The organism is Rhodoglobus sp. G.S.23 (assembly GCF_056675935.1).
On record NZ_CM155237.1, the window covers coordinates 1659661 to 1775003 of the forward strand.

General features: G+C 59.0%; 108 protein-coding genes and 2 tRNA genes (2 of these 110 only partly in view). 36 read left to right on the forward strand and 74 right to left on the reverse strand.

What is annotated here, in order from left to right; genetic code table 11:
* Positions 1–93, forward strand: the end of a protein-coding gene (locus AC1ENN_RS07955; protein ID WP_480405784.1) for an Lrp/AsnC family transcriptional regulator. 495 nt of this gene lie to the left of the window's left edge; the window shows 93 of its 588 coding nt (coding positions 496–588); its start codon lies beyond the left edge, outside the window; its stop codon occupies positions 91–93.
* On the opposite strand, the gene AC1ENN_RS07960 is transcribed toward AC1ENN_RS07955, so the two are convergent.
* Positions 90–848: an avidin-fold protein gene (locus tag AC1ENN_RS07960; protein WP_480405785.1), complete on the reverse strand. Its 759-nt coding sequence runs from the start codon at positions 846–848 to the stop codon at positions 90–92. The two genes, AC1ENN_RS07955 and AC1ENN_RS07960, sit on opposite strands and share 4 nt — an antisense overlap.
* Before the next feature lie 274 nt (positions 849–1122).
* On the opposite strand from AC1ENN_RS07960, the gene AC1ENN_RS07965 reads away from it, so the two are divergent.
* Positions 1123–1776, forward strand: a complete 654-nt coding sequence (locus AC1ENN_RS07965; protein WP_449646821.1) for a PadR family transcriptional regulator — start codon at positions 1123–1125, stop codon at positions 1774–1776.
* Entirely contained in the window at positions 1773–2606 is an 834-nt protein-coding gene (locus tag AC1ENN_RS07970; protein WP_480405786.1) for a class I SAM-dependent methyltransferase, read from the forward strand. Before AC1ENN_RS07965 ends, AC1ENN_RS07970 begins: the two co-directional genes overlap by 4 nt.
* 14 nt (positions 2607–2620) lie before the next feature.
* Here the strand turns inward: AC1ENN_RS07970 and AC1ENN_RS07975 are convergent, their stop codons facing one another.
* From AC1ENN_RS07975 to aceA, 3 genes are all read right to left on the reverse strand, one after another.
* Positions 2621–4303, reverse strand: a complete 1683-nt coding sequence (locus tag AC1ENN_RS07975) for a bifunctional 3'-5' exonuclease/DNA polymerase (RefSeq protein ID WP_449646823.1) — start codon at positions 4301–4303, stop codon at positions 2621–2623.
* Positions 4304–4485: 182 nt separating this feature from the next.
* A complete protein-coding gene (aceB, locus tag AC1ENN_RS07980; RefSeq protein ID WP_480405787.1) occupies positions 4486–6105 on the reverse strand; it encodes a malate synthase A in 1620 nt (539 codons plus the stop codon).
* A 96-nt stretch (positions 6106–6201) separates the two neighbouring features.
* Positions 6202–7503, reverse strand: coding sequence for an isocitrate lyase (gene aceA, locus AC1ENN_RS07985; protein ID WP_480390843.1), 1302 nt, complete (start codon positions 7501–7503; stop codon positions 6202–6204).
* A gap of 128 nt (positions 7504–7631) precedes the next feature.
* Here aceA and AC1ENN_RS07990 point away from each other — a divergent pair, with 128 nt between their 5' ends.
* On the forward strand, positions 7632–9116 hold the full coding sequence (locus tag AC1ENN_RS07990; protein WP_480405788.1) for a helix-turn-helix domain-containing protein: 1485 nt from the start codon (positions 7632–7634) through the stop codon (positions 9114–9116).
* Positions 9117–9145: 29 nt separating this feature from the next.
* Here the strand turns inward: AC1ENN_RS07990 and AC1ENN_RS07995 are convergent, their stop codons facing one another.
* The gene (locus AC1ENN_RS07995; RefSeq protein WP_480405789.1) at positions 9146–9973 is read right to left on the reverse strand and encodes a DUF1684 domain-containing protein; all 828 of its coding nucleotides are present in this window, start codon (positions 9971–9973) and stop codon (positions 9146–9148) included.
* Between the two features lie 54 nt (positions 9974–10027).
* Positions 10028–11380 (reverse strand): CoA transferase, encoded by a 1353-nt coding sequence (locus AC1ENN_RS08000; RefSeq protein WP_480405790.1) that lies wholly within the window; start codon positions 11378–11380, stop codon positions 10028–10030.
* A 34-nt stretch (positions 11381–11414) separates the two neighbouring features.
* Between AC1ENN_RS08000 and AC1ENN_RS08005 the strand changes: the two genes are divergently transcribed.
* The 3 genes from AC1ENN_RS08005 (at position 11415) to AC1ENN_RS08015 (ending at position 13718) form a co-directional block, all read left to right on the forward strand.
* Positions 11415–11603: a PLDc N-terminal domain-containing protein gene (locus tag AC1ENN_RS08005; protein ID WP_480390847.1), complete on the forward strand. Its 189-nt coding sequence runs from the start codon at positions 11415–11417 to the stop codon at positions 11601–11603.
* A gap of 83 nt (positions 11604–11686) precedes the next feature.
* On the forward strand, positions 11687–12340 hold the full coding sequence (locus AC1ENN_RS08010; protein WP_480405791.1) for a Pr6Pr family membrane protein: 654 nt from the start codon (positions 11687–11689) through the stop codon (positions 12338–12340).
* Between the two features lie 4 nt (positions 12341–12344).
* Positions 12345–13718, forward strand: a complete 1374-nt coding sequence (locus tag AC1ENN_RS08015; protein ID WP_480405792.1) for an NAD(P)/FAD-dependent oxidoreductase — start codon at positions 12345–12347, stop codon at positions 13716–13718.
* A gap of 131 nt (positions 13719–13849) precedes the next feature.
* Here the strand turns inward: AC1ENN_RS08015 and AC1ENN_RS08020 are convergent, their stop codons facing one another.
* From AC1ENN_RS08020 to AC1ENN_RS08030, 3 genes are all read right to left on the reverse strand, one after another.
* On the reverse strand, positions 13850–16687 hold the full coding sequence (locus AC1ENN_RS08020) for a discoidin domain-containing protein (protein WP_480405793.1): 2838 nt from the start codon (positions 16685–16687) through the stop codon (positions 13850–13852).
* Between the two features lie 220 nt (positions 16688–16907).
* Positions 16908–16981: transfer RNA gene (locus tag AC1ENN_RS08025), tRNA-Ile, on the reverse strand.
* Positions 16982–17099: 118 nt separating this feature from the next.
* On the reverse strand, positions 17100–17345 hold the full coding sequence (locus tag AC1ENN_RS08030) for a hypothetical protein (protein ID WP_480390849.1): 246 nt from the start codon (positions 17343–17345) through the stop codon (positions 17100–17102).
* A gap of 126 nt (positions 17346–17471) precedes the next feature.
* On the opposite strand from AC1ENN_RS08030, the gene AC1ENN_RS08035 reads away from it, so the two are divergent.
* Entirely contained in the window at positions 17472–18014 is a 543-nt protein-coding gene (locus AC1ENN_RS08035) for a Dps family protein (RefSeq protein ID WP_480390850.1), read from the forward strand.
* Between the two features lie 53 nt (positions 18015–18067).
* Here the strand turns inward: AC1ENN_RS08035 and AC1ENN_RS08040 are convergent, their stop codons facing one another.
* Entirely contained in the window at positions 18068–19312 is a 1245-nt protein-coding gene (locus AC1ENN_RS08040) for a glycosyltransferase (RefSeq protein WP_480405794.1), read from the reverse strand.
* A gap of 129 nt (positions 19313–19441) precedes the next feature.
* Complete coding sequence (locus tag AC1ENN_RS08045; RefSeq protein WP_480405795.1) at positions 19442–20383, reverse strand: DMT family transporter; 942 nt, start codon at positions 20381–20383, stop codon at positions 19442–19444.
* Positions 20384–20423: 40 nt separating this feature from the next.
* Here AC1ENN_RS08045 and def point away from each other — a divergent pair, with 40 nt between their 5' ends.
* Positions 20424–20987, forward strand: a complete 564-nt coding sequence (gene def / locus AC1ENN_RS08050) for a peptide deformylase (protein ID WP_480405796.1) — start codon at positions 20424–20426, stop codon at positions 20985–20987.
* Between the two features lie 27 nt (positions 20988–21014).
* Here the strand turns inward: def and AC1ENN_RS08055 are convergent, their stop codons facing one another.
* The 11 genes from AC1ENN_RS08055 to AC1ENN_RS08105 all read right to left on the reverse strand — a co-directional run bounded on the left by AC1ENN_RS08055 (position 21015) and on the right by AC1ENN_RS08105 (position 29776).
* Positions 21015–21320, reverse strand: coding sequence for an AzlD domain-containing protein (locus AC1ENN_RS08055; protein ID WP_480405797.1), 306 nt, complete (start codon positions 21318–21320; stop codon positions 21015–21017).
* Complete coding sequence (locus AC1ENN_RS08060; RefSeq protein WP_480405798.1) at positions 21317–21766, reverse strand: AzlC family ABC transporter permease; 450 nt, start codon at positions 21764–21766, stop codon at positions 21317–21319. Before AC1ENN_RS08060 ends, AC1ENN_RS08055 begins: the two co-directional genes overlap by 4 nt.
* Before the next feature lie 11 nt (positions 21767–21777).
* Positions 21778–22059, reverse strand: coding sequence for an AzlC family ABC transporter permease (locus AC1ENN_RS08065; RefSeq protein ID WP_480405799.1), 282 nt, complete (start codon positions 22057–22059; stop codon positions 21778–21780).
* Entirely contained in the window at positions 22059–22721 is a 663-nt protein-coding gene (locus AC1ENN_RS08070; RefSeq protein ID WP_480405800.1) for a response regulator transcription factor, read from the reverse strand. The genes AC1ENN_RS08065 and AC1ENN_RS08070 overlap by 1 nt, the downstream gene beginning before the upstream one ends.
* A complete protein-coding gene (locus AC1ENN_RS08075; protein WP_480405801.1) occupies positions 22718–23953 on the reverse strand; it encodes a sensor histidine kinase in 1236 nt (411 codons plus the stop codon). The genes AC1ENN_RS08070 and AC1ENN_RS08075 overlap by 4 nt, the downstream gene beginning before the upstream one ends.
* A gap of 134 nt (positions 23954–24087) precedes the next feature.
* A tRNA-Asn gene (locus AC1ENN_RS08080) sits at positions 24088–24160 on the reverse strand.
* Between the two features lie 51 nt (positions 24161–24211).
* Entirely contained in the window at positions 24212–25234 is a 1023-nt protein-coding gene (locus tag AC1ENN_RS08085) for a lactonase family protein (protein ID WP_480405802.1), read from the reverse strand.
* Positions 25221–26042 carry an ATP-binding cassette domain-containing protein gene (locus tag AC1ENN_RS08090; RefSeq protein WP_449646842.1) on the reverse strand — a complete coding sequence of 274 codons (822 nt, stop codon included), beginning with the start codon at positions 26040–26042 and terminating at the stop codon, positions 25221–25223. The genes AC1ENN_RS08085 and AC1ENN_RS08090 overlap by 14 nt, the downstream gene beginning before the upstream one ends.
* A gap of 1 nt (position 26043) precedes the next feature.
* Positions 26044–27723: an ABC transporter ATP-binding protein gene (locus tag AC1ENN_RS08095; RefSeq protein WP_449646843.1), complete on the reverse strand. Its 1680-nt coding sequence runs from the start codon at positions 27721–27723 to the stop codon at positions 26044–26046.
* Entirely contained in the window at positions 27720–28748 is a 1029-nt protein-coding gene (locus AC1ENN_RS08100; RefSeq protein ID WP_449646844.1) for an ABC transporter permease, read from the reverse strand. The genes AC1ENN_RS08095 and AC1ENN_RS08100 overlap by 4 nt, the downstream gene beginning before the upstream one ends.
* A gap of 2 nt (positions 28749–28750) precedes the next feature.
* On the reverse strand, positions 28751–29776 hold the full coding sequence (locus AC1ENN_RS08105) for an ABC transporter permease (RefSeq protein WP_449648178.1): 1026 nt from the start codon (positions 29774–29776) through the stop codon (positions 28751–28753).
* Here AC1ENN_RS08105 and AC1ENN_RS08110 point away from each other — a divergent pair.
* Positions 29768–29869: a hypothetical protein gene (locus tag AC1ENN_RS08110; protein WP_449648179.1), complete on the forward strand. Its 102-nt coding sequence runs from the start codon at positions 29768–29770 to the stop codon at positions 29867–29869. The two genes, AC1ENN_RS08105 and AC1ENN_RS08110, sit on opposite strands and share 9 nt — an antisense overlap.
* Before the next feature lie 85 nt (positions 29870–29954).
* Here the strand turns inward: AC1ENN_RS08110 and AC1ENN_RS08115 are convergent, their stop codons facing one another.
* From AC1ENN_RS08115 to dusB, 4 genes are all read right to left on the reverse strand, one after another.
* Positions 29955–31580, reverse strand: coding sequence for an ABC transporter substrate-binding protein (locus AC1ENN_RS08115; RefSeq protein ID WP_449646845.1), 1626 nt, complete (start codon positions 31578–31580; stop codon positions 29955–29957).
* A 160-nt stretch (positions 31581–31740) separates the two neighbouring features.
* The gene (gene dnaG, locus AC1ENN_RS08120; protein ID WP_480405803.1) at positions 31741–33675 is read right to left on the reverse strand and encodes a DNA primase; all 1935 of its coding nucleotides are present in this window, start codon (positions 33673–33675) and stop codon (positions 31741–31743) included.
* Between the two features lie 32 nt (positions 33676–33707).
* On the reverse strand, positions 33708–34952 hold the full coding sequence (locus tag AC1ENN_RS08125; protein WP_480405804.1) for a deoxyguanosinetriphosphate triphosphohydrolase: 1245 nt from the start codon (positions 34950–34952) through the stop codon (positions 33708–33710).
* Complete coding sequence (gene dusB / locus AC1ENN_RS08130; protein ID WP_449646848.1) at positions 34942–36108, reverse strand: tRNA dihydrouridine synthase DusB; 1167 nt, start codon at positions 36106–36108, stop codon at positions 34942–34944. Before dusB ends, AC1ENN_RS08125 begins: the two co-directional genes overlap by 11 nt.
* Before the next feature lie 57 nt (positions 36109–36165).
* On the opposite strand from dusB, the gene AC1ENN_RS08135 reads away from it, so the two are divergent.
* The 5 genes from AC1ENN_RS08135 (at position 36166) to AC1ENN_RS08155 (ending at position 41868) form a co-directional block, all read left to right on the forward strand.
* Positions 36166–36669 carry an aminoacyl-tRNA deacylase gene (locus tag AC1ENN_RS08135; protein WP_480390857.1) on the forward strand — a complete coding sequence of 168 codons (504 nt, stop codon included), beginning with the start codon at positions 36166–36168 and terminating at the stop codon, positions 36667–36669.
* Positions 36669–37109: a hypothetical protein gene (locus tag AC1ENN_RS08140; RefSeq protein WP_480405805.1), complete on the forward strand. Its 441-nt coding sequence runs from the start codon at positions 36669–36671 to the stop codon at positions 37107–37109. The genes AC1ENN_RS08135 and AC1ENN_RS08140 overlap by 1 nt, the downstream gene beginning before the upstream one ends.
* A 316-nt stretch (positions 37110–37425) precedes the next feature.
* Positions 37426–39108 carry a glycosyltransferase family 2 protein gene (locus AC1ENN_RS08145; protein WP_480405806.1) on the forward strand — a complete coding sequence of 561 codons (1683 nt, stop codon included), beginning with the start codon at positions 37426–37428 and terminating at the stop codon, positions 39106–39108.
* The gene (locus tag AC1ENN_RS08150; RefSeq protein WP_480390860.1) at positions 39105–39839 is read left to right on the forward strand and encodes an efflux RND transporter periplasmic adaptor subunit; all 735 of its coding nucleotides are present in this window, start codon (positions 39105–39107) and stop codon (positions 39837–39839) included. The genes AC1ENN_RS08145 and AC1ENN_RS08150 overlap by 4 nt, the downstream gene beginning before the upstream one ends.
* Before the next feature lie 40 nt (positions 39840–39879).
* Entirely contained in the window at positions 39880–41868 is a 1989-nt protein-coding gene (locus tag AC1ENN_RS08155; protein ID WP_480405807.1) for a glycosyl hydrolase, read from the forward strand.
* A 124-nt stretch (positions 41869–41992) separates the two neighbouring features.
* On the opposite strand, the gene AC1ENN_RS08160 is transcribed toward AC1ENN_RS08155, so the two are convergent.
* From AC1ENN_RS08160 to AC1ENN_RS08180, 5 genes are all read right to left on the reverse strand, one after another.
* Positions 41993–42142 carry a hypothetical protein gene (locus tag AC1ENN_RS08160; protein ID WP_449625371.1) on the reverse strand — a complete coding sequence of 50 codons (150 nt, stop codon included), beginning with the start codon at positions 42140–42142 and terminating at the stop codon, positions 41993–41995.
* Between the two features lie 3 nt (positions 42143–42145).
* Positions 42146–42814 carry a DsbA family oxidoreductase gene (locus AC1ENN_RS08165; protein WP_480405808.1) on the reverse strand — a complete coding sequence of 223 codons (669 nt, stop codon included), beginning with the start codon at positions 42812–42814 and terminating at the stop codon, positions 42146–42148.
* On the reverse strand, positions 42811–43488 hold the full coding sequence (locus AC1ENN_RS08170; protein ID WP_480405809.1) for a hypothetical protein: 678 nt from the start codon (positions 43486–43488) through the stop codon (positions 42811–42813). Before AC1ENN_RS08170 ends, AC1ENN_RS08165 begins: the two co-directional genes overlap by 4 nt.
* Before the next feature lie 768 nt (positions 43489–44256).
* Positions 44257–45642, reverse strand: coding sequence for a glycine--tRNA ligase (locus tag AC1ENN_RS08175; protein WP_480405810.1), 1386 nt, complete (start codon positions 45640–45642; stop codon positions 44257–44259).
* Positions 45643–45697: 55 nt separating this feature from the next.
* Entirely contained in the window at positions 45698–46744 is a 1047-nt protein-coding gene (locus tag AC1ENN_RS08180) for an aminotransferase class V-fold PLP-dependent enzyme (protein ID WP_480405811.1), read from the reverse strand.
* Positions 46745–46826: 82 nt separating this feature from the next.
* Here AC1ENN_RS08180 and AC1ENN_RS08185 point away from each other — a divergent pair, with 82 nt between their 5' ends.
* Entirely contained in the window at positions 46827–47789 is a 963-nt protein-coding gene (locus AC1ENN_RS08185) for a LysR family transcriptional regulator (protein WP_449646858.1), read from the forward strand.
* Here the strand turns inward: AC1ENN_RS08185 and AC1ENN_RS08190 are convergent.
* The 7 genes from AC1ENN_RS08190 to recO all read right to left on the reverse strand — a co-directional run bounded on the left by AC1ENN_RS08190 (position 47759) and on the right by recO (position 55000).
* The gene (locus AC1ENN_RS08190) at positions 47759–48949 is read right to left on the reverse strand and encodes a cysteine desulfurase family protein (RefSeq protein ID WP_480405812.1); all 1191 of its coding nucleotides are present in this window, start codon (positions 48947–48949) and stop codon (positions 47759–47761) included. The two genes, AC1ENN_RS08185 and AC1ENN_RS08190, sit on opposite strands and share 31 nt — an antisense overlap.
* Entirely contained in the window at positions 48949–49806 is an 858-nt protein-coding gene (gene nadC, locus AC1ENN_RS08195; protein ID WP_480405813.1) for a carboxylating nicotinate-nucleotide diphosphorylase, read from the reverse strand. Before nadC ends, AC1ENN_RS08190 begins: the two co-directional genes overlap by 1 nt.
* Entirely contained in the window at positions 49803–51386 is a 1584-nt protein-coding gene (gene nadB / locus AC1ENN_RS08200; protein WP_480405814.1) for an L-aspartate oxidase, read from the reverse strand. The genes nadC and nadB overlap by 4 nt, the downstream gene beginning before the upstream one ends.
* Positions 51387–51388: 2 nt before the next feature.
* Positions 51389–52678 carry a quinolinate synthase NadA gene (gene nadA / locus AC1ENN_RS08205; RefSeq protein ID WP_480405815.1) on the reverse strand — a complete coding sequence of 430 codons (1290 nt, stop codon included), beginning with the start codon at positions 52676–52678 and terminating at the stop codon, positions 51389–51391.
* Entirely contained in the window at positions 52665–53381 is a 717-nt protein-coding gene (locus tag AC1ENN_RS08210) for an NUDIX hydrolase (RefSeq protein WP_449646863.1), read from the reverse strand. The genes nadA and AC1ENN_RS08210 overlap by 14 nt, the downstream gene beginning before the upstream one ends.
* Positions 53382–53462: 81 nt before the next feature.
* On the reverse strand, positions 53463–54275 hold the full coding sequence (locus tag AC1ENN_RS08215; RefSeq protein ID WP_480405816.1) for an isoprenyl transferase: 813 nt from the start codon (positions 54273–54275) through the stop codon (positions 53463–53465).
* Positions 54272–55000, reverse strand: a complete 729-nt coding sequence (gene recO / locus AC1ENN_RS08220) for a DNA repair protein RecO (protein ID WP_449625403.1) — start codon at positions 54998–55000, stop codon at positions 54272–54274. Before recO ends, AC1ENN_RS08215 begins: the two co-directional genes overlap by 4 nt.
* Before the next feature lie 158 nt (positions 55001–55158).
* Here recO and AC1ENN_RS08225 point away from each other — a divergent pair, with 158 nt between their 5' ends.
* Together AC1ENN_RS08225 and AC1ENN_RS08230 are read left to right on the forward strand one after the other, a co-directional pair.
* Complete coding sequence (locus AC1ENN_RS08225) at positions 55159–55926, forward strand: SDR family oxidoreductase (protein WP_480405817.1); 768 nt, start codon at positions 55159–55161, stop codon at positions 55924–55926.
* 329 nt (positions 55927–56255) lie between these two features.
* The gene (locus AC1ENN_RS08230) at positions 56256–56912 is read left to right on the forward strand and encodes a trimeric intracellular cation channel family protein (RefSeq protein ID WP_449646866.1); all 657 of its coding nucleotides are present in this window, start codon (positions 56256–56258) and stop codon (positions 56910–56912) included.
* A gap of 179 nt (positions 56913–57091) precedes the next feature.
* Here the strand turns inward: AC1ENN_RS08230 and leuA are convergent, their stop codons facing one another.
* From leuA to hrcA, 13 genes are all read right to left on the reverse strand, one after another.
* On the reverse strand, positions 57092–58873 hold the full coding sequence (gene leuA / locus AC1ENN_RS08235; RefSeq protein WP_449646867.1) for a 2-isopropylmalate synthase: 1782 nt from the start codon (positions 58871–58873) through the stop codon (positions 57092–57094).
* 238 nt (positions 58874–59111) lie between these two features.
* Positions 59112–60506, reverse strand: coding sequence for an ABC transporter permease (locus AC1ENN_RS08240; RefSeq protein ID WP_449646868.1), 1395 nt, complete (start codon positions 60504–60506; stop codon positions 59112–59114).
* Positions 60503–61264 (reverse strand): ABC transporter ATP-binding protein, encoded by a 762-nt coding sequence (locus AC1ENN_RS08245; protein ID WP_449646869.1) that lies wholly within the window; start codon positions 61262–61264, stop codon positions 60503–60505. The genes AC1ENN_RS08240 and AC1ENN_RS08245 overlap by 4 nt, the downstream gene beginning before the upstream one ends.
* Before the next feature lie 73 nt (positions 61265–61337).
* On the reverse strand, positions 61338–61985 hold the full coding sequence (locus tag AC1ENN_RS08250) for a response regulator (RefSeq protein ID WP_449646870.1): 648 nt from the start codon (positions 61983–61985) through the stop codon (positions 61338–61340).
* A complete protein-coding gene (locus tag AC1ENN_RS08255; protein ID WP_449646871.1) occupies positions 61982–63148 on the reverse strand; it encodes a sensor histidine kinase in 1167 nt (388 codons plus the stop codon). The genes AC1ENN_RS08250 and AC1ENN_RS08255 overlap by 4 nt, the downstream gene beginning before the upstream one ends.
* 99 nt (positions 63149–63247) lie before the next feature.
* Positions 63248–64147, reverse strand: a complete 900-nt coding sequence (gene era, locus AC1ENN_RS08260; RefSeq protein WP_449646872.1) for a GTPase Era — start codon at positions 64145–64147, stop codon at positions 63248–63250.
* The gene (locus tag AC1ENN_RS08265) at positions 64144–65454 is read right to left on the reverse strand and encodes a hemolysin family protein (RefSeq protein WP_449646873.1); all 1311 of its coding nucleotides are present in this window, start codon (positions 65452–65454) and stop codon (positions 64144–64146) included. Before AC1ENN_RS08265 ends, era begins: the two co-directional genes overlap by 4 nt.
* A gap of 6 nt (positions 65455–65460) precedes the next feature.
* Positions 65461–65922 carry an rRNA maturation RNase YbeY gene (gene ybeY / locus AC1ENN_RS08270; RefSeq protein WP_449646874.1) on the reverse strand — a complete coding sequence of 154 codons (462 nt, stop codon included), beginning with the start codon at positions 65920–65922 and terminating at the stop codon, positions 65461–65463.
* Position 65923: 1 nt separating this feature from the next.
* On the reverse strand, positions 65924–66982 hold the full coding sequence (locus tag AC1ENN_RS08275; protein WP_449648180.1) for a PhoH family protein: 1059 nt from the start codon (positions 66980–66982) through the stop codon (positions 65924–65926).
* A complete protein-coding gene (locus AC1ENN_RS08280; protein WP_480405818.1) occupies positions 66978–67328 on the reverse strand; it encodes a histidine triad nucleotide-binding protein in 351 nt (116 codons plus the stop codon). The genes AC1ENN_RS08275 and AC1ENN_RS08280 overlap by 5 nt, the downstream gene beginning before the upstream one ends.
* 17 nt (positions 67329–67345) lie before the next feature.
* A complete protein-coding gene (locus AC1ENN_RS08285) occupies positions 67346–68077 on the reverse strand; it encodes a 16S rRNA (uracil(1498)-N(3))-methyltransferase (protein ID WP_480405819.1) in 732 nt (243 codons plus the stop codon).
* Between the two features lie 9 nt (positions 68078–68086).
* A complete protein-coding gene (dnaJ, locus tag AC1ENN_RS08290; RefSeq protein WP_449646877.1) occupies positions 68087–69187 on the reverse strand; it encodes a molecular chaperone DnaJ in 1101 nt (366 codons plus the stop codon).
* Positions 69188–69210: 23 nt separating this feature from the next.
* A complete protein-coding gene (gene hrcA, locus AC1ENN_RS08295; protein WP_449646878.1) occupies positions 69211–70233 on the reverse strand; it encodes a heat-inducible transcriptional repressor HrcA in 1023 nt (340 codons plus the stop codon).
* 212 nt (positions 70234–70445) lie between these two features.
* On the opposite strand from hrcA, the gene AC1ENN_RS08300 reads away from it, so the two are divergent.
* Positions 70446–70844: a DUF4870 domain-containing protein gene (locus tag AC1ENN_RS08300; RefSeq protein WP_480390871.1), complete on the forward strand. Its 399-nt coding sequence runs from the start codon at positions 70446–70448 to the stop codon at positions 70842–70844.
* Positions 70845–70933: 89 nt separating this feature from the next.
* The gene (locus AC1ENN_RS08305; RefSeq protein ID WP_480390872.1) at positions 70934–71308 is read left to right on the forward strand and encodes a DUF4870 domain-containing protein; all 375 of its coding nucleotides are present in this window, start codon (positions 70934–70936) and stop codon (positions 71306–71308) included.
* Between the two features lie 15 nt (positions 71309–71323).
* Here the strand turns inward: AC1ENN_RS08305 and hemW are convergent, their stop codons facing one another.
* A complete protein-coding gene (gene hemW, locus AC1ENN_RS08310; RefSeq protein ID WP_480405820.1) occupies positions 71324–72574 on the reverse strand; it encodes a radical SAM family heme chaperone HemW in 1251 nt (416 codons plus the stop codon).
* A gap of 99 nt (positions 72575–72673) precedes the next feature.
* On the opposite strand from hemW, the gene AC1ENN_RS08315 reads away from it, so the two are divergent.
* A complete protein-coding gene (locus AC1ENN_RS08315; RefSeq protein WP_480390874.1) occupies positions 72674–73351 on the forward strand; it encodes an HAD family hydrolase in 678 nt (225 codons plus the stop codon).
* On the opposite strand, the gene AC1ENN_RS08320 is transcribed toward AC1ENN_RS08315, so the two are convergent.
* The 3 genes from AC1ENN_RS08320 to AC1ENN_RS08330 form a co-directional block, all read right to left on the reverse strand.
* Positions 73348–73941, reverse strand: coding sequence for a DUF1990 family protein (locus AC1ENN_RS08320; protein ID WP_480405821.1), 594 nt, complete (start codon positions 73939–73941; stop codon positions 73348–73350). The two genes, AC1ENN_RS08315 and AC1ENN_RS08320, sit on opposite strands and share 4 nt — an antisense overlap.
* Positions 73942–73946: 5 nt before the next feature.
* Complete coding sequence (gene lepA, locus AC1ENN_RS08325; RefSeq protein ID WP_480405822.1) at positions 73947–75815, reverse strand: translation elongation factor 4; 1869 nt, start codon at positions 75813–75815, stop codon at positions 73947–73949.
* Between the two features lie 122 nt (positions 75816–75937).
* On the reverse strand, positions 75938–76369 hold the full coding sequence (locus tag AC1ENN_RS08330; protein ID WP_449646885.1) for a DUF4190 domain-containing protein: 432 nt from the start codon (positions 76367–76369) through the stop codon (positions 75938–75940).
* 537 nt (positions 76370–76906) lie between these two features.
* Here AC1ENN_RS08330 and rpsT point away from each other — a divergent pair.
* Entirely contained in the window at positions 76907–77167 is a 261-nt protein-coding gene (gene rpsT, locus AC1ENN_RS08335; protein WP_449646886.1) for a 30S ribosomal protein S20, read from the forward strand.
* Between the two features lie 114 nt (positions 77168–77281).
* On the opposite strand, the gene holA is transcribed toward rpsT, so the two are convergent.
* From holA to pabB, 6 genes are all read right to left on the reverse strand, one after another.
* Positions 77282–78310, reverse strand: a complete 1029-nt coding sequence (holA, locus tag AC1ENN_RS08340) for a DNA polymerase III subunit delta (RefSeq protein WP_449646887.1) — start codon at positions 78308–78310, stop codon at positions 77282–77284.
* A gap of 31 nt (positions 78311–78341) precedes the next feature.
* A complete protein-coding gene (locus AC1ENN_RS08345; RefSeq protein ID WP_480405823.1) occupies positions 78342–80723 on the reverse strand; it encodes a ComEC/Rec2 family competence protein in 2382 nt (793 codons plus the stop codon).
* Positions 80720–81310, reverse strand: coding sequence for a helix-hairpin-helix domain-containing protein (locus AC1ENN_RS08350; RefSeq protein WP_480405824.1), 591 nt, complete (start codon positions 81308–81310; stop codon positions 80720–80722). The genes AC1ENN_RS08345 and AC1ENN_RS08350 overlap by 4 nt, the downstream gene beginning before the upstream one ends.
* Positions 81311–81465: 155 nt before the next feature.
* On the reverse strand, positions 81466–82824 hold the full coding sequence (locus tag AC1ENN_RS08355; RefSeq protein WP_449646890.1) for a hypothetical protein: 1359 nt from the start codon (positions 82822–82824) through the stop codon (positions 81466–81468).
* A 284-nt stretch (positions 82825–83108) separates the two neighbouring features.
* On the reverse strand, positions 83109–85715 hold the full coding sequence (gene leuS / locus AC1ENN_RS08360) for a leucine--tRNA ligase (RefSeq protein WP_480405825.1): 2607 nt from the start codon (positions 85713–85715) through the stop codon (positions 83109–83111).
* A 154-nt stretch (positions 85716–85869) separates the two neighbouring features.
* Positions 85870–87261 carry an aminodeoxychorismate synthase component I gene (gene pabB / locus AC1ENN_RS08365; protein WP_480405826.1) on the reverse strand — a complete coding sequence of 464 codons (1392 nt, stop codon included), beginning with the start codon at positions 87259–87261 and terminating at the stop codon, positions 85870–85872.
* Between the two features lie 11 nt (positions 87262–87272).
* On the opposite strand from pabB, the gene AC1ENN_RS08370 reads away from it, so the two are divergent.
* Positions 87273–88037: an aminotransferase class IV gene (locus AC1ENN_RS08370; RefSeq protein ID WP_480405827.1), complete on the forward strand. Its 765-nt coding sequence runs from the start codon at positions 87273–87275 to the stop codon at positions 88035–88037.
* A gap of 67 nt (positions 88038–88104) precedes the next feature.
* The gene (locus AC1ENN_RS08375; RefSeq protein WP_449648181.1) at positions 88105–88809 is read left to right on the forward strand and encodes a DedA family protein; all 705 of its coding nucleotides are present in this window, start codon (positions 88105–88107) and stop codon (positions 88807–88809) included.
* Positions 88810–88872: 63 nt separating this feature from the next.
* On the opposite strand, the gene AC1ENN_RS08380 is transcribed toward AC1ENN_RS08375, so the two are convergent.
* The 5 genes from AC1ENN_RS08380 to AC1ENN_RS08400 all read right to left on the reverse strand — a co-directional run bounded on the left by AC1ENN_RS08380 (position 88873) and on the right by AC1ENN_RS08400 (position 92819).
* On the reverse strand, positions 88873–89784 hold the full coding sequence (locus AC1ENN_RS08380; RefSeq protein WP_480405828.1) for an ABC transporter substrate-binding protein: 912 nt from the start codon (positions 89782–89784) through the stop codon (positions 88873–88875).
* A gap of 2 nt (positions 89785–89786) precedes the next feature.
* Positions 89787–90539 (reverse strand): ABC transporter permease, encoded by a 753-nt coding sequence (locus AC1ENN_RS08385; RefSeq protein ID WP_449646895.1) that lies wholly within the window; start codon positions 90537–90539, stop codon positions 89787–89789.
* Positions 90536–91219 carry an ABC transporter permease gene (locus AC1ENN_RS08390; RefSeq protein ID WP_449646896.1) on the reverse strand — a complete coding sequence of 228 codons (684 nt, stop codon included), beginning with the start codon at positions 91217–91219 and terminating at the stop codon, positions 90536–90538. The genes AC1ENN_RS08385 and AC1ENN_RS08390 overlap by 4 nt, the downstream gene beginning before the upstream one ends.
* Positions 91216–92043, reverse strand: a complete 828-nt coding sequence (locus AC1ENN_RS08395) for an ABC transporter ATP-binding protein (protein ID WP_449646897.1) — start codon at positions 92041–92043, stop codon at positions 91216–91218. Before AC1ENN_RS08395 ends, AC1ENN_RS08390 begins: the two co-directional genes overlap by 4 nt.
* A 128-nt stretch (positions 92044–92171) precedes the next feature.
* The gene (locus tag AC1ENN_RS08400) at positions 92172–92819 is read right to left on the reverse strand and encodes a TetR/AcrR family transcriptional regulator (RefSeq protein WP_480405829.1); all 648 of its coding nucleotides are present in this window, start codon (positions 92817–92819) and stop codon (positions 92172–92174) included.
* A gap of 104 nt (positions 92820–92923) precedes the next feature.
* On the opposite strand from AC1ENN_RS08400, the gene AC1ENN_RS08405 reads away from it, so the two are divergent.
* From AC1ENN_RS08405 to AC1ENN_RS08420, 4 genes are all read left to right on the forward strand, one after another.
* Positions 92924–93607, forward strand: a complete 684-nt coding sequence (locus tag AC1ENN_RS08405; RefSeq protein ID WP_480405830.1) for an SOS response-associated peptidase — start codon at positions 92924–92926, stop codon at positions 93605–93607.
* Positions 93608–93665: 58 nt separating this feature from the next.
* Positions 93666–94718 carry an App1 family protein gene (locus AC1ENN_RS08410; protein ID WP_480405831.1) on the forward strand — a complete coding sequence of 351 codons (1053 nt, stop codon included), beginning with the start codon at positions 93666–93668 and terminating at the stop codon, positions 94716–94718.
* Positions 94719–94836: 118 nt separating this feature from the next.
* Complete coding sequence (locus AC1ENN_RS08415; protein WP_449646901.1) at positions 94837–96633, forward strand: glycoside hydrolase family 15 protein; 1797 nt, start codon at positions 94837–94839, stop codon at positions 96631–96633.
* Positions 96630–97673: an FUSC family protein gene (locus AC1ENN_RS08420; RefSeq protein ID WP_449646902.1), complete on the forward strand. Its 1044-nt coding sequence runs from the start codon at positions 96630–96632 to the stop codon at positions 97671–97673. The genes AC1ENN_RS08415 and AC1ENN_RS08420 overlap by 4 nt, the downstream gene beginning before the upstream one ends.
* A 50-nt stretch (positions 97674–97723) precedes the next feature.
* Here the strand turns inward: AC1ENN_RS08420 and AC1ENN_RS08425 are convergent, their stop codons facing one another.
* Positions 97724–98914: a glycoside hydrolase family 3 N-terminal domain-containing protein gene (locus tag AC1ENN_RS08425; RefSeq protein ID WP_480405832.1), complete on the reverse strand. Its 1191-nt coding sequence runs from the start codon at positions 98912–98914 to the stop codon at positions 97724–97726.
* Positions 98915–98949: 35 nt separating this feature from the next.
* Complete coding sequence (locus AC1ENN_RS08430; protein ID WP_449646904.1) at positions 98950–99417, reverse strand: hypothetical protein; 468 nt, start codon at positions 99415–99417, stop codon at positions 98950–98952.
* A 69-nt stretch (positions 99418–99486) separates the two neighbouring features.
* Here AC1ENN_RS08430 and AC1ENN_RS08435 point away from each other — a divergent pair, with 69 nt between their 5' ends.
* On the forward strand, positions 99487–100308 hold the full coding sequence (locus tag AC1ENN_RS08435; RefSeq protein ID WP_480405833.1) for a UbiA family prenyltransferase: 822 nt from the start codon (positions 99487–99489) through the stop codon (positions 100306–100308).
* A 36-nt stretch (positions 100309–100344) separates the two neighbouring features.
* On the opposite strand, the gene AC1ENN_RS08440 is transcribed toward AC1ENN_RS08435, so the two are convergent.
* The 3 genes from AC1ENN_RS08440 to AC1ENN_RS08450 are packed head-to-tail and all read right to left on the reverse strand — an operon-like array spanning position 100345 to position 105259.
* Entirely contained in the window at positions 100345–101730 is a 1386-nt protein-coding gene (locus AC1ENN_RS08440; RefSeq protein WP_449646906.1) for an MFS transporter, read from the reverse strand.
* 46 nt (positions 101731–101776) lie between these two features.
* The gene (locus AC1ENN_RS08445) at positions 101777–104326 is read right to left on the reverse strand and encodes a DEAD/DEAH box helicase (RefSeq protein WP_449646907.1); all 2550 of its coding nucleotides are present in this window, start codon (positions 104324–104326) and stop codon (positions 101777–101779) included.
* 39 nt (positions 104327–104365) lie between these two features.
* Positions 104366–105259, reverse strand: a complete 894-nt coding sequence (locus AC1ENN_RS08450; protein WP_449646908.1) for an EamA family transporter — start codon at positions 105257–105259, stop codon at positions 104366–104368.
* Positions 105260–105364: 105 nt separating this feature from the next.
* Here AC1ENN_RS08450 and AC1ENN_RS08455 point away from each other — a divergent pair, with 105 nt between their 5' ends.
* Together AC1ENN_RS08455 and AC1ENN_RS08460 are read left to right on the forward strand one after the other, a co-directional pair.
* On the forward strand, positions 105365–106843 hold the full coding sequence (locus AC1ENN_RS08455) for an SDR family NAD(P)-dependent oxidoreductase (protein WP_480405834.1): 1479 nt from the start codon (positions 105365–105367) through the stop codon (positions 106841–106843).
* Positions 106837–107070: a hypothetical protein gene (locus AC1ENN_RS08460; protein ID WP_480405835.1), complete on the forward strand. Its 234-nt coding sequence runs from the start codon at positions 106837–106839 to the stop codon at positions 107068–107070. Before AC1ENN_RS08455 ends, AC1ENN_RS08460 begins: the two co-directional genes overlap by 7 nt.
* On the opposite strand, the gene AC1ENN_RS08465 is transcribed toward AC1ENN_RS08460, so the two are convergent.
* From AC1ENN_RS08465 to AC1ENN_RS08475, 3 genes are read right to left on the reverse strand one after another with little or no spacing between them, the layout of a single operon-like run.
* The gene (locus tag AC1ENN_RS08465) at positions 107060–108904 is read right to left on the reverse strand and encodes an FAD-binding oxidoreductase (RefSeq protein WP_480405836.1); all 1845 of its coding nucleotides are present in this window, start codon (positions 108902–108904) and stop codon (positions 107060–107062) included. The genes AC1ENN_RS08460 and AC1ENN_RS08465 overlap by 11 nt on opposite strands.
* Positions 108901–109596, reverse strand: a complete 696-nt coding sequence (locus AC1ENN_RS08470) for a lysophospholipid acyltransferase family protein (protein WP_449646912.1) — start codon at positions 109594–109596, stop codon at positions 108901–108903. The genes AC1ENN_RS08465 and AC1ENN_RS08470 overlap by 4 nt, the downstream gene beginning before the upstream one ends.
* Positions 109593–110408 (reverse strand): SDR family NAD(P)-dependent oxidoreductase, encoded by an 816-nt coding sequence (locus AC1ENN_RS08475; RefSeq protein ID WP_449646913.1) that lies wholly within the window; start codon positions 110406–110408, stop codon positions 109593–109595. Before AC1ENN_RS08475 ends, AC1ENN_RS08470 begins: the two co-directional genes overlap by 4 nt.
* Positions 110409–110518: 110 nt before the next feature.
* On the opposite strand from AC1ENN_RS08475, the gene AC1ENN_RS08480 reads away from it, so the two are divergent.
* The 5 genes in view from AC1ENN_RS08480 to AC1ENN_RS08500 are tightly spaced (at most 56 nt apart) and all read left to right on the forward strand, a layout consistent with a single transcriptional unit that may run on beyond the window.
* Positions 110519–111319: a hypothetical protein gene (locus tag AC1ENN_RS08480; RefSeq protein ID WP_449646914.1), complete on the forward strand. Its 801-nt coding sequence runs from the start codon at positions 110519–110521 to the stop codon at positions 111317–111319.
* Positions 111316–113625: an SDR family oxidoreductase gene (locus AC1ENN_RS08485; RefSeq protein WP_480405837.1), complete on the forward strand. Its 2310-nt coding sequence runs from the start codon at positions 111316–111318 to the stop codon at positions 113623–113625. Before AC1ENN_RS08480 ends, AC1ENN_RS08485 begins: the two co-directional genes overlap by 4 nt.
* A 12-nt stretch (positions 113626–113637) precedes the next feature.
* On the forward strand, positions 113638–114432 hold the full coding sequence (locus tag AC1ENN_RS08490; protein ID WP_480405838.1) for a ferritin family protein: 795 nt from the start codon (positions 113638–113640) through the stop codon (positions 114430–114432).
* Positions 114433–114488: 56 nt separating this feature from the next.
* Positions 114489–114983: a cation:proton antiporter regulatory subunit gene (locus tag AC1ENN_RS08495; protein ID WP_449646917.1), complete on the forward strand. Its 495-nt coding sequence runs from the start codon at positions 114489–114491 to the stop codon at positions 114981–114983.
* 9 nt (positions 114984–114992) lie between these two features.
* Positions 114993–115343: the start of a cation:proton antiporter gene (locus AC1ENN_RS08500; protein WP_480405839.1), read on the forward strand. 852 nt of this gene lie beyond the right edge of the window; only the first 351 of its 1203 coding nucleotides appear in the window; its start codon is at positions 114993–114995; its stop codon lies off the right edge, out of view.

Genomic DNA, 115343 nt, shown 5'->3' on the forward strand with positions numbered 1-115343 from the left:
ATCGATCTCCCTGAGCGCCCCCAGGAACCAGCACAATTGGGCCTCACGCGATTCACTCGCGCTGACCCCAGCCGTGCTGGTCTCAACAACTAGCGAGCGTCGACAACCTGCACGCAAACGCTCGTGCCTGGCACGCCGTCGAGGACAAAGTCTTCGACAAGTTCAAGGCGACCATCAGCTCGACGCCTGAGCGTTGTACTGCTGTCGCCAAGCAGAGTCGAGTCGCTTGCGATCACATGGTGAACGAAGTACTCGTCGAGAACACCGTTGCGGTAGCGCCCGACGCAGTGACCTGATGTGACCGTGTCGCCAAAGTAGAAACCCCAGACCACACCGGAGTTCTCATCAAACTCGAAACGAGTGGGGTCTGCACTTACGGCACTGGCCGAAGATGCTTCAAGGACAAAGGTGGTGCCGTCGAGATGCGGCTCAGTGCGAAACTCCGGATCCAATACCGGCCACGCAATCGAGTGATCAGCTTCGACACAAACACTGACCTGCGGCTCGCCATCCTTCTCAAAGGTTTCGTACAGCTCGAGTTTTCCCTCCGAGTTCCACTGAATAGTGCTGTCCGCAGACCCGAGAACCACCTCGTCGCTCGCCGAAAGACGATGGGCGAAGCGGATTGTCAATGCGTCCCCGTCCCGGCGACCGACGAAACGCCCCTCGCTCACGGTATCGCCGACATACTCACCCCAGATCATCTGACCCTCTTGGCGATAGCGAAATCGCGTCGGTGACTCGGATGCCACAGCACTACTAGAAGAGGAGGTCAAGATAAATTCGCGGTCATTAATCGACTCGGGAAGGGGGGCTGCTGCCGACTGGGGCGCGGAAACGTCACTCACGCCCACGAGTATGCGGCCGAGAGTCGGCCTGCACGAAATCGATGCATAAGCGTCCAGTTCATCCAGAAGGCTGAGCCTTGGGTCAGACATTCGGTAACGTGACGCGAGCAGAAGGTCAATTATGTCTCGACTGGTATTTTCGTCACGCACGGTTGCCAAGGACTGTGGCACCAACCAATGAGCTCGACACGCCCGGGCCTCTGGCGCGGGCATCCGGGACCTCACTAGGGTCAGTTAGTGCATACGCAGCATCGACTTACCCGGAAGGTCTTCTATGTCAATCCGCCACAGTTTGCTTACAATTCTCGCGCAGGGGCCCTGTTACGGCTACCAGTTGCGCTCAGAATTTGACCGGCGAACTGGCTCAACCTGGCCGATCAACGTTGGGCAGATCTACAACACGCTCGATCGACTCGTACGCGACGGCTTCGCGACTAAGAGCGCACAGAGCGCCACTGAGCAAAGTGATGCGTCACAACACACCTACTACTCCATTACAGACTCCGGCCGGCTCGAGTCCGACACTTGGTTAAACTCGACCGTCGAGCGTTATTCCGCCAGCCGTGATGAGTTGGCGATCAAGTTGGCCATCGCCGTGACCTTGCCGGGCGTCGATGCTCACGCTGTCATCGAGCATCAGCGCGTGGCAACCCGGGGAGCGATCGACGCCCTTGCCCTTGGGGTTGAGCAGCGGGCGGATGCTCGAGATGCCAGCGACTTCGCCGAACAGCTCGTCACCGATTCCATGCACGCCCACGCCGAAGCTGAACTGCGCTGGCTCGATCATGTCGAGACTTCGCTCACGACAGCTCAATCGCACGGTCGTGTTCACTCATTCCCACTCACAACAACGAAGCCCAAACGCGGTAGACCAGCACAGGTCGCGCCGCGGGTGGCGACCTCTCACGACAAAGTGGAGACAGCATGACCGACATTCCCGAGTATGTAGCAGCAAACCTCGCAAGTTGGGATGAGCGGGCGTCGGTTCACGCGCAATCCCCTGACTACGGTGTCGAGCGGTTTGTTAGCGATCCCAGTTTCCTGAGCGACGTCGTGCGTTTTGATGTGCCCCTTCTGGGAGATATCTACGGAATGCGCGGAATCCACCTCCAATGTCATATCGGCACAGACACTCTGTCTCTCGAACGCCTCGGTGCGTCAATGACTGGACTCGACTTCTCTCCCGCCGCCCTCAGCGAAGCGCGCTCACTTGCCGAGCGAACACAGGCGAAAACAAAATTTGTTCGATCTGAGGTCTATGACGCACCGTTAGTGCTCGCTGGCACGACCTTCGACCTTGTCTACACAGGCATTGGTGCTATCTGCTGGTTGCCCAGCATCGATCAGTGGGCCGCTACCGTTGCCGCCCTCCTCCGCGTTGGCGGGCGCCTTTTCATTCGCGATGGCCATCCCCTGTTGCGGGCACTAGACGATGAGAATTCCGAGGCGTTCGTGGTGCGTTACCCATACTTTGAACAGCCGGATGCTCTCGTCTGGGAAGACGCCGGAACTTACGTGCAAACCGATCACGTCTTCACTGCCACTACAGGCCACGAGTGGAACCACGGTCTCGGCGAAATGATCACCGCGCTTCTCAAACACGGCATGCGAATTGATGGACTCGCCGAGCACCACAGCGTTCCCTGGGATGCCCTTCCCGGGCATATGGCGCGCGGAGATGATGGCGAGTATCGACTCACTCACGGAGCTGAACAAGTGCCGTTGACCTTTACCCTCCAGGCAACGCGCATCCATTAACGGCAACCAGAACACTACTTCGCTTGATCGTAGCGGTCGACAACTGCGGTGCTCAGGGGAAACGTGACGGGGATACTGCCGAAGACGAGCCGTCCGGCATCCGCCGCTGCCTGGGTAATTTGCTCAGCGACGTCATCCGCAAAATGAGCGGGAGCATGCACAACAACTTCATCATGAAGGAAAAAAACGAGGTGCGGCGCGTCAGTAAACCACGCCACCTCAGAGAGCTGACTTAGCCTGTTACGGATGCTGGCCATCCAGCACAGAGCCCACTCGGCGGCGGTTCCCTGCACAATAAAGTTACGAGTGAAGCGGCCCCACGATCTCCCCCGCTCTTGAGATGCAGCCCGTTGCGCCGGAGTCTGCGATTCGTCGTAGTGAGCGGCGTGCGCGCCAGGAGGCGAACTGCGGCCCAGTTGCGTGCTGACGACTTCGCCACGCTCACCCGCACGAGCTGCGCGCTCGACGAGAGCGATTGCTTGAGGGTAAGCGCGAGCAAGCTGAGGCATGAGGCGCCCGCTTTCGCCCGTAGTCGCGCCATACATTGCCCCCAGCATCGCCAGTTTTGCCTGACTCCGAGTTTCGACAGCGCCGCTAGCAACAATTCCCTCATAAAGATCTCCGGATGCACCAGCCGCTACCATTCCGCGATCGCCTGCCATTGCAGCCAAGATACGGGGTTCCAGTTGAGCAGCATCGGCGACAACGAGTTTCCAGCCCGGGTCAGCTCGAACGGCACCGCGGATCAGGTGGGGAAGCTGAAGCGCGCCCCCACCGCTCGTCGCCCAACGCCCGGTAACGACTCCCCCGGGAACATAATCTGGCCGAAATCGCCCGTCAACAACCCAGGAGTCAAGCCAACTCCACCCATTCGCTGTCATCAGGCGTTGCAGTTTTTTGAACTCGAGCAGAGGCGCTATCACGGGGTGCTTGAGTTGCTTGAGCTCCCACGAACGCGTGGTCGTGGCTTGAATTCCCGCGACGCTGAGCGCGCGCAAGAGTTCGGCGGGCGACTCTGGCGCGAGGTGGGGCGCGTCGAGCAGTGTGCGGATGTCGTCGACAAGCACTTGCAGTTTCGCGGGTCGCGAGCCGTCGGTTGCCGGTCGCGGACCGAGTAGGTCGCTCAAAATTCTGTCGTGCGCTTCGGCGCTCCACGGTAGCCCTGCGAATCTCATTTCAGCCGCGATGAGCGCCCCCGCTGACTCGGCAGACAGCAGGCGATGCAGTCGTCCGGCCTCGGCTGATGATGAAATCGCGTCGAGCTGACGCTGAAACTCTGACAGCACATCAAGAGTTTCCGAAGCTGCGGTGGCAGCATCCTCGTCACAATCAAAAAGCGTTGAGTGCTGCACGGGACCGAGTTCGGTAAGTGCTGGTGGCCCGGATTGCGGTAACGAGTCCCAACTGCCGCTGCGCGCTTGTGCCAGTGCAGACTCACTCGTGAAGACCGAGTTGCGAAGAATTGTGTGGCACAGCCGCACATCGAAACACCGAGCTACGCGCACTCGAGCGGCGAGCAATTGGGGGTACCACGAGGCCGTGTCATGCCAGACCCACCGCACATCGGGCTCATTCGACTGGGTATCCGAGACAAACTGCGACACGTCAGTGACGTTCTCCTCGCGAAGCACCAGGCCGAGGGGGTCAACACGAATAGCCGTCACGTCGCGGCCGACAGTTGTGAGAACGATGTACACGCCCCTAGTCTGCCGTGATCCGCCGACAGCAGAGCAAGCCTCGGGTCGCGCCGTGGCTTAGCGAACGTGCACAGCGAAGCGGGCGCATCACTCAGCAGAGGGCGAAAATGGGCTAGCCGCCAGATCCATCGACCGACGGGTGGGGCGAGTGGTCTCAGATCCTGCGGCTAGCCCGTGGAGTGTCAGGCAGCGCGCTCCCGCGGCTGCTCGACGAGATAACTGCTGTAAGCGCTCAAAGTAAGGAAGGTGGGAAAGTCCTCTTCGAGCGTTACTTCACGGAAGATTGCAGCAGCCTCGTCAAAACGATCGCCAGGCGTGCGCTCAATCGCGGCAAGCGTTTCTTCGAGCTCCGTCTCGATACGACGGTGCGTGATCGGCGTTCCTTCTGCGGTGACAACGCCCTGGTGCATCCACTGCCACAGTTGACTGCGGCTGATCTCAGCAGTCGCCGCATCCTCCATGAGGTTGTCAATCGCGGCAGCTCCGACGCCGCGCAGCCAGCTCTCGATGTAGCGCACCGCGATGGAAACATTCGAGCGCACTCCGGCATCCGTTACCGCACCGTCGATACGCAGATCGAGCAGGTCGTCGGCAGTAACGTGCACATCGTCGCGCAGGCGGTCAACCTGGTTGGGGCGATCCCCCAACACGGTGTCGAATTCTGCGCGCGCGGTCGCAATGAGGTCCGGATGCGCCACCCACGTTCCATCGAAACCGTCGGTCGCTTCGCGGCGCTTGTCGCGAGTCACCGCATCCAGTGCACGAGCGGTCACTTCAGGGTCGCGGCGGTTCGGGATGAACGCGCTCATGCCGCCAATGGCATGAGCTCCCCGCTTGTGACAGGTCGACACGAGCAACTCGGTGTAGGCCCGCATGAACGGAACCGTCATCGTGATGGCGGCCCGGTCGGGAAGCACGAAACTTGCGCCACGACCACGGAAGTTTTTGATGATCGAGAAAATGTAATCCCAACGGCCGGCGTTGAGACCTGCACAGTGTTCGCGCAGCTCGTACAGGATCTCCTCCATCTCGAACGCGGCAGGAATCGTCTCGATCAGCACCGTCGCGCGGATTGTGCCATGTGGAATGTTCAGCGCGTTTTCGGCAAAGGTGAACACGTCATCCCACAGGCGCGCTTCGAGGTGGTTCTCGATTTTGGCGATGTAAAAGTACGGGCCGCTGCCGCGCTCGATCAGTTCGTGCGCGTTATGGAATATATAGAGCCCGAAGTCGACGAGGGAGCCGGATGCCGGCGTGCGCAACCCTGCCCGGTCGGTGTACCGGAGGTGCTTCTCTACCAGATGCCACCCGCGCGGTCGCATCACGATCGTTGGGGTCTCCTCGCCGAGAGCATAGGTCTTGCCCTCGGGAGAAGTGAAGTCAATCTGGCGACGGATCGCGTCGTACAGGTTGATCTGGCCGTCGATAACGTTGTGCCACGTTGGGCTCGTTGCATCCTCTTGATCGGCAAGCCACACCTTTGCGCCAGAGTTCATGGCATTGATCGTCATCTTGCGATCGGTCGGCCCCGTGATCTCAACCCGACGATCGTCGAGTCCCGGGCCGGCGCCGGCAACCCGCCAGCTGCTGTCCTCACGAATAGCTGCTGTCTCCGGCAAAAAACGCAAATTGCGTCCGTTCGTGATGTGCTTGCGCGACTCCATACGAGCAGCGAGTCGGTCGTGGCGGCGACCAGCGAACTGGTCATGTAGCCGAGTCAAGAAGTGCAGAGCTTCCGGGGTGAGGATCTCGTCGAATCGTTCCTGCGATTCGGCGATCGGTTCCATTCTGTGCGTGGTCATGAGATGTCCTTAGAAAGAGTTTCGAAGTTGGATGAGCGGCGGTGCCCTTTAGTGGCGGTGCCCTTTAGTGGCGGTGCCCTTTAATGGCGGTGCCCTCTAATGAAATTGCGCGGTTTCGGTGCTGCCGACCAGGGCGAGGGTTTCGCTCGTGGGGTTGAGGGCCGTCGCAATGCGATCGAAGTACCCTGTTCCGACCTCGCGCTGGTGGCGCGTTGCCGTGTAGCCGTCTGCTTCAGACGCGAACTCTGCCTCCTGCAATTCCACATACGCACTCATGTGTCGCTCGCTGTAGCCACGCGCGAGCGTGTACATGGAGTGGTTGAGGGCGTGGAATCCGGCAAGGGTGATGAACTGGAACGCGTAGCCCATGGCGGCCAACTCACGCTGGAAGCTCGCGATCTGGTCGTCATCGAGGTGACGCTTCCAGTTGAACGATGGCGAGCAGTTGTACGCGAGCTTTTTGCCAGGGAACTCTTTGTGGATGCTCTCCGCAAAGGTGCGCGCCAGCTCAAGATCGGGCTTCGCACTCTCCACCCAGAGCAGATCCGCATAGGGCGCGTAGGCGTGGCCGCGGCTCAGGACCGTTTCGATGCCCGGAGTGGTGCGATAGAAACCATCGCTCGTGCGCTCACCCGTCAAGAATGGCTTGTCGCGGTCATCCACATCACTGGTGATGAGGTCGGCAGCGAGCGAGTCGGTGCGAGCGATGATGATGCTCGATACCCCGGCAACGTCGGCAGCGAGTCGAGCTGCGTTGAGAGTGCGAACGTGCTGAGCGGTGGGGATGAGAACCTTCCCGCCCATGTGGCCGCACTTCTTTTCGGAGGCGAGCTGGTCTTCCCAGTGCACGCCGGCAGCTCCAGCCTCGATCATGGACGACATGAGTTCGTAGGCATTCAGTGGGCCACCAAAGCCTGCTTCGGCGTCAGCAACAATCGGCGCCATCCAGTCGGTAGCCGGTGCACCGAACTCTGCGGTTTCGATCTGGTCGGCCCGCAGGAGTGCGTTATTGATGCGGCGAACCACAGCAGGAACGCTATTTGCCGGGTACAGACTCTGGTCGGGGTAGGTCTGGCCAGAAAGGTTGGCATCGGCGGCGACCTGCCAACCACTGAGGTAGATGGCTTCGAGCCCTGCACGCACCTGCTGAACGGCCTGATTGCCGGTGAGCGCACCAAGAGCGGCAACCCACTCGGTGTCGTCTCGCTGGAGGAGGTTCCAGAGGTTCTCGGCGCCTCGACGAGCAAGAGTGTGGTCTTCTCGAACGCTCCCGCGGAGGGCGACGACGTCTTCAGCGCTGAAGTCGCGTTCGATACCGTTCCACCGTGCATCCGTCTTCCACTCGGTTTCGAGTTCGGCTGCGGTCTGAATCTGGTCGCCTGGACGGTTGTTCGTCATGGTGTGCTCCTCGGTCGGTGGTGCTTGCGGTGCTTCCTTTCTTCGACTGTGAGGCCTGCACACTAGTTCTTCATCGGGTTTTGCGGCAGAATAAATCCAATTCTTCTGTTTTTCCGCAGAAGACAGTCATGGAGGACTCAGAGATGACCCCACGCACGCTCAGGCAGGCAGACGATGAGGACATGCTCGATTCCCTCACCGTTGGCCGTCGCATCCGTCAACTCCGCACTGATCGCGGACTCACCCTCGACGATCTTGGAGCCGCACTCGGCCGTGCCGCATCCCAGGTGTCGGTAATCGAGAATGGCAAGCGCGAACTCAAACTCAGTGAGCTACAAAAACTCGCTCGCATTTTCGACGTAACGGTCGACGACCTTCTCAACGCCGAGCCTCCATCACGTCGCGCCGCTCTCGAGATCGCGCTCGAACGCGCCCAGCGCGGTCCGCTCTATTCTTCGCTTGCCCTTCCCGAGCTGCCCGTGCGCAAGACGTTAAGCGATGAAGCCATCCAAACCGTTTTGGGCTTGCATGACGAATTGCAGCGCCTTCACCGTGAACGCGCCGCAACACCGGAAGAGGCTCGGCGGGCAAACACCGAACTGCGCCGCATGATGCGCAAACGCAACAATTACTTTGGCGAGCTAGAGACCACCGCCCGAGAGCTATTGGATGCCGTTGGTCACACTGGTGGACCACTCTCGCAGCGGGTAGCTTCAGACCTCGCCTCGCATCTCGGGTTTTCGCTTCACTATGTGCCTGACCTCCCCGCATCCACTCGCAGCGTGACGGACCTGCGCAATGGCCGCATTTATTTGCCGGTGGCGCAGGGCGAAGGCACAGACCCGAGGTCGACATTGCTGCAGGCACTCGCGGGACATGTGTTGGGCATCCGCGAGCCCGCTGACTATGCCGAATTTTTGCACCAGCGAGTAGAGACCAACTATTTGGCGGCGGCCCTAATGGTTCCGGAGAAGACTGCGGTGGAGTTTTTGACGGCGGCGAAGGCCCAACGCGAGCTGTCTGTTGAGGACCTGCGGGATGCCTTCGCTGTGCCCTATGAGACTGCAGCACACCGCTTCACGAATCTCGCGACCGAGCACCTCGGCGTTCCCGTGCACTTTCTTAAAGTGCACGAGGGCGGCACAATCTCCAAAGCCTACGAGAACGACAATGCCGCTTTTCCCACGGATGCTCTTGGTGCAATCGAGGGTCAAATTGTGTGCCGAAATTGGAGCGCCCGCAAAGTCTTCGACGTCGAGGACCGTTTCAGTCCCTACCACCAGTACACCGATAAGCCGGGCGGCACCTACTGGTGCACGTCGCGCATCCAGTCGGGCCGCCGCGGGGACTTTTCCGTGAGCTTGGGCACCCCATTCGCTTCCGCAAAGTGGTTCCGTGGCCGCGACACCACCAATCGGGCAGTCTCGACGTGCCCCGATGATGGATGCTGCCGAAGCGCCCCCGAGAACCTCTCGGAGCGGTGGGCACAACATTCACTCCCGAGCGCACGGCTCAACAGTTCTCTACTCGCGGCGATGCCCACAGGAATGTATCCCGGTGTTGACTCCACCGAAGTCTTCGAGTTCTTAGAGACGCACTCGCCGACCGCTTAGAGAACGTGCGACCCAGGAAAACAGCCTGCCTACTCGTGCAGCAGCGAACCATCTTTCTTCAGCACGTTTTTCTCGCCGGCTTCGATGGGAACGGTGAAGCGGTTCTGCTTGGGAGGCATAGGGCAATTGAAGTTGTAGCTGAAAGCACAGGGCGGAAGGATCGCGAGGTTGAAGTCGAGAACAATCGTGCCATCGGGATTGGGGGCGACGAACAGGAAGCGACCAACACTGTAGGTATCGACGCCGCTCGTCGCGTCAGCAAAAACGAGTTGAAGTGCTCGGCCCGATTTGAACGCGGCGAGGCTGTAGTCAATGCCATCCTTCGTGAACGAGATGTCGCCCGGAATGGGCTGCTCACGCTCTTGACCATTGTCTTTCAGGTGTTCGAATCCGAGGGTGGTGCCCTCGGGGTTGGGCGTAAACGCCGCCGTAATCACCCAGTCGGGGTTGTAAGCGTACGCATCAATCGTGCCGAATTCTTGGATGGCTGGCGAGTTGGTGTCCCAGACGCGCAGTGCGTGGTTTCCCTCGGGCGCCTTAATAACAAACCCGGTGACGGTTTCGCCGAACACGACAACGCTGGGGTTCTCGTCGCTCTTGCTGCGCACAACAGCGCTGCCGTCAACCAGTGTGCCGTCAACAACGATGTTGTCTTCTGCGGTGGCTGTGACCGTTAGCCCGTTGTCATGAGGTGCCCACGTTCCGGGAACTCCCCAAATGGTCTGCTCGGCATCAACCCACTGCGTATTGGTCAGAGCAAGGTTGCCATTTTGCTGCACGACAGCCTGGTCGCGTCGTTCACGAAATTTCGCGAGCTTAGCTTCGGGAGTGATCGCGGGAGCAGCAGTGTCAGTCATAAATCCATCCTTGTTGAAGTCCATCATGCCAACCACCGCCGACACGGGATTATTTCAGGAAAGCCATTTCGCCTCGCTCGAACCCCACGCAACGGCCGGCGCCAAAAAGTTGCTTGGCCCACCATCGTAGTGAGCAGCGGCCACGGCGCTCGTCACACCGTCACGAGTCGTCACAGTCGGAACGAAGTCGCCCGATGCTTCAGGCGCGTGACGCGGGCGACGTTGCTGCAGAAGTTCAGTAGCCAACCGCGCAAGAGAGACCTCAACAAGCCAAGAATGACCAGCATCGATGCGGCGACGAACAGCCGAAGTAACACCCGCAGCGAGCAAATAGCCGGCAGCATGATCGAGTGCTTGAGCAGGAAGAGCACCCGGAGTGCCCGTGCCCTCCTCCATCGCAATACCCGTCGCCGCCTGCACAATGCTGTCGAAACCACGACGCTCAGCCAGCGGTCCAACTGTTCCCCACGCGCTCAGGCGGCCCACGATAACTCCCGGACGCCGCTCGGCGAGAGCCGCGGGCGAAAGAGCGAACCTATCTAAAGAACCGGGGCGGTAAGCGGTGAGTACGACATCCGCGGTTTCGAGCAGTTTCTCGAAGGTCGCCCGGGCAGCGCTGTCGTCGAGGTCGAGCAGTGCTGAACGTTTGCCCGCGCCTGTGTCGAGATGTTGCCAGTCAATTTCGGGATGCCGCGGGCTGTCGATGCGCAAGACGTCAGCTCCCCAGAGTGCGAGCGTTCGGCCCGCGACGGGCCCGGCAATCACTCGAGTGAGGTCAAGCACGCGCACTCCGGCAAGCGGGGCGTCGACAGCAGTGTCCATCAGCTGAGCAGGCTCGGTATCGCCCAGGCTCGTGAGTTCAACAACGGGAAGATCTGCAATCGCTTGAGCTTGGGGATGCGCGGCCCATTCTTTAGCGGTGCGAACAACGGTAGCGACTCCCCCAGCAGCGACCACTGCGCTTTCGACCTCAGCAGCGACCATCGGATGCAGGGCGAGCATGAACTCATCGGCGCCAGTATCGTCGGCGAGGCCGAGAGCTCGCAGGAGTGCGGAGCGGTGGTGCGGGTAGTTGGCGTGGGTGCGTACCCAGCCGTCGCTGCACGGCCAGAAACCGGAGAGTTCAGCCCACGCGGAGACAGGCTCACCGTTCAGCCGAAAGTGTTTGTCGCTAGTGACCGCTGTGGCCACTTTGAGCGGGGTCAACTCGACGGAAGGTACTGCACATCCCACTCGGCGTGCCGCCAGCAGGGACGCAGAAAATGAGGCCGCCGCAATGGCATCGTGAACGAATCGACCGGAGGGTAGCGCGCCCGATAGAGGTACGGCGGTGCCATGGTCACGAACCAGGGCGAGGGCTGCGGCATCTTCCCCAAGGGATTGCCACGCGGCATCCAGCAAACTCATATCTTGATAGTGCCACGCCGATAGGATTTAGACCATGGAACCTATTAGCTTCAGTTTTGGCGTTGTCGGCTTGATCATCTTCATAATCACGGTCATTTCGATTGCCAAGAGCAACAATCATGGCGTTCTCGGCAAGTTTGTCTGGATTTTGGTGGCATTCTTCTTGTCGATCATCGGTTCGATTTTGTGGCTGATCTTCGGTCGCGGCAAGGTGCGCAACTAACGCCGCAGCATGGTGACGACCCCACAACCTAGGCACTCGCTATAGTCAGTCTCGACCGCACGTTTTTTGGTTCGAGGGGAACTATGGCCAACGCAACGAAGTCCGCTACCCGAAATGGCACCGTTGTTGTTGCCATCCTGCGTCTAGCGATTGCTGCCCTAGTAGCAGGGGCGGTCGTCGCGACTGTCGCTGAGGCCGCTGGTCGCACCGCGATCAACCCCTTCAATATGTTCGGGTATTTCACGATTCAATCGAACATATTCCTTGCCGTCGTCTACACCGTTATCGCGGTCGTTTCGCTTCGGGGAGAGGCTGCGTCGCCAGCTCTCAACATCGCGCGCGCTTCAGTGGCGACCTACATCATCATCGTTGGCGTCGTTTACGCAACGCTGCTGGCGCCTCTTGGCGCGGCCGGGGGCGTGCCGGTGGCGTGGGCAAACACTGCTTTGCACATCGTCACCCCGATCTACGCGCTTGCCGATTGGGTCCTCTTCTCCGACCGCGCGCGGATCGGCTTCAACCGACTCTGGATCGTGCTCATCTACCCCATCGTGTGGGTCGTGGTGGTGCTCGTGCGCGGCGCGACCGACGGCTGGGTTCCCTACCCCTTCTTGCACCCCGATACTGGCTACGCGAGCGTCTTCTTCTACGTTGGCTTAATCGTCGTCGTGATGTTGGCCTTCGGTTCGCTGGTGTTCTGGATCTCCCGTAAACGTTCAGTGCTGCGCGTACCGTAACGGGATGATTAACGGTGATGTGTCTTTCTGGTGGAGCAAGATTGGACGCGATGCCCCTCGAGCCCCACTGCCCAGCTCGCTCCGCGCCGATGTCTGTATTGTCGGTGCCGGTTACACCGGGCTCTGGACCGCTTACTACCTGAAAAAAGCGGCGCCCCAACTTCGAGTCGTCCTTCTCGAGCAGCGTTTTGCTGGCTACGGAGCTTCCGGCCGCAACGGAGGCTGGCTAACGAACGCCGTCACCGGCGGGCGCGAGCAATATGTCAAATCTCATGGCAGGGATGCCGCCGCGCGCTTCCAAACACACATGAATGAGACTGTCGACGAGGTAATTCGTGTTGCTGCCCTCGAAGGCATCGATGCCGACATCATCAAGGGCGGCGAGTTCACGGTTGCTTACGATGCACCACAACAAAGTCGACTCGTTGCCTCCGCGTTCGCGGAACGCGCGTGGTCAATGACGGATGTCGAACTTCTCTCCGCGAAGGAAGCAACCGACCGCATCAATGTGGTCGGCACAACCGGTGCCAGCTGGCACCCCCATTGCGCGCGAATTCAGCCAGCGAAGCTCGCTTCGGGCTTGGCCCGTGTCGTCGAAGCTCTCGGGGTCGAGATTTACGAAGACACTCGAGTGAGCGAGATTCAGCCGCACCGCGCCATCACAGACCACGGCACCGTTGAGGCTGAATTTGTGGTGCGCGCAACCGAGGGTTTCACTGCGGGCCTGAAAAGTTTGCACCGCACCTGGTTGCCGATGAACTCATCACTTATCGCAACTGAGCCCCTCAGCGCTGATATTTGGAATTCCATCGGTTGGGACGGCCGGGATGCTCTGGGCGATATGGCGCACGCCTACATGTACGCGCAGCGCACCGCCGATGACCGCATCGCGATTGGCGGTCGCGGCGTGCCATACCGATTCGGGTCACAAACCGATTCTGACGGTCTCACACCGTCGAGCACGGTCGAACTTCTGCGCGGCATCCTGCACCGGTTCTTTCCTGCGACCGTCGACACTGCCATCGACCACGCGTGGTCTGGCGTGCTTGGAGTGCCACGCGACTGGGCAGCAACCGTGGGACTCGACCAGGCAAGCGGACTGGCCTGGGCCGGCGGTTACGTGGGCACCGGGGTAGCCACAACGAATCTTGCCGGAAGAACGCTTAGCGATCTGATGCTCGGAACACCGAGCGCTCTGACCGAGCTGCCCTGGGTTAATCACCGAATGCGCAACTGGGAACCAGAGCCACTTCGATGGTTGGCCGTCACAGCGCTATACAAGGCATATTCCCTGGCCGACCGCGCCGAACTCACCAGACGCACTACGACGTCACCACTTGCGACAATTGCCGACGTGGTTTCGGGCCGTGGTCACTAGAGCGATCAGAAGCGGGCTACGCACCACCACGCTGTTAACGGATTACTTGAGTAGGGCGGACGGATTGAGAAAAGTCCCCGGGCACGAGGCCCGGGGACTTCCGACTACTTCATAACCCGTGCGTCAATGAATCAGTATGAAGAAACCACTGACACATCATCAATTGACCACCACTGCGGCGCGGATCCCGTCTGGGTAACCCGGATGTATCGAGCGCTAATCGGAGTTATCGAGATTGGACGCTTCCACCCGTACGCTATTCCTGTAGCGCCAGTTGTCCAAGTAACTCCATCGACGGATGTTTCCAGGTCGAAACCTCGTGGGTAGTCCCACGTCGCCCCAGAGGGAGTCTGCACGGTGACCATGGCGACAGTCTTGTTTGACCCCATGTCGATGCGATACCACTCGCCACCCGCCATCGCCTGCCCGCTACTCCATGATGTCCCGTTCGCACCGTCTATTCCGCCCGCTGCAGAAGTGCCAGCTGCTGTCGACGATGCCGAGGCGGTCCAGCCGGTATGGCTAATCGCTGTTGGCGAATAGCTGGACAAGCCCCCGGCGTATTTCGCCAGGGTAGCAACGAACCTCGTGTTCTTCGTGAAATTGGCGGTACCGAACTTTCCTACCTTTGATACGAAGGTCGACGAGTTATCGCTGTTGATAATCGGGACTGGATTGGGGTTGTCGTAGTACATCCCCCAGTAGGCGAAGCCATCGTTTGCCGATCCTTTTACCTTGTACGTCCAGGCGGACCACGACACACTCTGCGCGTTCAGACCCGCCATGAAACGCGACCACACGTCATCGTTGTAGTAAAGCGAGTACTCGCCGTACAGCATCGGCACGCCTGGGTTGGTGAGCTTTGCTGGCAACCCAGCGAGTTCGTTGGTAACGAGTTGGTTCTGAGCAGTCCAGTCCTTCGAGTTGGGCATGTCGTAGGGGTGGTACTCATATACGACATTCGTCCACCCATAAGTCGACGGCGATGCGATGGAGTTCAGGCTGAAGAACGCACCGAGGAAGATCGTGTGGTCCGAGTCAATGGCGCGAACGGCGTCGTACAGCCGATCGTAATAGTCACTCTTTTGAGCGACATCATCGGCGTCCTCGCCGTAGTCGATCAGTGGCTCATTGATAAGGTCGTAGCCGGCGACGCCTGGATTGCCGTTGTACCGGGTTGCGATGGCCTTCCAAATATCCTCTGTCCAGTTCTGGTAGGTCGCGCTCCCCCAGAAGCCATTGGGATTCGGTCCAATGCGGCCGCAACTGCCCCAAGGGCATCCACCTCCTGGCACAGTATGAAGATCGATGAGTACGTACATGCCGCGTGCTGACGCCTCGCTGATCACCCAATCAAGCTTGTTCCAAGGATCTGACTTCCACGTACCATCGAGGTTCAGAAGGGTGTTCCACCCCACTGGCACCCGGATAAAATTCATCCCTGTGGCAGCAATGTTGTCGAGGTCTGTCGTCGTTAGCCACGCATCTTGGTGAGCATTGATGATCGTCTGCGCTCCGCCGCTACCGAACCGTGACGTCAGCGTGTTGTTTAGCGAATAGTCGTCGTTGTATAAACCGGCAGTCAGTTCACCGACGGACCACCACCGTGGGGATGTGGCGGTCTGTACGATGCGGAAGTAGCGAGCAGCTTGCGCAACGAAATGGATCGTGGTCGCCTTGTGCGTTCCCACGCCGGAGGCGACGGTCGTCCAACTTGAACCATTCTTAGAGAGCTGAAGGTTGTATCCGCGGGGATAGTCCTGCTCATCTGAGGTGTTCTTGGCAGTGTCTGTGGTGACGTTGTTCATCGTGATGAGTGCGCCCATATCTACGCTGAGCGTCTGTCCGCTCGATTGGGCCACACCGGTCGTCCAGCGTGAACTCGTTGAGTTGTCGGCCACGTTAGTTGGCGAAGCCCCAACACTTGAGCTGATGACCCAGCCTCCGCGATCGAGGTTGTTGCCTGAGGAGATCGCAATCTCAGCGATCGACCACCATTGCGCAGACGTGCCATTGGAAGCGATGCGCAGATAGCGGCCTCCCTTCCCGCCCTGGAAGTCGGCTTGGATCACCCGGTTAGTGCCAAATCCACTGGCTACGTGCGTGAACGCCACGTTGTCATACGACGTGTAGACGTCCCAAATTCGGGGAAAGTCGTTAGATGTCGCAGCGCCTGAGTCGAAGAGCACCTTGTCCATGTCGACGTTGCGGCCGAGGTCGATTGTGTAGGTCTGACCTGGGGCCTGAGGGACTCCGCTCTGCCATACCGTGGCCACGTCTCCGTCCAGCGCTAAAGTTGGTGTTGCGCCACCTGCGGTCGACGATGCCGTCGCAGTGTGTGTCCCGTTAAAGAGCACTGGATCGTTGAAGAGGTTAATCTCCCCCACCGACCACAAAGCACCGGCGACAGCGGTCTGCGAGACCCTCACATATCGCACAACCTGCGGACTGAACTTCGCGATTGTCACGCCGTCGGTGCCTGCCTGATTGGCCACACTTTTCCACGCAGTGCCATTATTCGAAGTCTCAATTGCGATATTGCGTGGATACTGACCCGAGTTGTTTGAGTTGTCGATCGAGAGCCGATTGAACAGAGTCGGGGCGCCCAGATCGAGGCGGACCCATTCCGAGCCGGTTTGGTTACTGTTTGTGGTCCAGCGCGTTGTTGAGGCGCCATCGAGGGCAGAGTTCGGAGTACCTGCCGAGGCGGTTATCGTCCAGCCAGTACGATCGACCGCGAACTCACCCAGCGGTGACATCCAGTCTTCTTGGGCGAGCCACCCACCAACATTCGTTCCGCGGAGATTGACAGTGGCGCCGGTGCCCGAATTCTTCTTCAGCACGGCTCCACTCGCCTTGATGAAGTCGGAAGCGCCGATGGCGACTGCTTCCGCTTCCAATGCCGGTGTGGCTAATGTCGCCACCAGGGCTGAAGCCACGATTGTCGCAACAATCATCCTTTTCTTCATGATCCTCCTTGATCACAGCCGAGCGCCGTACCAAGCTGGCGCATGTGGATCTGCGTCCACGGCGATAGCATCCCAGACGATAAACACTTTGTCCAGTATTTAAAATAAATCCTGAATAAAGCCAAAAGTGGGCCAATGCTCACCGGCAGCGTCATCTTGGGTTCGATAGCAGGATCCTCGGAGCTTGTCCGGAACCGGAATCAAGACCACGAAATTTCGGTAGGGCGGACGGGACTTGAACCCGTGACCGAACGATTATGAGTCGTTTGCTCTAACCAGCTGAGCTACCGCCCCGTGTCCGCACGAGTGCGAACGCGTATCTACGTTACCGGCAAATGGGGCACTCACGGTGACACGTCCTGCCTCGAATTGTGCGCGCCGCGCTGCCACAAGAAACACACGCGTTCGCCCACTACCCCACTGTCTGGGCTGAGGGTCGCGAAGTCGCAACCTGAATGGAGATTCCGACAGCAACGAGCACACTCAGCAACAGCGCGGCGACGCCGGCCCAGAAGGCGATGCCGTACGTTTCTGGTGCCGGAACCATATCCATTTGAGGCTCCATATAGACCCAGATGGTGGCGCCAGCGTTAACGCCGAGAATGAGTATGGCGACCGGCAACAGCCACGCCGCGACGAGCAACAATCTTGAGCCCATGAATATCTCCTAGCCTGAGTTTAATCTGAGCCTAAATCAATAGTTTCCTCTTTTCCAACACTGATATTCGGCAGACTCTCAAAGAACGTTGAGCAAGCTCTCAAGCAGCGCTCGTAGCGTAGCGACATGACTGATTCACAGAAAGCGCAGACCACGAGTCCAGCCAAATCTGGGGCTCGCAAGACCCGCCAGCAAAATGCGGAGCACGGTTTCACCGCATCGAAAGGCCTCGCCGACAAGATGCAGCTCGTGCTTGTCGACCTGCTCGAACTGCAGCTTCAGGGCAAGCAAGCCCACTGGAACGTTGTGGGCAAGAACTTTCGCGACACCCACCTCGTTCTCGACGAAATAATTGACGCCGCACGAGGCTTCAGCGACACCATAGCCGAACGGATGCGCGCCCTCCACGCCACCCCGGACGGCCGCAGTGACACCGTCGCCGCCACCACGACTCTTCCCGAATTTCCCGCAGGCGAAATCAGCACGACAGACACCATTGACCTGCTGACGGAACGCCTCGAGGGCACAGTTGCCACCATCCGTGAAGTTCACGACCCGATCGACGAAGAAGATCCCACAAGCGCGGACCTGCTGCACGCCATCATCGAAAGCCTTGAGCAGTTCGCATGGATGGTCTCAGCAGAAAACCGAACCCCCGCAAAGAAGTAGGCTCCACGCCTGCACAAGTGAGCTGATTGCTGTGGCTCCAACGAGAGCGTCTCTTAGGAGGCGCTCTCGTTCTTTTTACCCAAAGCGGCAGGGTCAGTAACTTCTTCGCCGCGGTACAAACTCTCGAACGTATCGAGAGTGCGTTGAATATCGTGAGCCGCCACAATGGCCAGGCTCTCCTTCTTGAACTTCAGCAGTTCATCCGCTGGAAGGGTAAGCACGCGCGTGAGCTTCTCGGCCAAATCTTCGACGTTCCCTGGCTCGAAGAGGTAGCCATTCTCACCGTCATGGACCAAATGCGGGAGCGCCATCGCGTTCGCTGCAACCACCGGCAAACCTGAGGCCATCGCCTCCATCGTAGAAATGCTTTGCAACTCCGCAGTAGATGGCATCGCAAACACGGAACCGCGCTGAAGGGCGTCGCGCAGTTGATCCTGCTCCACAAATCCGGTGAGCTTAACCCGGTTTTCGAGACCCAATGATGCCGCGAGCGAGCGCAGCTTGCCCTCAAGCTCTCCCCCGCCGACGATCTCCAATTTGGCGTCGAGCGCCGGATCCATAATGGCGAGCGCGCGAATGAGCTTGTCGATTTGCTTCTCGTCAGCGAGACGACCCAAGAAAACAATGAGGTTCTCAGGTTTGGGCTCGAGATTGCCGTTATAACCATCAGCATCGATTCCGCACGACACCGCAATAACGTTGCGAACTAGAGTGTTTTCTTCGAGATAGTCAGCGGCCCGACGCGTCGGAGTCGTCACCCGCGCGGCCCGAGCGAACGAACGACCAGCCGCAGCCCAGCCCATACGAATCGCTTTATCGCGCATGAATCGAGGAATGATGTAGGCGTGATCGAGCAGGTTTTCTGGCATGAAATGGTTGGTACCGATCATCCGGATACCGCGCGCTTCACCCTCAATGGTCAAACCGCGCCCAATAACAATGTGCGACTGAAAGTGGATGACGTCAGGCTTTATCTGATCAAGGATGATCGCCGAGTTGCGTTTAACGCGCCACGGCAACATGAACCGAAGCCACGGGTGACCAGGCCACTTCCACGAGTATAGACGGTGGAGGGTCAGTTTCTGACCCTCATGCTCCTCGATCATCGTGCCCAACTTCTTGTTGGAATACGACGGGGCCGCAATGTGAACATCATGTCCGCGCTCGGCAAGCCCGGCGGAAAGTCGGGCGATGAAGGTTGCGGCACCATTGATTTGAGGCCAGAACGTATCTGCGCCAATCAGGATGCGAAGTCGCGGTTTGCCTTCGTGGGGCGAGCGTCTCACAGCGGAGGTCACAGTCGAAGAGTTCCTTAACAATTTATCGTCACGAGCTAACTCGTTTACAACCCGGTCAGGTCAACGGCACCTAATAACGTACCCCACTGCACTCCACCAAGCGGGCTGCTCTGCCGAGGAGAAGGAAACCTACACCCTGAGTTGAGGGTGGTGCTTCGAGAGCAAGAAGACACCCCAAATGGCGACAGCACCCGTAATCACAAAGGAAACTACCGCCCAGACAGGCGCATCCGAGGCCTCACCCAACACGATGATGCCGACCGTCACCGCGACAAGAGGATCAACAACAGTCAGACCGGCCACCACCAAATCAGGTGGTCCAGACGCATAAGCCGTCTGAACGAAGTAGGAGCCGAGCAAGGATGCCGCAATTAGGCCAACGATACAGAGCACGGTAAGCAAATCAGTGCTCTCGATTCCTGAACCCAAAATCACGATGGTCTTGATGCGATCGATGACCACTTTGGCGAGAGTCGCCACGAAACCGAAGAGCATCCCCGCCCCGAGGATGTAAAACACCGGCGACGCGTTCTTGCGGAAAAACAGGAACAACGCGATCCACAACGCCAAAACGATAACCAAAATGATCAGAACAGTCGACAACTCGCGCTGCGTGATCACCGTCGATTTCGCGAAAATCGCAGCGAGGGCAACAAAAGCTCCAACGCCACAAACGCACATCACAATGGCGCGGATAGAAATCGCATCCAACTTGACCTTGGCAAGACGGGAATTCATGATCGCCGTCATAACGAGCGCAACGGCACCCAGAGGCTGAACAACCATGATGGGCGCGATAGCCAAACTCGACAGCTGAAAGACAATGGCGAGGCCCAGAAAAGTTGTGCCAATAACCCAGGATGGGCGAGCAAGCAGCGCCTTAATTTGACTAAAGCTAAGCCCAGAACTTGCTTCGCTGCCGTGATGTTCTTCCATGCGGGCAACGCCGCGATGTTGAAACTGTGCGCCAAGGGAAAGCAGAATTGCGCCGATGAGCGCCAAAGGAATACCGACAGCCTGAGATGGGGTGAGACTGATCTGCTCTGTGAGGTCAAGAATGTCCGGCGGCACCCGTCAAATGTACTCGGTTCAACCGGGATATTCTGGGTGCATGGCCGTTCTCCCCATCATTATCACCGGCGACCCGGTGCTCCACACTCCCGCGATACCGGTAACGGCCTTCGATAGCAGCCTCGCTACCCTTGTTGGCGACATGTTCGAAACCATGGAGGAGGCGCCGGGCGTCGGGCTCGCCGCGCCCCAAGTCGGTGTAGGACTCCGCGTTTTCGTCTACGACTGGATCGATGAAGACGACACGCATTGGCGCGGAGTCGCTATCAATCCGGAGTTGTGGCACACCCCAACCCCCATCGCCGCGCCGGGCGAGGAGGATGAAGAAGGCTGCCTTTCGATCCCCGGCGAACGGTTCGGCTTAGTACGCGCCGACCACGTAATCCTGCGCGCCGTAGACCTCGACCAGAAACCGTTCGAGATTGAAGCATCCGGATGGCTCGCCCGCATCTTTCAGCACGAATACGACCACCTCGATGGTGTGCTCTACGCCGACCGACTTCGCGAACCTGATGCTAAGGCGGCGGCGAAAGCGGTCCGCAAGCAAGGTTGGGGTCAGCCGGGAAACTCGTGGCTACCCACCGAGGAACAGCTCGACGCCTAGCTGTTCACGTTCTCGTCGGCTCGACAGCTAACTGAAGGCTCGGATTGCTGCGGCGACCAGGGCGGCAGCAATAATCACGACGATAAACGGCACCCGCATGGCGAAGAGCACAGCGGCAAGTGCTACCGCTGGCAGCCGGGCATCCACTTCGAAGCCTCGCGCGGAACCAAAGGTCTGCACAACGACGAGCGCCGCCAGCAACGCAACCGTCAGCAAATTCGCCAGCCGGGCTGCCGTGGGCTTTTCTGCCCACGCTGCCGGAACCGCGAAGCCAGCAAGTTTGAGGGCAAGTACCGCAATCGACGCGAGCAGCACGATGTGCCAAATAGTCATCGCTCCCCCATCGGATCGGGCTCAGCCTCAGCAATGTCGCTCTCACGAGTGCCAAAGAGATTCATGAGGCCAACAACAACGGCGACAAGAGCGGCAGCCAGCACAGGAACGCCAGCAGGCAGCACTGGCATCAGCACGCCAGCGACGACAGCAGCACCAATCGCGACCACGATCGGCTGCAGTTGCTTCAGCCGGGGCCACAGAAGACCAAGGAATGCTGCAGCGGCCGCCGCATCCAGACCGTAGCGACTCACATCTCCCAACTGATCACCAATGAGCGCGCCGATCAGCGTCGTCAGATTCCAGCCCAGATAGATGACAAGCCCGGTCCACCAGAATCCTGCGCGCTGGCTCTCCAGCGTCGGTTGAGCGGTGGACACAGCTGTGGTCTCATCGATCGTCCAATGACCAGCGAGCAGCCGCTTGAGGCGGCCAGGGCCGATCATCCGCGCAACCCTTAGCGCATAGAGAGAATTGCGTGTTCCGAGCAATACAGCGCTCGCAATAGCTGCACCTCCCGCTGAGGCTCCCCGGTCGCCAACACCCCAACCAGCGCGAATTGGGAGCCGCCAGAGAACATCAGCAGACTCAGCACACAGGTTTGCCAGACATCCAAGCCGGCGGCGACGGAGAGCGCACCAAACGAGACCCCGTAGGCGGCAACCGCGAGCCCCACTGCAAAGCTCGATCGGATTGCCGCGGCAACGTCTGGCGATCGCTGACGTGCACGTGCGGCCACTATGCACGCCCCGAAGAAACCAGCCCGGTTTCGTAGGCGATCACCACCAGTTGAACGCGGTCGCGCGCCATGAGCTTGGACATGATTCGCGAAACGTGGGTCTTGGCCGTCAGCGGACTCAAAAAAAGTTTCTCGCCAATTTCGGCGTTCGTGAGGCCCTGACCAACGAGAGAAAGAACTTCACGCTCCCGCACAGTGATTGCGGTCAGGATGCTCGCGTCGACCGCCACGGAAGAACTGCCAGCAAATCGGGCAAGCAGTCGCTTCGTGACTCCGGGGCTCAGAAGAGCATCGCCCGCCGCCACTACGCGCACCGCACGGATCAACTCCACCGGCTCAGTATCTTTGACCAAAAATCCGCTCGCTCCGGCCCTGATGGCGCGCGCAACATACTCGTCGACCTCAAATGTCGTCACGACCACGATGCGGGTCGCTGCGAGCTCAGGGAAGGTGGCGATTTGCTCAGTAGCCCACAGCCCATCACCGTCGGGCATCCGGATATCCATGAGAACAACATCGGGGCGCTCACGACGCACAACGTCAATAACATCGGTGCCGGTAGCGGCCTCGCCAACCACCTCGATGTCGTCTTCGGCGTTCAAAAGGCTGCGGAATCCGGCACGAATCAGTTGCTGATCGTCAGCAACAACAACACGAATCATGCGGATGCCAGTCGACGCGGAATGCGCGCCGTCACGAGGGCGCCACCAGATTCGGATTCGCCAAGCTGAAGCTTCCCACCGAGGAGGTCAGCTCGTTCTCGCATGCCAAGCAAACCTCGCCCCTCGTTGTCGACAGTGCTGTCAAATCCATCACCGTTGTCGGCAATTGTAACGAGGTAGTCGCCGTCGTCGTAGCCGACGTTCACGCTCACATCCGTCGCATTCGCATGGCGAGCAATATTTGTCAGCGACTCTTGCACAATTCGATAGAGCGCCAATTGCACCGCTGGGGGCGTCTCTGCAGACACGTCACACCTGAGGCTCACCGCGAGGCCCTGCGATCGCACCGAGTCCGCCAAATGGTTCAGTCGCGATAGGTCAGGCTCTGGCACCGGCGGCACAGCGGCACCGGTGAAGGAATCATCGTCGTCATTTTCCGTGCGGAGCATCCCCAGCAGCGATCGCACTTCGTCGAGCGCCTCTTTGCTTGAGCTTTTGATACTCGCAAGGGCAGCCTCTGCCTGTTCGGGTTGTTTGTGCATGAGGTGAAGACCAACCCCAGCCTGCACATTGATTTGGCTGAGGGAATGAGCCAACACGTCATGCAGTTCTCGGGCAATGCGAACGCGTTCTGCGCGCAACTCTGACTCACGTCGATCAGCGAAAGCTTGCTGAAACTGCAGAATGTGTTCTCCGCGTCGACGATGGGATTCGGCAAAACCGAGCACCAAGAGCAGCCCGAGAGTCGTCGCAATGACGCGTGGCGGTTCCAGAGCGATGCCCACTAGCAATCCTGCCAAGAGCGTTGCTTCCCACACGACGATCATCGAGATCCAGGTCCACGAACGGGCTCCTCGAGAGATCGCGATCACAATGGCAAAAGCCAACGCCAAGTAGGGCGGCGAGACGACGGAGTAACCGATAAGAAAGTCTGCAGCGGCAGCAGCCGAGATCAGCGCAACTATCGGTCCAGGATGCCGCCGAATCCAGATCAGCAGGACCGGTCCGACGACGGCGAGAAGGATGAGGGCGACACTCGACCCATCAAAATTGCCCGGGCGCGAAACACCAACCAGCGTAATCGGCACTTGAACAATCAGGGAAATAGCGACCGGCACCCACTGACGCAAGAGGATGGACCGTCGTGACTCTGGGTAACCAAAGCGCTGCCCCCGCGCGATCGCATCTACCATCGCGCTGGCTGTGCGAGACGGTCGATCGGATGAATGCATGCCTTGATGCTAGTTGCCGACCGACACACGCACATCGGCTCAGCGGCGCACCCGCGGCTACTCCCGGTGGAGTAGTAGCCACCCGCTCCGGAATGCACAAAGTCCCGGCCACCTTAGTGGCCGGGACTCATAAGCTCCTCGACTTGGACTCGAACCAAGAACCTACCGGTTAACAGCCGATTGCTCTGCCAATTGAGCTATCGAGGATCGCTGTGCAACGGAACTACTTTAGCAAAGGATTGAGCACATCAAAAACCATCAGGCGATTCGAGCGAGGTATGTCGGCGAAAGAACCCGGGTTGGCGGGGCTATCAGCTTCGGGATTCCGTTGTCATCAATGCGAAAACTAGCAACGGAGTGCGAAAACTGGTTGCTCACATGCAAGATGTTGTCGTCCATGACGATGTGACGTGGCCAGTCCCCCTCGCACGATACGGCGGTGAGAGGTGCAACACTGCGACCATCTTCCGCAATCGTGAGCACGGCGATGAGGTTGCTGCGTCGCACGCCTACATAGGCGTGACGGCCGTCGGCGGAAATAGCGATTGCTGACGCGTGATCGCCCTCGACCGCGCCCGGCAGCGCGATTGCGCACAGCTGGTGAAGTTCGCGATCGCGCCATTCAAATACGAGAAAACCAAGCCCAAGTTCTCCGAGAACATAAAAGAGGTTGCCGGGGCGAGCCACAATGTCGCGGGGGCCGAATCCTGCGGGTAGCACGACCTCATCCACCTGATTGAGAGTGAAGTCGCTGTACTCGAAAATTCTGATGCGGTCAGCGCCAAGATCGAGGCTGAGGAGGGTCGACTCGTCGACGAAAAGAGACGAGTGGGCGTGCGGCCCCTCCTGTTGCGGTCGCGGACCTGTACCGGCCGTTTCTTGCACGTAGCGCGCATCGAGAGCACTTGAGTGCGCGGTCCGCTCGAGGACACCCAGCGTTCCCGTTCCATAATTGGCGGCGACAATCACGGAGTCGCGCACCGTGAGATGACACGGATACTGGCCGCCGCTAGAAGTCGTCGTTGCGTCGCTCAAGGTCTCCCCGTCACGACGGAACGCCGCAATCTCGCCTGAGCCCTCCAGCGTGGAGTACACAGCGTCGCCAGCGACAACCAGAAACGAGGCAGACAAAACAGAAGCGGCAACGTGAGAAAACTCTAGCGACCCATCCGCCCGACTTCGCATCACCGAAATCCCTTCGGATTCGCACTCCATATCTGGCCCAAAGCCGCCAACCAGCCAGGTCGAAGGGGAATGTTGGGTCAGGTTAGTGCTGATCACTTTTGAGCTCCACAAGCGAATTGGCTAGTCCCTGCACATACGGATGCCACGGGTCGGACAAAACTTCGTCAAGTTCACCAATACCGACCAGGATTCCGCGGTGCATGACCGCAATGTTGGTTGATATTCGGCGAACAGCCGCAAGATCAGCGGTCACGAGAAGGGCCGAGAATTCGCGATCGTGCTGGAGGTCAACGATGAGATCAAGAATGGCGGCGCGAACATTAACGTCGATGCCGGCAGTAGGGTCATCGGCAACGAGCAACTGCGGCTCAAGGATCATTGCTCGCGCTATAGCAACACGTTGCCGCTGCCCTTTGCTCAGCTCGTAGGGGTAACGATTCATTACGGCCAGCGGTAACCGAACGGTGTCAATCAGCGTGGCTACGGCTTCGGCTGCTTCACGCTGATTGAAACGGCGGTCACGCACAAAAATCGGTTCCGCAATGTTCTCGCCAACTGTGAGCCGACCGTTGAGGTGGTTGCCGGCATCCTGCGGTAAATAGCCCACGCGCAGGCTCAGATGATCTCGCTTGCGACGGCTGACCGACCGAAGCTCGGTGCCCATAACGGTCAGCTCACCGCCGCTAAACAGCGGCGAACCGTAGGCGCCAGTCTCGGCCTGGAGGGCAACAGCCTTGGCGAGAGTGCTCTTGCCAGAGCCACTCTCGCCAACGACAGTCAAAACTTCACCCGCAGCGATCTCAAAACTCAGGCCATTGACGGCAACCGAACGTGTTTCTGGGTTGCGCGACGGGTAGCGCAATGACAAGTCACGCGCGCTCACTGTTGCCTGAGTAGAAGTCACCTCAATAATCTACGGCAGTCAGCGACCTCAGTGCTTCGCGACGCTCAGCTTGTTCCCGAGGATCAGGAACCGGAAGCGATGCAAGCAAGCGCTGGGTGTACGGATGTTGCGGATTTCCCAGCACATCAGAGCCAACGCCCTCCTCAACAAGTTGCCCCTTGTAGAGCACAGCGATTCGGTCAGAAAGCATGTCGACAACGGCGAGATCGTGGCTGATAAACAGCGCCGCGAACCCGAGATCGCGCTGAAGGTCAGCGAACAACTCAAGAACCTTCGCTTGCACCGACACGTCGAGCGCACTCGTCGGTTCGTCGGCAATCAGCAGTCGAGGGCGCAAAGCCAATGAACGAGCGAGGCTGGCGCGTTGACGTTGGCCACCGCTCAGTTCGTGTGGATAGCGATCACCGAATGCACGCGGCAATTGCACCGCTTCGAGAAGTTCATTCACCCGACCGCGGGCATCTTTGGCATCCTGAGCCTTACCGTGAACGATCAGCGGCTCGGCTACGCACTCGGCGATGGTCAGGAGTGGGTTGAAGCTCGATGCCGGGTCCTGGAAGACGAAACCGATATCGCTGCGGACCGGCCGAAAGTTGCGCTCCTTGAAGTGCAACATCTCGTGACCAAGAACCTGCAGCGAACCACCCGTGACCTTGTTGAGACCGCCAATGGCGCGCCCAATCGTGGTCTTGCCCGATCCACTCTCGCCAACAAGACCAAGAACTTCACCGGGAGAGATGCTGAAGCTCACACCATCAACCGCGCGGAATGCAGGCTGACCGAAACGACCAGGAAACGAGATCCGCAGATCTTTCGCGACGACGACAGGTTCGACCTGAGAGTCGCCCCCCGCATCCTTACGGTCAACGACGCGAGCGGCAGCGCGCGCAGCACCGGTTCCGACGCGAGGAACGGCAGCAAGAAGCTTCTGGGTATACGGGTGCTTCGCAGAGTCAAAGAGTTCCTGTGCCGGAGCCTCTTCAACGAGCTTGCCCTGATACATCACTGCAACACGGTCAGCAAGGTCCGCGACGATACCCATGTTGTGGGTAATCAGGATTATTGCAGCACCAAATTCGTCCCGGCACAGGCGAAGCAGGTCAAGAATTTCTGCCTGCACTGTGACATCCAGCGCCGTAGTTGGCTCGTCGGCAACAATCAGCTCCGGCTCGAGCACGAGTGCCATTGCAATAACCACTCGCTGTTTCTGCCCACCAGAGAACTGGTGGGGGTAGTAGTCGACGCGCTTCTCTGGCTCAGGAATTCCGACCTTGCGAAGAATCTCAATCGCCTTGACGCGAGCCTGCTTTTTGTTCACCTTGCCGTGAGCGCGGAGGCCTTCGGCAATCTGCCACCCGACCGTGAAAACCGGGTTGAGAGCAAGTGACGGCTCTTGGAAGACCATGGCGACATCGACACCGCGCAATTCGCGAAGTCGCTTGCCAGACATCCCGACGACGTCTTTGCCATTGAGCAGGATTGCACCACGCGCAACAGCGGTCTCGGGAAGCAGCCCGAGTACGGACTTTGCCGTAACGCTCTTTCCACTTCCGCTCTCGCCGACGATCGCCAGAACTTCGCCAGGAGCAAGCGTCAGAGAGACGTCGTCTACAGCTTTTACATCTCCGCCATCAGTGGCGAAGGTCACTTCGAGATTCTTGATCTCAACAATGTCGCTCATGAGCGAGCCTCCAAAGGATCCATCGTTGTCTCATCGCCATCAAGATCAACCGTGTTCAGAGCGGAAGTCTCGAGGATAGGCGCTGACTGTTCGGCACGACGACGTGTGCGCAGTCGGGGATCCGCGAGGTCGTTCAGGCTCTCTCCCACCAGAGTGATTCCCAGCACGACGAGCACGATAGCCAAGCCGGGGAACAGCGACGTCCACCAGATACCGCTCGTGACATCCGAAATCGACTTGTTGAGGTCATAACCCCACTCCGCCGCGGCAGAAGGCTCAATGCCGAAGCCAAGGAAGCCGAGGCCCGCCAGCGTCAGAATTGCTTCCGAACTGTTGAGCGTGAAGATGAGCGGTAACGTGCGAGTGGCATTGCGGAACACGTGACGGAACATGATGCGAGGTGTACTCGCACCCAGAACCTTTGCCGACTCCACATACGCTTCTGATTTGATTCGCACCGTTTCTGCTCGAATCACCCGGAAGTACTGCGGAATATAGACAACCGTGATTGAGATGGCCGCAGCGAATACACCGCCCCAGAAACTCGAACGACCACCGCTAATGGCAATTGCCGCAACAATCGCGAGCAACAGCGTAGGAAACGCATAAACGGCGTCGGAGATGACAACCAAGACGCGGTCGAGCCAACTGCCCAAGTAGCCAGAGACCAAGCCAAGGAGCACCCCGGCGAAGATCGACAATGCGACCGCGACCACGATCACCAGCACCGCAGTCCGCGATCCCCAGATCACGCGAGAAAGCACATCGTAGCCACCAACAGTGGTGCCAAGAATGTGCTCACCACCCGGAGGAACCTGAGCACCAAAGGTGCCGTCATCGTCACGCAATTGCGAGAACCCATAGGGCGCAAGCAAGGGCGCGAACAGGGCAGTAAACAGGAAGATTCCCGTCAAGATCAGACCAGCAACGAGCATCCCGCGCTGGAGGCCCACCGCCTGACGAACCTGATGGACGACGGGCAAACGCCGCCAAATACGTACGAACCGTGAGGGTGTTGTATTCATGATCAGTACCTCACTCTCGGGTCGATGATCGCCGCAATTATGTCGACAATGAAGTTGGTAAGAGCCACGATGACCGCCAGCAGAACCACAATTCCCTGCACAGCAACGAAGTCACGGGCGCCCAAGTACTCGACGAGCTTGAAGCCAAGACCCTTCCACTCGAACGTGGTCTCCGTCAGCACCGCGCCTCCAAGCAAGAGTGCGATCTGCAGACCGATCACCGTGATGATCGGGATAAGCGCTGGCTTGTATGCGTGCTTGCGCACGAGACGGAACTCACTCACACCACGTGAGCGGGCGGCATCCACATAGTCCATCGACAACGAGCCGATGACGTTGGTGCGCACGAGACGCATGAAGATGCCAGCAGTGAGCAGACCGAGCGCTAGGCCGGGCAGCACCGCATGCGACAGCACATCTCCGATTGCGGCTGGGCTGCCAAGCCGGAACGCATCGATAATGTAAATGCCCGACTTGTTGTCGAGAGTGCTGAGCTGCAATTCAGTGCGAGTGGATGCGCGGCCGGCAACAGGCAACACCTTGAGCCACACAGCGAAGACCAGCTTGAGCAGCAGCCCCGCGAAGAAGACCGGGGTGGCGTAGGCGAGGATCGCGGCAACACGCAGCACTGCGTCTGGCCACTTGTCGCGGAAGTACGCCGCAACCATTCCCAGCGGAATACCCACAATCAGTGCAACGAGAATCGCGTAGGCCGCGAGTTCTAACGTGGCGCTTCCATACGTCACGAGCAGCTCTGAGACCGGGCGACCGTCGGTGATCGCCGTGCCGAAGTTACCGGTAAAGATCTGACCCAAGTACTCGAAGTATTGAACCAAGATCGGGCGGTCGTAGCCGGCAGAACTAATGCGCTCTGCAAGCTGAGCGGCCGTCAGGCGGCCACCAAGTGCCGCCGTAATGGGATCACCGATCGACCGCATCAGCACGAACACCATCGTTACGAGGATGAACACGGTCGGGAAAATTAGCAAAAATCGAACGATAAGAAAACGAGCGAGAGGATTTGTGATCCCCCGAGGACGCCTAGTGGGCGTTGGAGACGGTGCCGGATCAATCACGGCGGAAGCAGACTGCGACATACCTACCTATCGTGCAGAGGATGAAGACGAGGAGGTGACCCACATTGTGTGTGGGCCACCCCCTGTTCGTCACAACGTTAGACAAAGGTCTAACTAGAGCGAAATGCCCCTATTTTGCCAAGCTACCGTAACGGAACTTGAACGAACCATCGAGCGTAGCTCCGGTAACGTCCTTGCCAGTCACAGCGATCTGCGCTCCCTGAAGGAACGGAACGGTTGACAGCTGAGCCGCAACCTTCGCCTGGATTTCCTCGATCATTCCCTCACGCGTGGCAGGGTCGAGTTCGGTTGCTTGAGCAACGATCAGATCGTTGACTTCAGCATCCGCGTAGTGGTTTCCGAGGAAGTTACCATCACCGAAGAACGGGGTCAGGTAGTTGTCAGCATCGGAGTAGTCAGGGAACCAACCCAGCTGGTAAGCGGGGTAAGCATCTGCCGTGCGCTCCTTGGCGTACGTAACCCACTCAGTCGACTGCAGGTTGACGTCGAAGATACCGTCAGCTTCGAGCTGGCTCTCAACAAGCGCGTACTCGTCACCCGAGGACTCACCGTAGTGGTCTGGGTTGTACTGCAGGTTGAGTGTCACAGGAGTTTCCACTCCGGCATCAGCAAGACGCTTCTTCGCTGCGTCGACGCTCGGTCCACCTTCACCATCGCCGTAGAGGTCCTTGAGAACCTCGGTTGCACCGGTGAGTCCGTCAGGAACGTAGGAGTACAGGGGCAGGTAGGTGCCCTTGTAAACCTGGTCAGAGATTTCCTGACGGTTGATGAGGTCAGCGACGGCTCCACGAACAGCAAGCGACTTCGCGGCGTCAGCCTCAGGAGTCGCAGCACCGAACGGCTGGGTGTCGAAGTTGAACACGATGTAGCGGATCTCTCCACCGGGGCCAACGACGACATTGACGTTGTCATTGCCCTCGAGGTCAGCGACGTCCGTTGCCGAAAGGCTACGGTGCGCGACATCAATGTTTCCCTCTTGAACATCGAGCTTCAGGTTCGAAGCATCGGTGTAGTACTTAAGAGTGATGCTGTCGGTCTTCGCAGCGCCAAGAACACCCTGGTAGTCAGGGTTGGCCTTGAAAGCAACAATGTTGTTGAAGTCATAGCTGTCGATGACGTACTGGCCGGCGAAGGCCATGCCATCAACGATGTCAGCATCGGGAGTAACGGAGTCAGCCGAGAACACCTCTTCGTCAACGATCGGCGCAGCAGGGCTCGACAGAATCTGTGCGAACGTCTGGTCGTTGCCGTTCTTCAAGTGGAAGACCACGGTGGTGTCGTCAACGGCGTCAACGCTGTCAATGTTGCCGAGAAGAACCGAAGGTCCATTTTCGTCATTGATTGCGACCTGGCGGTCGAAGCTGAACTTCACGTCAGAAGACGTCAAGTCATTGCCATTAGCGAATTTCAAGCCCGACTTGAGCACAACCGTGTACTCATCATCGCTCGTGTACTCAGCAGATTCTGCAATGTCAGGTTCAACATCGGAAGTGCCGAGCGGCGAGTTGAGCAGGAACGGGAAAACCTGGTTCATTAGTGCAAACGAACCGTTGTCGTACGAACCGGCCGGGTCGAGGAACGTGACCTTGTCAGTCGTGCCCACGATAAGCGACTCAGAACCGCCACCGCCGGAGGAATCTCCCCCAGCTTGGCAGCCAGTCAAAGCGAGCGCGAACGCTGCTGAACCGGCAACTACAGCAAGGACTCGCTTGCTGTTCTTGGATGCGGATGTCATATCCGTCTACCTCTTCCTGTTGCGTGCAGAAAATGCGACGGCGCGTTTGTAGGCGCCGCGCATCGTAGTTCACCAATGGAAACACAAATTGGCCGGCAAGCACTACGTTGTTGGTACCCAAATGAACGATATTTACACGAACGCAACCAAGCGAGGAAAACTAGGAGTCTTCGCGCAGGGCACGACGCTCTGCTTCGATCCTCATCAGGTCACGCTGGGTCTGCACATAACGCTCAGGATCACTCTCCCGGTCCATGCGCTGAAGCACGCCGAGAAGCTCCCGCTTTTGGCGCAAAAGGTCGCGCTCAACCAGATCGGTCGTGATCTGAACGCAATACACCGGGATGCGTTCTTCACGCTCAGGAATCGGCGCGACACTCAATTGCTTCACAAAGGTCGAGAACGACTGCGGAACCTCATCGGCAACCGCCGAAGCCCAACCAGGTAGTAGCGCTCGATCCACCAGCGAAGCGATCGCATCCCGCACAACAGCGAGGGTGTTGTCGGCAAACGAAATCTGAGTCAGTTTGCGGATGAGTTCGTCACCAACGACATCCGGATGCTGCAGTACTGCCATCAGCGCATCGCGCTCCAACCGCGTGGTTGCGTCTGTTTTCAGGCTCATGATCGACGGGCCCTGCTCCTGAGGAGGTTCGCCAGACGGAGCAGCGGAGCCAGCGCCATTGCGTGCGTTCGAACTCTCCGGTGCACTCTCACCAGCACGCGAATTTGTCGCAGCGGTCGCCGAAGCAGCGCTCGGCGCCTGACGCTTCGCCGATGTCACCGCACTCTGAACTTCGCTCGGTTCCATCCCCAGCCAACCCGCAACGCTGCGCACATAGCCAACACCAAGCGCTTGATCCCGAATCCCCGCCACTACAGGAGCTGCAGCCCGCAGCGCAGCCACGCGACCCTCGACAGTCTCAAGGTCATGAACAGCCAACTCGCGGCGGATCTTGAACTCAAACATGGGCTTGCGCGTGCTCACGAGGCGACGCACTGCGCCATCCCCCTTCTTGAGCCTCAAATCGCAGGGATCAAGACCGTCAGAGGCAACAGCAACAAAAGTTTGTGCAGCGAAGCGGTGTTCCTCAGCGAACGCGCGGTTCGCCGCTTTCTGGCCAGCCTCATCCGGGTCGAAGGTGAAAATCACTTCGCCGGTAGCTGTGGTGTCTGCGTTGTCGTAGTCGCCGATCATCCGACGCACAATCTTGATGTGGTCAACGCCAAAAGCGGTGCCACAGGTAGCAACGGCGGTCGTCACTCCGGCAAGATGGCAGGCCATGACATCGGTGTAGCCCTCAACAACCACGATCTGCTTGCTGCGCGAGATGTCTTTTTTGGCAAGATCGAGACCGTAGAGCACCTGGCTCTTGTGATAAACGGGAGTTTCGGGAGTATTCAGATACTTGGGGCCCTTGTCTTCGTCGAGAAGCCGACGCGCACCAAAACCGAGAGTCTGGCCGGTGACATCGCGAATGGGCCACACCAGTCGCCCCCGGAACCTGTCGTAGTAGTCGCCGCGCTCCCCCTTGCCAATGAGCCCAGCGATGACGAGCTCATCCGAGGTAAACCCCAATGAGTTCAGGTGCTTCGCGAGAACGCCGCCACGAGGAGCGAAACCAATGCCAAAGCGCTCGGCTGCCGACTGATCGAAACCACGTTCACCCAAGAACGTGCGCCCCGGTGCCGCTTCTGGAGTTGACAACTGGGCAACGAAGAAGTCGGATGCCGCCTGATTAGCAGCAAGAATGCGGGCACGATTGCCGTGATCAGTTGCAGCGCCGCCGTCCTCATAGTGAAGTTCATAGCTGATCCGGCCAGCGAGGCGCTCAACTGCTTCGGAGAAGGAGACATGGTCCATGCGCTGCAGGAACGTGAAAACGTCACCGCCTTCTCCACAACCAAAGCAGTGGTAGAAACCGACCTGAGGCCGAACATGAAAACTGGGGCTGCGCTCTTCGTGAAAAGGGCACAATCCCTTCATCGAACCGGAACCAGCACTCTTGAGAGCGACGTAGTCGCCAACAATGTCGGCGAGATTGGTGCGCGAACGCACCTCGTCGATATCGCTTCTCTTGATAAGGCCAGCCACAATCGTAATTGTAGGCTTACCGCGGTGTGACTCTAGCCAACTAGGCGTGTATGCCACGCAATCGCGGACTGATCGGTGAGGCTAGCCACCTGATCTACTACGGCCCGCTTGCGTTGGTGATCGTTCTCAGCGGAATTCCAATCGGCCGTGAACCCGGAATCGAGATTGCGGGGAGCTGTCCACAACAACACATCGGCCAGCTCGGTGAGTACATCGCGCTGTTGCTGGTAGATCGGTCGGCGAGCGTTCGTCGACATCACAAAGGCAGCAACGATCCCCTTGAGCACCGCAATCTCCGCCTGAATCTCTTGGGGAACGATGAGGCTTCCCCCGAATCGTGCCAGAGCGTCTGTGGGATATGCCTCGCGTGTGGCCTGAACGGCAGCACCCGCAAATCGGCCAATGAGCTGACTCGTCAGATTCTTGAGCCGACCATGCGCTGCCCGGCTGCCATCCCACTGATCGATCCACGGATCAAGCAGGTCGAGGCGATCGAACGCCGCGATCAGTTCATCGTGCGTGAACTCGCCACCGATCCACGCAAACATCGACTTCACAAGATCGTCGTGATTTACTCGGGCGCCGAGCGCCGTCACATCCACAAAGTCGCCAACAATGGCATCCTCAAAGTCGTGAACTGAGTAGGCGATGTCGTCCGAGAGATCCATTACTTGGGCTTCGATGCAGCGCTGGCGATCAGGGGCACCAGCTCGCAACCACTCAAACGCGGCAGTGTCATCGTCAAAGAATCCATATTTGCTGCGACCACTCGGGTCAGGGATGCCCTGCGCGCTTGGCCACGGATACTTTGTGCTCGCATCCAAACTCGCGCGGGTGAGATTAAGCCCATAGCTGCGGCCATCGGGACCAAAAACTTTGGGCTCGATGCGAGTCAACAGACGCAGGGTTTGAGCGTTGCCCTCGAAGCCACCAATGTCTTGCGCCCACTCATTCAGGGCTCGCTCACCGTTGTGACCGAAAGGCGGATGCCCGAGGTCATGCGAAAGGCACGCAGTGTCGACAACGTCAGGGTCGAGACCAAGGCTGTCTGCAAGCTCGCGACCCACCTGGGCAACCTCGAGAGAGTGAGTGAGACGGTTGCGGGCAAAATCGGTGCCCATCGTGGGGCTCAAGACTTGAGTCTTTGCGGCTAGGCGGCGCAGTGCACTCGAATGAAGCACTCGCGCACGGTCGCGTGCAAAATCGCTCCGACGACTCGAATGCTGCTCGGGAAACCAACGCTCGGCGTCAGCCTCTGTGTAGCCCTTAGCCGCCACTGGTGCTCAATTCTGCTTGGTTGAGTTCACTACGGTGCGTCTCCTGCAGTTCGCGGCTATCGAGCCAGCCCTGCGGAAGCGATGGCTTTTTCGGGGTTCCCGCACGACCACGTTGGCCCTCAGCGTCAGCACCAGGGTACTGCTGGTTCCAGTCAAGCTGAGCAAGCAATTCGTCTAGCTGAGCCAAGTCGTGCACGGTCGCCATCGCCGCACGCAACTCGCCACCGACCGCATAGCCCTTAAAATACCAAGCGACATGCTTGCGGATGTCGCGGCACGCGCGATCCTCATCGCCGAAGAATTCCACCAGCAGTTCGGCATGACGCTTGAACGCGATGGCAACTTCGCCGAGTGTTGGCTCCGCCTTGAGCGACTCTCCTCGGAACGCCGCAGCGAGGTCACCGAAGAGCCACGGACGACCGAGGCAACCGCGACCAACAACGACTCCGTCGCATCCGGTCTCATCGACCATGCGCAAAGCATCGGCTGCACTCCAAATGTCACCGTTGCCAAGAATCGGTGTATCGGTGATGGTGTTCTTGAGCTTTTCGATCGCTGACCAGTCGGCGGTACCGGAATAGAACTCGGCAGCCGTGCGCGCATGCAAAGCGATGCTGGCGACGCCGGCGCCCGCGCCAACGCGAGCAGCCTCGAGATACGTCAAATGGTCAGAATCGATGCCCTTGCGCATCTTGATCGTCAACGGAACATCGCCGGCAGCTTTCACGGCACCTTCAACGATCTCCCGGAACAAATCGATCTTCCACGGGAGCGCCGCTCCCCCGCCCTTGCGAGTGACCTTGGGAACGGGGCATCCGAAGTTCAAGTCAATGTGGTCTGCACGGTCTTCGGCGACCAACATCGTGACCGCTTCAGACACCGTCTTAGGGTCAACCCCATAGAGCTGGATGCTGCGCGTCGTCTCTGACTCGTGGTGCGTGATGAGTCGCATGCTTTCGGGCGTGCGCTCGACGAGAGCTCGGCTCGTGATCATTTCGCTGACGTACAGGCCAGCGCCGTATTCGCGACAGAGCCGGCGAAAAGCGGTGTTGGTGATGCCGGCCATTGGCGCCAAAACGACCGGAACATCGAGGTCGAGGTTACCGATTGAGAGCTGTGGCGCGACACGCGGGTCGGCAGGGGCAAGAATAGTCACACATCAATTGTCCCATGTCGCGCCTGAACCGGCGGTGCGCATACCGGAAGGCCCCTAATGACGGCAGGAACCGACCGCGTTCGCGACGATGCCGAGCGCCGCGGCATCCCAATCGAGATCGTCGAACGCGCACCAGCCACCTCACTCGAGCACGCCGCCGAGCTGCTCGGCATTACCCCAGCCGAAATCGTCAAGTCGCTCGTCGTCAAGCGCAGTGACGGCAGCTACCTCTTTGCCTTGGTTCCCGGCGACCGCCAGATCTCTTGGCCCAAACTGCGGGCCGTCGTCGGTGTCAATAAGTTGCGGATGCCCGAAGCCTCCCTCGCGCTCGAGGCCACCGGATTTGCGCGCGGCACCATCACACCACTCGGCAGCAGCACCGCCTGGCCCGTGTTCGCCGACGAACGCATCGCCGGCAAACGAGTCTCGATGGGATCAGGAGACCACGGCTACACCGTCTGGGTGGTTGCCGATGATCTCATCAGTGGACTCGACGCCACCCTCGCCGACATCACAACCGAAGCAGGAACCGAAGCAGGAACCGAAGCAGGAACCGAATAATGGCACTCGACAACCACCCCAATGTGTTTCGCTTCGAAGGACGAACGTGGGTAAGCGAAGCTGAAGGTGAACAAGCCCTCGAACAGCTTCGCGCTCAGAGAGCGTGGGACAAAGAGAACGCACGGCTCCAGCGCTGGTGGGTCGCCATCACGATCGGTGCCGCTGTCGGTGTTGCAGCGACGCTGGCACTCGGCATTGCAGCCGAAACCGATCCAACCGGCTACCTACTTCTGCTTCCGCTCGGATTCGGAATCGGCGCCATCCTCGGTGCACTCATCAATAGACGCTTCAATGCCCGGGACGGACATCACCAGTCCCTACCGGAACGCCCAACAACAGTGCCGCTAACGCAGGTTCCCTCACGAGTCGCCAAGGCGGCACCAGAGCACGCGACCGCAGCAGAAATCATCGAATGGTCGGGCCGCGGCTTCGTCGGATAAGCCGCCCATGTTACGAACACGCTAAGAGAAAGTAAACAATTGCCTTTTCTCTTGGCTACCCCCTGTTGAGGGGCAACTCCCTGCCGTACGGTAGGGCCAACAACCCGCCTCACCCGCGAAACCCGCCCCACCCGAGTTATTGAAGCACTGATTTCTCAGGCCTGCGACCTACCCCGTCGCACGGCCTACCTGTATGCACGTCAATGATGCCGCTGTGACAATCCGGTCGCATTCATTACCCTCCGCGCATCCGGCAACGTCATGGTGAGTGTTACTCGTGCTGCGTCGCAGAACACTTCTCCCGAAAGAAGCCAGAATGACGACCCTGCAATCTCGCCTTGAGGCGACTGCGCGAGCAACCGCACGAGCAACCCCAGAAGGTTCACCCGCTCCGCGCATCACCGAACCAGTAAAAGCACAGTCACCATCGCTCGTGATCCTCGTGATGATCGCGACCCTCGGCATCCTTGCCTACGCATCATTCCTGCTTAACCCCGCAAGTCGTGGAGACTGGCTGCCGTACACGCTCGTCATCATTGCCGAAACGATCCTCATCCTCCAGGCACTGCTGTCCATGTGGACAATTCTTTCGGCTTCGCAAGACCCTCGTGGCTTTGCATTTCACGACGCGAAATCCAAGCTGTTTCACGATCGCGACATTCTGCGCGATGGGCTAACAAACTCGCCATCCCTCTGGACCATGTACCTCGATGAGACCGAAGCGACCACCGACGTCTTCATCACCACCTATGGCGAACCCGTTCACGTCATTCGCGAAACCGTGACCGCCGCGCTAGCAATGCGCGGTGCCCACATCACCTGGGTTCTCGACGATGGGCGATCTGACGAAGTTCGCGACCTTGCTGCAGAACTGGGCGCTCGGTACGTGCGCAGACTCAGCTCCGGTGGCGCAAAAGCGGGAAACGTCAACCACGCCCTCAGCTTGGCCAAAGGACGATTCTTCGCGATCTTCGACGCAGACTTCGTGCCATCGCCCGACTTCCTCAACGAAACCATCCCCTTCTTCTCAAGCGACGAAGTCGCGTTCGTGCAAACCCCGCAAACGTACGGAAACTTGCACAACGTCATCTCCCGCGGAGCCGGCTACATGCAGTCGGTGTTCTACCGCTTCATTCAGCCCGGACGAAATCGGTTCAATGCCGCATTCTGCGTTGGCACCAATGTCATTTTCCGCAGGGCAGCCATCGACGACATCGGAGGTATTTACACCGACTCCAAGTCAGAAGATGTGTGGACATCACTCATGCTCCACGAGCGTGGGTGGCACACGATCTTCATCCCGATGACGCTTGCCGTCGGCCATGCTCCCGACACTGTCGAGTCATACACGAAACAACAATTGCGTTGGGCAACAGGCGGCTTCGAAATTCTGCTCAATCACAACCCTTTGAGCCGCAAACGAAAGCTCACCCTCGACCAGCGACTCCAATACTTGGTGACTGCATCCTTCTACCTCACCGGAATCTGTCCCCTTCTACTTATGGTCGTCCCCGCACTCGAAATCTACTTCGATCTCCGACCCATGAATTTGTCGACCACCGTCGTCAGCTGGGTGCTCTTCTACGCCGGGTTCTATCTCATGCAGATTGTGCTCGCGTTCTACACCATGGGCTCGTTTCGTTGGGAGACACTCATGCTCGCAACCGTGTCAGCGCCCATCTACCTCGCGGCACTCATCAACGTCCTCACCGGAAAAGAGCAGTCGTGGAGCGCAACCGGTGACCGTTCGAAAATGTCATCACCGTTCAACTTCATGATTCCCCAAGTGCTGTTCTTCGTCTTCCTGCTCCTGACCTCATTCGTGGCCATCTTCAGAGACATAGACAATGGCGTTCTCACCCTCGCAACCGGGTGGAACGTCACAAACACGATCATCATGGGCAGCTTCGTCGCCGCCGCCATGCGCGAACATGTCTCGCTCAGCCGCACCCATCGGTTGGCTAAACACCTCCTCACCCTGAACGGAACTCCAGCATGACGTGGCGCAGCAACCTCAAACTATTCGCCGGACTCATCGTCGTCTTCGCCCTGGTGTTCGGGTTAACCATTGTCTTCACCCAACGCCAGGCTCAAGCCACCAGCGTCTCCGCATCAATTGCAGCAGAGCGATACCCCGTAGGCATCGACTACGGGGGAACCCTCGTGCGCAGCTTCATCACCGAAGACGACCAAAGAGTGACCGCGGGCGACGTGCTCTTCACCCTCCAGAGCCCCTCGCTTCAAGCCGACCTCGCCGAGGGACTCCTCAAGCCCGAGACCGTCGCTTACACGGTGACCGACGACGGCATGATCACCCTTACAGCTGCTGTTTCTGGAACCGTGCGAGACGTCACCACAAAGCCCGGATCGTTCGTTCAGGCAGGGCAGGTTCTCGCGACAATCGAAAAAGCAGGCTCGCTCTCGGTCGTCGCGCAGTACGAACTCACCGGGCGGGACTACTCCCGCATCGGCGAAAGCGCACCCGTCACGCTCCTACTGCCCAATGGCGCAAGCATCGACGGCTCCGTATCAACCATCGACGTGCAGACCGTAGACGGTCAAGCCGAGACGACCATCCGTGTTGAGAGCGATGCCCTCACCGATGGCGCGTTCAACGGCCTCGTGAAAGCCGGAACGCCCGTCACCGCCACACTGCAATTGAGCGACAACGGCATCCTGGCCGGAGCCTTTGATGGCATGGCCGACTTTCTGAGAAAGATCGGCCTGTAGTCGCGTGGCGAGCGATCAGCGAAAACTAGCTCTGCTGGCAATGATGACAGTCATCATGTCCGTCAGCGGATGCACGAGCGCAACAACCACATCCACCACCCCGGTTAACCCCTCTGACGCTATATTTCCCGACAGTAGTGTCGCTCCGCTCATCGCAGAACTGCCGGCACAAACGGTAACCGCCCTCCCCCACGCACGACTCGCTGACGGCCTCCTCCCGCCCACCAACACATGGTTCGCCGGAATGGTGTTCGGCGCTGAGCCAATGCCCGTCTTTCCCTTGCCGCTGGGATTCCAGATGACGGAAAACGGTTTCGCGATCGGAGTCCCCAACGTCGTCACCAGCAAGAATCTCATCGCCGGAGGGTTCTTTGCCGCGCTAACGGCCGATTTTGGCGCAGACGACTTTGTCATAGCCGACTATGACGAAACATCGGTCACGATTGCGAGCAGCATCAGCGGAAGACACATCGGCACAACAGTGATCGCCGAAGGATCCCCATTCGTGAGCTTCACCGCATCCGAAACAGTAAACGTCACCCTCGGACAACCACTCACAGCCGGCACCAAAGCATGGACCACCACGATCGAAGAGACCCAATACGGGCTCGTCAGCAACGGAAAAATGACCGAGTCGGGATCCGAACTCAGACTCTCCCCCGGCCAAATGGCCACATGGTTCGCCGTAGCCGACGGAGGATCGCTCGACGACTACGTGACAGCCGCGGCATCCCCCATCGTGAGCACGAGCATCCGTTACTCGGTAGCTGACGAAACAACAACCACAAGCATCGCCTACACAACCACCGATGGCGCCGCGACGATAGTGGCCGCCATGCCGCACCAGTATGCCGCGCTCTCAGACGACACAACCTGCGACACCGGCAATTGGAAAAGTGTCTACGGGCAACTAAACGCCTGCACCGTGACCGAGCTCACCTGGTCGGTGCCCACCCAGAAGCCGACCGGATCACTTGACCTATCGACCCTCTCTGAGGAGAACAAGGCTCTGCTCGCGGCACAACTAGAAGTGGATGTCGCCTCCACGCTCGCCGCGCCCGCTGACACCTATTTCGGCGGAAAATGGATGTACCGCCTTGCCAACATGCTCGACATCGCCCATCAAATCGGCGAGGACGATCTCGCCTCAACCATCACAGATCAGCTCGTCCGCGAAATGGATATCTGGACCACCCCCGACGGATGCGTCAATCGCACCCAGCGCTGTTTCGTCTACGACGAAGACGCCCGCGGAATCGTCGGACGTGCCGCTTCCTTCGGATCAGACGAATTCAACGATCACCACTTCCATTACGGCTACTTCCTGTACGTCGCAGGAGTATTGGCCGCCAGCGATCCCGCCCTCGTCGAAAAGTGGGCACCCGTGATCAACTTGCTCGCGGCCGACATCGCCGTCCAAGGCGACAGCAGCTACTTTCCCGAACGTCGAGTCTTCGATGCCTACGCTGGACACTCGTGGGCAAGCGGCACATCGCCCTTTGCCGACGGAAACAATCAAGAATCAAGTTCAGAAGCTGTCAGCGCCTGGAACGGACTAGCGTTGTGGGCCCAAGCAAGCCACCAACCAGAACTTGCAATAGAAGCTCAATGGATGCTTTCAGCAGAAACCGCATCAGCACTGGCCTACTGGACAAACTTTGACACAAGCGCAGAAGTTTACGACGGCTTCGACCACACCATCGCGTCACTCAACTGGGGCGGAAAACGAGACTACGCCACCTGGTTCAGCGCCGAACCGAGCGCCATGCTTGGAATCCTCGTACTACCCATGAGCCCTATCGCCGGATATCTGGGCGATGATCCCGAACGAGTTCGCACAAATCTTGCCGAAGCGGCACCGAACGGATACGACGTGCTGTTCGGCGACTACCTACTGATGTATACGGCGCTTGCCGGCCCAGAAGAGGCGGCGCAGGCACTCCAAGAGTGCGCAAATCTCAACGAGGATCGCATCGACGATGGCAACAGCCGAAGCTATCTGCTCGCGTGGGTAATGAGCCAACTCTAGAAGTTGTCGGCGAGCAATCCTAGGGTGTCTAGGCGAGGCGGCGTGGTAGAACATCCTGACGCGGCGGATTAGTCAGATGCTGTTCGCGACCGCGACGTGAATGTGGGTTCACTTGCGGGAAGCCTTAGACGAGTCCTTCGTCGATCTGACGGTTCACAAATGCCTGAGAACGGTGATCGTCAACGATGCAGGCATCACCTTCGCAGACACCGACATTGGGGTCACCAACCTGCTGTAGGGCGAAGGTCGGGATTGGCTTCGTTGCGGCATCCATTAGTTACGCATCTCTCTCAGTAAGTACCTGTGTGAGAACGTTAGCGAAAGTTTCACTTTCTTGCGCGCCTGAAACCCCATATTTTCCGTCAATTACAAAGAATGGCACGCCTTGGATGCCATATTGCATGGCAAATTCCATGTCAGCTTTCACCGCAGGGAGGTACTCGCTCGCCTCGAGCGCGCTCACGACTTCGTCGCGATCGAAGCCAATAGATGCTGCAATGTCCGCAAGATCAGCGATCCGGCCAACGTGTTCGGTCTTCACAAAGTACGCCTCGAGTAGGCGTTCCTTCATCTCAAGCTGACGGCCGTGAGCCTTGGCGTAGTGAAGAAGTTCGTGGGCTTTCACTGTATTAGTTTGGTGAACGTGCTCGTAGTCATAATCAAGTCCGAGGCTCGTTGCGATGTCGGTGACGCGGGTCAGCATCTCCTCAACCTGGGGCATGGGGAGCCCTTTGCGTTCGCTCAAGAACTGAATCGGCGTGCCTTCGTACTCGACGGGAGTATCAGGTGCCAGCTCGAAGGAGTGGTACTCGATGTCGACAGCAACGCCTGAGCTGTCGACAGCGGCTTCAAAGCGCCGCTTTCCGATGTAGCACCAGGGGCACTGAACATCCGACCAGATGTCGACTTTTACGGGGGCAATCGGGTGTGCAGCAGTTTCATTCACTGTGACTCCAACGTCTGCGCGGCGCGGTTATTCCCGCTTGTGCCCGCCAATCCCCGCGGCTCGCCGCCAACGCCCTTCGGAAACTCAGGAAATATGGCAGAGGCAGACTGCGGAGCCCCGAGAACACGGGGCTCCTCGGGCCCGTCCTGTCGAAAGTCCTGAGTTTCCGAAGGTGCACGGCGCGTGCCGCGTGCGCGGCGGCCTCCTGAAGAGTGCAACGCAAGCGCGACGTCCAACGCTTGCTCGAATAAGCCCCACTGGTAGAACACCATCTGAGCGCTCACGCTCATCGCATGGAACCCAGCGATCGTAATCTCGATTCCCTTGAGGTGGTCTTCCTCAAAAGTGTGCGCGTGAAACTGTCTGCCATTGATCTCGAGACCGATAATTCCGTCAATGACCATGTCAATGCGCTTGCGCCCCACTGGAACCTGAATTTCGACGCTGTGCCCCGCAAGCTGCAATCTCGTACGCGCGAGACTTTCCGGGAGACTCTCGCATCCACCGTCAGCCCACGAACGGAAACGATTTTTGTGGCCGGGGAGGTCGATGATCAGTCGCTCGAGGTCGAATAGGTCGATTCGCCCGCAGTGCAGAGCCCAATCGAGAGCTGCGACCGCCGTCTCATGATCCTCATCGAGGATCACGCGGCGAAGGGCCTCGAACACGCTCACGCACCAAACAGTTCCCCAATCGCTCCTGGTAGGCGGATCCCAATGCAACTGGACCCCACGACGCGTTCCAATCGGTTTCCTTCGATTCCACTGGCTGCGCAGCCGCGCCGCGTTTTGCGGAACAGAAACATGCAACGGATGATCACCTAGAACCCACCCGCCCCAATCTCGAATAGCCGAAATGCCGGTCAGCCTCCCGCCGACCCGAACGGCTCTCACTCTAGGCTCGGAAATATCCAAAGTCGTGTACCAACCTTGCCGCGCTCTCGTTACTACGCCGTCCTTGACGGCGCGCGTCAAGTCACAGTCCCTCGCACCAAGCGCGACCAGCTGGCGCTTCTGGGCTATTCCACCCAGACCGTCCACTAACGCATCTACTTCCACCATGTATGCCAGCATCTTGCGCGCCGGCCGTCATTGGATGGCTGTGTTCACGTTGGTGGAGTCGGTGCACATATCGCCGGTGTGGAGTAGCTGCAACCTTCGGAAACTCAGGAGATTGGCGAAGCCACCACCTCACTGCCAAGTAAGCAGCCGGGCCACGGATCGCGCGACTCAGGTTTTCCTGAATTTCCGAAGGGGACTACGCGGCTGTCGGGACAAAACCGGTGTCGGGACAAAACGCTGTCGGGACAAAACCAGTTTCGGGACAAAACCGGCGGTGAAACCGCGGGATAACCTGCGCCGCGAACACCGCGAATGCCCCGGCGACGGCAAAACAGGTGCGCGTGGCCCCGAGCGGATACCGCCCGGGGCCACGCGAGACTGCTAGCAGCCGATGAGCTCTTGCGCGAGGTAGCCGCGCAACTCTTCGATGGGCATACGCTTCTGTTCCATCGAGTCGCGCTCACGAATTGTCACAGCGTTGTCATCGAGCGAATCGAAGTCGATCGTGACACAGAATGGTGTACCGATTTCGTCTTGGCGGCGGTAACGACGGCCAATTGCGCTGGCGTCATCGAAGTCGACATTCCAGTACTTGCGGAGGTCCGCCGCAATACTGCGAGCCATCGGCGAAAGGCGTTCGTTGCGCGATAGCGGCAGAACGGCAACCTTTACCGGCGAGAGGCGACGGTCAAGACGCAGCACTGTGCGCTTGTCGACACCACCCTTGGCGTTAGGCGCCTCATCTTCGGCGTAGGCATCAATGAGGAAGGCCATGAGAGCACGGGTAAGTCCGAACGCGGGCTCAATGACGTAGGGCGTCCAGCGCTCATCCTTGGCTTGGTCGAAGTACGACAGGTCTGAGCCTGAAGCTTCAGAGTGCGTGCGCAGGTCAAAGTCAGTGCGGTTGGCGATGCCCATGAGTTCGCCCCACTCTCCGCCAGCAAAGCGGAAACGGTACTCGACATCCACTGTTCGCTTGGAGTAGTGCGACAACTTCTCTTGAGCGTGCTCGTAGAAACGCAGGTTCTCGGGCTTGATGCCGAGGTCGGTGTACCACTTCATGGATTCGTCGATCCAAGTCTGGTGCCACTCTTCGTCTGTGCCGGGCTCGACGAAGAATTCCATTTCCATCTGCTCGAACTCACGGGTGCGGAAAATGAAGTTTCCGGGCGTAATTTCGTTACGGAATGACTTGCCAACCTGGCCGATACCGAACGGCGGCTTCATACGAGCCGCGCCCATGACGTTGGCGAAGTTCGTGAAGATGCCCTGAGCGGTTTCGGGGCGCAGGTAGTGCATGCCCTCTTCGTTGTCGACGGGGCCGAGGTAGGTCTTGAGGAGTCCGGAGAAGTTTTGCGGTTCGGTCCATGATCCGGGCTGGCCGGTGTCAGGGTCGCGGATGTCGGCAAGCCCGTTCACGGGAGGGTGGCCGTGCTTCTCTTCGTAGGCTTCAAGAAGGTGGTCGGCGCGGTAACGCTTGTGGGTGTGCAGTGATTCGACAAGCGGGTCAGAGAAGACCTCGACGTGGCCGGATGCTTCCCAAACTTTGCGAGGAAGGATGACAGCGGAGTCGAGCCCGACTACGTCTTCGCGACCTTGAACGAAGGTCTGCCACCACTGCTTTTTGATGTTCTCTTTGAGGGCGGTTCCCAGTGGGCCGTAGTCCCAGGCTGAGCGTGAACCGCCGTAGATCTCTCCCGATTGGAAGACGAAACCTCGGCGCTTGGCGAGGTTGATAACGGCGTCGAGGGGGTTAGGCGTAGCCACAGAAACTCCAATAGTCAGCCGAGCTGGATGCACGGTCGGCGGATGACCAGTTTAGCTAGACGCGCAGCGCGGCGATAACCGCCGCGACGTCGTCTTCGTTATTCCAGAGGTGGAATGCAGCGCGGAGCCGGCCAGCGCGACCGGATGCGGTGATTCCGGCGGCCGTGAGTTTGGCAAGATCTGCGCCCGTCTCATCCGGCCAGGTCACGATCGCTTGGTTCTGGCGTTCGATGCCGAGGGCATCACAGAGTTGGTTGGCTAGGCCGGTGCAGTGCTCCCAGACTTCGCTGATATCGAGGTCGGCGGACATGGCGATGGGATGCTCGGCCCCCACCCATGCTTGCCACGCAGGTGAGACATCGTATTGGCGAGCATCCTTAGCAAGTTTCATGTCGGTGCCATAGACGCTGCCCCAGACATCCGCTCCCGCATACCAGCCCGCTTGCACTGGCGTGACGTGTTCGGCAAAATCCTCGGAGATCGTGAGGAACGCGACGCCGCGGGGCGAACACAGCCACTTGTAGGCGTGGCAGACGGTCGCGTCGAATTGGGTGGCATCCACAGGGTAAACGCCGGCGGCCTGGGTGATGTCGCAGAGAGTGCGTGCTCCGTGGGCGGCTGCCGCTGCGGTGATTGCCGCAACGTCGGCGACTTTACCGTTGCAGGATTGGATGAGCGAGAACGCGACGAGCGCGGTGCTGTCGGTGATGGCATCCGCAAGTTCGGCCAGCGGGACTGCACGCACGACGAGGTCAGGGTGTTGCAGGAATGGGTACACGATGGAGGTGAAGTCGGATTCGACGACAAGCACTTCGGAATCCGCCGGCAGTGAGCACGCAATGAGCGATGCCATAACCGAGGTCTGCGAACCGATCGCGACGCGGGCTGCATTGATTCCGACTAGGCGCGCGTAGTGGCCGCGGGTGCGTTCGACGATATCGCCGTAGTTCATGGGGTTGCAGGTGGCGCTGGCCCACTGCCCCAGCTTTTCGGTCATTTCGGTGACGGCGGCACACGTCGGCAGGCCCATGGTGGCGGCGGAAAGGTAACCGCGAGTATTCGCGAAACTTCCAATCGCGTTCGTGAGCGCTGGGGAGGTCATGCCTCCATGATGGCTCGCATGACATTCATGCGACAAGAGCATGATTGGGATATAAAGAATCACATTTGGTTATGCTTTTACTATGGACACCACGCCTGACCTCCTGACGCTGCGCATCGTTCGCGCCATCTCTGAACACGGCACGATCAGCGAGGCAGCCCGTGCCCTCGGCTACAGCCAACCGGCACTGAGCCAACACCTCACGCGCGCGCAGACTCGTATTGGGCTCGCACTCGTCGTCCGCTCTGGCCGCGGCGTACGCCTCACTGAAGCCGGTCGTGCTCTTGCTAGCCACGCCGTGACCGTACTCAATGCTGTGGATGCCGCGAGCGCCGAACTCTCCGAGTTGGCCGGTTTGTCGAGTGGAACAGTGCGCATCGCGGCTTTCCCGACGGCGTCGTCGACGCTGATTCCGCCCCTGATTCGTCAATTGCGGCAGCAGCATCCGAATTTGACTGTCAATTATGTGGAGGCTGAGCCTCCGCAGGCCTTGCAGCTGCTGCGGGATGGGGCTGCGGATGTGGCGATCACCTTCTCGTATCCGGAAGACCGGGCTGACCCGCATTTGTCGCGAGATGGCGGCCACACGACAGTTCCGCTGTTTACGGAGCCGGTGGTGCTTGTACTGCCCGACACTCATCCCCTAGCGAAGGCGGACAGCGTGAGCCTGGCCGACCTGACCAACGACCCGTGGATCGCGGGGTGCACCCTGTGTCGTGGCCATTTACTTGCCCTCTGTAATCTCGAGGGGTTCGCGCCCGAGATCGGGTTGGAGACGGATAACGCTCTCGCCGTATTGAGCTTTGTCTCGCGCGGCCTTGGGGTTGCGCTTCTCCCTCAGTTGGCATTGTCGTCGCTGACGCTGCCGGAGGGTGTGAGCATCCATGCTCCGCAACCGTCGAGTGAGCGCACCATTCAGTATGTGATTCAGCCAGGGGCGACGAGGATTCCGAGTGTGGCAACTACTGTCTTGACTCTCACTGCGCTTGGCGGAGCGGCCTGGGGCTTGAAGGACTATCCCGAGAGTGAGCGCACCGCGCGGTAGGCGGTTTCTATCTCAGCGGCGACGGCAGCGAGTTGCTCGCCGGTTGTATCCCCGCTGAGGCTGAAGCGCACCGCGGTCTGGGCGATTTCTTCGTCAATGCCCATTGCCGCAAGAACGTGAGAGGCATCATCGCTGCCGACAGCGCACGCTGAGCCTGCAGAGCAGATGATTCCTGCGCGGCCGAGTTCGAGCAGGAGCGATTCTCCGCTCGTGCCGGGGAAGCAGAATGAAGCATTGTTGGGGAGACGCTCGGGCGCGCGCCTTTCCGTCTCGTCGTCATCACTGATTGTCGCAGCCCCGAGCGCGGGCCCGGTGAAGATCGCGTCGGGTACGCGCGTCAACACGTCAGCAACAAAGTCATTTCGCAGTTGCGCGATACGCGCGGCTCGCTCGACCCGGTCGCTTTCGGCGAGCGCCAGCGCATGCGCGAAACCGACGGCGCCGGCGATATTTTCGGTGCCAGAGCGTTTGCCTCGCTCTTGGCCTCCCCCGTGCAGCACAGGCTCAAGACTGCGGCTGCCCTTGATAATCAGCACACCGATTCCTTTTGGCGCCCCTAGCTTGTGTCCAGACAGGCTGAGCGCGACGACGCCAAGCGCTGCAGGGTCAAGAGGGAGCCATCCGGCGGCTTGCACGGCATCCGTATGCATGGGCACCCCGTGGGCGCGGCACAGTTCGGCAATCTCCAGGATGGGCTGAACAACACCGACCTCGTTATTGGCGTACATGATTGTGCACAGAGTCGTGTCTGGGCGCAGTGCTTCGCGAACGTCGGCGAGATCGACACGGCCGTGGCGGTCAACCGGCAACACCGTGACCTCGAATCCGTGGATGCGCTTCAGGTAGTCGACCGATTCGAGCACAGCCTCATGCTCAACGGCACTCGTGACGATATGACGCCCGCGAGGCTCAGCGAGCGCCAACCCTTTGATCGCGAGATTGTCTGACTCCGTGCCGCCTGAAGTGAAGATGACATCGGATGCCCGACACCCGATCGAGGCAGCAACGCTCTTGCGTGCGGCATCCAGGGCACGCTTCGCGGACTCTCCCAGCTCGTGATGACTAGAGGGGTTACCGAAGTCTCCCGTCAGCAGCGGCCACATCGCCTCGAGTACTTCGCGGCGCACCGGTGTGGTTGCTGCTGAGTCGAGAAAAATCATCAGGCTGCTGCGCTCACCGCAATATCGAGACCAAGGTCAAGTGAGCGCACGCTGTGAGTGAGCGCCCCTACCGAGATCACGTCAACACCGGTCGCCGCAATTGCCGCGACGGTATCGAGGTTGACTCCCCCACTCGCCTCGACGGTGGCGCGGCCGGCAACCAGCGCAACACCGGCGCGAAGGTCATCTGTCGTAAAGTTGTCGAGCATGATCGTGTCGACGCGAGCCGAAACAACCGTTTCGACCTGATCGAGACGGTCAACTTCAACCTCAAGGTGCGTCGTGTGTCCGATGCGGGCGCGAGCACGGCGGATAGCTTCACCCAGATCGATACCCTCGGCCGCGAGCACAGCAAGGTGGTTATCTTTCGCCATCACGGCATCCGACAAACTGAAGCGGTGGTTATGTCCGCCACCGCAACGTACAGCGTGACGTTCCAGTGCACGCAGGCCCGGCGTTGTCTTGCGCGTATCGACAATGCGCGCATGAGTACCCGCCACCTGTGCGACGTACGCCGCCGTCTGGGTAGCGATGCCGGACATCCGCTGGCTGAGGTTAAGGGCTATTCGCTCCGCCCGCAACACCGCACGTGCGTTACCCGAGACGGTAGCTAGTTGCTGGCCGGCGGTGAACGTGTCGCCATCGCTGATGTGCAGCGTTACCTCGGCTTGGGCATCCACGAGCAGGAAGGTGCGTGCAAAAACTTCGAGTCCGCTTGCGACACCGGGTTCGCGGGCATTGAGTACGGCGGTTGCGGTGGCCGTTTCGGGCACAAAAACTTCGCTCGTCACGTCACCCCAGGGGGCATCTTCGGCGAGTGCCATCAGGATGACGTTGTCAATAAGTTCGCGATTCATCGCTTGGCCGTCTCTGCTTGGTCTTCTACTGCGATGCGATCTTCGGCGGGGATGAAGTCTCCTGCCACGTTCACTGCGGCCCACCGCGTGGAGAATGCGAGTTCTTCGCGCGTTTCGGGGAAGTCGGTGCGTTCATGAGCGCCGCGAGACTCTTGGCGACGCAGCGCAGCAACAACGACGAGGCGCGCCAGGTCGAGGAGGTTGGCATTTTCGGCACCCTCGACGGTGATCGCTTCGGAGTGCCAGCTCGCGAGGATTGTGGCTGCTTCTTCAAGGCGAGTCGCATCGCGTTCAAGACCGACGTGGGTCCACATGAGTTCTCGCAGTTGGTCGCGAGTGAATGGTTCTTTGCCCGTGATTTCGAACTGTGGCTCGAGAACGTCTACCTCGATCGCTCGCTGAGGCTCGTTGAGAGCATCAGCTGCGCGCCAAGCAAAGACGAGTGACTCGAGCAACGAATTGGAGGCGAGACGGTTGGCGCCGTGCACACCGGTGCAGGATGCTTCGCCAACCGCGTAGAGACCGCGAACGCTCGTGCGGCCGTCGATGTCGGTGCGGATGCCGCCCATCCAGTAGTGCGCCGCTGGCGTGACCGGAATGGGCTCAGTGCCCCAGTCGAAGCCATGCTCGGCACAGACTTCAGTGATTCCGGGGAACCGTTTTGCCAGAAACTCGGTGCCGAGAGCCGTCGCGTCGAGCATGATCGGGCGGCCGTCTTGCTTCTCCATGGCGCGAGCAATCCCGCGGGCGACAACGTCGCGGGGGGCGAGTTCGCCATCGGGGTGCACATCGAACATGAATCGCTTGCCGTGTTCGTCGAGCAGTGTTGCACCTTCACCGCGAACGGCTTCTGAGACGAGCGGATTGCCGGGCACCGCCAGCGAAGTGGGGTGAAATTGGAAAAATTCGACATCGGCGAGAGCTGCACCGGCACGGTAAGCAGCAGCGACACCATCACCGGTCGTCACGAAGGGGTTGGTGGTGTGCTTGTAAAGCTGACCTGCCCCACCGCTAGCAAGAACAACAATGTCGCCATCGATCACTCGCGAGTTTCCATCGGGAGCAATGACATCGATTCCGGTGACTCGGGGCTTGCCGTCAGCATCTGTCTCGGTCACTAGATCGCGCATAAACGTATACGCGTAGGTTTCCACGGCAAGAGTCCGAACGGCGCGCAACAACGCAACTTCGATCGCGAGCCCTGTGGCATCCCCACCCGCGTGGATGACGCGGCGCGAGGAGTGCGCAGCCTCGTGGCCGCGAGCAAGCTCACCATTGGCAATGCGGTCAAACTCAACCCCGAGAGAGATGAGTTCTTGCACGCGCAACGGGCCCTCACTGCACAGAACTTCTACAGCATCCCTCTCGCAGAGGCCGGCGCCTGCCCGCATCGTGTCCGCGACGTGACTGGCAACCGAATCATCGGGGAACAACACTGCAGCAACACCACCCTGGGCGTACTTCGTGTTGCTCTCCGCCATCTCCGCCTTCGTCACGAGAACCACATCGTGGTGCGCGCTCGCCCGGTAGGCGGTGATGAGCCCCGCAATTCCCGTGCCGACAACAATGACCCGTGCCATGGCTATGCCTCTTTCGTCGCTGCCGGCGGCTTGGCTGCGAGCATGCGCTCCAGGGCAATCCGCGCGGGCGCCGCTACATCATCCGGAACGGTGATTTGATTGAGCACCTCTCCACGAACGAGTCCCTCGAGCACCCACGCGAGGTAGCCGGGGTGGATGCGGTACATCGTCGAGCACGGGCAGACCACTGGGTCGAGGCAGAAAATTGTGTGCTGCGGGTATTCCGCCGCGAGTCGGTTGACCATGTTGATCTCGGTGCCGATAGCAAAGGTGGTCGGCTCGGTTGCGGCGGCAACAGCCTTCTGGATGTAGTCGGTCGACCCAGCCTCGTCGGCGGCATCCACGACGGGCATCGGGCACTCGGGGTGCACGATTACGCGAACACCGGGGTGCTCAGCGCGAGCTTGCTCGATCTGGCCAACGGTGAAGCGCTTGTGCACACTGCAGAAGCCGTGCCAGAGAACCACCTTGGCCTCGTTGAGCGTCGCGGCGTCATTGCCACCGAGGGGCTTGTTCGGGTTCCACATCGGCATGAGATCGGTCGAAATGCCCATCTTCTTTGCCGTGTTGCGACCGAGGTGCTGGTCGGGGAAGAACAGCACGCGCTGACCGCGCTCGTAGGCCCACTCCAGCACGGTTGTCGCGTTCGAGCTTGTGCAGACGATTCCACCATTACGACCACAGAAACCCTTGAGCGCAGCAGACGAGTTCATGTACGTCACGGGGATGATCGGCACCCGGCCATCGGCATCCGGCTCGGTTCCGTACACCTCAGTGAGTTGCTCCCAGCACTCCTCGACCGAATCAATGTCTGCCATGTCGGCCATCGAGCATCCGGCGGCGAGGTTGGGCAGGATGACCGCCTGATCGGAGCGCGCAAGGATGTCGGCGGTCTCGGCCATGAAGTGGACGCCACAGAACACGATCGCTTCAGCATTCGGCACGGTTTGGGCGGCGTTGGCGAGTTGGAAAGAGTCCCCTAAGAAGTCGGCGTGCTGCACAACTTCATCCCGCTGGTAAAAGTGACCGAGGATGACGGCACGATCGCCGAGGGTCGCCTTTGCGGCAATGATGCGCGCGTGCAGATCCTCGTTTGATGCCTTCTGGTACTCAAGCGGAAGCTGCCCCTGACGTGGTGCTCCCGTCGGAATCACGTCGCCCATCGATGCGCCAGGACCATAGCTCGGCACACCGAGGTCGAAGGTCCACGGGCCATCCGCTAGCTCAGGAGCGCAGGTTTCGCCGTCTCCGGTCTTGGTAATGCGCTGAATTGTCGAATCAATGGATGACACGAGTGCTCCCTGTCTTTAGATGGCCGAGCGGGCCGTTGTCGACGAGCTCAACGCCCTCGTCATAGCGGTAGAGCCTCGGCGGCCGGTGACGCCCACCCGAGACAACGTGGTTTGTGGGCACCAGTGAGCCCGAGTTTTCGATTTGGCGGCGAAAGTTTGCGGGGTCGAGTTGCCGTTGCAGCACGGCCTCGTGCACGAGTCGCAACTCACTCAACGTAAAGGTTTCCCCGAGGAAGGCCCGCGCAATTCGTGAGTACTCCATCTTGGTGCGCAGTCGCCAGAGGGCGTAGTCAATGATGACGTTATGGTCGAAGGCAAGCTCAGGAAGGTCATCGGCGGCAAACCAGCGAACGTTCTCTCCCTCGGTGGCGCGCTCGGCTTCCTCTTGACGCACGAGCGCCCAGTAGATGATCGACACCACGCGACTGCTGACCGAGCGTTCAACATCGCCAAAGGCGTAGAGCTGCTCAAGGTAGGCGGGTTCGAGCGCGGTGGTTTCGAGCAGATTGCGAGCCGCGGCATCCGCCAAGCTCTCGTCGTTGTCAACCCAACCACCTGGCAGCGCCCACTGTCTGGCAAAGGGCTCGCGCGTGCGGCGAACCAAAGGGATCCACAGTGCGCTCTGACCGGATTCGGGGATGGGGCGCAGCGCGAAAATCACGGTTGATACCGCGAGCGAAATTCGCTGTTCGCTCTTCTGCATCGCCACTCCCTTCAGTAAGAGTCATCTTGACCTGAACACAGAATACACCTTAAAGTCAGCCTGACCAAAACGGTACGACCGCTAGCTGGGAGAGGTATCCGGGGCGTCAATGGCCCCACCGAAGCGCCGTGTACGACCGGCATAAATCTCAATCGCCTGCCACAACTGTTCGCGAGTGAAATCAGGCCACAGCGTGTCCAAAAACACCATCTCGGCGTACGCACTCTGCCACGGCATGAAGTTGCTCATCCGCTGCTCCCCCGACGACCGCACAAACAGGTCAACATCGGGCAATTGCGGTTGATAGAGGCGCTTCTGGATGAGCTTCTCTGAGACGGCAGACGGCTTCATCCTGCCCGCCGCAACATCATCAGCGATCGATCGCACAGCATCCGCAATCTCGGTGCGACCGCCGTAGTTGACACACATCGTCAAAGTCAGGGTGCTGTTGTTTTCTGTGAGTTTTTCGGCAAACTGAAGCTCCTTGATGACCGAAGTCCACAGTCGAGGCCGACGGCCGGCCCAGCGCACACGCACGCCCCACTCGTTGAGCTGATCCCGGCGACGGTGCAGCACATCCCGATTGAAGCCCATCAAAAAGCGAACCTCGTCGGGCGAACGACTCCAGTTCTCGGTTGAGAACGCATACACACTGAGGTGCTTCACACCGATTTGGATGGCACCAGCCACGACATCAAGCAGGCTCGCCTCGCCCGCCTTGTGGCCTTCCACCCGCGTAAGCCCCCGAGCATTAGCCCAACGACCGTTACCGTCCATGACAATCGCAATGTGCTCAGGAACAGAGCCCTTGGGCATCGCGGGAGGATGGATGCCCGTCCAGTCGAGAGGACGAAACTCCCCAGCATCTTTATGAGTTTTTGCTACGCGGCTCATGCGCTCCGATCCACATGCTGAATGGAACGAAGACTGCGCTCCAAATGAAACTGAGTGTAGGCGGCAACGACGCCGCTGGCTTGGGAACGTGACCGCTCCTCAGACGCTTCCGCAACATCCCACTGACCTGCCAGCAAGGCCCCCAGTAGTTCAAGCGTGTCAGGACTCAGTCGTGGCGAACCGGGCGGGGCGACCTCATCAGCCACGACACCACCCATCTGCGCGACGAAAACCGAATGCGGCCCTGGCGCCCCGGTCACCGCACAATCAACAAAACTCGGCGCCCAACCCGCAATCGAGAGGCTCCGCAAGAGGTACGAGTCAAGAGTGAGGCTCGGGTTGTGCTCGCGCCGCGCGAGAGACCGCAGCGCACCAACCAGCAGAAGATATTGCTGCAAGGAGCCATCGTCATCCGTGACTTTGTCTGCCGTCTCGACCATCACGCTTGCGGCGGTATAGCTCGCATAGTCGGCGGTAATCTCGGAACCATACGACCCGAGTGATTCTGCCTGCTGGATGATATCGAGACTACGACCGATATAACACTGGATGTCGGCAACCATAAATGGCTCCAGTCGCGCCCCAAACTTGGAGGCCGTGCGACGCACCCCTTTGGCTACCGCCCGGATCTTGCCGTGTTCACGCGACAGCATCGTGACGATACGGTCGGCTTCACCCAGCTTGTGGGTGCGCAGCACGACGGCTTCATCACGGTAGGTAGGCACGGTTCAAGTATCCCCCGGCATGTTGCGGTTTGCTGTGCGACGGCCCGAAGGCCGAATCGTTTTGGGTTCGTCTGCAGCAAACGGAGCGAGTTCGGAGTAGATTTTGGGCAGAACTGGGAACCTACTCCGAACCTGCACTTGGCTTCTAGGAGAACACAATGATTCTTGTCACTGGTGCGACGGGCGCCCTTGGCAGACCGACCGTTTCGCTGCTCGAGGCGACCGGTCATGAAGTGCGATCGCTGAGTCGACGCCCGGGTCCGGGCCGCGTAGTTGGCGACCTGAGCACCGGATCCGGTATCGCTGCTGCACTTTCTGGCGTGACAACGGTCGTGCACTTAGCGAGCGGCGCGAACACCCACGATTCGCACCAGACGCGGCAACTGCTGAGGGCCATTGCCGCGCATCCGGTTGACCATGTGGTGTTCATGTCGATTGTTGGTGTCGACAAGCATGCGCTCGGCTACTATCGCGACAAGTATCTGTGCGAGCAATTCATTGGTGCCTCTGGAGTTCCGTACACAATTCTTCGCGCCACTCAGTTCCATAGTTTCGTGGCGCGCCTATTCATTGCTCAACGCCGGCTGCCCGTCACCATCGTTCCGTCTTTCCGGATGCAGCCGGTAGCGGTGGATGAGGTGGCCGAACGACTCGTCGAACTGGTGGATGCTGGCCCCAGCGGCCGCGTGGCGGACTTCGGTGGCCCGGAGCAGCTCAGTTTTCGGGAATTAGCACACCAGTGGAACTCGGCGCATTCGCTGCGTAAACCGGTGTGGTCATTGCCGGTTCCTGGGGCTGTCGGCCGATCCTTCGCGCGCGGATTTCACCTCGCTTCGCTGCCCGGCGACGGGAAAATTGCGTTTTCTGACTACGCCGAAGCACACGCCCGCGCGGCGGCTTCGCTTCGCAACTCAGGCGCGAACTAATTCAGTGCTCGAGCGCGAGCAGGAGCACGTGCACGTGCACAGCTCCGACGCGAATTAGCTCACAACGTTGACTCCCGTTAGTCGGCCGCGAGCTCAAATTGCTCCCACCCCTTTCGGAAATTCAGGAGATCCGCGGCGCGCACGAGCGCGGACCCTTCAACTGTGGAGGTCGAGTGCGCAACTTGTTGCGGTTTTCCTGAGTTTCCGAAGGCCGCACCACCGAAAGTCCGCTCGCGTCGGCCCACCGACCCCCCATTTACCGGGCGACGATTGCAGGCTTGCCCGCCGCACAACCGGGCACGACTCACTATGCGTGGTACGAATAGTGCGTGAATGAGACCTTCGAGATCCCTCTGTGGGCCGGACTGTTGGCCGTCGGCGTTGGTGCAATGCAGGGAGCAATGTTTGCGGCTCAGTTTCGCGATCGCCGATTGGATCTACTGGGAGTGGCAATCATCGGCATTTCGACAGGTTTCGGCGGCGGCATGGTCCGCGACATAGTCCTCTCTGAGGTGCCGGTGGTGTTGACCACTAACTGGTATCTCATCGTGGCGACAGGTGCTGCGCTCTTCGGAATGTTGCTTGAGCGCCTCATTTCACGCATGGGGCCCCTAATTACAGTGCTGGATGCACTCACAATTGGTCTCTTCGGCGCTATCGGCACAACAAAAGCGCTCTCATTGGGCCTTCCAGAGGTCCCAGCAATCTTTGTCGGCGTGATCTCTGCCATCGGCGGATCGATCATGCGCGACGTACTCCTGTCGATGCCGATCGCACTGATGCATGTCGGATCCCTCTACGCCGTAGCAGCGACCGCTGGCGCCACCAGCCTCGTGATTATGCGAAGTTTCGACGTTCCCGTATTTGTCGCCGCCACGATTTGTGTCGGTCTCACCGTGGGGGTGCGCGTGTTGGCTGTGCTCTTCAACTGGAGCCTTCCGGAGCAGCGAACCATCAGCGGTATGCCCAAATTTCGCCGTCGATAGCGGTCGGTCGCCGTCGATAGCGGTCGGTCGCCAGCGCTAGCCGTCGGTCGCCAGCACTCACCGTCGGCCGCCAGCACTCGCCAGCGCTCCGAAACGTACTCAAGACCTACCCAAAACCTGCCAGTTAACGGGCACAAGCCCCACGAAAAATAGGTGGGGCTTGTGAGCAAAACCGAACGCTAGTTACTTGCGACCAGTTCGGGTTCCGGAGCAGTGCGGTTTGCGCGAACCCAACGGTTGACCGCTGAGACAATCGCCTTGAGCGATGCCCGTGAAATGTCACCATCGATTCCGACGCCCCACAGTCGTTGACCGTGGATATCGAGCTCAACGTAGGCAGCAGCCTGCGCATTGCTGCCCTCGCTCATGGTGTGCTCGACGTAGTCGTAGAGCTTCACTTCAATACCTTGGCCTTGTGCGGACAGCATGCCCAAGAACGCGTCAATCGGACCGTTTCCTACGTAGCTGGTGTCGATCTCGCTGTCGTCGACGCGCAGTCGCGCTTCGAGGCTCACTTCACCATCGTTGGCGCTTGTCGTCCGTGTCGCCAGGAGCTCGTAACGGCCCCATTTCTGGTCTGCGTGATCGGCGGATGCCGGCAGGTATTCGTCCTGGAATGACGTCCAGATTTGCTCGCTAGAAACCTCGCCACCTTCGGAGTCGGTCTTCGACTGCACAACTCCGCTGAACTCGATCTGCAGTTTGCGCGGCAGATCAAGGTTGTGGTCGGACTTCAGTAGGTAAGCGACACCACCCTTACCCGATTGTGAGTTGACCCGAACAACAGCTTCGTAGCCACGGCCGACATCCTTGGGGTCGATCGGCAGGTAAGGAACAGCCCAGACCAGATCGTTGACGTGCTTGCCTTCGCGTTCGGCCTGAGCCGCCATCGATTCGAAGCCCTTTTTGATGGCATCTTGGTGCGATCCGCTGAACGCTGTGTAAACGAGGTCGCCAGCCCACGGGCTGCGCTCATGAACTTTCAGCTGGTTGCAGTGCTCTGCAGTGCGACGGATCTCGTCTAGGTCGCTGAAGTCGATCTGCGGGTCGATACCTTGCGTGAACAGGTTGAGCCCCAGGGCAACGAGGTCAACGTTTCCGGTGCGCTCACCATTTCCGAACAGGCAACCCTCGATGCGGTCGGCCCCGGCCATGTAGCCGAGCTCTGCCGCCGCGATTCCCGTTCCACGGTCGTTGTGTGGGTGAAGAGAGATGATGACGTTCTCACGGTGATTCACGTTGCGCGACATCCACTCGATGGAGTCTGCATAAACGTTGGGGGTAGCCATTTCAACCGTGGCCGGCAGGTTCAGGATGACCTTGCGCTCCGAAGTGGGCTTGAAGACTTCGAGCACCTGGTTGCAGATATCCACGGCAAACTCGAGCTCGGTGCCGGTGTAGCTTTCGGGCGAGTACTCGTAGAACACCTCGGTTTCCGGGACCATTGCCTCGGATGCCTTGCAGATACGAGCACCATTGAGCGCGATGTCGATAATGCCCTGCTTGTCTTTACGGAACACGACATCCCGCTGCAGCACGCTGGTGGAGTTGTAGAGGTGAACGATCGCTTGCTTGGCTCCCTTGATCGATTCGTAGGTGCGAATGATGAGTTCTTCGCGAGCCTGCGTCAGCACCTGAATGGTGACGTCATCCGGAATCGCATTCGTCTCAATGAGTGAGCGCACGAAGTCGAAGTCAGTCTGGCTCGCCGAGGGGAAGCCGACCTCGATCTCTTTGTAGCCCATCTTGACGAGCAGATCGAACATGATCCGCTTGCGTTCTGGACTCATCGGATCGATCAGGGCCTGATTGCCGTCACGAAGATCGACGGCACACCAGCGCGGTGCCTGAGTGATGCGCTTCGATGGCCACGTGCGGTCCGGCAGATCAACAGAAATGATCTCGTGAAACGGACGGTACTTGTGGATCGGCATCGAGGATGCTGACTGATTGTTCTTCATTTGGTGCTCCTGCTGCTCTCAAGGCCTTGTGAGCCACTCGTTACGAATCTGGTCAGCCAATGACAAACTCCGCGACGAGTGAGGCCTGGATTAGGACTCGTCGCGGCAGCTAAGGAGGAGCAGACCGAACAACACCATTTCAGAATAGCACTGTGCAGCACTTCGCCGCCCAATCACCAATTAACCCACCTCACGACCCCGCCACAGGTGAAGGGCGGGGCCGTGAGATCAGGCGCGATTATTCGACGGCGAGAGCCTCCACCGGTGTAATACGGGTCACTCGGCGAGCCGGTGCGATTGCCGCGGTTAAGGCGAGCCCGCCCGCAAGGATCACTGTTGCGACAAGGATCCACCACGGGATAACCGGAAGCACGAACACGGCTGAGCCCGAAGTTGACCCCAACAGAGATTGAGCACCCGCCCAGCCGTAGAAGGTCCCCAGAATTAAACCCACTAGGCTCGCCGCGATCGTTAGTTGCGCGCTCTCCACACGGATCATTGCCCGTAACTGCGCAGCCGTGAATCCGAGTGCTCGCAGAAGGCCCAGCTCTCGAGTACGCTGCACAATACTCAACGAAAGCGTGTTAACGAGGCCCACTGCCGCAATAATCGCACTGAATCCAATCAGGATCGAGAAAGTGCTCGACAAGACAGAGAGAGCATCGGCGGCGCCGTCGGACTCCCCATAGGCCGGTGAGATCATGATCAGGAATCGAAAACTCTCCGTAGCGACTGCAAACATTGTGATCAGGGTGACCCCGATTACGAGGCCCAACGTGATGCGAGTGCTCCGTTCTGGATAGCGGAGCGCATTTTTTGCTGCGAGCTCCCCCGACGCTCCGCGCCCGATGAGTGAGCCAACTGCACGCAATACACGGGGCATAACGAACTGCGCACCAAGGATAAAGCCCGTGAATGAGATCACTCCGCCCACGAGTGAGATCAGCATCCCCTGTTGAGTCACTAGCCCGACAAGCATGCCGAGCACCACGACTCCCAGGCCGACACCGCACAGGAGGGTTGACCCCACAACTCGTCGCACAGCTGACTTCCCGGAGTGAGCGAGCGAATCTACGGATGCTCCTAGTGCTTGCATCGGGGTAACGGTGAGCACCCGTCGCGATCCGACCCACGCTGCGAGCCACGTAGTGAGAACTACACCAACGATCGGAAGAAGGGCGATGGGATCAAAGAAGCTGTACGCGATTGTCGGCAGCACATCCGTGGACTGTGCGAACTGGAATATCGCAAAGGCGGTCAGCGCGCCAAAGATGGCGCCAATTACCGCACCGATAGCGCCAACAGCAAGACCTTCGCGCGCAACTTGCTCTCTCTGGCTGCGCGCACTGCCCCCGATCAGTCGGACGAGCGCAATCGTGCGGGTGCGCCCCGCGATCACGGTGGCGAACGTGTTCGCTGTGACTATTGACCCCACGTACACCGAGATGACGATAAACACGGAGGCCAGCACGCTCAGGGCCATCTGAACCCCCGCGCGCTGCCCGTAGTCTTCGTTCAACGTGAGCGAAGTAGCGAGGTTGTTAGTGAGCTGCAATAGGGCGACGCCGAAGGCACTGCTCAAGGCCGCGACGAGGATACTCGAGGCGTGATCGCGAAGATTCAGCAACCTCACGATGCCGTCTCCATCTCCAGCATGAACCGGCTAATGTCCGCCGCGCTTGATCGGCCGCGGTCGTCCACGACGCGTCCGTCGGCCAAGAAAATGATGCGATCGGCATAGCTCGCCGCGATCGGGTCGTGGGTTACCATCGCGATACTTTGACCGAATTCTGCGCTTGCAGCAGCTAGGAGTGAGAGCACTTCACGACTGGTGCGGGAGTCGAGGTTTCCGGTTGGCTCATCAGCAAAAATGAGTTCTGGGCGGGAGCCGAGCGCCCGCGCGATGGCGACGCGCTGCTGCTGCCCTCCCGAGAGCTCGTGCGGGCGATGGCTCATCCGTTCGCGCAACCCCAAGGAGTCGACCAATTGTTCAATCCAGCCACGCTCAGTCGTTGACGGAGACCTCCCATCGAGCTGAAACGGAAGCAAGATATTTTGCTCGATGTCGAGAGTGGGTACGAGGTTGAACGCCTGAAATACGAACCCCACGCGCCGACGCCGAAGCATCGTCAACTCGGTGTCGTCAAGATCAGTGATGTCCGTCGAGCGAAGCCACACTCGCCCCGAAGTCGCCGTATCGAGTCCGGCGAGAATGTGCATGAGTGTCGATTTGCCGGAGCCGCTCGGGCCCATGATCGCGGTGAATTCCCCGGCACGGATGCCCAGCGAAACGTCACTCAGCGCTGTCACCCTTGTTGAGCCTGAGCCATACGATTTTGAGAGGTTTTCGACCCGAGCAATGATCTCGGATCTCCCGCTTGAATTGTCCATGTTTCAAGCTTGTCGCGGTCGACCCACGAGCGAATCAGCCTGCAGTGCCCACCGTGTCATCCTCGAGGATGAGTTAAGCGAGCCCATTCTCATAGGCGTAGACGACAAGCTGAACTCGGTCACGGAGACCGAGTTTCGTCAGCACTCGACTGACGTGAGTCTTAACTGTTGCTTCACTCAAGAACTCTGTTTTCGCGATCTCCGCGTTACTGAGTCCACGAGCGGCCAGTAAGAAGATCTCCCGCTCTCGAGCCGTGAGAGTTTCGAATGAAACCGGCTGGACTCGGGGAGCACTGCCGAAGTGTTCGAAGAGCTCTCGGGTCGCGGCAGCGGCAATGACGCTTGTGCCCGAATGCACCGTTCTAATAGCAGCGAGTAAGAACTCAGGGTCAGCGTCTTTCAACACAAAGCCACTCGCACCGGCCCGAATCGCACGTGCGGCGGCCTCGTCGAGGTCGAATGTAGTCAGCACGATGATGCGCGGATGCGGAGCGTCCGTTCCCTCAAGAATCGCTCGTGTCGCCTCGATACCGTCCATCACGGGCATGCGAAGGTCCATCAGCACTACATCGGGCTGGGTCTCAGTGACCATGCTGATTGCTTCAACGCCGTCGCCAGCCTCACCGACGCACTCAAGGTCGGTCTGGGAGGAGACGAGCATCCGGATGCCTGCGCGGAAAAGTGCTTGATCGTCGACAAGGGCGACACGGATGGCGCTCATCGGACCACCGGCATTGTGACGACGATCTCAAATTGGCTGTCGTGGTCTTGAACGGTCAATTCTGCCCCGGTCAACTGCGCTCTTTCTCGCATTCCGATAAGACCATGCCCCGAGTGCGGTTGCGTTTTTTCTTGGGCGCCCGCACGAGGAGATTCGTAGTCGTTTGTCACCGAAACTGTCACAGTGCTTTCTCCCCAGTCCAGAACGAGTGCTGCGGGTTGGGATGTGTCCCCATGCCGGAGCGCATTGGTCAACGCTTCTTGAACGATTCGGTAGAGCGTGATCTGCTGCCCCATGGGAATCAGCGGAGAATTGCCTGTTTCGGTGACAACAACGTCGAGCCCCGCCGAGCGAATCTGGTCGACCAGCGAAGCAATATCGGCGAGCCCCGGCTGTGGCCCCGCTGTCTGACTGTGCCGCAATTGCCCCAACAGCAATCGAACATCAGTAAGCGCTTCGCGTGCGGTTCCAGAAATTGTTGACAGGGCACGTTCGGCTGAGCCCGGGTCGGCTGCTGACGCATAACGCGCACCATCCGCTTGCGCGATCACGACCGCAAGTGAGTGTGCCACCACATCGTGCATATCTCTCGCGATCTGATTTCGTTCGTGCTCGATGGCTGCAATCTGCTCAGCAACCAGCCTGCCCCGCTTGTTTTCTTGAGAGATTGCTTGAGTTCGCGCGAGCAATCCCGCAGTCCAGCTCAAACAGAGAAGCGCGAGCATCCCTCCAAGAGTGACGGCGAACTGGAAGATGCTGTCTGAGGTCAGCGAAAACTGAATCGATGCCCAGCTCCCCGTCGACGGAGCCCACGAGACGACGAGATAAATCGCCCCCAGTAAGGAACCAACAACGGTCGACACTAACCCGGCAAGCCGCACCCGGCGGGAGCCAAAGCGGGCCGAGGCGAAAAGCACGACAAGAATCGCGAGGTTGGCCCCGTCCACGGGCAGCAGAAAAGCCATCTGGGTAAGCGCCGCAAACCATGAGATTGTCAACGCAATCGCCGGACTCAGCCGCCGCACCGCGAGGGCAAGCCCTAAACCGAGCACAACGAACCACAACGACACAACGTCAATGCCGATAAGCGCGCGCACGGCAGTGGCGACGAGCGCAATACTCACGTCTGTAATGAGAGCGCCACGGGACAGAGTGCGGATCATGACATCAACGCTACGCGGCTGAGGCATCGAAAAACCCGTAATCTGGGCGATCGGATCGCAGAATCATCCTTCCGATGTACACAAGGTGACCACCGCCGACTAGAAGCCGAGACGCCCCAGCTGCTTCGAGTCACGTTGCCACTCCTTGGCAACCTTGACGCGAAGCGACAGGAAGATCTGCTTGCCAACGAGCTTCTCGATCTCCGCACGGGCACGAGCTCCAACATCCTGAAGCCGCTCACCACCCTTACCGATGATGATTCCCTTTTGGCTGTCACGTTCAACGAAGATGTTCGCGAACACTTCGAGAAGGTTCTTGTCTTCGCGTTCGATCATGTCGTCGATCGTGACGGCGATCGAGTGAGGCAGTTCATCCATGACGCCTTCGAGTGCGGCTTCACGAATGAGCTCTGCAACGCGCGACTCTGTCGATTCATCGGTAACGGCATCATCCGGGTAGAGAGCTTCGGAGACGGGCATGAGCTTCACGAGTTCGGTTGACAAAATATCGAGCTGGATGCTGTCAAACGAGGAAATCGGAATGATTTCGTCCCAGTCGCGCAACTCACTGACCGCACGGAGTTGCTCAGCAACACCCGGTCGCGACGATGCGTCGATTTTGGTGACAATGGCCACCTTTTTTGCGCGCGGGAACGAATCGAGCTGTTCGTTGATGTAGCGGTCGCCCGGGCCGATCTTCTCGTTCGCGGGGATGCAGAGACCGATGACGTCTACTTCGCCAAGGGTGTCTTGCACGATCGAGTTGAGCCGCTCTCCCAGGAGAGTGCGCGGCCGGTGCATTCCGGGGGTGTCGACGATGATCAGTTGACCATCTTTTCGATGCACAATTCCGCGAATAGCACGACGGGTTGTTTGCGGTTTTGACGAGGTGATGGCCACCTTTTCGCCAACAAGAGCATTCGTGAGGGTCGATTTTCCGACATTGGGTCGACCAACAAAGGTCACAAATCCTGCTCTGAACTCACTGGCGTCGGTCACTGTGATTCACCGTTCTCTCGTTCATTCGAGATTGAGTCGTACTGATTGTCTAGAGAAGGGTCTTTAGCAACGAGCACTGTGCTGATGCGTTTGCGCCGCCCTTCGGTGCGCTCTGCCGTGAGAACAAGTCCGGAATAGTGCGCTACGGCACCGCTCTCCGGCAGTCGGCCCAACGTTTTCATGATGAGACCACCAACAGAGTCGACTTCGTCATCATCAAGTTCGAGTCCGAAGAGGTCGCCCAGTTCGTCAATGGGCAATCGCGCGCTCACACGGTAGGTGCCATCGGCGAGTTCTTCGAACTCTGCAACCTCGCGGTCGTACTCGTCTGAGATATCTCCGACAAGTTCTTCGATGAGGTCTTCCAATGAGACTAGCCCTGCGATGCCGCCATATTCGTCAACGACCATGGCGAGATGATTCGACTCGAGCTGCATTTGGCGCAGCAGGCTGTCAGCGCGCTGCGACTCGGGCACGAATAGTGCGGGCCGTGCTAGTTCTCGTGTCGTCAGTTTGTCTGCCTCGATGGGTTGTTCGTAGACGACTCGTGCGACATCGCGTAAGTACAGCACGCCCATTACTTGGTCGATGTCTTCGCCGATTACGGGAACTCTCGAAACACCGCGACTCAGGAAAAGCCCCATCGCGGCGCTGGCGGTAACATCGGCCTCTACCGTCACCATGTCGGTGCGCGGGATCATTACTTCACGCACGACTGTGTTGTTGAACTCGAATATTGAGTGGATGAGATCGCGATCGTCCTGATCCAGAACTTCGTGTTCTGTTGCTTCGTCGACCATGCTCAGCAGTTGTTCTTCGCTGGAGAATGTAGCGGTGCGAGGTCGCCCGGGTGTCACTCGGTTGCCGATTGCGACGAGGGCATCAGCGATCGGTCCCAAGATGACACGGATGCCGCGAACAACGGGGGCTGCGATCTGAACAACTTTGCGCGAGTGTGCTCGTCCGACGCTCCTGGGGCTGGAGCCGACGAGAACGAACGAGGCGCCGGTCATGATGAGCGCACTGAACAGCAGGGCAAACCACCACTGTTCAAAGACGGAGGCGAATACCAGCGTTACAAGAACTGCAGCGGTCGTTTCGAGCACAATTCGCATGAAGTTGAGCGCGTTGAAGTGCGCGCCCAGATCTTGCGAGATCGCCAGAATGGCTTTCTTCGCGCGGCTGCGGCCAGCCAGTTCGACGAGGTCGCTCCGACTCAGCACTGTCAGTGCCGAGTCCGCCGCCGCAAGCAAACCACCGAGCGAAACGAGGATGATCGCTGCGGTGATGAATATGCCGTTCAGCATGAGCGGCTACCTACTTCGTTCGGCTAGGGCAAAGCCCAACAGGATTTCGCGCTGAAGGCTGAACATCTCTTTTTCTTCGTCAGGTTCTGCATGATCGAATCCGAGCAAGTGCAACAGACCGTGAGTTGTCAACAAAAGCATTTCCTCGAGGGGGGAATGCCCGGCAGTTTCGGCCTGGGAAATGGCGACCTGAGGGCACACCACAATGTCACCGAGTAATCCGGCGGCCGTTTGGCGCTCTTCTGTTCCCGGGCGAAGCTCGTCCATCGGAAAGCTCAACACGTCGGTGGGACCCGGCTCGTCCATCCACTGCACATGAAGCTGCTCCATTGCTGCTTCGTCGACAAAGACGATGCCGAGTTCGGCATCCGGGTGAACATGAAGCTGGTCGAGAGCAAAAGTGCAGAGGCGCTGAAAGGCATGCTCATCTACGACAATGGTCGACTCGTTGTTGATTTCAATTGACACGCTATCGTCCCTCGTGATTGCGGCTGCGAGCTCGCGGTCGGCTCTTGCGGTTGTAGTCGTCGAGCTGCTTCTCAGCATCGTAGGTCGTGTAGGCATCAACAATCTTGCCAACGAGGGTGTGACGAACAACATCTGCACTCGTGAGTTCAGCAAAGTGGATGTCGTCAATATCTTGCAGAACATTCGAGACGAGCTTGAGCCCGCTCGCTCCTTCCGGTAGGTCGACCTGAGTGATGTCACCGGTGATGACCATCTTCGAGTCGAATCCCAATCGGGTGAGGAACATCTTCATTTGCTCTGGAGTGGTGTTCTGGGCCTCGTCGAGCACAACAAACGCGTTGTTGAGGGTGCGACCTCGCATGTAGGCGAGCGGCGCGACCTCGACTGTGCCTGCCGCTAGCAACTTAGGAACCAGTTCTGGATCCATCATGTCGTTGAGCGCGTCATAGAGCGGACGCAGATAAGGGTCAATCTTGTCGGTCAGCGAACCGGGCAGGAAGCCGAGCCTCTCCCCCGCCTCGATGGCTGGGCGGCTCAAAATAATGCGATCAACTTCTTTGCGCTGCAACGCCTGAACGGCCTTCGCCATTGCTAGGTACGTCTTGCCGGTTCCGGCTGGGCCGATACCAAACACGATGGTGTTGTTGTCCATCGCTTCGACATACTGCGACTGCCCCAGCGTTTTAGGGCGAATAGCTTTGCCCCTGGCGGTAAGAATTGTTTGGCCAAGGAGGGCGTTGGGGCTGCCCTGACTCTGACGCAGGATGCTCGCTGATGCATCAACTTCTTGAGTGCCAAGATCATGACCATTGCGAACCATTGCGATGAGTTCGTCAACGAGTTCTTCGGCAGCAGCAAGGGGAACCGGATCCCCGGTCAGGGTGATCTCGTTTCCACGGACATGCATTTCTACATCGGGAAATTTACTTTCCACGACCCGGAGCAGTCGGTCTTGGGGACCAAGCAACTGCACCATAGCAACGCCGTCTACTTCGATTGCCACGCTCTCGCGGTCCTCCGGAGGCGTCGTTTCGGTACGTGCGGACTCAGAGTCACTAATGACCAAGGGTGCCTTCCTCGAGGTGTCCACCGAGCACGTGAGCGTGAACGTGGAACACTGTTTGACCGGCACTTTCGCCGGTATTGAAAATCAATCGGTACTCGCTATTGGTGTGCTCGTCTGCGAGTTGCCTGGCTACTGCGACCAACTCGGCGAGCAAGGCCGGATCGCCGGCCGCCAACTGGGAGACGTTAGCGAATTGCTCGGTTTTGGGAACAACGAGCAAATGAACGGGTGCTTGCGGGGCGATGTCGCGAAACGCAATCACGGAATCTGACTCGAAGACAATATCCGCGGGAATCTCGCGAGCGATGATCTTCGTAAAGATCGAAGGTGAATCAGACATACCTCTAGCCTAAACCTCTAGGCCCAGCGGCCAAGTTTGACGTTCAGCACAGCGAGGGCAGCAGGGCCAGCGGTGGACGTGCGCAAGACTTCACTGCCCAGTCGAACAGTGGATGCTCCGGCCGCGGTGAGCAGCTCCAACTCGTGGTCAGCGACCCCGCCCTCTGGCCCAACGACAAGCACGACGTCGCGATCGTCCACGACGAGGTCAGCGAGAGTTTCGGTCGCGGTCGGCTCGAGGACGAGCATCCGCGTGCTTGACGCAAAATCAGCCAGTTGTTTCGTTGTGACCAGATCGAGAACGTCAGGTAACCACGTGCGCAGCGACTGTTTGCTCGCTTCACGCACAATTGCCGCCCACCGATCGCGTCCTTTCGCGACCTTTGCGCCGTGCCAGCGCGAAATACTTCGTGCTGCCGTCCACGGAATCACACCGTCAATGCCGAGTTCGGTCGCTACTTGAACCGCAAGCTCATCACGGTCGGCTTTGGCCAATGCTTGAGCGAGAAACACCGCAGGGGTGCTGCGTGGCGTGCGGTGCGTCTCGGCTACTTCGATGCTGAGTTCTGTGTGTTCGGCAGTCGTGATGGGCCCCGAAACTGTGAGCCCAGCACCATTGCTAATCGCAATCGTCTCGCCAACCTTGAGGCGTGAGACTGTCACCGCATGGCGGGCTTCCGCTTTCGTCAGCGAAACCGTATCGCCGACCTGCGCGTCGTCGAGCTCTTCATCAATGTACAGGTGCGCCACGGTCGTCGCCTACAGGAACCGATCGCGAAGCTTCGCAAACAGGCCCTGCTGGAATTCAGCAAAATGTGGTTCTTTGCTCTTGCGAATGGCAGCAAGTTGTTTGATCAAGGTCTGCTCGGCACCACTCAACTTGGTAGGTGTGACCACTTGGATGCCCAAGCGCAAGTCACCTCGACCGCCTCCGCGAAGGCTCGTGATTCCTCGTTCCTTGACCGTGAGAACTTCACCGCTCTGAGTGCCAGGCTTGATGTGAACTTCGACCTTGTCATCGAGACCATCGAGCGTGACGGTGGTTCCCAAGATCGCGTCGAGCATCTGCACCTCGACGGTTGCGAGAAGATCGTCATCTGAGCGACTGAAGACGTCGTGATGACGGACTTTCATCTCCAAGAAGAGGTCTCCATTCGGGCCGCCTGCCGGGCCGACTTCACCCTGACCGGGCATTTGCAACCGCAAACCGGTTTCGACTCCGGCCGGAATGTCAACCGAAATGGTGCGCTGTGCGCGCACGCGACCTTGGCCGGCACACGTGGCACACGGGTTCACGATGATGTTGCCGTATCCGCGGCATGTGCCGCAGGGACTCGACGTCATGACGTTGCCCAAAAGGCTGCGCACTTGGCGCTGGATCTGGCCGCTACCCTGACAAATATCGCAGCGCACTGGAGATGAGCCGGGAGCTGAGCAGTTTCCCTCACACGTTTCACAGAGCACAGCTGTGTTGACCTCGATGTCCCGTGAGACACCGAAGATGGTGTCTTTCAGGCTGACTTCAACCCGCAAGAGCGCATCTTGTCCCCGCTCCCGTCGCGAGCGTGGTCCAACGGATTGTCCGCCACCACCGCCACCAAAGAAGGTCTCGAAGATGTCGCCGAATCCGAAGTTCGCACCGCCGCCGAATCCGCCGCTTCCACCCATGTCGTACTGCTGACGTTGCTGCGGATCGCTGAGCACGTCATAGGCATGCGTGACGGACTTGAACCGCTCTGATGCATCTGCGCTCGGGTTGACGTCGGGGTGCAACTCGCGAGCGAGTTTGCGGTACGCCTTCTTGATTTCTTCTGGCGTGGCCTCGCGGGCAACGCCCAGTGCTTCGTAGTGATCTGCCAAAGTTCCGATTGCTCCTTACGAGCTCAGTTTTCTTCCAAAAGTCGCGACAGGTAGCGCGCTACCGCGCGAACCGCTGCCATGTTGTTCGAATAATCCATGCGGGTTGGACCAAGCACACCGAGGCGTGCAATGCCGCCGCCAGACGAGGAGTACCCACCCGTGACGACCGAAGTCTCTTCCAACCCAAATTCTGCGTTCTCGCGTCCGATCCGCGTGGAAACGGACCCACTTGTTACTTGCATTTCTCCAAAGAGCCGTAACAACGTCACTTGCTCTTCTATTGCCTCAAGAACAGGAAAAATACTTCCCGAGAAGTCTTGCTCGGTTCGCGCAAGATTTGCTGTGCCCGCGAGAACAAGTTTGTCATGGCGATTAGCCAATACCTGTTCGATCAAGCTGGATGCCACCTGGCTGACGAGTGCCTGACGTTCCACAGGAAAAATATCCGCGAAGTTCGCGAGCCGCTCCGCCGCCTGAGGAAGCGACTGATCGTGGAGCGCCGAATTCAGCTTTGCGCGCATCTCCCCCAGAAACACCTCGTCTAGAGGTTCGGAAACATCGATGAGCCGCTGCTCGACGAGCCCGGAGTCGGTGATGAACACCGTCATAATTCGCGAAGAATTAATGGGGACCAGCTCAACGTGGCGCACCCGAGCCGTAGCAAGAGACGGATACTGCACAAGCGCGACACTGTTCGTTAGCTGGGACAGCATGCGGACAGTGCGCGCAAGAACATCATCCAAATCGTCTGCTTGCCCCAGGAACGACTCAATTGCTTGACGCTGGGCGCTAGTGAGCGGCCTCAGATCTGCAAGCTGGTCGACGAATACTCGATAGCCCTTATCTGTTGGCACCCGGCCAGACGAGGTGTGAGGAGCGGTAATCAGCTCTTCGTCTTCGAGCAAAACCATGTCGTTGCGAATCGTTGCAGCAGACACCCCAAAGGAATGACGCTCGACTATCGATTTGGATCCGACAGGCTCGCGCGTAGCAACGTAGTCCTGCACGATGACTCGAAGCACGTCAAGTCCGCGGGCGGAAACCATGCCACCACCCACCTCTCTTGATTGGCACTCAATCCGTTCGACTGCCAATCTTACTCGACACTCCGTGACACAACCGTTGCACCGCGCAACTCATTAGCGCTAGCGTGTCTCTGTACTTGAGCGCTACCCCTTCGGGGAAATGCTCAGGTGGCACACCGAGCACTTTGATGAAACCCGGGAAGTTCCCTTGTTCACCTGAAAGGCACGAACTCATGACTGACGCAAATCCGCAGCCCGCCGCACCGCAGCCTGCCGCTCAACTGACCACGGCTGAGGACAACCAGTGGGCGTCATTCGCTCACTTGGGCGGAATCCTCAGCTTCCTGCCATCGCTCATCATCTGGCTGGTCTTCAAAGACCGCGGTGCTTTCACCAATGTGGAAGCAAAGGAAGCGCTGAACTTCCAGATCACGCTGACCATTGCGCAGATCGCCGTCGCGATCCTCGGTTCGATCCTCTCCGCAGTCACTTTCGGTCTCTTCGCGCCAATCCAGGGCTTGCTCTGGTTTGCTCTGGTCGTTGTAGCGATCATCTTCTCGATCGTCGGCTTCACCAAGGCGAAGGATGGCAATCACTACCGTTACCCCTTCGCTCTTCGTCTCATCAAGTAACGCGGTAGTTACCCGCTGAAAAAGACTCGGCCCCGGGAGCTTCGGCTCTCGGGGCTATTCTTTTGCCCAATGCAGGGTTTAATGGAGTCATGTCAGATTCCACACCTCCCACCAGCTCTCCGTACGCACCGATCCAACCGATGAGTCCAAGCGATGAGAAGCTCTGGTCGACACTGATTCACATCGGTGGAATCTTCTTGGGATTCATTTCAGCGCTCGTTGGCTACCTCGTCTTCAAGGACCGCGGACCGTTCGTGCGCGCCCACGCTCGCACTGCACTCAACTTTCAAATCACGATGTATATCGCGATGTTCCTTGGCGGGATTCTCACCATCGTCGGAATCGGCTTCCTCATTATTGTCGCGGCCGCCGTTCTGATCGTCATCTTCAGCATCATCGCTGCAATCGCCGCGAACAAAGGGCAGGCCTACAGCTACCCACTCACGTTCGAGTTCATTAAGTAACTCAGACCCATCGCTCTAAATAGGGGCGTCAGCGAGCAGTCGTCGTACTACGGCATCCGCGAGCAGGCGCCCCTTTAGTGTGAGCTCAATCGTTCCGCTCAGCGCGGCTCGTGCTTCGACGAGCTCTTCGGCAATCAGCCCAGCGACCGCGGTACGACCTTCGGCATCGAGCGTGTCAATCTGAAGCCCATTGCGCACCCGGGTGCGCAACAAGACGTGTTCCAAATACTTACTGGAGTCAGCGAGCGTCTCTCGACCTGCCCCCGGAGAGCGACCAGCGGCGATACGATCCGCATACGCCGCCGGGTGCTTCACATTCCACCAGCGCACTCCTCCGACGTGGCTGTGCGCGCCAGGGCCAACACCCCACCAGTCATTGCCCAACCAGTAGCCCAAATTGTGACGACTAGTGTTGCTGACCTCAGGATCATCGCTTGCCTTGCCCCAGTTACTGACCTCATACCACTCGTACCCGGCAGCCTTGAGCTTCTGCTCCGCTAATTCGTACATGTCAGCCTGAAGATCATCATCGACGGCAGCAACAACTCCGCGGCGAATCTGTGCCGCCAACTTCGTGCCCGTTTCGATAATCAGCGCGTAGGCCGAAATATGGTCAGGATCCTGCGCGATCGCGTGATCAAGCGAACGCTCCCAATCCTGCAAAGTCTCGCCCGGAGTTCCGTAGATCAGATCGAGGCTCACATCGAGCCCCACCTCGCGAGCCCACGCCACAACATGAGGCACACGCTCGGGGTCGTGAGTGCGCTCCAGCGTTGCCAGCACATGAGGCACTGCCGACTGCATTCCAAACGACACCCTCGTGAATCCGGCATCTTTGAGCGCCAGCAGGTAATCGCGGTCAACAGAATCAGGGTTCGCCTCAGTGGTCACTTCGACATCCGAAGCGAAACCCCATGTATCGCGCGCGGCAGCGAGCATGCGAGTGAGGTCGGTCACGGGCAACAGCGTTGGAGTGCCGCCGCCAAAGAACACTGTCGACGCTTTTCTGGGAGCAACGCCAGCCTGGGACAACACGGTGGATGCCAATGCCATTTCAGCGATCGCTTCCGTTGCGTAGTCAGACCGTTTCGCTCCGCGCAATTCTTCGCTCGTGTACGTATTGAAATCGCAGTAACCGCAGCGAACCCGACAGAACGGAACGTGAATGTAGACACTCCACTGACGGTTCTCAGAACCGGCGGCAGCGCTTTCTGGTAGCGCGCCGTCAAGGGGTGCTGGGTCGGCAATGGGCAAAGCACCTGGCACGAACGAGTCCCCTAAACAGCTGATCACACGAGCGTGCCCCAGCAGTTGCATGCAGGCACAACCTCAATTGTCGCACCTCGGTCATGGGAGAATGTCACCGTGACAACGCACATTCTTTGGGACATCGACGGCACCCTCATCCACAACTCTCGAGACGGTGCAACGGTCTACGTCGACGCTTTCACTCGCGTCACCGGCGCCCCACCACAGCGACGGATCGCTAGCCCGCACGGCATGACCGAGGGACAGCTGCTCGCCGAACTGCTGCAGCTCAATGGACACTCCCCCGCGATGTTGGATGATCTGCTCACCGAACTCGACAGTCGGACGCAAGCCCAGCACGACCTCGGCTTCACTCGCGAAGCCGTCGCCGGAGGTCAACGGGCGCTGCGCGAAGTCTCACGACACGGCTGGACAAACGCGCTGCTCACCGGCAATGGCCCTCAGCACTCGCGCTTCAAACTGTTGGCCGCCGGCTACTCCCTCAACGACTTCAACTGGCAGAACTCATTCTTTGGTGATCGATCGCCCAATCGCTCACACCTCACCTCGCTCGTCGCACCCCTGCTCGGTGCCGGACCGCACGTCATTATTGGTGACACCCCGAATGATGGGCTAGCCGCTGACAGCGCGCAATTGCCCTTTATCGCCGTCGCCACCGGAGCATTCTCCGTTGCCGATCTCCGGAACACCAACGCTCGACTGGTCATTTCCGACCTAGAGTCGGGCATCGACGACGTGATCGGAATCATCGCCGAGCTTGCCACGCGGGACTAAGTCGAAGTAACGGGGCCGCCAAGCGCTCGCAAATAGCGGCCAACCACTACGTACTGCAAAACTCGCAAGGCCGGCGACAGCAACATCCATTTGGTTGACGACGGTCGTGAGAACGAACGAACAGTGATCCAAATCGAATTGTCGTCGCGGCGCTCAATCATGAATGACTCTTCACCACGCAAGGGATGACCCTCTAGGGTTCCATAAGCAAAACCAGCGACCGTTGGCTGATCAACAACGTAAACGACGCGTACTGGCTCGTGGGCCGCGAACAGACCTCGCCCTACCGTGAGCACGATGGTGTCACCGGGGCGAACTTTGGGGTGGGCATCATTGTCGTGCGAAAGATCGAGCGGTTCACCGGCGGGATCGCGAGGCAACACGGTCACACCGAAACCACTGCGGCGCTTAACACCCCACGTCAAAATTTGTTGGTGCGCGAAAGCCCACCGCTCATCGCCGTGACCAATTCTGGCCGTGCGCTCAACGCGACGGAAGCCCTTCGGAGGAAGAGCGGTAAAAGTGCTGCCACGCGTGGCACCCACCGCGCCGTACGTAACAGGCGCATTGGGGTAGGTGCGGGCATCCACTTCGTCTACTTCTTCTCTTTGCCGGCTTCGACTTCACCAGACAGCGCTGCAATGAAAGCAGCCTGCGGAACCTCGACGCGCCCCACCATTTTCATACGCTTCTTGCCCTCTTTTTGCTTCTCGAGGAGCTTGCGCTTGCGGCTGATATCGCCACCGTAACACTTAGCCAAAACGTCTTTGCGCATCGCGCGAATTGACTCACGCGCGATGATTTTGGAGCCGATCGCTGCCTGGATGGGAACCTCAAACTGCTGACGCGGAATCAGTTTCTTCAAGCGCTCGGTCATCAGCACGCCGTAGGCATACGAATTGTCGCGGTGCACGATCGCGCTGAACGCATCAACAGCTTCACCCTGAAGAAGAATGTCCACCTTCACGAGGTCGGCTTCCTGATGTCCACTTGGCTCATAGTCGAGGCTCGCATAGCCCTGCGTTCGACTCTTCAAGTGATCAAAGAAGTCGAAAACGATTTCGCCGAGCGGCATCGTGTAGTGAAGCTCCACGCGGTCGGTACCGACATATTCCATGCCCTGCATTGTGCCGCGGCGAGACTGGCAGAGTTCCATAACCGTACCGACGAAATCCTTCGGTGTAAGAACGGATGCCTTCACCATCGGCTCGCTCACACTAGCGATCTTGCCGCCAGGGAATTCGCTCGGGTTCGTCACAGTGGTGAACTTCTTGTCGTCACCCATTACTTCGTAAATCACCGACGGCGCCGTGGCGATCATGTCGAGGTTGAACTCACGTTCGAGCCGCTCACGCACAATCTCCAAGTGCAGCAGCCCCAAAAATCCGCAACGGAAACCGAAGCCAAGAGCAACAGACGTCTCAGGCTCGTAGACGAGCGCAGCATCCGAGAGTTTCAACTTGTCAAGAGCTTCGCGCAGCACCGGATAGTCAGAACCATCAATCGGGTACATACCCGAGAAAACCATCGGCTTCGGCTCGGAATAGCCCTTCAGCGGAACCGTAGACGGCTTCGCGAAGTTGGTGACAGTATCGCCAACCTTGCTCAGGCGCACATCCTTCACACCGGTAATGAGATACCCAACCTCACCAACGCCAAGACCCTTTGTCGGTGTCGGTTCAGGTGCGCTCACGCCAATCTCGAGCAATTCGTGAGCCGACTTCGTCGACATCATCATGACCTTTTCGCGCGGCGTCATCCTGCCGTCAATCATGCGAACGTACGTAATAACGCCACGGTAAGCGTCATACACCGAGTCGAAAATCATGGCGCGGGCCGGAGCATCCGGATCGCCGATCGGGGCCGGAATCAGCCGCGTCGCCTCATCGAGCAACTCAGAAACGCCAACACCCGTTTTGCCAGACACCCGAAGAACCGTTGACGGATCGCAGCCAATCAGGCCAGCAATCTCATCGGCATACTTATCGGGATCAGCCGCGGGAAGATCAATCTTGTTGAGTACGGGAATGATCGTCAGATCGTTCTCCATAGCCAAATACAGGTTCGCCAGCGTCTGAGCTTCAATGCCCTGCGCCGCATCAACCAAAAGAATTGCGCCCTCACACGCCGCAAGCGAACGGGACACCTCATAAGTGAAATCAACGTGGCCAGGGGTATCAATCATGTTGAGTGCGTATGCCTGCTCCTTACCGTTTTCATCAGTAAGGGCCCACGGCATACGAACAGCCTGGCTCTTGATCGTGATGCCGCGCTCACGCTCAATATCCATACGGTCGAGGTACTGGGCCCGCATATCGCGGTCGCTAACAACCCCCGTGACCGACAGCATGCGGTCAGCGAGGGTGGACTTGCCGTGATCGATATGCGCGATGATGCAAAAGTTGCGGATAAACGCGGGATCGGTCGAAGCAGGCTCAAGTGTGTAAGAGGCGCGAGGAGACATCCGCCCAATTCTCCCATGAGACCGGGCATCCTGCGCGCACGCGACCAAAACGGCAGCTCATCGCCAGATACTCGACCCAGGCAACCCGCCAACTAGCGGCCAAACGCAGCCTCTCTGAAGCTCTAGAACGCTGCCAAGAAGAGGAACGGCAACGAAAGAACAGCACCCGCCGCCAGCAGAACAACCCATCCAAAGGTAGCCACACACGCCAAAACAATGCCCCAGACCGAGAAACTGCGCCCCGAAGGCTCATCCCGAAGACCAAAAACACCCAAGATCACCGCCGCCAACGGCACAACAACACTCTGGGCAAAGAAGAACGACGCAATACCCAAACTCAACGCCAAGATGCTCATCGTGCGAGTCGAGCTCAGCGCCGGGCGGGACGAAGCAGCAACAGACGGGCCGGATGCTTGAGGTGCGGCATCAGCAGACGCAGCGTAACCAGCAGCAGGTGAATCAGCGCTCGAGCCCTGCTCATCAGACGGCGAAAGCACCACCGCAGAAGAATCCACAGTCGAATCGGAAGTATCGGAAATAGTTGAAGAAGTCATACCTCGACGATAGAAAACCATCAACACTCAAGGAATCGGGATAACCCCCGAAATAACTAGCGGGAAATACGTCAACACCCAGCAAAACCAGCACAAATGGCGTGGCACACCAGCAAAGAAAACCCCGCTGCACTAGCCTGTGAAAGCAGAACAACAAACGGACCCACGATTGTGGCCATAGCTCCACCGGAACCGAACAAACATAGTTTGTCCGGCGCTGGGGTCGCGCAATTGCTCCGCAATTGCCATAGCTCCACCGGAACCGAACAAACATAGTTTGTCCGGCGCTGGGGTCGCGCAATTGCTCCGCAATTGCCATAGCTCCACCGGAACCGAACAAACATAGTTTGTCCGGCGCTGGGGTCGCGCAATTGCTCCGCAATTGCCATAGCTCCACCGCGCTGGTAATGTTGCCTGTTGGCTTATGCATAACGTTCTTCGTCGAACAGTATGCGCATCGCGGCCGGGAATCAGAACACCGATTCTCTTCCACGGCCGCCCACCATCTCTGATCCACAAACAAGAAAGCACCTCAACGTGGCAAATATTAAGTCGCAGATCAAGCGCATTGGTACCAACAAGAAGGCACAAGACCGCAACCGCCAGGTCAAGAGCCAGGTCAAGACGGCTATCCGCGCAACTCGCGAAGCGATCAAGGCTGGCGACAAAGAGACCGCAACAGCACGTCTCGTCGCAGCAACCAAGACCCTTGACAAGGCAGCCGGCAAGGGCATCCTGCACAAGAACCAGGCAGCGAACCGCAAGTCGGCCATCGCCAAGCAGGTAGCAGCACTCTAAAGACCTCTGATCGGCGCAAAGCCGAACACAAAACGCCCCCACCGTTCGCGGCTGGGGGCGTTTGTCGTTAAGTCGTGCACGCAGGAAGCGCGACCGGCCAGAGGATACGACTAGCTAGTGGATGCCGCGAGCCGCCACAATCGAAATCATGCGTTCGAGCGCAAAGACAGGGTCTCGCCCCAAACCTTTAACCTGAGCATCCGTATCGGCAATTGCCTCAATGGCGGAGCCAAGCCCCGCATCACTCCAGCCCCGCAAATCTTTCATGGCCCGATCTGCCTGCCACGGTGCCATGCCGAAAGTCTTCGCAGCTTGGCCCGACGACATCGAACCGCCAGAAAGTTTTGCCATGGTGCGAATTTTTGAGGCGAAAGCGGCAACGATCGGAACCGGGTCAGCTCCAGAAGCCAGCGCATGTCTCAACAAAACCAATGCTTCCCCAGAGCGGCCGGCAATGGCAGAGTCTGCAACTTTGAAAGCGCTCGTTTCAACCCGCCCTGAGTAGTAGCGGGCAACAGTAGATTCGTTTATTTCATCGGCGTCGTCGGCGATCAATTGCTGACAGGCTGCAGCAAGCTCGGCGAGATCTGCCGAAAATGCCGAGACTAGAGTGCGGAGTGCACCCGGGGTTACGCGGCGACGTTTGGTGGAGAACTCGGCGGCAGCGAAGTCATACTTTTCGGCATCCTTTTTGAGATCGACACACAAGACCTCGATGCCACCACCTGTGCCTGAGCGGATCGCGTCCAGCAACTTCTTGCCGCGCACTCCGCCCGCATGACGAAGCACAACATAGGTGTCGTCAGCGGGAGCCTCCAAGTACTTCAGCGTCTCCGTGATGAACGCGTCGGAACACTTTTCGACGTTCGTGATGCGGATCATTCGAGGTTCACTGAAGAGCGAAGGACTAGCCAGGCTGATGAGTTCGCCAGGCGCGTACTGGTCGGCCTCAAGGTCGCTGACTTCGAGGCTGGGATCCTCGATCTTGAGGGTGTCGCGCAGCAATCGGATCGCACGGTCCGCAAGAAAACCTTCAGTGCCACTGACCAGTACGATCGGTGCCGGTCGCACGTTGTTCCACGTCAATTGCGGGATAGCGACCTTGGACTTAGCCGGCGTACGTGCTGGGGGCTTGGCGGCCACGAGACTCCTCACTTAGAACTGCGACCCCAGCTTATCCTCGCCCACCGACGTGCCGTTCCGACCACAAGCGCACCGCCCCAGCGCGGCTCCCCTGAGACACCAGTGCCAGTCCGGCGGTGTCGCTTCGCACTGCCGTGATTCCGGCCTCCTCAAGCATGTCAAGGGCATCGGCGGTCGGATGCCCGTAACCGTTCTCTGCTCCGACCCCGACCAATCCGAGAGTGGCATTGAGCGCGACATAGAGCGGCGGAAACTGGTCAGCGGAACCGTGATGGCTAACTTTGACAACATCCACTGTCGACAGCTGGTGTTCGCCAAATAGTCGCGCCTGAGCGCTCTCGCCAAGGTCACCGAGGAACACCGAACTGAGGCACTGCCGTTCGCAGTCGGGTCGTGGACGAAACTCGATCACCACACTGGCATCATTGCCCGGATCGATCCCGGCAAGACGTTCGCCCGGCCACAGTACTTTCCACCACAGTTCACCAAGCTGCCCGCGGTCTCCTGTGCTGGACGACAGCACCCGCGCCCCTGATGCCGTGAGGGCATCAAGCAACTGCTGATCTTGCGCTGATCCCGTCGGGCCGGCGAGCACCGTCTCCGCCTTTCCCAGTACCGCGTCGGCGCCACCAACATGGTCGTGGTCAAAATGAGTCAGAACGAGCAAATCGATTCTGCTTACGCCTAAACGGGCAAGACAGGAGTTGAGGCGTTCAGGATCGGACCCTACGTCGATCAGAGCGATTTGTGCGCCGCTTCGTACAACAACAGCGTCTCCTTGACCGACATCGCATTGGGCTAATTGCCACTCTCGCGGCCACGACATTGCTGCACTGACTCCCATTCCCGCTGCAGTGGCACCCGCAAGGGTCGACACGAGGACGAGTGCAGTGAGCGCTCGGCGGCGCCACGGTGGCCCCATCACCAACGCGGCCAACAGAAGCACGGTGAGGGTGCTGAGCGCGGCAACACCCACCCATCCTTCCCACCACGGGATGCGAGTCGCCGGGGCATCCGCAAAGAAGGTAGCCACGGCGGCAACCCACGCAGAGGGCACCCAGGCGATCCACAGCAGAGCGATCCCGATGGGTGGGAACAGTGAGAGCGCAACGCAAGCCGCCAATCCGACCACTGTTGCAATCGGGGCCGCCGGGGCCGCCAAGACGTTGGCAATCACCCCATAGGTGGGAAGAGTGGGCTGCAGTAGGAGCAGCACAGGCTGACACGCGAGCTGCGCTGCTAAGGGCACAGCAATGACAAGAGCCAACCAGCGCGGTAGCCACCGCCCAAGAAATTGAGCCAACGGTTCAGCAAAGAGCAACAGCCCGGCGGTCGCGAAGATGGACAACGCAAACGCGAAGTTGCGAGACAACCACGGGTCAAAGATGAGGAGACCAATCGCGGCCAATGACAGCACCGCCATACCTCGAATCGGCCGACCGCTGCCCAAAGCGATGAGCACCAGTGTTGCCATGAGCGCCGCGCGTAAAACGCTCGGATCCGGTGTCACGACAACGACGAATGCGAGAAGCACGAGCACAGAGAGCGCAATTCTCAACACACGATGGGCACCGATCCTGCCACCAAGAGCCATGATCAAGCCCACAACGATTGCGCAATTAGCTCCCGATACCGCAGTGAGGTGACTGAGCGAGCTCGTCTTCATTGCCGCATCCAATTCGTCACTAACGGCTGCGGTATCTCCAATCGCGAGTCCTCCGATCAGTTGCCCACCTCCTCCCGGAAGCACCTGTGCTGCCGAAGCAAAGGTGCGCCGCAACTGGTTTGCCCACTCGAGCGACGCCGGCGGATCAGCGCGCCACAGCGCCTCCCCTGTTGAGAAGACCAAGACTGCTCGCCCATCGCCTGGCTCCGTCGACGCTAGAGTCGCCGTCACCGAGAATTCGACGCCGATCCCCCACTTGTCGCCCGGCAGCCCAGAACCTACACCGTTCGCTTCGCCGGTATCGGTTGCAACAGACAAGTTGCTCGCGCCGAACCGATCACTGTCCCGGAAGACCAGTGCCGGCGAGCTCAGCGGCACTGTCTCTCCATCAATAACCAGCGACGACAACTGGGCGTGGAAGTAATCGATGTCAGTGCGAACCGCAGAGGTTGTTGTTCCCCGCACCTCTACTTGCGCATGGCTGTCGGCAAGATCGCTCAATGCTGGCGGCTGACGAGCATCCGCGTGCACTGCAACGGAAGTCGCACAGAGGGCCGCAAGAGCACACGCGAGAGCAACACTGGCCAGCCATGATCGGCCGGAATTGAGGGCCAACGCGACCATCACTCCCGCCGCTAGCCACAACCCGACGGCGCCCTCAGTAGCCCACTGCGGCATGCCAATCACGAGCACCGCTACAAGCCACGCGAACGCTACCGGCAAACTCAGCCGCAGATCGAGACTCATACGGTAATCAGCTCGCGCAGTCCCTCGAAAGTTTTGTCTCCGATGCCAGACACGTTGCGCAAGTCATCGATGCTCGTGAAGCGACCATTAGCTTCGCGCCACGCCAAAATACGATCTGCCATCGCCGGGCCGACCCGAGGTAGCGTGTCGAGCGCTGCCGCATCTGCTGTGTTCAGGTTCACTCGCGAATCGGATGCCGCAGCATCCGTTTCAGCTTCACCAACTTCGGGTACAGCGAATTGTTCGCCGTCGGTCAACAGCCGCGCCAGATTAAGTTCTTCGCGATTGGCGGTTTCCGTGAACCCGCCAGCCGCAGCGATCGCATCGATGACACGGGCGCCATCCGCGAGCTCAAAAAGGCCGGGACGGGCAACCGCCCCCGTGACATGCACATAGACCGATGCCGCGGCAAGCGAAAACTCGCCCCCAGATTCTCCGGGCTCTCCCCGAGAAATCTCAGCAGCATCCGGTCGCGCCGTGAGAGCTGTGGCCAGCACAGCGCAGCCGAGCGCGACCAAAACAAGCACGACCACCGCACCGACGCGCAATCGCAATCGGGCACGCCTAGCCTGCTCAAACTCTTCCACCCACAAAAACTAAGCGCGCCCCGTGGGATCGGAGCGCGCTTAGCTAATACGTGTGCAGTTGCTTAGCCCTCGGTCGGCTGTTGACGAGTCGCACAAGAGCACGAATATCGCACCGCTACGCTGGCCGCCAACCCTGACGTCAATTGCCGAGGAAGTTAGCGGACGCGCACCCACTCAACAGTCACCCCTTCAGGCAATTCAGGAGTTTCGTTGGTGTTCCACGGCCGATATTCATGTCCCTGACCTTGCGGTGATGGCCAGCCATACAAGCTGATATTCGTCGAGTATGGGGAGCCATCGAATACCTCCCTGGGACGAACTTCCTGCCCATCTTTCATCCACACTTGTCGAAGTTCGCCAGTAATACCGCCACGAAAGCCTGGGCCAATAATCGCCGGGTACGGCTCGGTCCAGAAAATGGTGATCAACAATGGCACGCTCAGCAGCGAGATAACCACGATGCTGGTCCTGCGCGAAACGGTGTAGCCGCTCGCCGTCCTCAAGGACTTGATGGCCACGTAGGTGATGACAATCCCCATAAGCGCGGCAAAAACCCAAAACATTGGCACTTTCAGGCCAAACGGCCCCAAGGTCATCGCGCCGCCAATAAGCGATCCCACATTGCCGATAATGACGGTGAGAAGGAGAATGCCGCCGGCCGCCAAATATGTGAGCTTCTCAACCGTTTTGATTGCGAGAGGAAGCAACGCCAAGTACACCGGAAAGAGCTCGGAAAAATTGATACCGAAGAGCAAAACAACCACGATGTTGAATGACAGACAAAACAACAGTGCAACGGCTACTGTCCGCCGGAAGAAAAGGAGCGGCAAGATCGAGCACTCTAGTAGCACTGTGAGCCAGTCAAGCAATTCGAGTGGTGCACCTGAGACGTCGCCCAGCCACCCAGCGAGAACGGTTTCTACACCATAGTTGGTTTGATAAAAGGCTAGCCATCCTGCGGTCGCCGAGTAGTCAGGATCAAGCCACCCGGTTGACGCCTTCAGTATCCCTGAGGTCAAGAAAAAGAATCCGACGAACAACGCCAGAACATCGAGCCGCGGACGAAGGTACCTTTCCGGGCGGAGCGAGAGTCTCGTTCCCCACGACCGGGCAAGAAATAGTGGCAAGAGGTACAGCAGAATATCGTGGTCAATTTTGCCGGTAGAAAACCGGATACCCGCCAAGACGATGAGAAGGATCGGCACGACGTAGCTCACTACTGAAGTGCGGTATCCAATGAGAAGAAGCAGCAGACCCAAGGTAACCACGGCTTGCAGCCCAAAAATAACGATCCCGCTTGGGGCCGCACTGAGGAGCATGAAAGGGCCAAGTGGCGGATTGAAGTAAGTCTCAGGCAGTGCCGAAACGGCAATCGCGCTCTTTACGGAGCCAAAGGTTAAGAGGTACCAAGCAAAAAGTATTCGGACGACCGATAGCCATCCCTCGCGTGTTCCGTCAGCGGAAGTCATCGTTGATGAGAAACCACGAACGCCTTCTTGCGTTTGAGGCGTCACGAACAATTCATCTCTGCTGAGACGAAGCCAGAACGAGTTTTTTGCTCGCCAGCATGCGACCCCAGCTCGCTGACCCCGGATAAACGCCACACAAGAAAGTCCACGCCTGCATCGTGAAAAAGCGTGCCGGTTGTCATGAGGAATATCCTAGTTGGTTCGGGATCTCCCGCTCTGCTTAGCTGCCACCCACAGTCAGGCGGCAGACAGAACAGGCCACGCTCCCGGGCACACGCTAGGCGTGCCCGGTCGCCGCTAACCCGCGCGGCTCCTCGTAGTGCAGTTGCTTAGCCCTCGGCCGGCTGTTGACGAGTCGCGATGTTGACAAGCTTCGGTGCACGCACAATGACCTTCACGATCTCGCGGTCACCAACAGTGCGCTTGACCGCTTCGGATGCCATCGCGAGAGCTTCAAGGTCGGAACCATCGATCTTGGGCGAAACTTCGAGGCGGTCGCGGACTTTGCCATCCACCTGAACGACGGCCGTTACGGATTCCTCAACGAGCAGCGAGGGGTCGGCCTTACGCCAGCCGGCAAGAGCAACCGTTGGCCCGTAGCCAAGCTTCTCCCACATCTCTTCTGCCGTGTGCGGGGCAAACAGGCTCAAGGCGATAGTGATGACCTCTGCAGCTTCACGCACCGCAGCATCCCCACCGCCGGCGCCCGTGTCGATCACCTTGCGGGTCGTGTTGACGAGGTCCATGATGCGAGCCACGAGCACGTTGAACTTCAGCGACTCGGCAAGGCCAGGGCCATCAGCGAGGAAGCGGTGCGTTGCACGCCGAAGTGCGACATCGCCTGTCTTCCACTCAATCTCGGGTGCGCTTGTGACGTCTCCAACGAGACGGAAAGCACGAGCCAAGAACTTGTGGGAAGCGGGAGGGGAAACGTCTTCCCAGTTGATGTTTTCCTCGGGCGGGCCAGCGAAGGCGAGCGTCAGGCGGAGAGCATCCGCACCGTGTTCAGCAATTTCACCGGAGAAGGTGACGGCCTTACGGCTGCGCTTCGACATCTTCTTGCCCTCAGAGAGCACCATGCCTTGATTGAGCAGAGCGCTGAAAGGCTCGGTGAAGCTGACGTAGCCGAGGTCGAAGAGCACCTTGGTGATGAAACGCGAGTACAGCAGGTGCAAAATAGCGTGTTCGACTCCCCCAACGTACTGGTCGACGGGTGCCCACTTTTCAGCTTCTGCGGGATCGAAGGCCTTGTCTGGGTCGTTCGGCGAGAGGAAGCGCAAGAAGTACCACGAGCTGTCAACGAAGGTGTCCATTGTGTCTGCATCGCGCAGGGCAGGACTGCCATCGCGCGGGTCAGTAACGTTGATCCAGTCCTCGGCTGCGGCCAGAGGCGACTTGCCCTTCGGCTTCAGATCCAAGCCCTCCGTTGATGGCAACTCGACCGGCAGTTGATCGAAGGGAACAGGAATCAGTTCACCATCAGAGCCGTGGATGATCGGGATGGGGGTTCCCCAGAAACGCTGACGACTGATCAGCCAGTCACGCAAACGGTACGTCTTCGCGGCGCGACCCGTTCCTGCTGCTTCGAGCTGTTCAACGATCTTCTTGATCGCGTTGCTCTTGCTGAGGCCATCGAGTGGCCCCGAGTTGATCATGCGGCCATCGCCCTGCAACGACTTGCCAGTGTCGCGGGGGTTCAACGGTGGCAGATCATCCGGAAGGATAGCCATTCCGTTCTCATCGAGCTCGAGCACAGGAATCGCACCCGTAATAGGCGCATTCGTGTCGAGGACGACGCGCACAGGCAGATCGAACTTGATGGCGAACTCGAGGTCGCGCTGGTCGTGCGCGGGCACAGCCATCACGGCACCGTGGCCGTAGTCGGCAAGAACGTAATCGGCAGCCCAGATCGGGATGCGCTCGCCTGTTACTGGGTTGACAGCGAAACGATCGAGAGGGATACCGGTCTTGGGGCGACCTGCATCTTTTCGCTCAATCTCCGTCTGCTTCTGAGTCTGTTCGAGATAGCTAGTGAACGACGCCTTGACGTCATCGCTGGCATTCTCCACCAGTTCAGCAGCCAAGTCTCCGTCAGGGGCAACGACCATGAACGTCACGCCGTAGAGAGTGTCGGGTCGCGTTGTGAAGACTGTGACCTTTTCGTCACGGCCCTCGATCTCGAAGTCGACATCCGCACCGATCGAGCGACCGATCCAGTTGCGTTGCATCGACAACACCTTGGAAGGCCACGCGCCCTCGAGCTGATTGAGGTCATCGAGGAGGCGGTCGGCGTAGTCCGTGATCTTCAAGTACCACTGCGTGAGCTTCTTCTTGACGACGATTGCACCCGAACGCTCGGATGTGCCATCGGCCAGAACCTGCTCGTTCGCGAGAACGGTCTGATCTACCGGGTCCCAGTTGACCCAGGAATCTTTGCGGTACGCGAGACCCTTTTCGTACATTTTGAGGAACAGCCACTGGTTCCACTTGTAGTACTCAGGATCGCTCGTGTGAAGAACACGATCCCAGTCGAACGAAACACCGTAGAGCTTCATGCTCTTCTTCTGTTGCTCGATGTTGTCGTAGGTCCAGCCGCGAGGGTCAATGCCGCGCTCGATTGCCGCGTTCTCCGCGGGAAGGCCGAAGGAGTCCCATCCAATGGGGTGCAGCACGTTGAAGCCCCGCTGGCGCCAGTAGCGCGCAGCGATATCGCCAAAAGCGTACGCCTCAGCATGACCCATGTGCAGGTCACCAGAGGGATACGGGAACATGTCGAGAATGTACTTGCGTGGCCGCTTGTCGTTGGGGTCGCTCGTGGCGAACGGCTTCAGTTCGTCCCATTTGGCCTGCCACTTTGCGTGGATAGCCGCGACGTCGTAGCCGGGGGCAGCATCGCGATCATCGTGTGCATCAGCAAAGTTGGGCTGCTCAGTCACGTAAATACTCTCAATTCGTTACGGGGAAGATCTAAGATTACCGAATCCAGGGCCGCACTCGAGGGGGCCAAAAATCGTCGGGTAAACCCATTCTCTAGGAGTGGACCTCTCTCACAGTACACAGCCTTGCGCACTGCAGTGCAGCAGACCGATCTCAGCTCGACTCAACACCCAACACGGCAAGCAGTGCCGCCGCCTTCAACTTCACCTCGGCAAGCTCCTCTGACGGCACCGAGAGCGCCGTGATGCCACCGCCAGCACCGATTGTCGAGCCCCGATCATCCATCACAATTGAGCGGATGACCATAGCCAGGTCAACGGCACCGTCGAGCCCGACGTAGCCGAACACCCCAGAGTAAATACCCCGCGGTGAACTCTCGAGAGCATCAAGGATGAGGGTTGCCGAGTGCTTGGGCGCCCCCGTCATCGACCCAGCGGGAAATGATGCCGCGATCGCATCGACTGCGCTGACGTCGGCTCGCAGCTGTCCGCTCACCGTGCTCACCAACTGGTGAACAGTGGCATAGCTTTCAACATCGAAGAGCTTGGAGACGACAACTGACCCGACCTCGCAGACGCGACCAAGATCATTGCGCATGAGATCGACAATCATGAGATTCTCGGCCCGCTCCTTATCGCTGGCAAGGAGCTCTGCTTTCAGCCGTTCATCTTCATTCGGATCACTGTCACGCCGACGAGTGCCCTTAATCGGTTTCGTCTCGATCGCCCCACTCGGCGCGATTGAGAGAAACTGCTCGGGCGAGGAACTGAGCAACGCGATATCGCCAACGCTAACGAAGCCACCATGGTGACTAGGGTTCGCCTCCCGCAACGCCAAATAGGTGTGGATCGGATTCGCCGCCGGCTCCACACGCACATTCGTCGTCAAACACAGCTGGTAGGCATCACCCTCGACAATGGCGTGCTGGCACTTCGCAATCATCTGCAGATACTCGTCATCGCTGTCACGCCACACCGCTACCGGAGCTGCGAGGTGTGCGCCGGAGGCGGAATGATCGTCTCGTTGCGCGGCGCGAGAAATAAGAGCTTCCATCTGTTCTCGCCAATGCTGGAGCTCCCCCGTCCACTCGTCGCCCAGTGCCATCAGGCTGAGGGAGTTGGTCTGATGATCAACGACAATCGCCCGATCGATCCACAGCCAGGCTGCATCGGGAGTCGGCGCAGGCGTACGGATCGCGACATCCAGCGATTCACCCCGCAGCTCGTAGCCAAGCCACCCGACCCAGCCAAGGCGGAAACCTTCCGGAGTCCCAGAAAAGTCAATTTCGGCGGGGAGGAAATCGCGACGCATCCAGTCAAAGACAGGTTCACTCAGGTGCGTGCTGAGAACTGCCCGTCGCGAGACCGCCAAGTAGCTACGCCCAGAGTCAGCTGAGACTCCGCTATCGAGCCACACGGCGCCCTGAGTCTCCGTGCCCCCGGCAGCGGCAGTGACGTCGCCATCGTGCGATGCCAGAAGTTCGAGAAATACGGCAGCGGGGTCGGCAGAGACCGCGAGGTCAGAAAAGAGAACGCGAGAGCGCATAACCTAAGCCTATGAGTGCGAACGCGATTTACCGGTGGCGGAACGAACAACTGATCGAGGAACCATCCGGCTCGCTTACTGAAGCACCGATTACGGTTGCTGATTCGTGGCTCATCGATTCCGGAAAAGTGCTTGCTCTGAATCTTCACCGGCAACGATTTTTGGATGCCGTACCCGATTCTCTGCACGAAACCGCCGACGAATTTTTCACGGCTGCTGTCGCACAACTCCCCCGCGCTGGTGCGTGGTTTCCGCGCGTTGAGTTGCGCGGAGGCGAGTTTTTTCTCCACCTTCGTCCCGCACCCGAACGCCACCGCTCGGCGACGGTCATCAGTTTCGACGGGGATGACCCGCGCACGGTTCCCTCCGTCAAAGGACCGGATCTTGATGCAATGGCTGCATTGCGTGCTGGTGCGAGAGCGCACGGAGCCGATGAAGTGGTGCTTCTGACGAGTGCGGGGTATGTCGTTGAGGGTGCGTATAGCGCCGTGTTGTGGTGGCGCGGCGATATTTTGTGCGGACCGCCGCACGATTTCGAACGCGTTGACAGCGTGACGTCGAGGAGCGTACTCACTTTGGCGAGGGCACTCGGGCTTGATACGCATGAGGAGGCCGTGACTGCGGCGGAACTCGATGGCACTGAAGTGTGGGTCGTCAATGCGCTTCAGGGAATCCGCATCGTTCCGCGGTGGATCGATGGGCCAGAGCTTGCAGAAAAGCCTGGCCGGCTAGAGCAGTGGCGCACTCGTTTGAGTGCGCTTGCTCGCACTATTTAGCCAGTCGATATTCGGTTACGCTCGCTAGGCTCATTCTGTGCCCTTCGTCGACCTCGCTCTCAGCACTGTGCCGCTTGCTGCCAGTGTCGACTTTGGCCAATGGGTTAATAACGCGTTGACCTTTGTTCTCGACACTGTGCAGTCGGTTGACCCAGTGTTGAGAACGATCCTTGCCGGGGTCGCGATCATGTTGGAAACGTCGATCCTGATCGGCCTCTTGGTGCCCGGGGATACCGTTGTCTTGGTCGCGAGTACCGCGGTGGGTAGTCCCCTCGAGGCAGCAATTCTGATTGCGGTCGTTGTCGTTGGTGCCCTTATTGGTGAAAGCATCGGCTTCGCCCTCGGTCGGTACTTCGGGCCCAAGATTCGGCACTCCAGGCTTGGCAGGCGCATCGGCGAGCAGCATTGGGCGCAGGCGGAACGCTACTTGGGCCGGCGCGGCGGTATCGCCGTCTTCATTTCGCGCTTCTTGCCGGTGTTGCACTCTCTGATCCCGGTAACGGTCGGTATGAGCACAATGCGGTATCGCACATTTATGGCGTGGACCGTGCCAGCCACGAGCATTTGGTCGATCGCCTATGTGTCGGTTGGAGCTCTCACCGCTGGCAGTTTTCGCGAACTTCTCGACCAGCTGCACTACGCGGGCTACATCTTCGTTGCGGTCGTGGCCGCTATCGCAGTCATCACTGTTGTGGCGAAGAAGCTGCTGCATCGTTCGCAAAAGCGGCATATGGAACACATCGACGTCCACGGTGAAGGAGAATCTGATTAACCAGAAAGAGGGGCGGATGCACGTGCATCCGCCCCTCTTTCCTGGACTAACCAGTGGTGCGTTTTAGCTGAGGCCGTTTTCGCTCAACCAGGCGCTGGCGATGTCGTCTGATGACATCTTGTCGACCGTGCTCTGCACGTTGAGCGCAACGAGGCCCTCAGGTGTGAGCTTGGCGCTGACGGCATTGATGACGTCAGCGATCGAGTCAGCGATGTCTGCATTTACCAGGGGAACCACGTTGGATGCCAAGAACAGACCCTCAGGGTCGGTCAAAGAAACCAGGTTCTCCGTCTGGATGCGCGGGTCGGCGCTGTAGACATTGGCGATGTTGATCGTGCCGGCAACAAGGGCGTCGACGGTGGTGTCACCGGTGGCGGTGAAGCTCACAGTTGCACCGTAGACGTCTTGGAGCCCAGCGGGACCGTAGGGGCGCTCTTCAAGTTCAGCGTTTCCACCGAGCTTGAGGTCGCTAACGCCAGCGAGATCCGCAAGGCTCACGAGCGAATTCGCGGAGGCGAAGTCTGCTGTCACGTTGTAGGAGTCTTGGTCGGTGGCAGCGGCCTGATCGAGAACGGTGAGGCCCTCTGGCAGCGCATCAGCCAGTTCTGCGTAGACATCTTCAGACGCCGTCGCGGTGGTGTCTTGGCTGTAGAACTGGAGAAGGTTTCCGGTGTACTCAGGGAAGACGTCTACTTCGCCGCTTTCAAGGGCGGGAAGGTACGCGTCGCGCTGGCCGATCTGGAACTTGCGCTCCACGTCGAATCCGGCATTTTCGAGAGCTTGGGCGTAGATCTCGGCAATGATTTCGTTGGAGTAATAAGCCTGCGAACCAACAACGATGGTCTCGCTGTTGGCGTTCCCATCACCCGAACCGGTGTCTAGAGGGTCACCGGATGCACACCCTGACAGGGCCATTGCCACCCCGACCGCGACTGCGCCAAGCGCGAGTCGGCCTTTGTTTCTTGCTGTGAACATTTCTATCCTCTTCTTTCTTGGGCAACTTTTGCTGCCACCGTCCGTCGTCGAGGTGACGACGTGCGGACATCTTTAGCACGCCCAGCCGAAACTCCGCGGGGAATCGCGAATTGTTGGATGAGCGCAAATATTACGTCGAGCGCAAGTGCTAATGCAGCAATCAGCAGGGCGCTGCCGAGCATTTCGTAATAGAGCTGAAGCGGGAGGCCGCGGAAAATGTAAATCCCGAGCCCACCGAGGCCCACATAGGCGGCAAGAGTTGCCGTAGCAACCACTTGAAGTGTTGCGGCGCGAAGTCCACCGATTAACAGCGGCAGCCCTAGAGGGACTTCGACTTTCCACAAGATTTGCCACTCGGTCATTCCGACTGCGCGCGCGGCGTCAATAACACGGCGATCAACAGCCTCAAGGCCCGCATAGGCGCCAGCCAAGATCGAGGGAATCGCCAGCAGCACGAAGGCAATGATGGCGGCCAGCTGCAACTGCCGTTCGACAACACCGATCAGGAGAACAAGCAGCAGTATGAGACCGAAGGACGGCAGCGCGCGGGCTGCGCCCGAGAGCCCCACGGCAAAGTCGCGGCCTTTGCCGGTGTGCCCGATGAAGAAACCCAGGGGAACGGCGATGAGGGCCGCAATCAGCACGGAAACGAAGGTGTAAAACAGATGCTCTTCAAGTCGAAGAGGAATCGGATTGCTCCCCTCTAGTCGCTCAGGCGAGAACAACCACTGCAGTGCTTCGATGAGTAGATTCATGCGGTGACCTCCTGAGCTGCAGCCTCTGACTGACCTGCTTTCATCTTCTTGACCGTTGTCCACGGCATAAGGAAACGCCCAAGAAGTACTAGGCCACGGTCAATGAGCAGCGCCACGATGACGGTCATCACTACTCCAGCGAAAATCTCTTCGACAATTCGACGCTGAAAACCATTGGTAAAGAGGTAGCCCAAGCTTTCGACGCCGATCAGGATGCCGACAGTCACGAGACTGACGGTAGAGACTGCCGCGACGCGGAGGCCGGCAAGAACGACCGGACCCGCGAGCGGAAAGTCGACAGTCCAGAACCGACGCCAGCCGCCGAACCCGACAGCGGTAGCCGATTGACGGATCGCAGGATCGACGGAGGCCAGAGCATCCGCCACCGAACGCGCCATGATCGCAACGGCATAGAGCGTGAGCGCAATGGTGATGTTGAGTTCGCTCAGGAAGCTGATACCCAAGATAGGTGGCAGGATCACAAACATCGCTAGAGAAGGAATCGTGTACAGCAGCCCGGCAACGGTCAATAAGATTCCGCGCGTGAGTTTGAAACGATAGGCGACCCACCCCAGCGGAATCGAGATCAGGAACCCGAGAACGATCGGCGGAATACTCAGCCGGACATGTTCGAGCGTGAGGCTCCAGATCAAATCAAGGTTATTGATGATCCAGTTCACTCGACAACCGACCCACCGACTAGCACTCCAGCACCGCGCCCCTCGCTGTCGACCACAATCGTTCCCGACTCAGTCTTCTTCAGCGAGAGAGCACGCTTGCCGCGGTCGGTTCCGATGAAGCTCGCCACAAAGTCACTGGCAGGGTTTGCCATGATCTCGTTCGGGCTGCCGACCTGAGCGATCAACGCACCCTTTTCGAGGATCACTACCTGATCGCCGAGCAGAAACGCCTCGTCGATGTCGTGAGTGACAAACACGATCGTCTTGTCGAGTTCATGCTGGAGCCGAATCGTCTCTTGCTGCAATTCGGCGCGCACAATGGGGTCGACTGCACCAAACGGCTCATCCATGAGCAAAATGTTGGGATTCGCCGCGAGCCCACGCGCCACCCCAACGCGCTGCTGTTGACCACCGGAGAGCTGGCTCGGATACCGGTCTGCCAGTGAACGGCTGAGACCTACTGTGTCGAGAAGTTCAAGAGCTTGGGCGCGAGCCTGCTTCTTCGGCACACCATTGAGGGTCGGAACCGTCATGACATTGTCGATGACTTTGAAGTGCGGCAGTAATCCTGAATTCTGCATCACATAGCCAATACTGCGCCTCAGAGCGACCGGCTCCTTGCGCATGATGCTGTCACCATCGATTTCGATATCACCGTCGGTGAGATCCACCATGCGGTTGATCATTCTGAGCAGCGTCGTTTTGCCACTGCCAGAAGAACCAACGAACACGGTGATCTTGCGTGATGGAATCACGAGATCGAAATTGTCAACAGCGACGGTACCGTCGCCAAAACGCTTCGTTACTGCACGAAATTCAATCATAATTTCGGCTCATTCCTCGCGCCTCTGCGCGGATCGACACTTGCCAGCACTATTAGCTAAACAGTATTCGAAGCCGCTGTCATTCCCGATTGGGCATAACTAGTCAGATTTGCAGGAAGCCGAAACTGCTACCAGCCGATGTTCTCCGCGATAAATCCACCAACAGCTGACGTGCTCACCGAAATGAATTCCTCATCACCCTGCGGGTTCATAAGGAACGCGCGAGCGACAAGAGCATCACTCATTTCAAGCCCAGCTTCGAGTGTAAAACGGGACGCCGCAGAGTTTTCCACGCCAAAGCGAGCCGCGAGAGCCTCGACAATACGCTCAGCCACTAGCGACTTGTGCGTACGGCCGTTGGGCAACGGGCGAAGATCAAGCTGATCCCCGACGCGAAGGCCACGGAATCCGGGCTCGGTACGGTAAGTATCAATGACGGAAGCAAAAGCAGTGCTGAGCGCTGCGCGCCAGTCAGAGTGAGCTTGGTCGTTGATCGCTTCAGTAATCCGTGCCATTACTCGCTCGAAGTTACGCGAGCCAAGTGCCTGCAACAGAACGATGCGGTCAGGAAAATAACGGTAAACGGTGCCAATGGACGCTCCCGCGCGCTCGGCGACCATAGCGGTGGTTAGACGCTCAATGCCGACTTCGTCGACGATCGATGCTGCTGCATCGAGCAATGCGGTAAGTCGAGCCGTGCTTCGTGCTTGCACTGGTTCGTTGCGAAGCGAGACTGCTGGTTCAGCCGCGATATCAATAGTTGTTTGTGCGGACACAATGGCCCCCTTCTAGGTGTCTGATCAATCCTAACCTTTAGAACGCTGGTTCTACGGGAGGTAGAAGCACACTTTTTTCTCTCAAAACGCTCTACAGTTGCCCTATGTGCGGTCGTTTTGCCATGGATAACACGGTCAATCAGATGATTACGGAGTTCGTCACGGCCACCGGTAGGCCTCCAGAGGAGTGGCAAGCGGACTGGCTCGCGACTCCGATCGTAAGACCAACCGATCAGATTCCCATTCTTCTCAAGACTCGGGAAGATCGCGATGACCCCGGCTCAGCGCTGATTCCCCGTGCCGCGCTGGCACAGTGGTGGCTGACCCCGCCATTCTCTCCCGTCTTGCGCGGCAAGCACGCGACTTTCAATGCGCGAAGTGAAACGGTGACTCAGAAACCAACATTTCGAGCCGCCATCGTTCACCACAGAGCCGTAATCCCCGCGATCGGCTACTTCGAGACAAAGAAGAGCGGCCCGAATCCAGTGCCCTACTACATCACTCCCCCCGATGGCTTGCTCTTCTTCGCCGGCCTCTACTCCTGGTGGCAAGACCGCTCCCTTCCCCCCGGCGATCCGGGACGTTGGCACCTCACCACGACCATGCTTACTCAGGCCGCCACCGGATCGCTGGCGGAAATTCATGACCGGATGCCCGTCATCGTCGCGAAAGACGCCATTGACGAGTGGATCGACCCAGAGACGCGTGGTGACGACAATTTGGTGCAGGCGACGGTCGCAGCATCCGTAATTCTGAGTGAACAATTGCACGCGGAACCGCAGCACTAGCGCGAGAGCTGTCTGGTCCGGTGCTGCTCTCGACCCGGTGTGACCCTAGGCTGGAACTATGGCTCGACAAGGCAAAGCCCACATGACCTCGCAGACTGCAGGAGAAATCCTGCACAGCGCGGCCCGAATCGAGGACTCCTTTCACCGCTGGCGAGAGCGGCGCGGGCGCAAACGTGGCCTCACAACGACGATCATTCCCTACAGCAGCTACGGCTCGACCGACTGGGCTCGGGTGCTGTGCCGTGTAGTTCTTACCCGCGGAACAGAAGCATCAAAAAAGCGCGCAGAAAAGGTTCGCGGTTGGCGCAGCTTCTTTAGCATCCCGGTGAACTCCGAAGTCGTCACAGTCACCCTCGGCGGCAAGTCGATCAAACTCACTCCCGGCCGCGGCGGCGTAATTGATGAAGACGTGAAGGTCTCCCTCACTCCCGGCTGGCAAACCGCAACGCTCGATTCGACGGGTTCGGATGCGACTGTCGCGCACATTTTTGTCGTTGACCCGAGCGCGCGCTTCGGAATCATTTCTGACGTCGATGACACGGTAATGGTTACCGCACTGCCTCGCCCACTCCTAGCAGCATGGAACACGTTCGTACTCGACGAGCACGCCAGACGCCCGGTGGCCGGCATGGCGGTGCTCTATGACCGCCTCGCTCGCGCAAATCCCCTTGCTCCCGTTATCTACCTCTCCACCGGAGCGTGGAATGTCGCCCCGACCCTCACGCGCTTCCTCAAACGCAACCTCTATCCCCGCGGTGCGATGTTGCTGACCGACTGGGGCCCCACTCACGACCGGTGGTTCCGTAGCGGCGCCGAGCACAAACGCGACAGCCTTCGACGGCTTGCTTCAGAATTTCCTGGAATAAAATGGCTGTTGATCGGCGACGACGGTCAACATGACGAAGAGATTTATGGCGAGTTCACTGCGAGTCATCCCGACAATGTTGCCGCTGTCGCAATCCGGCAGTTGTCGACCGGTGAGGCCGTGCTCGCCGGTGGCCGCAGCAAATCAGCAGAACACGAACAAGAATCCTCGATTCCTTGGCGTTTCGCCCCCGATGGCGCTCGCTTGGCCGTTGAGCTGAGAGAGCTCGGACTCATCAACGATTGACTGGAATTTGGGCTCTTTGACTGGACTTCTGCTCAACTAATCGGACTCGATTGTTAAATTTGGTGCACGATCACCGGATGTGCAGGGAGCGGGCTCCCGACGCTGCAATGATTGTCGTATGGCGCTACCAATCGAAGACTATGCCCTTATTGGCGACTGCCAGACGGCGGCCCTTGTCGGCCGCGATGGAAGTATCGACTGGCTCTGTTTTCCCAGATTCGACTCCGCATCCATGTTCGGAGCGTTGCTCGGCAACGAAGACCATGGCCGCTGGCTTGTTGCGCCGATCGCCAGTCTCTACGAATCAGCAACCGTAACCGTCACTCGCAAGTATCGCGAGAACACCTTCATCCTTGTCACCAACTGGGTGACAGACGACGGCGAAGTCGAAGTTATCGACTTCATGCCCTACGGAAACCGTCGCGCTGACGTCGTGCGCCGCATCCGAGGAGTCCGCGGAACCGTCGCAATGCACACCGAACTACTAATCCGTTTCGGTTATGCCACCGCACTTCCGTGGCTGCACCAAGCGCCCGAAGCCGGTGGTCACGCCGTCATCGGAGTTGCCGGCCCAGACGCCGTCGTCGCCCGCGGCATCGAGCTGCACTCGGCAGACCACAAACACACCGCCAACTTCATGATCAGCGAAGGAGAAACTCGCGACCTGACCATGACCTGGTACCCCGCGCACCGCAACCCGCCAGCGGCGGTAAACGTCGACGACGTGCTCGCGCGAACAAGCGAATGGTGGAATGGCTGGGCATCTCACTGCGAGCCGACCGAGATGTATCCCGAGATCGTCAAACGCTCACTTTTGGTTCTGCGCGCCCTGACTCACGAAGACACCGGCGGAATCGTTGCCGCAGCGACAACGAGCCTGCCAGAGTGGTTCGGCGGAAGTCGCAACTGGGATTACCGGTATGTCTGGCTTCGCGACGCCGCCCTCACCCTTCACGTACTGCTCGATCATGGCTATATCGCCGAGGCTGAAGCGTGGCGCCGCTGGCTTCTGCGTGCCATTGCTGGTGACCCCGCCGACGTCCAAATCATGTACGGCCTGTCAGGCGAACGCTGGCTTGAGGAGCGCGAACTTGACTCCCTTCCCGGCTACGAAGGAGCCAGCCCCGTTCGAATCGGCAATGGCGCTTTCAACCAATTCCAAGGAGACGTCTTCGGAGAAGTCATGGTCGCCCTCCAAGCCGCTCGGCGATCCGGAGTGCACGAGAACGACTTCTCGTGGCCCCTTCAGCGCGCGCTGATGACTTTCGTAGAAGACAATTGGAACCGACCAGACAATGGAATCTGGGAGATCCGCGGCCCTGAACGCCACTTCACCCACTCGCGCGTGATGCTCTGGGCGGCCATGGACTGCGCCATCACCGCAGTCGAAGAATTCGGCCTCGAAGGCCCCGTCGAAAATTGGATCAAGATCCGCGCCGAGATTCACGAAGAGATTGAACGCGATGGCTGGGATGCTGAGCGCGGAACCTACACCCAGTACTACGGCGGCACCGGCGTCGATGCATCGCTACTCCAGCTTCCCCAGGTTGGCTACCTTGCCGCAGACGACCCCCGCATGATCGGGACCGTCGCTGCCATCGAAGAAGAACTCCTCGTTGATGGCCTCGTGCTCCGCTACCGAACTGAGTCTGGAGTAGACGGACTTCCCGAGGGCGAGAACCCCTTCCTCGCTTGCTCGTTCTGGCTCGTTGAGCAGTATGCAAGCTCCGGTCGCGTTGATGACGCCACCGTGTTGATGGACCGCCTCGTGAGCTTCGCCAACGATGTTGGACTCATCAGCGAGGAGTATGACACTGTCAACGAACGTCAGGCAGGCAACACTCCTCAAGCGCTCAGCCACCTCGCCCTTGTGCGCGCTGCCGACGCGATCTCGAAAGTCACGAGCCGAAAGTGAAGCTAGTAACGACGCTTACCCTTGCGCGTCGTTCACCGCTGCTTCAGGTTCTTAAGACCTCGGTTGCGGCCGTAATCGCGTGGATTGTTGCTGGCTTCGCGCTACAACAACCATTACCCATCTTTGCGGCGATTGCGGCGCTCTTGGTGGTTCAGCCGAGCGTTACACAGTCGATCGAAAAAGGGGTTGAGCGCAGCATCGGTGTCGTTGCCGGTGTTGTCATTGCGCTCGGCGCAGGCCAACTCTTTGGCGACCAGAGCTGGGTCATTCTGAGCGTCATCATCATCTCCGTCATCGTCGCTTGGGCATTGCGATTGAGCCCGGGCTCCGCAAACCAGATACCGATTAGTGCAATGCTCGTCCTCGCTCTAGGCGGACAAAATGCCGGCTATGCCGCAGAACGAATTGTCGAAACAATCATCGGCGCACTTATTGGATTGATCGTCAACCTCGCGATTGTGGCCCCGGTGCTCGTGAGCCCCGTGCGAGTAGCCGTCGGCATTCTCACTAAGAAAACGGCGACCGTGCTCGAATCTCTCGCACGAGCACTCAGTACGCCGCAATCAGAAGACGATCTTCGCAAGCTCCTCGATGATGCACGCATGCTGCGCGATCTGCGCGACGAGGCAGCAATGGCGCTCCGCAAAGGCGCAGATAGCCTCACCCTCAACCCTCGAAAGAGCAAACATCACCGGATGCTGCGCCGAGAGACCGAACTCTTCGCGATCCTGACCGTACTCGTCACTCGCACCCTCGGGATGGCTCGGGCCATTCACGACCGCTATGACACCAATCTCATGACAGACCCGGTCGTGATCTCCATCGCCCGCGAACTCGAGCGCGCGGCACACGACTTGAGACTGCGCGGTCGCGCACCAGAGGACCGGGAGTCTGCGCCAGCGACAAACGACCTGCTCACGCTCACCGCACCGCTCACCGTGCTTTCGCCGCATCCGCAGCACTGGATCCTAATCGGTTCACTTCTCGAGGATGTCCGCCGAGTTCACGAAGTAATCGTCGGCGACTCTGACAACGGATAGCTGACGCGATAGTCAGAGTCGGGTTGTGCGCACAGTTGCGCACTCGACTGCTACCCAGCGATAGCGGCACAGTCCTCAGCACAGCTCACAAAACGGCCAGTCTCCCCCGACAAAGCACGGCGAACAGCCAACAGCTTGAGCGCCGCGTCATCGACGACCGACTCCTCGAGGGCACCGCTCTCGATGGCGGTGGCGACTGCGGTGGCGATAGCGGGCGCATCGACCGCGCCAACGTAGAGCAGCATCGTGTTGCCGGCCTCTATCGCACGAACAGCATTCGTCACCTGATTCGAATACTCGGGCACTCCGGAGCTCTCCAACATCCCCATGTCATCCGTAATAGATACGCCGTCGAACCCGAGATCGTCACGCAGAATCTGGTGCCAGCGCGTCGAAAAAGTTGCCGGTTCAGGATCAATTGCAGTGAACGCGAGATGACCGAACATGACGAATGGTGCTCCCGCATCGATTCCCGCTTCGAAAGGCAGAGCATGACTCGTGCGCCACTCATCGAATGTCATCGATGTTGACGGGATGCTCGAGTGCGAATCGCCCGGCGCCGCCCCGTGACCCGGAAAGTGTTTGAGGGTGGAAAGAACTTGAGACTCACCGGCAACCGCCTCGGATACCCTGGCTGCCGCATCCGCGCCCGTTGCGCCGAAAGAGCGTTCGAAGATGAAGCTGGATCGGTCCCCGGAAACGTCGGCGACGATGCCAAAGTTCACTGAAATACCGACCGACTCGAGCAGCGCACCTCGTTGCGCGAACGCGTCAAAACTGTCACGCGGAGAAAGGCCCCGTAACTGAGAAGCAGCCAATGAGTCATCAGTGGGAACGCGTTTGACGATTCCACCCTCTTGATCAGTCGCGATCAAAACAGGGAGTCCCGTCTCGCTGCTGAGCGCAGCAGTTTCAGCGCTCAGTTCAGCCAGCGATCCTGGAATGTTGTCGCCCATCAAGATGTACCCGCCGACCCCCGCATACGAACCGGGCGAAGTGCTGCCGGGGCGAGTTCCGGACACATGCACCATAAGCATGCTCAAGACTTTTTGCCTCAGCGTCATAGTTGCGAGGCGATCGCTGGCATACTGGGCGACCGGATCGATCGCCGGGCGCTCAGCTCGAGGCGCAAAAGTCGGTGCGGGAACCACCTGACTCGACTGATTCGAACTGCAGCCGAACGCAGAAGCACTCAGGACAACGAGTATTGCGGCCGCTAGGGTACGCCGCACGATAGCCATCTTGAGATGGTACCCGGATCAGTGGCGTTGGAGGACTACAGCCAAGTGAGCGAGGCGAACTCTTCGGCACTAATCCCGAACTGCTCAGTAGTGTGCGCGACCGTAGATCGTACTGCCGGCACCGAAGTGGTCTTACGAACGAGAACGTCGATTCCCGCTGGTGTCAGCCGCGAGCGGGCAAAGCGCACAACGGCAATATCGAACGCGTCGTCTGCACCAACAACTTGCCAGCGGCTAGTGAGGATCTTGAGCCAACCCTGACCGCGCCAGATGAACTCGTCGTCTCGGAGTCGGTCGGTTCCCACGATCGTTTTCGTTTCACCGCTACTGGTGAGATAGCTCACGGTATCGGCGAGCACTAACTCGGCACCCTCGAGAATTTCATAGCTGAATTCGGGATTGTGACGAGACCCATCGAGCCACATCGGAAAATTGGTCGCCACAACACTCCACGTGCCGGGCAGCTTGGCGGCAAGCACCGAGGCATCAAAAACTTCACTCACATTGATCAACATAAGTCACCGCGGCTGGGAGTCCGCAATTTGGATGCCGTGGCGCGTTATTCTTACGGCATGCTTCACGCACTTCTGCGGTCTTCGCACCCGGGACCGACCGTAGCGGTGACCTTCATCGCGCTGGCGCTCTCCGTAGGGGTCGGGCTAGAACCGTGGCGGGTTGCCGCCGTTACGCTGATGATTTTGTGCAACCAGCTCTCTATCGGTCTGTCCAATGATTGGCTTGATGCTGCCCGCGATCGTCGAAACGGTCGCCGTGACAAACCGATTGCGACCGGCGAGCTGTCGTCATCACTGGTAGCGAGAGTCGCGCTGTTCTTGGCGGTCGCCTCTGTGCTGGTTTCTCTGACTGTCGGGCCACTCGCGGCGATCGCACATGCGCTCTTTCTCGCAAGCGGCTGGCTATACAACCTGGGGCTTAAGTCGACTGCGGCATCCGTCGTGCCTTACATTCTGGGATTTGGTTCGCTTCCGGCGATCGTCACGTTGGCCGCTGACCCGCCCGAGTTCGCTCACTACTGGGCGCTGGCAGCTGGCGCGCTTCTGGGGATCGCCGCGCACTTCAGTAACGTTCTCCCGGATCTCGACGATGATGACGACACGGGGGTGCGTGGCCTCCCCCACCGTTTAGGCGCGCGTGTTTCGGGATTCGTGATTGCCATCAGTCTTGTCGCTGCCCCGGTCGCAATCGTCTTCGGCCCGGAACAACAGATCACGATCATTTCGTTTCTCGGCCTCGCCGTGATCCTCGTTTTGGCAGTGGCCAGTGTCGTCTTGGTCATCCGAAATTCTCTGAAGCGGATGCTGTTCCGCCTCACCATTGCGGCGGCGCTCGTCGCTGTGGCGCTGCTGCTGCTTTCGGCTCCACAACTGAGTTAGCCGAAAGCCGCGACAGCATCGTTGCTTGTTGTCGCCCTAGGGCAGAGGCGGGGAAGTATCCACCGATTCTGGGTCAACACGAGCAGGGTTGCGGATCCCCAGAAACGACACAACACCGCCAGTAAAGAGCAGCGCCGCCGTGACGATGATCACGCGATGAAAATTATCGACGGTCAAGGGACCGACCACGATGACTCCGAGCATCGCAACCGTAATGAGGCCAGCGATTCGGGACACAGCATTGTTCACCGCGGAACCAATGCCCGCTTGGGACGCTGAAATTGCGCCGAGAATGGCAGACGTCAGTGGGGCAACTGTCATTGAGAGTCCCACCGAGAACAATAGGACTCCGGGGAGCACCTGAGTGAAGTAGTTGACACTCTCCTGCATCGAGAGGAACGTCACATAGCCAACGCCCGCGAGGAGCGGACCAGCGGTCATGAAGATTCGGGGGCCGAATCTGCCGCTCAGACCTCCGAAATACGAGGAGAGCACAATGATGGCAATTGATGACGGGAGAAAAGCGAGTGCTGCTTGCGTTGCCCCAAAGTCCGCCACTTCTTGGAGGTAAACAACGACGATAAATCCACCAAGAGCCAACGCTCCATAAATAAAGAGCGTCGCGATGTTGCCCATGCTGAAGTTGCGCTGCCGAAATAGTTCCAAGGGCAACATCGGTTGAGGTGCGCGACGTTGCCAGAGCACAAAGGCGACCAGGGAAATCAGCCCGACAGCGAAAGGTATGAATACTGCGGGGCTGCCCCAGCCATAGTTTCCTTGCTCGATGAGAGCAAACACTGGGCCGCCAAGACCTACAATTCCCAAGACAGCCCCGAGGAAGTCAACGCGGGTATCTTTCTTGCGCTCGTCTCGGTGCCCGAGCACAACGAGCAGCCACAACGTCACCGCAATGGGCAAGACATTGATCGCAAAGACGAGTCGCCAACTGATGAGGTCAACGAAGATGCCTCCCAACACCGGTCCAACGATGAAGGCCGCGCTGGTCCATGCCGTCCACTGACCAATCGCCTTGGCTTGAGCAGCGCCTCTAAACGTCGACATGATGAGTGCGAGCGAACTGGGAACCAACAAAGCCCCCGCAACTCCCTGAAAGCCGCGAAACACGATGACAAGTTCAGCGCTGGGTGCGACCGCAATCGCCAAAGACACGACACCGAATGCGATCAGTCCGATCCGTAGTATCACGAGGCGGCCGAACACGTCAGAGAGTGATCCCGCAAGCAAAATCAGTGAACCAAGGGTAATCAGGTAGGCGTCGACCACCCACTGCTGCGTACTGAGACCACCACCGAGCTCAGCACGAATAGCAGGCAACGCAACGTTGATCACCGAACCATCGAGAAACGCCACAAACGACGCCAAGATAGCGATGATCAGAATTAGGCGTTGATCTCGTGTCACATCGCCATTAAACACCCGCCAACGGCCGAACATTCCCGCCGGGCTGCTAGTCCAAGCGGTCGAAACCTGAGACGCGCACCACGGCAACGCCCTCGGCAGCAGATTCCACAAGATCCACCGATGCCGCTATGGCCCAATCATGGTTTCCGGCCGGATCAGCGATAATTTGGCGAACCTGCCACGCGCCCGGCATTTCTGTAATGGCGATCATCGCGGGGCCACGCGCATCCCCGGCCGTCGACATGCTGTCGTGCTCCTCGAAATAGCGGTCGAGTGCTTCACCCCAGGCCTGCTCATCAAACCCGGCCGCCGCATCCAACTCGCCAAGAGCCACAGCGTCATCGCGAGCGGCCAACTGAACTCGACGGAACATCTCATTGCGCACAAGCACCCTGAATGCTCGCGCATTAGTAACGACGGATGCCGGCGTTGGCGGCAACACGGGCTCGCCGCTCGTTGCGCTGTCTGCCCCGTTCGTCATTGCCTCCCACTCATCGATGAGACTCGAGTCGACCTGGCGCACTAACTCGCCCAGCCACTCAATGAGGTCGAGAAGTTCGTCAGTTTTCGCGTCATCCGGAATCGTTTGGCGGGTAGCCCGATACGCGTCCGACAGGTAACGCAGCACGAGACCCTCGCTACGTGCCAGTCCGTAGAAGCCGACAAAGTCAGCGAAGGTCATTGCCCGTTCATAGAGATCGCGCACTACGGTCTTGGGGTTGAGTTCGAAGTCACCAATCCACGGCTGGCTGGCGCTATACATCTCGAAGGCCGCGGTGAGCAGTTCCTCGAGCGGTTTCGGCCACGTGACTTCTTCGAGTAGTTCCATTCGCTGGTCGTATTCGATGCCCTCCGCCTTCATCGCTGCTACGGCTTCACCGCGGGCCATGAACTGCTGTTGAGACAAAATCGGGCGCGGGTTGTCGAGGGTCGCTTCAAGCACCGAGATCATGTCGAGCGCGTAGCTGGGCGACTCCTTGTCAAGCAAATCGAAGGACGCTACCGCAAAAGGCGACAGCGGCTGGTTGAGCGCAAAGTTGGCCTGCAGATCTACCGTCAGCCGGATCTCAATTCGTTCGTCAAAGCTTTCGACTTCTTCGCCATCCACGATGACGGTGTCAGAAATTCGGTGTTCTTCAACGATCTCGGCGGTGCGCAGAGTGCGGTAAATCGCGAGCGCCTGACGAGCAAGCGCAGGCTGGCTGGTGCGTGGCTCATGGTTGTCTTCGACAAGGTGGCGCACGTTCGAGAAAACGTCTCCCCCGCGGGCAATCACGTTGAGGATCATGGCGTGGTTCATGCGCATGTTGCTCGTGAGCAGTTCGGGCTCAGCGGCGATCATCCGCTCGAAGCTTGACTCGCTCCACGTCACAAAACCGTCAGGAGCCTTCTTGCGTACGAGCTTGCGGAGCTTCTTAGGGTCGTCCCCGGCTTTCGCCACCATCTTGGCGTTCTCAGATTCGTGTTCTGGCGCTTGGGCCACAACAGTGCCAGCAGTATCGAAGCCGGCACGCCCCGCACGCCCGGCGATCTGGTGGAACTCCCGCGCAGTGAGTTGGCGCATGCGGGTGCCGTCGTACTTAGTCAGCTGAGTCAATAGCACCGTGCGGATTGGCACGTTGATGCCGACGCCGAGGGTGTCTGTTCCACAAATGACGCGGAGTAGTCCTTGCTGGGCAAGCTGCTCGACGAGTCGGCGGTACTTGGGCAGCATGCCAGCGTGGTGAACGCCGATTCCCGACCGGATAAGTCGAGACAGGGTCTTTCCAAACACCGTCGTGAATCTAAAGTCACCAATTGCCTCAGCGATCTTGTCGCGCTGTTCACGGGTGACCACCTTGATGCTGGTCATCGCCTGGGCTCGCTCAAGGGCGGCTGCCTGCGAAAAGTGCACGATGTAGATCGGTGCCTGACCGGTCGACAGGAGATCCTCAACGGTTTCGTGAATTGGCGTAATCGCCCACGAATAGTGCAATGGCACCGGGCGCTCGACACCCGTGATCAAACTTGTCTCACGGCCTGTGCGCCGACTCAGGTCATCGGCTAGTGGCTGCATGTCACCGAGCGTCGCCGACATCAACACAAATTGAACGTTCGGCAGAATGAGCAACGGCACTTGCCACGCCCAGCCACGATCGGGGTCAGCGTAGAAATGGAACTCATCCATCACTACCTGATCGACTCGCGCGTCCGCCCCTTCCCGCAAAGCGAGGTTCGCCAAAATCTCTGCTGTGCAGCAAATTATGGGGGCGTCGGCGTTGACCGAGGAGTCACCCGTCACCATTCCGACATTCTCTGCACCGAAAATGTCGACAAGAGCGAAGAATTTTTCGCTCACAAGCGCCTTGATCGGTGCCGTGTAAAAGGTGCGCTGGCCCTGCGCAAGGGCAATAGCGTGAGCGGCGATTGCCACAAGTGACTTGCCGGTTCCCGTCGGCGTCGACAAAATGACATTCGCGCCCGAAACCAGCTCGATGACCGCTTCATCTTGCGCCGGATACAAACTCAAACCGCGATCGGATGCCCACCCCACGAAAGCGTCATAGGTTGCGTCTGCGTCATAGGGCGTCGGAAGCGCATCCAAGAGTGAGGGCATTGTTCAACCGTAGCCGGAGGACGGCCGCGACAACGACGGCTAGCTCAGCGCCAACATAACGGAAGCGACAAGCGCAAGCCCCATCCCCACGAGTTGCACTTTGCTCACGCGTTCGTGGAGCGTAAATCTTGCGAGCACGATTGTTGCCAGCGGGTAGAGACTGACGAGCACTGACACCACGGCCAAGCTTCCGAGCTGAAGTGCGAACAACACGAAAGCGTTTGACGCACCAACGAGCACCCCACCAGCAGCAGCAAGCAGTCGCGCCCGACTCACACTGACGACCGGGCCCCCTTCTGGCTGATGATCGAACTGAGCGAAGAATCGTTTGAGCGACGGGAGCAGCCGAGTGAGAGCAAGCAAGATGAGCATCGCGCCGAGCCCCACCAGAATCTCAACAACAGCAGTGGCAAGCCCCGCCGACTCCGGTGCGTGGTCAAGAGCAATCAACGCGGTGCCTAAGGCCACTCCCGAAACCAAGCCGACAACAACAGTGCGGGGTCGCACTCGAACCGCGGCATCCGCTCTCGTCACCGAGACCAACAGCGCGCTGACGAGGGCGAGCACGATCGCTAGCCACGCTTGAAGCGGCAATTGCTCCCCCGTGATGACCGCAAAACCAACCGGAACTACCGCACCGACAACGGCAATGAGAGGTGCGACGAGACTCATGGGGCCATCAGCGAGTGCCGCGTAGAAGGTCAGAAGACCGATAATGGCGCTAACCCCCGCAACCGCGCCCCACACGATCGCACCGGCTTCCCAACGCACAACAACAAAGGGCATCGCCGCGACGAGGGCGAAAGTGGCGAAGACGTGGATGATCGTGGTCGCGGGAACAACGCGAAGACGGCGAGTGCTTAACCCACCGAAAAAGTCGGAGACACCATAAAACAGCGAGCCAGCAAGCGCGAGTACGACACTGACGATCATCACGCCAGCTTAGAGCTATTGCTGCAGTTTGCCGTTCGCGACATTGCCACTTCGTGACGACGCTGCCCGATCTCCGAGACCGCGTGCTCGCGGGTAGAATCTGGTGTGCTCAATTCAAGTGACTCCCCCGAACCCGGCCCCAGCGGTCTTGATCCGACGGAGCTTGAAACGACCCTCAAAGTCTTGAAACAGATGGCCGAGATCGATGATGAGCACCCCGACTTTGTCACCGTGCGCCGAGCCACCGCAGCCATGTTCAAAGCAGTCAAGAAAGAACGTCGGCTTGAGAAGCGTGCCACCATCGCCGACGCCGACCGCCAAGTGATCGCGGCAACGGCGACCGGTGCGGCCGACCGAATCGATGACGAAACCCGCGGCATCCCGATCTCCTCAAACACGACAACTCCGTCGGCCGGCGAGCTGATCAAGGCACGCCCCTGCTACATCTGCAAGCAGCCGTATACGACCGTCGATTCGTTCTACCACCAGCTCTGTCCGAATTGCGCCGCGTTCAATCACGCCAAGCGTGACGCCAGAACCGACCTCACCGGAAAGCGCGCTCTGCTCACCGGCGGCCGCGCCAAAATCGGAATGTACATTGCGCTGCGTCTGCTGCGGGATGGTGCACACACGACCATCACGACCCGCTTTCCTCGGGATGCCGTTCGTCGCTTCTCGAGCCTCCCCGACTCCGTCGATTGGCTGCACCGGCTGCGCGTCGTCGGAATCGACCTGCGCGACCCCGCTCAGGTAATCGGGCTCGCCGAGTCTGTCGCGGCTCAGGGCCCGCTCGACATCCTGATCAACAATGCGACGCAGACGGTGCGCCGCTCCCCCGGTGCGTATCAGCCTCTCGTCGACGGCGAGCTTGCTCCCTTGCCCGACGGCCCGCTGCCCGAGCTCGTGACCTTCGGACACACGAACGACCCGCACCCGCAGGCGCTCGCACAGTCGGTATCAGCTCACCCCATCCTGGCTGCCGCTGCCACGCGCGCTGAAGAACTCACTGAGCAAGCGATGACGGCAGGATCAAGCTCACTCGAACGACTAGCCGCCGGCACCGCGATTGATGCCGGTGGGCTTGTTCCCGACCTTGATTCGATCAACTCGTGGACTCAACACGTTGATCAGGTTGATCCTCTCGAAATGCTCGAAGTTCAATTGGCCAACACCACGGCACCCTTTGTGCTGATCTCGATGCTGCGTCCATCGATGGCCGCATCCACCTCCCGCCGCAAATACATCGTGAATGTGTCGGCGATGGAGGGCGTGTTCGGTCGCGGCTACAAAGGTCCAGGGCATCCGCACACCAATATGGCCAAAGCTGCCGTCAACATGCTCACGCGCACGAGTTCACGCGAAATGTTTGAGAGCGACGGAATTCTCATGACGAGCGTCGATACCGGCTGGATTACGGATGAGCGCCCTCACCCCACCAAAGTGCGGTTGGCGGAGGAGGGCTTTCATGCGCCGCTCGACCTTGTCGATGGTGCGGCCCGTGTCTATGACCCCATCGTGCGCGGCGAGGACGGCGAAGATCTGTTCGGCATCTTCCTGAAGGACTACGACAAGAGCTCATGGTGACCCCGGCAGAGTTTCTCAAGGCGACCACCAGCGGAACGCGGGTCGTCGTGCGTCACCTCATCGACGATGGTCGCGCTACCGATGCCCTCGGCTACTTTCATCTCGCCGATGACAGCCACTGCGTTGTCGCGACTAGGCGCGGTCTCGAAACTATTGAACTCGCCAAAGTGATCGCTGCCAAAGAGGTGCCGCCGCCACCGGCACCCCGCCCGCGCGCTACTTCTTAGGAGTAGCGCGCGCCGGCGCCTTCTTGGTCGGTTCAGCCTTCGTCGCTGGCGCTTTCGCTGCCGGACTCTTCGTCGCTGGCGTCTTCTTCGCCGGCGCCTTCTTCGCTGGCGCCTTCTTCGCTGGCGTCACAGTCGCACTCGCAGTAGCAGTCGCCCCAGCCAACTCTGCTGGGGTCACCTTGCCCGGGTTGAAGTTCGCACCGGGATCTGCAGAGTCAAACAGTCCCTGCATGACTTTGACACCTTCCGTTGAGATGTCTTGTTCGAGCCACGGTGAGTGCTCACGGCCGACACCGTGGTGGTGCGAGATGGTGCCATCGTTGTCCACAAAAGACTGTTGGATGGCGCGCTTGACGGTGTCATATTCGCCGAGTGGATCGTCTCCGAAGGTGAATGCGAATGTGAAGTAGAGACAGGCACCCGAGTGATATGAGTGCGACATGTGCGACATGATCCAGCCTTTGGTGCCGAGTGAATCGTAGGCATCTTGGGCTGCTTTATGGGCTGCAGAGTGCAGCTTCACGACGGACGACCACGGGGTCGCTGTTTCTGAGACATCGCCGGCGGCACCCATATCGAGCAAGAAGTCGCGCAGGTACGGGGTGTCGAACTTTTTTTGGTCGTAGAGGATTCCTGGCCCCTTACCGACACCCATTCCGCCGTGCTTGCTGACAATTTTGTCAACGAGACTCTTCTGACGCTTGGCATGAGAAACGCTGCCCTCGAAGCCAATGAACGACAGGCAAATCTCGTCAAGGTTCCAGCCCTTGGCCGTCATCAGTTTCGGCAGTGCTGTTTCGGCCGAAAATTTACTGAAGCCCGTGCGGGTCTTGCTCGTCGCGAGTGAGAAGCCGGTCTCTTTTGCATCAGAAATGCGGGTGATGGATGGCGCAGCATCCGACTCGGCGATGGCCTGCATTGCGGCGATTCCTGACTTCCAGTTGGGGAAGAAGTAGGCGTAGACATCTCGCTTAGCAGGAATGCGGTGCACCTGGACAGTGACTTCGGTGATGACGCCGAGGCGCCCTTCGCTTCCTAAGATCATTTCGCGCACGCTTGGGCCGCTTGAGGTACTTGGCAGGGGCCGAAGTACAAGCATGCCGCCGGGGCGCACCACGCGAAGACCACGAGTAATGTCGGCGATGTCGCCGTATTTGTCTGATTGCATTCCGGAGGAACGCGTCGCTACCCAACCGCCAACGGTCGAGTGCGTGAAGCTGTCTGGAAAGTGTCCGATCGTCCAACCTTGAGCATTGAGCTGCTCTTCGAGGTCAGGGCCCTGAGCGCCAGCCTGAATGCGAGCGAGGCCGGCATCCGCATCAATTGCCACAACCTTGCGAAGTCGTCCGAGGTCGAGCGAGATTACAACGCGTTTCTCGGCGGGCATCGGCTCGAGGCTGCCAGCGATGTTGCTGCCGCCTCCGAACGGAATAATGACGGCATTAGCGGCGACCGCGGCATCCACGATCGCCTGCACTTCAGCTTCATCAGCGGGGTAGATAACGACATCAGGGCTGCGCTTGATGGCATTGCTCCGAATTCGTACGAGGTCGCGAAGTCCTTTGCCATAGGTGTGGATGACGCGCACCATGTCGTCTCGAGTGACATAGTCCGCGCCGACAATCGCTGCAAGTTGCTTTGTGAATGCGGCGGTCGCTTTGCTCTTCGGAACGTCGAGTTCATCGAACGATGGTTCACCAGCACGAGTGGCCGAGCCAAGATCAAGACCTACTGCGTACTCCACGAACGGTGCAAAACCAGGCTTATCTTCGTGATGGAAGCCCACCCCTTCATTGCCCCAACCCCACCACTTCATGTGTTTGACAGAGGTCATTTCGTTCCCTTCGGGGTGGCGCTTGGCATGGGTTGAACTGTTTCGTGCAGTTGACGCACGACCTCAGCGAGTCGTGCAGAAAAAGCTTCCGATGTTTCGGCTTCGCGGCGCTGCTGCAGTTCGCCAAAGACTACCGTGACGGGCAGGCGACCTGACTTTGGCCAGTTCACCCCGCGAGGCATTGCTGTCGATGCACCAACGAGCGCGATAGGAAGGCACGGCACTGAAGTGTTGATTGACAGTGCGGCAGCTCCTGGCTTGAAGCGCGTGAGTGCACCCTCGCGGGTGCGACCGCCTTCGGGAAAAATGAGCAGCGGAACACCGCGCTCGAGAAGCGCTCGCGATGCGCCAGCACGTTTGCCTTCAGCATTGCGTTCGATCGCGAAAGCGTTAAAGAACAAGGTGGTTAGCCACTTTCGCCACCACACCTCAAAGAAATAGTCGGCTGCCGCTCCGGCGGCGAGGTAGCGTGCCCGGCTGCGGGGCAAGGCGCCGATGATGAGCGGTGCATCAAGGTGGCTGGAGTGGTTGGCAACGGCGATGAATGGGCCATCGTGACGCTCGATGTGCTCGACTCCCTTTACATCGACGCGCACGAGCGACCACACTAGCGGCTTCAGTAGGCCTCGCTGGGCAACATATCTGGCCCCCGCCATCGTCGGCGAGGTAAAGCGGTCAAAAGTCCGGGTCATGTCGTTGTCGCATCTTTCACACCTTGAGGTTCGGAGCCCTCATCACTTCGGCTTGAAGAAATTTTCGCCGAAATCCAACGAATTGTACGCAAAGGCACGTGTCGAGCAAACCATCCGATGACTCGGTACCGAACAGTAGGTATGGAAATGACTTTGCCCCGTGCTGAATCCCGCAGTGCACCCGTGACGAGGGTCGGTGCGTCAATCCACATAAAGGACGGGATAGACCCGGTGCGGATGCCCGCCCGCTCGTGGAATTCGGTGACAACCCATCCCGGCATGAGCGCCGTCACTGTCACTCCCGTATTGCGCAGTTCTACTGAGAGTCCTTGGCTGTATGACGCCACCCAGGCTTTGATCGCTGAGTACGATCCCATGGTCACGAGTCCGGCGATGCTCGACACGTTGATGATCGAACCGCTGCCGCGTTCACGCATGGCCCGACCAGCGGCGCCCGCGAGAATCAGTACCGCGCGACACATAACGTCGAAGGCATGTTCATGCACGCGCACCTCATCGGTGTCGGTCAATTTCGAGTGCACCCCGAAGCCCGCGTTATTGACGAAGAGGTCAATGGGTCGATCTGGATCGCTGAGACGAGCAGCGACTCGCACTACGTCGTCGCGCACGGCAAGATCGGCGCTGATGATCTCGACGGCCACGCCAAACTCGCGGTGCAGCGTCGAAGCTGTTTCTTGCAAGCGAGTTTCATTGCGGGCGATCAGGACAAGGTTGGTCCCGCTGCGAGCAAGTTGCCGGGCAAACTCAGCACCGATGCCTGAAGTTCCACCCGTAATTAGCGCTATTGCCATGGCTCTAAGACTACGGCAAGCCCTCCCTATAGATTGTGTCTCCTCTGAGGAGTCGCAACTAGAATTGTCAGAGGTCGCTGTCACCACACTGCTTCGAGCGGAGGAGAACGATGCCAAGAAGTCTTGAAGTTGCCCTGGACGACATGTCTATTCCGGCACCCGATTTTGACGTCCGCGCGTATGCCAATGAGGCACACGCGAGCTACCGCGACCTGCTCAATCTTGAGGCATACGCCTCTCAGCCCTTGAGCGCAGATACGCTACGCGTCTTGCGTTACTTGCAGGTTGTTGAGCGCGGCACGATGACGCATCTGCGCAGTGTGCTGGTCACCGCTACCCATAAAGACTCCCGCGTTACCGCATTCTTGATCACCTGGGCGTTCGAGAAGTATTGGATTGCGGATGCACTTGACCAAGTCATTCGCGCGAACGAGGGTGGCGAAGCCGACCGTACCCCGTTCCGCACTCCTGTCGAACGAACAATCCGCGAATCGATCGTTGCCAACATTGTCGGGCTACCCATGGTGGCCGTGCACACATCTCTTGGTGCCGTGGATGAGTGGCTCATGCAGGCCGCCTACCGTCGGCTTCTCGAACGTGAGCCTCATCCGCAGCTCGCCGATCTCATCGGGCGGCTCTTAGCGACTAAGGCGCGCCAGCTGGAGTTTTTCGAGGCGCAGGCCCGCCACCGCCTCGCCGAGTCGACTCGCGCTCAGAAGGTCACGCGGCGGCGTCTCGCGAAGACGCCGTGGCCGATCGGTGCCCGCGCTGAACCGCGCGAAAACACCGCATTCTTCTTTTCTTATCTATTCAACAGCCAGCCAGCGACCATTGCTGAGATTGATGCCCTCGTCGATTCCCTCGATGGCCAAAGCAACCTCCACCTGATGAAAAGGGCCGCCAAACTATGACGACCATCACCCCCCTCACGACGGAGCATGTCTTTCTGACGGGAGCCACTGGCTTCGTCGGGCAGGCAATTCTCGAACGTTTGCTCTCGAGCCACCCCGGAACACGAATTTCTATTCTCGTGCGCGGAAAAGGATCAACAAGCGGCGAAGGCCGGCTCACCAATCTCATGCGCAAGCCGGTATTTGCGCAGTGGATGGAAACCCTCGGCAAAGAGAAAGCCCTCGAAGAGGTTGCTCGCCGGGTCACCGTGATTGAAGGCAGTCTCACGGATGTCGGCAGGCTGCCCGATGACATTGATGTCGTCATCCACGGCGCGTCTACTGTCTCGTTTGATCCGCCGATCGATGAAGCGTTTGATACCAATGTTGGTGGAGCGACGGGCATCTATACGGCGTTGTTGAACAGTAAATCGCGTCCTCACGTCGTGCATATTTCTACGGCTTATGTTGGCGGCATCCGCAAGGGAATTGTTCCCGAAGCATCGCTTGTTCACAACGTTGATTGGCGAGCCGAGTATGAGGCTGCTCGCACGGCGCGCACTCGTGTTGAGTTCGAGTCTCGCCAGCCCGAGGCGCTGCGTGCCCAACTCACTGCCGCTAAAGCTCGTCATGGCAAAGCCGGTCCGCAGGCTGTTGCCCAATTCACTGAGGCTGCCCGTGCTGAATGGGTGCACGATCGCCTCGTCGATTACGGTCGTATGCGTGCTGAGAGCTTGGGCTGGACTGACGTCTACACTCTGACGAAGGCGTTCGCCGAACGCGTTGCTGAGGAACTGTGGGCTCAGGCCGGGCACCGCCTTTCGGTGGTTCGTCCCTCGATTATTGAGAGTGCACTTCACCACCCGTTCCCGGGCTGGATTGACGGTTTCAAGGTCGCCGATCCGTTGATCCTCGCTTATGGACGCGGTCAGTTGCCTGATTTCCCGGGGCTTCCTGATTCGATTCTCGATGTCATCCCCGTCGACTTTGTCGTGAATGCCGCGTTGGCGGCCGCCGCCACGAAGGCTGATCCGAAGGCGCCCCAGTACTACCACGTGAGTTCGGGAGCGAGCAATCCGCTTCCGTTCCACCGCATGTATGAGAACGTCAACGCCTACTTCACAGCGAACCCGCTGCCCGCTGAGGATGGCGAGATCACGGTTCCGCTGTGGCGTTTCCCCGGAGGTCAGCGCGTGGAGAAGGCGCTAGTGAAGCGCGAGCGTCAGGCCGAGCGTGCTGAGCGCATGATCACCAAGATGCCGACCACTCCCCGCACGCGCCGTTGGCTGGATGAGGTCAAGAGCGGCCAACATCAGCTTGACGTGCTGCGCGCCTTCACGAATCTCTATCGCGCGTATGTGCAGACGGAGATAATTTTCGATGATGCCAACACCCGTGAGCTTCTGGCTTCGCTACCGAAGAAGACCCCTCAGAGTGCACGCTTCGATGTCACCGAGATCAACTGGGAGGACTACTTCCAGAAGGTGCACTTCCCGGCGATCACGACGTTGACGCGGGCATTTGCCAACCGACCAGCCGCCAAGACCCGCACCGCTAAGAAGCTTCCCCAGCGCACCGATGTTGTCGCTGTCTTCGACCTTGAAGGCACTGTCGTCGATTCCAACCTCGTGAAGCAGTACTTGCTGCTGTGGGGTGGAACTGTTCCCCGCGCCAAGGTTGTGCACGACCTCGCCAATTTCACTTTCTCTTTGCGCAAGTACTTGCGTGCTGAACGTCGTGACCGTGGCGAGTTCATCCGAACCTTTATGCGTCGCTATGAGGGCTTCAAGATTGTGGAAATTGAGCGGATGGTGCGCGGCAGCTTCGGCCGGGCCATGATGCGTCGGGTGATGCCGGATGCTCTGCGACGTGTTCAGGAGCACCGTGACGCTGGCCACCGCACCATTCTGGTCACGGGAACAATCGATCTCATGGTGACCCCCTTCTTGCCGTACTTTGACGAGGTCGTTGCTGGCCGCATGCACGAACGTGATGGTGTTCTCACCGGTTTCTTGGCCGATCCGCCGCTGGTGGATGAGGCACGGGCCGCGTGGTTGCGCCACTATGCCGAACTCAATGGTTTCAACCTCACCCAGTCGTATGGCTACGGCGACAGTCATGCCGACCTGATGTGGCTGCAACTTCTCGGAAATCCCAGTGCCGTCAACCCTGACGTCAACCTGTATAAGCATGCTCAAGAGAAGCGGTGGAACGTGCTCGATTGGAAGCGCCGCTCACCCAATACCCGCATCCCTCGACCTCGCGCCACAGCAACCGCGCCGGTGCAATTGGAAGGAGAGGAACAGAACTCGACGCCGTCGAGCTAGTTCCCACACCTCATGGCATTTGATATTGATCGGTACACCTCGACCTCGAAGAAGGTGCAGTGGGGTGACCTCGACTTCACCGAATTTGAGCGCAATCCCCTCCCGGATTCGACTCTGCGCAGCCTTCGCTACATGGCGGATGTCGAATACCACACGGTCTGCTACCTGCGAGATCTACTCGTCACGCCCTCCCACAAGGAGGTCGACGTTAGTGCGTTTATGACGATGTGGAACCGCGAAGAGTTCTGGCACGGCGAAGCGCTCTCGAAGGTGCTCGGTGCTCACGATGTGACTCTCGACTATGACGAGCTCAAAGCCACCCGGCTGAAGTTGGGCTGGAAGGATCGACTCGACCCGATCAAGCAGTCCGTGCTCGGAAATGTGATCGGTAAGGACTTCATCGCCGTGCACATGATCTGGGGCGCCGCGAACGAGTGGTCTGCCGTTGCTGCGTACAACCGGCTCGCGGATATGGAAAAGCATCCGGTGCTGTCTGAGTTGCTTCGCCGAATCGCCAAGCAAGAAGCACGCCACGTTGCCTTCTATGCGACTCAGGCTCGAGAGCGTTTAGCCAAAAGCAAGAAGGCGCAAGTCTTGGCGCGACTGGCTTTGAGGGGCGCTTGGGGTCCGGTTGGCTCGAGCATCATGCCCGCTAAAGAAGTGACCCACGTTATGGGCCACTTGTTCTCAGGCGAGGAGGGATTGCGCGAGCTTCGCAAACTCGATGAGCACATTTCACGCATGCCGGGCCTCGAGGGCCTCACCATTGTGGAGACGTCAATGAAAAAGTATGGGGTTGCAGCGTAAGAGGCGTAGGCTTCTCGCTGGACTATTGGCCACTAGCGAATTGGTAAGTGGGAACTGTGGGCGTAAGAATCGAACGAATTGACCTTCCTGGGTTTGGTGTTCGCAATGATGTGATCACTGATTCGGGATGCCGTGTCAGCGTGGTTTCGCTGCGTTCAGGCGAGCGAGATCTTGCCTTCTTCAATGCGGACGACCCTGACTCGAACGCTGCCTCCATCTCACTCACTGACGATGAGGCTGCGGCTATCGCTGAGGTTCTTGGTTCGTCGCTCACGCTCAGCCGTTTGTCGGTTCTTGGCGAGAAGGCTGAGGGGCTCTACACCGAAGAGATCTCTCTTCCCGGCGGCTCAGGATTCGTCGGTCGCCCCATGGGCGATATGAAAGCGCGCACTCTCACGAGCGCATCGATCGTCGCGATTGCCCGCGGCAACGATGTTGTTCCTTCCCCTGGTCCTGAGGTTAAATTCGAGTCTGGCGATGTAATCGTCGCTGTGGGGACCCGCAAGGGTCTCGACGCACTCGGCAAGCTCATCAACCGCGGCCCCAGCTAAGGCTCGCGTATGCATGAGACGACGCAGCTCCTCATCGAGGTTGGCGCTCTCCTGCTTGTTCTTAGCGTGCTCGGAAGATTTGCTGCACGTTTCGGGTTTTCTGCCATCCCGCTCTATCTTCTTGCCGGCCTCGCTGTTGGCGAGGGCGGTTTGCTGCCGTTTCAGGCGAGCGAAGAGTTCTTCGAAGTCGGTTCACAAATCGGCGTGATTCTTCTTTTGGCGATGCTGGGGCTGGAGTATTCTGCAGAAGAGCTCGTCTCGAATCTCAAGACTTCTCGCATTTCGGGCATCCTCGATGGTGTCTTCAATGCCCTACCCGGGGCTCTTTTCGCCATCATTTTGGGGTGGGAACCTGCCGCG

Coding starts and splice junctions, on each gene's coding strand:
- AC1ENN_RS08115 (WP_449646845.1), bottom strand. CDS start 31,580: ATGACATCCGCATCCAAGAACAGCAAGCGAGTCCTTGCTGTAGTTGCC.
- AC1ENN_RS08150 (WP_480390860.1), top strand. CDS start 39,105: ATGACGTGGCGCAGCAACCTCAAACTATTCGCCGGACTCATCGTCGTC.
- AC1ENN_RS08135 (WP_480390857.1), top strand. CDS start 36,166: ATGACGGCAGGAACCGACCGCGTTCGCGACGATGCCGAGCGCCGCGGC.
- AC1ENN_RS08145 (WP_480405806.1), top strand. CDS start 37,426: ATGACGACCCTGCAATCTCGCCTTGAGGCGACTGCGCGAGCAACCGCA.
- aceB (WP_480405787.1), bottom strand. CDS start 6,105: ATGACCACGCACAGAATGGAACCGATCGCCGAATCGCAGGAACGATTC.
- AC1ENN_RS08180 (WP_480405811.1), bottom strand. CDS start 46,744: ATGACCTCCCCAGCGCTCACGAACGCGATTGGAAGTTTCGCGAATACT.
- AC1ENN_RS07995 (WP_480405789.1), bottom strand. CDS start 9,973: ATGACTGACACTGCTGCTCCCGCGATCACTCCCGAAGCTAAGCTCGCG.
- AC1ENN_RS08410 (WP_480405831.1), top strand. CDS start 93,666: ATGGCTCGACAAGGCAAAGCCCACATGACCTCGCAGACTGCAGGAGAA.
- AC1ENN_RS08185 (WP_449646858.1), top strand. CDS start 46,827: ATGGACACCACGCCTGACCTCCTGACGCTGCGCATCGTTCGCGCCATC.
- AC1ENN_RS08060 (WP_480405798.1), bottom strand. CDS start 21,766: ATGATCGGCCCTGGCCGCCTCAAGCGGCTGCTCGCTGGTCATTGGACG.
- AC1ENN_RS08330 (WP_449646885.1), bottom strand. CDS start 76,369: ATGACTTCTTCAACTATTTCCGATACTTCCGATTCGACTGTGGATTCT.
- AC1ENN_RS08345 (WP_480405823.1), bottom strand. CDS start 80,723: ATGAGTCTCGATCTGCGGCTGAGTTTGCCGGTAGCGTTCGCGTGGCTT.
- AC1ENN_RS08370 (WP_480405827.1), top strand. CDS start 87,273: ATGAGTGCGAACGCGATTTACCGGTGGCGGAACGAACAACTGATCGAG.
- hrcA (WP_449646878.1), bottom strand. CDS start 70,233: ATGGTTTCCGCCCGCGGACTTGACGTGCTTCGAGTCATCGTGCAGGAC.
- AC1ENN_RS08490 (WP_480405838.1), top strand. CDS start 113,638: ATGGCATTTGATATTGATCGGTACACCTCGACCTCGAAGAAGGTGCAG.
- AC1ENN_RS08160 (WP_449625371.1), bottom strand. CDS start 42,142: ATGGATGCCGCAACGAAGCCAATCCCGACCTTCGCCCTACAGCAGGTT.
- AC1ENN_RS08265 (WP_449646873.1), bottom strand. CDS start 65,454: ATGCTGAACGGCATATTCATCACCGCAGCGATCATCCTCGTTTCGCTC.
- pabB (WP_480405826.1), bottom strand. CDS start 87,261: ATGCGCTCTCGCGTTCTCTTTTCTGACCTCGCGGTCTCTGCCGACCCC.
- AC1ENN_RS08095 (WP_449646843.1), bottom strand. CDS start 27,723: ATGAGCGACATTGTTGAGATCAAGAATCTCGAAGTGACCTTCGCCACT.
- AC1ENN_RS08425 (WP_480405832.1), bottom strand. CDS start 98,914: ATGGCTATCGTGCGGCGTACCCTAGCGGCCGCAATACTCGTTGTCCTG.
- AC1ENN_RS08015 (WP_480405792.1), top strand. CDS start 12,345: ATGATTAACGGTGATGTGTCTTTCTGGTGGAGCAAGATTGGACGCGAT.
- AC1ENN_RS08000 (WP_480405790.1), bottom strand. CDS start 11,380: ATGAGTTTGCTGGATGCCGCGTGGCAATCCCTTGGGGAAGATGCCGCA.
- AC1ENN_RS08255 (WP_449646871.1), bottom strand. CDS start 63,148: ATGATCCGCACTCTGTCCCGTGGCGCTCTCATTACAGACGTGAGTATT.
- def (WP_480405796.1), top strand. CDS start 20,424: ATGGCCGTTCTCCCCATCATTATCACCGGCGACCCGGTGCTCCACACT.
- nadB (WP_480405814.1), bottom strand. CDS start 51,386: ATGGCACGGGTCATTGTTGTCGGCACGGGAATTGCGGGGCTCATCACC.
- AC1ENN_RS08010 (WP_480405791.1), top strand. CDS start 11,687: ATGGCCAACGCAACGAAGTCCGCTACCCGAAATGGCACCGTTGTTGTT.
- AC1ENN_RS08380 (WP_480405828.1), bottom strand. CDS start 89,784: ATGTTCACAGCAAGAAACAAAGGCCGACTCGCGCTTGGCGCAGTCGCG.
- AC1ENN_RS08225 (WP_480405817.1), top strand. CDS start 55,159: ATGATTCTTGTCACTGGTGCGACGGGCGCCCTTGGCAGACCGACCGTT.
- AC1ENN_RS08480 (WP_449646914.1), top strand. CDS start 110,519: ATGCCAAGAAGTCTTGAAGTTGCCCTGGACGACATGTCTATTCCGGCA.
- AC1ENN_RS08030 (WP_480390849.1), bottom strand. CDS start 17,345: ATGGGCTCAAGATTGTTGCTCGTCGCGGCGTGGCTGTTGCCGGTCGCC.
- AC1ENN_RS08405 (WP_480405830.1), top strand. CDS start 92,924: ATGTGCGGTCGTTTTGCCATGGATAACACGGTCAATCAGATGATTACG.
- AC1ENN_RS08245 (WP_449646869.1), bottom strand. CDS start 61,264: ATGGACAATTCAAGCGGGAGATCCGAGATCATTGCTCGGGTCGAAAAC.
- AC1ENN_RS08020 (WP_480405793.1), bottom strand. CDS start 16,687: ATGAAGAAAAGGATGATTGTTGCGACAATCGTGGCTTCAGCCCTGGTG.
- AC1ENN_RS08485 (WP_480405837.1), top strand. CDS start 111,316: ATGACGACCATCACCCCCCTCACGACGGAGCATGTCTTTCTGACGGGA.
- AC1ENN_RS08385 (WP_449646895.1), bottom strand. CDS start 90,539: ATGAATCTACTCATCGAAGCACTGCAGTGGTTGTTCTCGCCTGAGCGA.
- AC1ENN_RS08395 (WP_449646897.1), bottom strand. CDS start 92,043: ATGATTGAATTTCGTGCAGTAACGAAGCGTTTTGGCGACGGTACCGTC.
- AC1ENN_RS08070 (WP_480405800.1), bottom strand. CDS start 22,721: ATGATTCGTGTTGTTGTTGCTGACGATCAGCAACTGATTCGTGCCGGA.
- nadC (WP_480405813.1), bottom strand. CDS start 49,806: ATGAATCGCGAACTTATTGACAACGTCATCCTGATGGCACTCGCCGAA.
- AC1ENN_RS08450 (WP_449646908.1), bottom strand. CDS start 105,259: ATGATCGTCAGTGTCGTACTCGCGCTTGCTGGCTCGCTGTTTTATGGT.
- AC1ENN_RS08210 (WP_449646863.1), bottom strand. CDS start 53,381: ATGCAGAAGAGCGAACAGCGAATTTCGCTCGCGGTATCAACCGTGATT.
- AC1ENN_RS08435 (WP_480405833.1), top strand. CDS start 99,487: ATGCTTCACGCACTTCTGCGGTCTTCGCACCCGGGACCGACCGTAGCG.
- AC1ENN_RS08305 (WP_480390872.1), top strand. CDS start 70,934: ATGTCAGATTCCACACCTCCCACCAGCTCTCCGTACGCACCGATCCAA.
- leuA (WP_449646867.1), bottom strand. CDS start 58,873: ATGAAGAACAATCAGTCAGCATCCTCGATGCCGATCCACAAGTACCGT.
- AC1ENN_RS08280 (WP_480405818.1), bottom strand. CDS start 67,328: ATGTCTGATTCACCTTCGATCTTTACGAAGATCATCGCTCGCGAGATT.
- AC1ENN_RS08100 (WP_449646844.1), bottom strand. CDS start 28,748: ATGAATACAACACCCTCACGGTTCGTACGTATTTGGCGGCGTTTGCCC.
- aceA (WP_480390843.1), bottom strand. CDS start 7,503: ATGACGAACAACCGTCCAGGCGACCAGATTCAGACCGCAGCCGAACTC.
- AC1ENN_RS08140 (WP_480405805.1), top strand. CDS start 36,669: ATGGCACTCGACAACCACCCCAATGTGTTTCGCTTCGAAGGACGAACG.
- AC1ENN_RS08075 (WP_480405801.1), bottom strand. CDS start 23,953: ATGCATTCATCCGATCGACCGTCTCGCACAGCCAGCGCGATGGTAGAT.
- AC1ENN_RS08055 (WP_480405797.1), bottom strand. CDS start 21,320: ATGACTATTTGGCACATCGTGCTGCTCGCGTCGATTGCGGTACTTGCC.
- AC1ENN_RS08475 (WP_449646913.1), bottom strand. CDS start 110,408: ATGGCAATAGCGCTAATTACGGGTGGAACTTCAGGCATCGGTGCTGAG.
- AC1ENN_RS08005 (WP_480390847.1), top strand. CDS start 11,415: ATGGAACCTATTAGCTTCAGTTTTGGCGTTGTCGGCTTGATCATCTTC.
- AC1ENN_RS08445 (WP_449646907.1), bottom strand. CDS start 104,326: ATGCCCTCACTCTTGGATGCGCTTCCGACGCCCTATGACGCAGACGCA.
- AC1ENN_RS08250 (WP_449646870.1), bottom strand. CDS start 61,985: ATGAGCGCCATCCGTGTCGCCCTTGTCGACGATCAAGCACTTTTCCGC.
- AC1ENN_RS08155 (WP_480405807.1), top strand. CDS start 39,880: ATGATGACAGTCATCATGTCCGTCAGCGGATGCACGAGCGCAACAACC.
- AC1ENN_RS08415 (WP_449646901.1), top strand. CDS start 94,837: ATGGCGCTACCAATCGAAGACTATGCCCTTATTGGCGACTGCCAGACG.
- AC1ENN_RS07970 (WP_480405786.1), top strand. CDS start 1,773: ATGACCGACATTCCCGAGTATGTAGCAGCAAACCTCGCAAGTTGGGAT.
- AC1ENN_RS08300 (WP_480390871.1), top strand. CDS start 70,446: ATGACTGACGCAAATCCGCAGCCCGCCGCACCGCAGCCTGCCGCTCAA.
- AC1ENN_RS08470 (WP_449646912.1), bottom strand. CDS start 109,596: ATGACCCGGACTTTTGACCGCTTTACCTCGCCGACGATGGCGGGGGCC.
- AC1ENN_RS08465 (WP_480405836.1), bottom strand. CDS start 108,904: ATGACCTCTGTCAAACACATGAAGTGGTGGGGTTGGGGCAATGAAGGG.
- AC1ENN_RS08190 (WP_480405812.1), bottom strand. CDS start 48,949: ATGATTTTTCTCGACTCAGCAGCAACCACACCGGTGCGCCGCGAAGTA.
- lepA (WP_480405822.1), bottom strand. CDS start 75,815: ATGTCTCCTCGCGCCTCTTACACACTTGAGCCTGCTTCGACCGATCCC.
- AC1ENN_RS08460 (WP_480405835.1), top strand. CDS start 106,837: ATGGTGACCCCGGCAGAGTTTCTCAAGGCGACCACCAGCGGAACGCGG.
- AC1ENN_RS07990 (WP_480405788.1), top strand. CDS start 7,632: ATGGAGGACTCAGAGATGACCCCACGCACGCTCAGGCAGGCAGACGAT.
- AC1ENN_RS07965 (WP_449646821.1), top strand. CDS start 1,123: ATGTCAATCCGCCACAGTTTGCTTACAATTCTCGCGCAGGGGCCCTGT.
- AC1ENN_RS08035 (WP_480390850.1), top strand. CDS start 17,472: ATGACTGATTCACAGAAAGCGCAGACCACGAGTCCAGCCAAATCTGGG.
- AC1ENN_RS08215 (WP_480405816.1), bottom strand. CDS start 54,275: ATGAGCCGCGTAGCAAAAACTCATAAAGATGCTGGGGAGTTTCGTCCT.